This window comes from Phenylobacterium sp. RIFCSPHIGHO2_01_FULL_69_31 (assembly GCF_001824475.1).
Lineage (GTDB): Bacteria > Pseudomonadota > Alphaproteobacteria > Caulobacterales > Caulobacteraceae > Phenylobacterium.
On record NZ_MHXN01000011.1, the window covers coordinates 1 to 111234 of the forward strand.

The window sequence follows — 111234 nt, forward strand, 5'->3', positions numbered from 1 at the left end:
GCCTGGCGCGGCTACGCCAGGCGGGCGTCCCGGAAGACGTCGCCACTGTAGCAGCCAGCCAACAAACAAGGGGGCATGCCGGAAGCGCTGAGCTGCCGTGTTCCCCCTCCACCGCGTGCCGCGGTCCCCCTCCCCCTACGGGTGAGGAGAGGGCATATCTTGAACGACCGCTGACGCCTGGGAGACATCGAATGAACGGCTGGGACCTGCTCGTCGATCAGGGCGACCTGCGGAAGACGACGCTCGCGCCGTCCGACGTCGAGGTTCCGCTGGCCGAGGGCGAGGCGTTGCTGGAGGTCGAGAGCTTCGCGCTGACGGCCAACAACGTCACCTATGGCGCGGCGGGGGACCAACTCGGCTACTGGAAGTTCTTCCCGGCGCCGGAGGGGCTCGGGCGGATCCCGGTCTGGGGCTTTGCGCGAGTGGTGCGGTCGAACGCGGCCGATGCGCCGGTGGGGCTGCGCCTGTTCGGCTACTGGCCCATGTCGAGCCACACCGTGGCCCGGCTGCAGAAGCGGCCCGCGGGCTACGTCGAGGTCTCTGCGCACCGCGCGGAGTTGCCGCCCACCTACAACGCCTACCAGGTCGCCGAACCCGCGGCGGATGACGACTGGCGCTCGCTGCTGCGGCCGCTCCTCATGACCAGCTTCCTGCTGGACGACCAGCTTTCGGACCTGACCCTGAAGACGCTGGTCCTTTCCAGCGCGTCCAGCAAGACGGCCATGGGCCTGGCGTGGCTGGCGCGGCGGCGGGGCGTGAAGGTAATCGGCCTGACCTCGCCCGCGCACAGGGATCTGTTGAAGACGACCGGCCTCTACGACGAGGTGGTGACCTACGACGCCATTCGGGGGCTCAAGGTTGAAGGCCCGGCCGCCTATGTGGATTTCGCCGGCCGCAGCTCGGTCAGCAGGGACGTGCACGAGACGTTGGGCGCGGCGCTCCAGGCCAGCCTGATCGTCGGCGTCACCCACTGGGAAGCCCGGGGCGGGCCGCCGCAGACCGTAGGCCCGACGCCGGCGTTCTTCTTCGCCCCCGACCGCATCCGCCAGCGGATGAAGGACTGGGGCGGGGCGGAGCTGGACACCCGCTTCCAGGCGGCGCTCACCGCCTTCATCGCCGGCAATCCCTGGATGAAGCTCAAGCGGCACGCGGGGCCGCAGGCGCTGCAGGCGCTCTACGACCAGGTGGTTGCGGGCAAGGTCAGCCCGGACGAAGGACACATCGTCCGGCCGGCGACGGCCTAGCTCGAGAACTCCATCGTCTGCATCGAGGCGGGCGTCGTGGGCGCAAGCGTGATGCGCACCCGCAGCGTCCCGCGTTCGCAGGGCAGGGTGAGCATCGTCGACATGGCGTTGTCGGCGACGATCGGCTCGGGCGCGCGGCAGGCGCCGAGCTTGGCCTTCAGGGCGGCGATCTCGGCGTTGCGGCGGGGGGCGTCGCGGTCCAGCAGCACGTTCATGGCCAGGGCCTCCCGGGCGGCCAGCACGTCGCCGGCCGCATAGATCCGCTGAACCGCGGCGGCCATGGCCGTCAGGCCGGCGCTGGGCGGCTGTGTCCGCACCGGGAAGGCGCCGGAGGCCACCAGCTTGATCGCCGCTTCGCGGACCGTGACCGACACGGGCGCATAGGTGAGGTTGGCGAAGGCGAAGACGCCGACGCCCCGCTGCGGCAGCATCAGGACGTTGGAGCCGTAGCCCGGCAGGCCGCCGGAATGGGTGAAGTGAGGGCCGAGCTTGCAGTCCGAATAGACGATGGTGCCCATGCCGTAGGCCCGGGCGCGGTCGCAGTCGTCCGGGTCGTTCCGGTTTGCGCGGCCCGCCACGCCCAGGAAGTTCTGGCCCCGGACGATCTCGCGGATGCTGGACCGCTTGAGGATGCCGTCCTCGGCCCCGTCGCGGGGCGGCCAGGCGGCGAGTTCCCAGGCCATGTAGCGGGCGTAGTCGTTGGCGGTGGTCATCAGCCCGCCCATGGCCCCGAAGGCGCCGGGGCCCAGGGACGGCTCCTCCACCCAGGCCCCGTCCTGCCACCGGTAGCCGACCGCGCGCCGCGCGGCCGGCGCCTTGGCAACGTCATATCCCGTCGAGGCCATGCCCAGCGGCTTCAGGAATGCGGCCTCGACGTAGTCGGCGTAGTTCCGGCCCGCGGCGTTGGTCACCGCCCGCCCGGCGAGGGCGTAGCCGAAGTTCGAGTACTCGAAGGCCATGCCGGGCGGGCGCGAGAACGGGACGCCGGCGGCGACGAACCGCGAGAAGTCCGCCTCGGACATGTCGAGCTGGCGGTCGCCCCACGGGTCGTCGGTGACGAAGCCGGCGTTATGGGTGAACAGGTCGCGGACCGTGATCTTCGGGCTGTCGGTGGTGGGGTACTTCAGCGCCTTGAGCTGAGGGATCACCGTCTCGGCGGGGGCGTCGAGGCGGAGCTTGCCGTCGTCGCGCAGCTTCAGGGCGGCGAGCGCCGTGAAGTTCTTGGACATGGAGGCGATACGGAAGACGGTGTCGGCGGTGACCGGCGCCTTCGAGGCCGTGTCCTGCACGCCCAGCGTCCGGACGTAGACGAGCTTGCCGTCCGCCACGACGCCATAGACCAGGCCCGGGGCGTGGCGCTCCGTCATGAAGGCCTCGAACAGCGGGTCGATGCCGGCGAGCGCGGTCTTCTGGGCCTCGTTCTGTGCGGCCGCCGGCACGGTCAGCCCCAGGGCAAGCGCGAGCGCTGCCGCCAATACCTTGAACCCCGCCATCCGATCCTCCCCTGCCGCTGCGCGATGCGATGCGGCGGGGGGCGTTAAGTCAAGCCACGGGCGCAAAAGTTCATATAAATGTATTGCATAAATACTGGACTCCTGAGCCGCGTCACGGCACAGCTTGGCCCCCTCAGGGGGAATTCAGGAGCAGAGTATGCCTACCCTAGATCCCAATTCCGCGACCTCTAGCGGGGTGCTGCCGAACACCGGCGTCGTGCCGCTGCCGGCCGACGCCCTGCCAGCGCCGATGCCCGGCCAGATCGAACCTGTGCCTGGCGACAGCGGCCGCCTGCGCATCGCGGCCGGCACGGACGGCGACGATGTCCTCACGCTGGACGGCCAGTTCGCCTTCGGCGGCAAGGGCGCAGACACCTTCGTCCTCACCTCCGCCGGGGCCGACGCCGACGGGCCCGAGAACCTGGGGACCATCATGGACCTCACCGCCGAGGACAAGATCGACCTCAGCCAACTGGGCCCGAACGCCGCGATCCTGGGCCGCGAGGCCGACGACAAGGGCGGCGAGCGCATCTCCATCGACTTCGACGGCGACGGTGTCGAGGACGGCTTCGTCACCGCGTTCGAGAACGGCGTCCCGGCGCCGGACGATACGGGCGTCGTGGCCGGCGACGGCGGGGACTTCCACATCCTGCCGTTCCCCATGCCGGGCGACGGCGAGTTTCACATCCTGCCGTATCCGATGCCCGGCGACGGCGAGATCGGTGTCTACTCGGCGGTGGAGGTCAGCACCGACGCCTTCGTCGTCCTGAACAGCCTTACGCTGGACTGGATCGCCTAGAGCCTTCCCCCTTCAAATGCAATCATTTGAAGGGGACGAGAAGGCTCTATCCCTTTGATTTTGAGCGCAATCTCTTCGCCGAACCGGCTTCCACTTCGGCGGATTGCGCTCTAGCGGTTGGTTGCCAAGCTTCCCGCCCCCGGGCATGGCTCGGGGACGGGAGGCGTTTCCATGAAGACGAAACTGATCGCCGCGGCCGGCGCGCTGGCGCTGGCGTTTCCGGCGCAGGCCGCCGGGCCGGACTTCAACGATCGCCAGGACTTCGCCTTCGCCGACCGGGGCTTCGTGGCGACCCGCGCCGAGCCCACGATCAAGGCCGCCGACGGCCGCGTGGTGTGGGACCTTTCCGCCTACGAGTTCCTGAAGGCTCCGGCTCCGGCCAGCGTAAACCCCAGCCTCTGGCGGCAGTCGCAGCTGCTGGCCAAGCACGGCCTGTTCGAGGTGACCAAAGGGGTCTGGCAGGTCCGCGGCTTCGACCTCGCCAACGCCACCTTCGTCGCCGGCAAGACGGGCTGGATCGTCATCGACCCGCTGACCTCCGCCGAGACGGCAAAGGCGGCCCTGGACCTCGCCAACGAGAAGCTGGGCGCCCGGCCCGTGGTCGCGCTGATCTACACGCACAGCCACGTCGACCATTTCGGCGGCGCGCGCGGCATGGTCGCCCAGGCCGACGTGGACTCGGGCAAGGTGCAGGTGATCGCGCCGCAAGGATTCCTGGAGCACGCCGTCAGCGAGAACATCATCGCGGGCGCGGCCATGCAGCGGCGGGCGACGTTCCAGTTCGGATCGCTGTTGCCGAAGGGACCGGAGGGACTGGTCAACTCGGGGATCGGCATGGCCGTGGCCCCGGGCACGCAGACCCTGGTCCCGCCCAATGTGGACATCGCCCGCAGCGGCCAGGAGCTGACGGTCGACGGCGTGCGGATCCAGTTCCAGCTGACGCCCAACACCGAAGCCCCGGCGGAGATGAACCTCTACTTCCCGGACCTGAAGCTGCTGGACCTGGCGGAGAACGCCAACGCCACGATGCACAATGTGCTGACCCCACGCGGCGCCCTGGTGCGGGACGCCAGGGAATGGGCCGGCTACCTGACCGAATCGATCCGGCTGTACGGCGACAAGTCGGACGTGCTGATGACCAGCCACGGCTGGCCGCGGTTCGGGCGCGCCGAGATCGGCGACTACCTGGAGAAGCACCGCGACGCCTACAAGTACCTGCACGACCAGTCGGTGCGGTTGATGAACGACGGCTTGCTGCCGAACGAGATCGCCAACCGCATCCGGCTGCCCGAGGTGCTGGGCGCCGAGTGGTACAACCGCGGCTACTACGGGACGATGAGCTTCAACTCCCGGGCCGTCTATCAGCGCTACATGGGCTGGTACGACGCCAATCCGGTCCACCTGGCCCCGCTGGAGCCGGCCGACGAGGCGGCGCGCTACGTGGCCTTGATGGGCGGCGCGGCGGCCGTGCTGGCGGCGGCCCAGGGCGCTTACGACAAAGGCGATGACCGGTGGGCCGGCGAGCTGGCCAACCGCCTGGTGATGGCGGATGCGAAGAATACCACGGCGCGGGAGCTTCTGGCGAAGACCTACGAGCGGCAGGCGGTGGGCGCCGAGAGCGCGATCTGGCGCAACATGTACCTGACCGGCGCTCGCGAGCTGCGGGCCGGCGTCGTGGCCGGCCCGGGGCAGTCCGCGTCTCTCGACTTCATCCGCAATACGCCGACGCCCATGCTGCTGGACCTGCTGGCGGTGCGCCTCGATCCGGCGAAGTCCAAGGGCGGCGAGGTGGCAGTCGACCTCATCTTCCCCGACCGAAAGGAGCGGTTCCGGCTGCGCGTGAAGCACGATGTCCTGACCTATGAGGCGGATCCGAAGGCCGGCGGGGCGGACGGCGTCTTCGCCCTGCCGCGGGCGCAGTTCCTCGCCGGCGCGCTGGCGGGCGCGGACCTGTCGGGCCAGGCCACAGCGGGCGACAAGACCGCCCTGGCCAAGCTGCTGGGCATGCTCTCGGCGCCGCGGGCGGGATTTCCGATCGTCACGCGGTAGGCGCGGAGCGCGAGAGAGAAGCAAACCGCAGAAAACGCGGAAGGACGCAGAAGGGCCGAGCTCGACCGCGTTCTGCGTCCTTCTGCGTCCTTCTGCGTTTTCTGCGGTTCGAAGGTAGCGCCTGCGGCGCACGGGCCACTTCCGCGCGACTGGACCGTGACAGCGGCGCTTTCAGCGGTTATGGACGCTGCATCATGAGCCTGCGCCTCGCCCTCGCTTCGAAGGTAGCCGCCGCCCGCTTGGGGCGTCGCGAGGTCGTGCGCAGCTAGCTGCTCACCCCGTCCGATCCCCCGCAAACCCCGCGGATGGATCGGCAAGAGACCCCTCCATCCGCCCAGCCGATGGAGTACCCCATGACCGCTTGGACCGGCCGCTTCAGTGAACGGATGGCGCATGTCCGCGCCTCCGAGATCCGCGAGCTGCTGAAGCTGCTCGACCAGCCCGACATCCTCTCGTTCGCCGGCGGCATCCCCGATCCGGTGCTGTTCCCGACCGAGCGCATCGCCGCCCTCTATGCCGAGGTGCTGGCCGAGGCGGGGGCCCAGGCGCTGCAGTATTCGGTGAGCGAGGGCCTGCCGGAACTGCGCCGCTGGATCGCCGCGCGCATGACCGCGGACGGGACGCCCTGCGACGAGGGCAACATCGTTATAACCGCCGGCTCGCAGCAGGCGCTGGACCTGATCGGCAAGCTGTTTCTGAGCCGCGGCTCGACGGTGATGGTGGAGCGGCCCACCTACATGGGCGCGCTGGGGGCCTTCAACGCCTATGAGCCCGCCTATGCCGACCTGGCGGGCGAGATCCCGGCGGGCGCGCGGCTGGCCTATGTGGTGCCGGACTTCGCCAACCCGTCCGGCCGGACGATGCCGCGCCGGGAGCGGGAGCGGCTGCTGGAGCGCGCGGATGCCTACGACCTGGTGGTGATCGAGGACGGCGCCTATCGGGACCTGCGGTTCGCGGGGACCGCCGAGCCCTCGCTGATCGCGCTGGACGTCGCACGATCGGGCGGGATCGAGAATGCGCGCACGCTCTACTGCGGCACCTTCTCCAAGACCCTGTCGCCGGCGCTGCGCCTGGGGTGGGTCTGCGCGCCGCGGGCCGTGATCGACAAGCTGGTGCTGCTGAAGCAGGGCTGCGACCTGCACGTCTCGACGATCAACCAGATGGTGGCCGCCCGGGTGGTCGCCGAGGGCTACGAGGCGCACCTGGAACGCCTGCGCGACCACTACCGGGAACGGGCCTCGGCGATGCAGACGGCGCTGGCCCGGCACATGCCGATGGGCGTCACCTGGTCCAAGCCCCAGGGCGGGATGTTCGTCTGGCTGCAGCTTCCCGAGGGCCTGGACGGCGCCCAGCTGCTGGAGGCGGCGCTGGCCGAGGAGCGCGTGGCCTTTGTGCCGGGCGCGCCGTTCTTCGCCGTGGGCGCCGAGCCGAACACCCTGCGGCTCAGCTATTCCCTGCCGTCGCCGGCCGAGATCGATGAGGGGGTGCGGCGGCTGGGGCGGCTGATCGAAGGCCGGCTGGCCTACGCCGGCTCCAACGCGGCGCGGGCGGCGACAGGGAGGGCATAGCCGGCCGCCTTCGCCCGCTTGCCGCCCCGCTCGATCTCCTTGAGCAGGTCGTGGACGTAGAGGCCGAAGTCCACCTGGATCGTGTGCCGCGCGGCCTTGTAGTAGGGGCCCAGGTGCAGCGCCTCGTCGGCCTTGGTCACCTCCGCCATCTCGGCCGGCGGCGGCGGGCGGTAGCGGCCGGTGAGGTAGGCTCCGGCGAGCTTGGCCTGCTGCTCGGCGAAGTTGACGAGGGTCGGCAACGGTTGGGCCAGGCCCATGAAGAACAGGTTCGGCACGCCCGGCTGCATCATCCGCTTGAACAGCGGGAAGCGGTTCTCGGCGTCTGGCAGGAGGGCGGGGTCCTTGAAGAACGGGAAGCTGATCCTGTAGCCGGTGGCGTAGACGATGGCGTCCACCTCCTCGACGCTGCCGTCCTCGAACCGGACCTTCTTGCCCATCAGTTCGGCGATGTTCGGCTTGAACTTCACGTCGCCGCAGCCGGCGCGGGTCAGGAACTCGCCGGACACCGAGGGGTGGGCCTCCAGCGGCTCGTGGTCGGGCTTGGGCAGGCCGTAGTCTTCCATCCGGCCGATGGTCTTCTTGATCTTGGCGCGGGCCAGGCTGAGGCCCAGCTTGCGCGGCATCCAGTGCGGCATGGAGGCTTTGTCCGCCGGCCGGCCGTCCATGTACTTGGGCAACACCCAGACGCCCCGGCGGGCGGCGACCCACAGGGTCTTGGCGATCGGCCGCTGGGAGAGCTCGGAGGCGATGTCCATCGCCGAATTGCCCATGCCGACGACCACGATGTTCTTGCCGCGCATGTCCACGGGATCGAACGGGTCGCGGTAGTCGTGCGCGTGGAAGGCCGGGCCGTCGAAGGCGCCCGGATAGTCCGGGATGCGCGCGTCCCAGTGGTGGCCGTTGCAGACGAACAGGACGTCGCAGAGCCGCCGCTCGCCGGTCGAGAGGGTCACGGCCCAGAGGCCGTCGGCGGTGCGCTCGGCCAGCTCGACCCGGGTATTGAAGGTGATCTTCGGACGCAGGCCGAAGTGGTCCACGTAGTCGCGGAAATACTGCAGCAGCTGGGCGTGGTGGGGAAAGTCGGGCCAGTCGGCGGGGACCGGGTAGTCCTCAAAGGCGAGCCGCCACTTCGAGGTGTCGATGTGCAGGCTCTCGTAGCAGGCCGACAGCCCGTTGGGGTTCTTGAAGTACCAGTTGCCGCCGATGTCGTCCGACATCTCGAAGCAGTCGAAGGGCACGCCAAGATCCTGCAGCCGCTTGGCGGTGGTGAAGCCGGAGCAGCCGGCCCCGATGATGCAGGCCTTGGGCAGGGCGGTCATGGAACGCTCCGTCAAATCAACGAAGCGATCCTGGCTGGCCTTACCTCACGTCCGGCAACCGGCTGCGGTCAGACCAGCGCGCCGTGGCAGTGCTTGAACTTCTTGCCCGAGCCGCAGGGGCAGGGCGAGTTGCGGCCCGTCTGTTCCCAGCCGTCGGGCAGGGCGGTGACCGGTAGGGCCTGGCGCTGTTCGGCCGAGATCCCGTCGGGCACGAAGCCGCGCTCGGCCTCGTTCTCGCCCGTGAGCGGGTCGAGGTGGACCTCGAAGGTCTGCTGCGACGGGGGCGGCGGGGGCTCCTCGAACGTGAACTGCACGGTCATCAGCCAGCGGGTCACGTTCTGGCGAAGGTCCACCAGCAGCTTCTCGAACAGCGAGAAGGCCTCGGTCTTGAACTCGTTCAGCGGGTCGCGCTGGCCGTACCCGCGCAGGCCGATCACCGTGCGCAGGTGGTCGATGTGCATCAGGTGCTCGCGCCACTGCAGGTCGATAGTCTGGAGCAGGAAGCTCTTTTCGACGCTGCGCATGTGCTCGCCGACCATCTGGCTGCGCTCGGCGGCGTGGGCGTCGGCGGCGGCGCGGATGCGCTCCTCGATCTCCTCGTTGGCGATGCCGTCCTCTGCCGCCCACTCGGCGATCGGAAGCTGCAGGCCGAGGTAATGCTGGACCTGGGCGTCCAGGCCCTCGACGTCCCACTGCTCGGCATAGGCCTTGGGCGGCAGGTGACGGTTGACCAGGTCGGAGATCGTCTCGGCGCGGAACTCGGAGATGATCTCCTCGAGGTCCGTCGCTTCCATGAACTCCTGGCGCTGCTCGAACACGGCCTTGCGCTGGTCGTTGATGACGTCGTCGTACTTCAGGAGGTTCTTGCGGATTTCGTAGTTGCGCTGCTCGACGCGCTTCTGGGCGGTGGCGATGGCGCTGTTCAGCCACTTGTGGGTGATCGCCTCGCCTTCCTGGACGCCGAAGGTGCGCATGATCGTGTCCAGGCGCTCGCCGGCGAAGATGCGCAGCAGATCGTCTTCGCAGGACAGGAAGAACTTGGAGTGGCCCGGGTCGCCCTGGCGGCCCGTCCGGCCGCGGAGCTGGTTGTCGATCCGGCGGCTCTCGTGCCGCTCGGTGCCCAGGACGAAGAGCCCGCCGGCGGCCAGCGCCTGTTCCTTCAGATCCTTGATGTCGGCCTCGATCTCGGCCTTCTTGTCCAGCGCCTGCTGGGGCGTGACTTCGATGCCGGCGTCGCGCTGCTCTTCCCGCCACTTGGCCAGGCGCATGTCGACGTTGCCGCCCAGCTGGATGTCGGTGCCGCGGCCGGCCATATTGGTGGCGATCGTCACCGCGCCCGGCACCCCGGCGTCGGCCACGATGCTGGCCTCCTGCTCGTGGAAGCGGGCGTTCAGCACGTTGTGGGGGATGCCCCGGATCGTCTTGCCGTCCATCTCGAAGGTGTGGGCCTTCAGGAGTTCGGACAGCTGTTCCGAGCGCTCGATGGACACGGTGCCCACCAGGATCGGCTGCTTGCGGCGGTAGCAGTCCTCGATGAGGAGGGTCACGGCCTTGTTCTTCTCGGCGGCGGTCCGATAGACCTCGTCGTCGTCGTCGATGCGTTGGACCGGCCGGTTGGTCGGGATCTCGGCCACGTCCATCTTGTAGATGTCGGCGAACTCCTGGGCCTCGGTGGCGGCCGTGCCGGTCATGCCCGAGAGCTTGGAATAGAGGCGGAAGTAGTTCTGGATCGTCACCGAGGCCAGGGTCTGGTTCTCGGGTTGGACGACGGCGCCTTCCTTGGCCTCGATGGCCTGGTGCAGGCCTTCCGACAGGCGGCGGCCGTGCATCATGCGGCCGGTGAACTCGTCGATCAGGATCACCTCGCCGGCGCGGACGATGTAGTCCTTGTCGCGCACGTACATCACGTTGGCCCGCAGGGCCTGGTTGATGTGGTGCACCACCGAGATGTTCGCGGGATCGTAGAGGCCGGCCGAGTCCTCTGCCAGGTGTCCGGCGGCGGCGGCCATCTCCTCGACCTTCTCCGAGCCGTCCTCGGTCAGGATCACCTGCCGCTGCTTCTCGTCGTAGTCGTAGGTGGTCTTGTCCTTGATCAGCTCTTTGATCAGCAGATCGATGGTCCGGTAGAAGTCCGAGCGGTCCTCGGTCGGGCCCGAGATGATCAGCGGCGTGCGCGCCTCGTCGATCAGGATCGAGTCCACTTCGTCGACGATCGCGAAGTTGTGGCCGCGCTGGACCATCTCGCCGACGTCGTAGACGAGGTTGTCGCGCAGGTAGTCGAAGCCGAACTCGTTGTTGGTGCCGTAGGTGATGTCCGAGCGGTAGGCGTCCTGCCGCTGGCCCTGGCTGAGGCCGTGGACGATCACCCCGACCGAGAGGCCCAGGAAGCGATAGACCTGGCCCATCCACTCGCTGTCGCGCTGGGCGAGGTAGTCGTTGACGGTGATGACGTGGACGCCCTTGCCCGAGAGGGCGTTCAGATAGGTCGGCGCGGTTGCGACGAGGGTCTTGCCTTCACCGGTCCGCATCTCGGCGATGCCGCCGCGGTGCAGGATCATCCCGCCCACCAGCTGGACGTCGTAGTGACGCTGGCCCAGGACCCGCCGGGCCGCTTCGCGCACGACCGCGAAGGACTCTTCCAGCAGGTCGTCGAGGCTCGCGCCTTTCGCGATGCGCTCCTTGAACTCCGCCGTCTTGGCCCGCAGCTGCTCGTCGGAGAGCGCCTGCATGGCGGGCTCCAGCGCCGTGATCTTGGCGACGCGGGCGTTCATGCCCTTGACCTTGCGGTCGTTGGAAGAGCCGAAGAACCGTTGGAAGATGCTCAAAGGGAATGTCCGTGAGGCGGCGATAAGGCCCTTCGCCCGCCTGGAAGAAGCGCTCTTTTGGGGCGTGGGTGACTTAAGGACTGCCCCCGCTCAAGTCAACGCGGCGCCCCTGTCAGGGGAGGGTTCATTGCGGCGCGTGCCCTGGGTTTTGGCGGTTCGAGACGGGCTGACGGCGGTTGTAGGGGGCCGCAAGGCCCGGTCGATACGGACGGATCGACCGGGCCAGGCCAGGCGTCGGCGGCCTTAGCAGAAGGCGGGGGCGACCTGCTCAAGACGGGCGCGAGCGGCCGGGCTCACCTTGCCCATGGCGCCCAGGAAGCCCTCGTTGCGCAGCGCCGAGCCCAGGAAGGTCCAGCGCTGGGCCTGGTGCTGGACCTCGACGAAGCGCGCCCGCTCGCGCTCGGACAGCGTCCGGCTGATAGCCGCCTCCAGGGAGGCGAGATCGAGCTGGGTCTGCTGAGCGAGGCCGCCATCGAGGAAGGCGCCGATCTCCAGGAACTCCTCCACCGCTTGCTCGACCTGGTCGGGCCGGGCGCGGGCGGCGAGTTCGAAGAACACCAGGGCGTCCAGCTTGGCGTGCTGGGATTCCTCCATCCAGTGGTGCTTCAGCAGGCTCTTGAACTGCGGATCCAGGGTGTCGTCGTCGTGGACGCTGTCCAGATAGTGCCGCTGCGTCGCCCACTCGATGCCGAGCACGAAAATCGCCAGGCTGAGGGGGCTGTGCGCCCGCACGGCGGCGCCGATCTCGTCGGCCGGGCCGATGAAGCCGCACTCGCCCGCGAAGCCTTCGGTGAAGGCCTGGCGGAAGCGCACGAACAGCTCGATGTGCTTGGCCTCCTCGGCGGCGAACTGCAGCAGCGCCGGCGTGCGGTGCGTGTCCTGGCCGGGGGCCGAGGGCGCCAGGTCCTCGATCACCGGCAGGATGCAGCGCTCGACCAGCTCGAACATTCCGAGGTAGCCGAAGGCCCGGATGTGGTTGAGCTTGAGACGCTCGGCCGCGGTCAGGAAATCGAGCTCGCCGGTGCGGGCGAAGCTCTCCGGCAGGAACGGCTTGGAGAAGTCCATGCGCTTCTCGGGGCCGATGATGTCCTCGATGCGCCAGTTGACGCGCTTGGACATCTCCATGAGCCGTTCGTAGTTGGGTTCCATTTTCATTTGACGTTCTCCTCGCACGGCCCCGCGCCCCCCGGGCGCAGTCCGCGACGGGTGAAGCGTGCCGCCGCTCAGTTGTTGGCGGTGGTTGGATCGATGATTTGCGAGATCTCGGTGATGTTCGTGACCGGGAACCCGCTCAGTTCGGCGTGGGCGTAGATCGCGTCCTCGCCATCCGCGAGGTAGATGCAAAACGTCCGATCGCCGGCGACATAGCTGTGCTGCCACTGGACGCTTCGGCCGATCTTTTCGATCGCCTGGTTCGAAGCGCGAGCCGCCCCGCAAAGCTCGACGATGGACATACCGCCGACGCCGGGCATCTCTCGCTCGACCAGGTAACGTTTGAGTTGGCCCATGGCGCCGCCCCCACATCACCCTTGGAATGATTGAAGTGTCGCCCCGTCGGCCCGGGCGCACAATCTAAACAATCTGGCGCTGACTAAAGGTTTTGCTTAGGATAAGGGATGGTCGCCCCGACATACCTGCGCTCGCTCCAGGCCCTGGAGCTGGCGGTGCGCGAAGGCTCCTTCGCGGCGGCGGCGGCAGGGCTTGGCATCACGCCCGCCGCCGTCGGCCAGCGGGTGAAGGCGCTGGAGGACTATCTCGGCGTCGAGCTGCTCCTGCGCGGCCGGTCGGGGATCCAGCCCGCGCCGGGCCTGACCGCCGCCCTGCCGCACCTGAGCCTGGCCTTCGCGGAACTGGAGGCCGCCGCGCGGGAGCTCGAACTCCAACGCGGCCACGAACTCCACATCGCCGCGGCGTCGGACTTCGTCGAGCTATGGCTGGAGCCGCGGCTGGCGGCCTTCCGCGAGGCGCATCCGAACATCCGCTTTTGCATCAACGGCGAGGGCGACGCGCCGCTGCGCCTGGGTCGCGTCGACTGTGAGATCAGCTTCGGCCCCGCGCGCGCCGACGCGCCGACCGACCTGCTGTTCCGCGACTACGTCCTGCCGGTGGCGTCTCCCGAGAACACGCGGCGCACGGCGCAGCAGACGGCGCGGGCCCAGCTGGAGGGGTTCCCGCTCCTGCACCTGGACTTCTACAAGGACGATCCGGCGGGGCTGTCCTGGCCGGACTGGGTCGCGTCCAACGACGTGGACCGCAGCGCGCCCGAACGGGGCATGCGCTTCCGCCGCATCACCGCGGCCCTGGACGCCGTGGCGGCCAACGCGGGCGTCACCCTCTGCGGGCTGGCGCTGCTGGACGCTCATCTGGCGGCCGGCAGGATTGCGCTGCCCTATCCGCTGGCCATGGGCCGCTGGAGCGAGCACGGGTTCCGCGCCCGGTTCCGCGCCGACATGGAAGGCCGCCGCCACGTGCAGCGGTTCCGCGACTGGCTGCTGCAGGAGAGCCGCGCCACGGCCGCGTCGCTGCGCGGGACGGCGGGACGCGAGCCGCCGACGATCGCGGCGGAATGAAAAGGGCGGCCGCAAGCCCGTCGCTTGCAGCCGCCCTGTCCTGTCCAGAGGACGGGATCCCCGCTTCCGTCGGACGGGAGCGGGGCTACCCGACTAGAAGACTTCGAAGAGGCCGGCGCCGCCCATGCCGCCGCCGATGCACATGGAGACGACCACGTGCTTGGCGCCGCGGCGCTTGCCTTCCTGCAGGATGTGGCCCGCGAGGCGCGCGCCGGTCATGCCGAAGGGGTGGCCGATGGCGATCGAGCCGCCGTTGACGTTGTACTTCGCCGGGTCGATGCCAAGCTTGTCGCGGCTATAGAGGCACTGGCTGGCGAAGGCTTCATTCAGCTCCCACAGGTCGATGTCGTCGACCTTCAGGCCGTGGCGTTCCAGCAGACGCGGGATGGCGAACACCGGCCCGATGCCCATCTCGTCGGGCTCGCAGCCGGCCACGGCCCAGCCCTTGAACACGCCCAGGGGGTTGAGCCCGCGGCGCTCGGCTTCCTTGCCTTCCATCAGCACCACGGCGGCGGCGCCGTCCGAGAGCTGGGAGGCGTTGCCCGCGGTGATGAACTTGCCCTCGCCCATGACGGGCTGGAGCTTCTGCAGGCCTTCCAGCGTGGTGTCGGGGCGGTTGCACTCGTCGCGGTCGACCACGTAGTCGACGATGGACTCTTCCTTGGTCGCCTTGTCGACCGTCTTCATCTTGGTCTTCATCGGGACGATCTCGTCCGCGAACTTGTTCGCCTGCTGGGCGGCGGCCATGCGGCGCTGGCTCTCCAGCGAATACTCGTCCTGGTACTCGCGGCTGACGTTGTAGCGCTGGGCCACGATGTCGGCGGTGTCGATCATCGCCATGAAGATCGCCGGGTGCATCTTGGTCAGCTCGGGGTCGAAGTTGTTCGGGCCCGTGCCCATGTTCGGCATCGAGATCGACTCCACGCCGCCGGCCACGACCACCGGGGCGCCGTCGTTGCGGACGTGGTTCGCCGCCATGGCGATGGTCTGCAGGCCCGACGAGCAGAAGCGGTTCACGGTCACGCCCGAGGCGGTCACCGGCAGGCCGGCCAGCAGGCCCGCCTGGCGCGCGATGTTGCCGCCGCCGTGGGCGACGTTGCCCATGAACACGTCCTCGATGTCGCCGCCGTCCACGCCCGCCTTGGCCACCGCGTGCTTCACCGCGTGCGCGGCGATCGACACGGTGGGCGTCATGTTGAAACCGCCGCGGCCGGATTTGGCCAGGCCGGTGCGGGCATAGGAAACGACGACGGCTTCACGCATTTGGAATAGTCCTCCCAACGAAATGGATTTTTGAGCCCTCGGTCGGGGCCCGGAAAACTCGCCGGCACCTTTGCATCCCGGCGGGAAAATGGCCAGCCGGGCGAAGCGAATTCTGGTTCCGGTTTGCGGCGCCTGCGGCCGCGGGCTCGCGCCGGATGCGAAAGGGCTTCCCCTTTCCAGGGTCGCGCACTAGGGGGACGGGCGGTGTCCGCTGACGCCGCGTCTCCGCCCCCCGCAGGGATGACCCGATGGCCTCAGGTCCCTTCCGCATCGCGATGATTGCCGCCCTGGCGCTGGTCGCGGCCGCCTGCGACCGCGGCGGCGACAGCTCGAGCCCGCCGGAGCGCGGCGACAAGGCGGTGGCCCGGGTCGACGGCAAGACAGTGTGGGCCTCGGACGTGAAGCGCGAGGCGATCGCCCAGGGCCTGATCGGCGAGGGGGAGCCGCTGGACACCTCGTCGGACCTGTTCCGCCAGATGATGGACCAGGTGATCGACCAGAAGCTGCTGGCCGCGGAGGCCCAGCGGCGCAAGCTGGACAAGGACCCCCTGGCCCAGCGCCGGCTGACCGCGGCCCAGGATCGGGTGATGGGCGACATGCTGGTGGAGACGACGGTCGCCGACGCGGTGACCGAGGACAACATCCGCGGGCTCTACGAGGAACAGCAGAAGCTGGCGCGCCGCTCGGAAGAGATCCGCGCCCGCCAGATCGTGTTGGCCACCGCGGCCGAGGTGGACCAGGTGAAGAAGCTGCTGGCCGCCGGCGCCAACTTCGAGGCCCTGGCCATGGAGCGGTCCCGCGACGCCGCCACCCGCTTCAACGGCGGGGATCTCGGCTACTTCACCACCGACGTCATGCCGGAGGCCTATGAGGCGGCGCTGAAGGGCGCCAAGCCGGGCCAGCTTATCGGACCGGTGCCTACGCAGGGCGGGTTCGCGCTGGTGAAGGTCGAGGACGTGCGGCAGGAGCAGCCGATTCCGCTGGACGCCGCCCGCCCTCAGATCGTCCGTTTCCTGACCTACGACCGGATCCGCGACCTGCTGGAGAAGCTGCGGGCCAAGGCCAAGGTCGAGACCCTGATCAAACCCGAGGCCGGGGCGCCCAAGCCCGTTCCGCCGGCCGACGCCCCCAAGACCGTAGCGCCCCCGGCGCCGGTGACCTCGACCCAGAAGGGAGCTGCTCCATGAGCCGCAAGCCCAGCACGCCCGCGGCGAAGGCCGCCGCGCCCAAGCCCGCCGGCAAGGCGTCCAAGCCTGTCGAGGCCGTTGGCGAAGCGCTCGAACGCGCCCTCGATCCCCTGACCACGGCCCTCAAGCGCGCCGGGCTGAAGCGCGCCGACAAGGCGGCCCGCGCCTTCGACGACCGAACGGCGCAGCCTGCGCCGGCGGGCGCGGGCAAGGTGGACAAGTCGGCCATGCCGGTCTCGCCGCTGGCCGTGCCGTTTCCGCGGATGAAACCGATCCGGGGCCTCACCATGGCGACCGGCCGGGCCGGATTCTACAAGCACGACCGCGACGACCTTCTGGTCATGAGCTTCCCCGAGGGCGCGAGCTGCGCCGGCGTCTTCACACGCCACGGCGTGGGATCCGCGCCCGTCGACTGGTGCAAGCGCCACCTGGAGGCCACCAAGGGCGAGGGCGTGAAGGCGCTGGTGGTCAACGCGGGCTGCGCCAACTCCTTCACCGGTCGGCCGGGCGCCGATGCGGTCCGCCGGGTCGCCTCGGCGGTGGGCAAGCGCTTCGACTGCCGCCAACGGGACGTAATGGTCGCCTCCACCGGGGTGATCGGGGTGCTGCTGGACGACACCAAGATCGTGAACCGCCTGGCCGACGTGGAGCACAAGCTGAGCCCCGACGGCTGGGGCGGCGCGGCGCGGGCGATCATGACGACGGACACCTTCCCGAAAGGCGCCTACGCGGAAGCCGAGATCGATGGCGTGAAGGTGCGGATCGGCGGGATCTGCAAAGGCTCGGGCATGATCGCGCCGGACATGGCGACGATGCTGGCGTTCGTGGTGACGGATGCGGCCATCTCGCCGGGCGCGCTGCAGAACCTCTGCAACCTCTACACCCGCAACACCTTCAACGCCGTGACGGTGGACGGCGACCGGTCCACCAACGACACCCTCCTGCTGTTCGCCACGGGCCAGTCCGGGGCGCCGAAGATCAGCCGCGCGGGCGATCGGCGCCTGGCCGACTTCCGCGACAAGCTCGAGCAGGTGCTGATGAACCTTGCCCACCAGCTCGTCCGCGACGGGGAGGGGGCGACCAAGTTCATCAAGATCACCGTGACGGGCGCCGAGAGCGCCGCCTCGGCCCGCAAAATCGCGAAATCTGTGGCCGACAGCCCCCTGGTGAAGACCGCCTTCGCCGGCGAGGACGCCAACTGGGGCCGCATCGTCATGGCGGTGGGCAAGGCGGACGAGCCGGTCGACCGGGACTCCATGAGCGTGAAGTTCGGGCCGCACTGGGCGGCCCAGGACGGTCTCATCGCCGGCAGCTACGACGAGGCCAAGATGAGCGACTACATGAAGAAGCAAGAGCTGGAGGTCAGCGTCGATGTGGGCGTGGGCCGGGCCGCCGCCACCGTCTGGACCTGCGACCTCACCAAGCGGTACGTCGAGATCAACGGCGACTACCGCAGCTAGCGGCGCAGGCGACCCAGGAGCGCGCGCAACGGCGCCGTCGCGCGCCAGATCGTCGAGTTCTCGATGGCGTCGGCCCGGGCCAGGGCCGCGCGAGCCTGGGCGTGCAGGACCGCGGCGTCGCCGCCGGTCCCGGCGTCGTCGGGCGGGTCGAGGCGGGCCGCACTGGCCGTGAAGGCCTCGCGCCGCGCCGCTGGGGGCATCGCCTCCGGCAGCCGTCGCAGGGCCACCAGGAACTCGTCGGTCCCCTGCTCCAGGTGGGCCAGCTCGAAGGGCAGCAGGTCCAGGCGGCTGGCGAGGTCCAGGGCGTCCACGAGGCTGGCCGGCGTGAACACCCAGCAGTGGGCGTCCAGGTACTCGGCGTCGGTCCGACGGGCGAGGTCCAGCCCCTGCCGGGCGCGCTCCGTCAGGGCGGCCTCGTCCAGCGGCGGGGCCTTCAGGTCGCGGGTATCGTAGACGTGGTTGAACACCTGCCGCGCATCGGGCCGGCGCAGGCGGCGTAGATGGGCGTCGACGAACTCCCCGCCCGTGCTCACCGGCCGCCGGGCGTCGAAGGTGTAGCGCTTGTCCGGCACGAAGAAGACCGCCAGCCCGCCGTCGGCCAGGACGCTGGCGATCTCGCCCAGCCAGCCGAAGACGTCGGGGACGTGCTCGATCACGTGGCTGGCCAGGACGTAGTCGTAGGCCCGGGCGCCGCCGACACAGTCCAGCAGGCTCTGCTCGCCCCAGACGTGGTCGATCTCGGGGATGCGGGCCCGATCCACGTCGTGGCCGTCGTAGGCCGCCACCAGGCCTTCACGGCTTGCGCGGTCGACGTACTCCACCGGCCCCATCGCCCGGGTCACCATGGGCCGGTCGAGAGGGCCGATCTCCAGTCCCCGCTGGCGGGCCGGGTCGATCAGGGCGGCCAGGGCCTCAGCGCGGTCCATCGGCGACCTTCCAGGGCGGCGTGCGGTTCGGCGGCTCGCCCAGGCGGTAGTTGGTGTAGCGCCGGTCGAACACCGGGCCGTAGAACGGGTCGGCGTCCAGCACCGCGCCCCAGCGGTCGCGCATCACGCGCACCTCGCGCTGGAACCGCGCGGCCGCCGCGGGGGCGAGGTCGGAGCCACGGCTGGCGCTTTCATGGTGATAGAGCTCGGCGTGGGGCGTCCAGACGATGTCGTAGCCGGCCTCCCGCACCTTGAGGCACAGGTCCACGTCGTTGAACGCCACCGCCAGGTGCTCGGCGTCCATCCCCCCGACCTGGTCGTAGACCGCCTTGCGGATCGCCAGGCACGCCGCGGTCACCGCCGAGACGTTCCGCGCCAGCGCCAGGTGGCCCTGGTAGCCCGGATGGTTGGCGCCCGCGCCGGCGTAGAGGTGTCCCGCCACGCGCTCGGCCACGTCGCCCACGCCCAGGACGACGCCGGCGTGCTGCAGGGTGTCGTCGGGGTAGTAGAGCTTGGCGCCTACGGCCCCGACATTGGGCCGGACCGCCTGGGCGATCATCTCGTCCAGCCAGTCGGGCCGGATCATCGAGATGTCGTTGTTCAGGAGGACGAGCACCTGGCCGCGGGCCTGGCCGGCGGCGAGATTGTTCAAGGCCGCGAAGTTGAAGGGGCCGGGCGCGTCCAGGATGCGGACGCGGGGGTCGGCCTTCAGGAACTGGAACAGGGCGAGGGTGGCCGGCTCGACGCTGCCGTTGTCGACGATCAGCAGCTCGATGGGCCCGTAGGCGGTCTCCGCCAGCACGCCCTCGGCGCAGCGGGCCACCAGGTCGGCGCGGTCGCGGGTGGGCACGATGAGGCTGACCAGCGGCTTTGCCTCGGGGACGGCGCGGCGCACGCGCAGCCATCGGGCCGCGACGTCCATCTGTTCCACGGCGCCGCCTTGGGCGGTGCGTTCCAGATGTTCGCCCACGGCCCGCGCCGCGGCGGCGGCGCACTCGGCGGCCCGGGCGCGGGAGAACGAGCCCGGCCGGCTGTGCTGGCGCCAGTGATAGAGCACCCAGGGAATGTGGCGGATGCGAGCCGGCGTCGCCCGCTCGGCGGCTCTGAGCACCAGATCGTGGTCCTGTGCGCCGTCGAAGCCGCCGCGCAGGCCGCCGAGGGCGGTCAGCAGGCTGCGGCGGATGACGGTGAAGTGGTTGACCGCGTTCACGCCCAGCATCAGCTCGGCGTTCCAGTCGGTCTTGTGGTGCGGCTGGGAGCGGCGGCCCTTGTCGTCGACCTTGTCCTCGTCCGAGTAGAGGAGGTCGGCGTTGGGATGCCGCTCCAGTTCGGCGGCCACCTCGTAGAGCGCCCGCTCGGCCAGCAGGTCGTCGTGGTCCAGAAAGGCGACGAACGCGCCGGACGCCAGCTCCAGCGCCGAATTGGTGGCCGCGGCGATGCCGCCGTTCGCCTCGCGCCGGACGATGCGGATGCGGGGGTCCGTGGCGGCCAGTTCGGTGAGCGCCTTCCACGTGGCTTCGCCGGGCGAGCCGTCGTCGGCGATGCAGAGCTCCCAGTGCGGATAGAGCTGGGCGCGGACCGAGGAGACCGCCTCGTGCAGCAGGTAGGGATCGGATCGGTAGGCGGCCATGACCACCGAGATCGTCGGCCGGCGGCGGAAGCCCGCGATGTGATGGCGGATCGCGTCGCGGTCCTCATCGGACAGTGTGTCGTGCGCCAGGATCCAGGCCCGGTATTCCTTGTCGGTCTGGGCCTGGGGGCCGACCACGCCGCGCACGAAGCGCTCGCCCCACGGCGTCTTGATGATCTGCAGGGCCGCCTGATGCACCACCCAGTGCACGGGTGGAAAGCGCCGGACGACGCCGAGGGCGGCTGCGGTGGTGGCGCGAAGCGTCGGCGGCATGACCCGAAAAGGAAAGGGCGGGCGGATCAGTCCGCCCGCCCCGTTGTTAGTCGCGCCCTAGCGGTTCGACCAGACCCCGGTCGACCCTGACGAGCGGGCGCTGCCGCCGCTGGCGCCGCTGCGGCCACCGCCGCTGCGACCGCGACCCGCGCCGCGGCTGGGGCCCTTGAAGGCGGGCTTGTCGCCGGCCGGACGCGCGGGCGCGCCCTCGTGGCGGTGTCCGCCCTGGCCGCCGCCGCCGTGGTTGCGGTTGCGCTTGGCCTGGTGCTGGCCGCGGTGCGGCTGCGCCGAGCCGCGGGTGTCGGGACGCTCGGGCTTGCCGCCCACGTCGGGCATGGCCGCGGTGGCCGCGCCCAGGTGCTTGTCGTTGCGGCGATCGAACGAGGGGATCCGCTGGCGGGTCACCTTCTCGATGTCCTTCAGCAGGTTGCGCTCGTCGTCGGCGCAGAACGCCACGGCCGAACCATCCGCCCCGGCGCGGGCCGTACGGCCGATCCGGTGGACATAGGCTTCCGGCACGTTGGGCAGTTCGTACTGGACCACGTGGCTGACCGCGTCGATGTCGATGCCGCGGGCGGCGATGTCGGTGGCCACCAGGGCGCGGACCTCACCGGCCTTGAAGGCGGCCAGGGCGCGCTCGCGCTGGCCCTGGCTCTTGTCGCCATGGATCGAGACGGCTTCGACGCCGGCCTGCTCCAGGCCGCGGGCCACGCGGTCGGCGCCGCGCTTGGTGCGGGTGAAGACGATCACGCGCTTGAAGCCGCCGTCGTCGAACAGCTCGCTCAGCAGGGCGCGCTTGCGCGACTGCTCCACGAACAGGACGCGCTGGTTGATCCGCTCGACCGTGGTGGCCTGCGGGGTCACCGAGACCTTCAGCGGGTTGGGGTTCAGGATCTCGCCCGACAGCTTCTCGATCTCGGCGGGCATGGTGGCCGAGAAGAACAGGTTCTGGCGCGGCGCCTTGGGCAGGAACTTCACGATCTTCCGGATCGGAACGATGAAGCCCATGTCCAGCATCTGGTCGGCCTCGTCGAGCACCAGGATCTCGACGCCTTCCAGCGTGATCGACTTCTCGCCCAGGTGATCCAGCAGGCGGCCGGGGGTGGCCACCAGGATGTCGACGCCGGGCGCGAGGGCCCGCATCTGGCCGCCGTACTTCACGCCGCCGAACACCACGGCGACGGAAACGCCCATGTGCTTGCCGTACGACTTGAAGCTTTCGCCGATCTGGGTGGCGAGTTCGCGGGTAGGGGCGAGCACCAGCACCCGGGCGCTGCGGCGCGGGGCGGGCTTCTTGTTCTCGGCCAGGCGATGCAGGATCGGCAAGGCGAAGGCGGCGGTCTTGCCGGTGCCGGTCTGGGCGATGCCCAGCAGGTCGCGGCCGGTCATGACGCCGGGGATGGCCTGCGCCTGGATCGGCGTCGGCTGGGTGTAGCCCTCGTCGGCCAGCGCCTTGAGCAGCGGCTTGGCCAGGCCAAGGTCAGTGAATTGGGTCAAAAGATATTCTTTCGCGTATGCGCCGAACACGACCTTCGCGGGGCTTCCGCGGGTCGACTGGCGCCGGTCTTTGGAGAGACGCCCCGCGTGATGGGCGCATCGGGTGAGAAAGCCTCACGGCGCTCGACAGGCTGAGCCCCCAAGGAGGCCCCACGCGGCTGGAACGCAGATAGCGCTCCGAAGAACGCAGGGGGCACATCGGGCTTTGCGACGGTGAAGTCAACCCACGGGGGACGAATACCGCCAGGAGTTGCCTTTTGGCCGCAGGGCGTGGGAAGCCTTCGAACAGGCGAATCCAGTGGTCCGGCGGGGGATGGGATGCGGTTCCTGACGAGCATCGTCGCGGCGGCCTGGCTTCTGGCAGGCGGCGCGTTCGCGGCGCCGTCCGCGACCGATCTCGCCGCCATCGCCGCCGTCGAAAGCCGCATCGCGCCGATCGGCTCGACCGAGGGCAAGACCTTGGCCGCCCGGATGGCGGAGCTGAAGGTCCCCGGTGTCAGCGTCGCCTTCATCGAGGACGGCAAGGTGAAATGGACCCGGACCTACGGCGTGGCCGACGCCTCCGACGGCCGGCTTGTGAGGCCCGACACGCTGTTCCAGGCCGCCTCGATGAGCAAGGCGGTGGCCGCGGCGGGGGCGCTGCGCCTCGTGGAGCAGGGGCGGCTCGATCTCGACGGCGATGTGAATGCGCGGCTCAAGACCTGGCAGGTCCCCGCGAGCCCCCATACCGCCGCCGAGAAGGTGACGTTGCGCCGCCTTCTCAGTCACACCGCCGGGCTGACCGTCAGCGGCTTCCCGGGATATGCGGCCGGCAAGCCGATCCCCAGTGACGTGCAGATGCTGGACGGCAAGCCCCCGGCCAACACGCCGGCCGTTCGATCGTTCGAGCCGCCCGGGCAGGGCTATGCCTATTCCGGCGGCGGCTACACCGTGGCGCAACTGCTCATGACCGAGGCGGGTGGGCAGCCCTTCCCGAAGCTGCTGGATCGGCTGATCCTGCGGCCGGCCGGGATGCGCAGCTCCACCTTCGTTCAGCCGTTGCCGCAGGCCGTCGTCCAGAAGGCGGCCAGCGCGCACGATCCGAAGGGCGCGGTCATTCAGGGCGCGCGCCACACCTACCCGGAGTATGCGGCCGCCGGCCTCTGGACCACGCCATCCGACTATGGGCGCTTCCTGATCGCGCTGCAGAGAGCATATTCAGGCGAGCCGCGCGCGATCCTCGATCGGGCCTCGGCTCGGGCCATGCTGACGCCAGTCCTGAGCAGCTATGGCCTGGGCATGATCATCGAGCCGCGCGGCCAGCGCCTCGCCATCCAGCACAGCGGCGGGAATGAGGGCTTCCAGTGCCATTCGTTCGCGTTCCTGGACGGATCGCGGCAGGGAGTGGTGATCATGACCAACGGGAGCGGGGGCTGGCGGCTGGCCCGCGAAGTCCTTGCCGCCACGGGCAGCGCGTATGGCTGGCCCCCGGCGGAGAAGTCGCCCGAGGGTTCGAACCGTCGCGCGCCTCTCGTCGCGGCGACCGCGCCATGACGGAAAAGCGCATGGTCCTGGTCGCCGCGGCGGCCCTGGTGGACGTGGACGGACGGGTGCTCCTCTGCCAGCGGCCGGAGGGCAAGCAACTGGCCGGGCTCTGGGAATTTCCGGGCGGCAAGGTGGAGGCGGGCGAGACGCCCGAGGCCTGCCTGATCCGCGAGCTGGAGGAAGAGCTGGGCATCAGGGTCAGCCACGCCTGCCTGGCGCCCTTCGTGTTCGCGAGCCATGAATACGACAGCTTCCACTTGCTGATGCCGCTCTACCTGGTGCGCCGGTGGGAGGGGCAGGTGACCAATCGCGAGCACAAGGCGATGGCCTGGGTCCGGCCCATCGACATGGACAGCTATCCGATGCCCCCGGCGGACGGGCCGCTGGTGGCTTGGCTGCGGGACCTGATCTGATGCGCCAGGCGGCCCGGACGCTCACGCTCCAGACGCCGGGCCAGGGCCTGCACGAGATCACCCGCGAGGTCTGCGGCTGGGCGTACGGACAGGGGATGAGCACCGGCCTCCTCACCCTGTTCTGCCGCCACACTTCGGCATCCCTCGTCATACAGGAGAACGCCGGCCCCGACGTCCGCCGCGACCTGGAGGACTGGGTGGCCGCTGTGGCGCCCGAAAGCGCCGCCTATCGGCACCAGGACGAAGGCCCCGACGACATGCCGGCCCACCTGCGGGCGGCGCTGACGGGGGTGCAGCTGTCGATCCCCCTGTTCGACGGACGGCTGGTGCTGGGGACCTGGCAGGGGATTTATCTGTTCGAACATCGGCGCCGCCCGCACCGGCGCGAGGTGGCGCTGCACCTGCTGGGGGACTGACGATGCTGCGAACCCTGCTGGCGGCCGCCCTGCTGCTTGCGCCTCTACCCGCACAGGCGGCATGGAAGCGGATCGACTTGCCGAAGGATGTCACCCTGCGCGCCATCGCCACGGTCGGGGCCGGGATCGTGCAGGTCTCGGGGGCGAAGGGGACCTACGCGGTGTCGGAAGACGGCGGGCGGACCTGGCGCTTCGCAGCGCCGCCGGAGGGGGCGGAGCTGGATTTCCGCGGCCTGGCGGCGCTGGACGCCAAGACCACGGTGCTGATGAGCGCTGGGGAAGGGCCTAAGGGGCAGGCGAAGCTGTTCCGCACGGCCGACGGCGGACGCAGCTGGACGCAGGTGTTCGAGACCAGCTTGCCGAGCAGCTTCCTGGACACGGTCGCCTTCCGTAACGGCCGCGTGGGCTACGTGCTCGGGGATCCCATCGACGGACGCTGGTTCCTGTTGCGTACGCAGGACGGCGGCCGGACCTGGCGGCGGTTGCCGGGACCGCCGGTCCAACCGGGCGAGGCGGCCTTCGCGGCCAGCAATTCGGCGCTTTTCCTGGGCGAGCGATCGGACGTGTGGATCGTCTCGGGCGGCCTGAGCAAGGGACGCGTCCACCATTCGGCCGACGACGGCGGGACCTGGACCGTGGCCGAGACGCCGCTGGCCGGCAGCGGCAGCGCCGGCCTGTTCGGCGGCCTCAGCCTGGGCGGCGGCCGAGCGGTCGTGGTGGGGGGCGACTACAAGGACGAACTGGCGGACATGCCGTCCATTGCGCTCGGCGATGGCAGCGGCTGGAGGCTGGCGCCCCACGCTGGAACGCCGCGCCTGTTGGAAGGCGTCGGCCGGCTCGACGCCCGCACCCTGCTGGCGGTGGGACCCCGGGGCTCGTCGATCAGCGAGGACGACGGCCGAACCTGGCGACAGACGGACACCGAGGCCTTCCACGCCATCGCCTGCCGTGCCGGGACCTGCGTCGCCGCCGGCGGCAAGGGTCATGTAGGGATTTGGGTGGGGGAGTAACCGCTCCGCCCCCGTGAACGGGGGAGGAGCTCGGGAGGTTAGTCCAGGCTCGCCCGTCGCATGGTTTTGGCCGGCTTGGTGGCGTCGACGACGCATTGGCCGGGGTCGCGCATGGCGTGGACGCCCAGGCAGTAGATGTCCTCGTAATGGGTCCCGGCCGCGGCCAGGCACTGGTGGTAGTTGAGCTTGGCGGTGCGCAGGCACTGGCCGCTCTTGAACTCGCTGAGCAGGGGCCGGGCGGCGGCGTCCTGGCCCAGGACCGTGAGGGCGGCGAGGGCGACGCCGCGGGCGACGACGGGGCTCGGCCCGCCGCGACGGCCGCCTTCGGAGATCGCCGCAGTGAGGCGGGCGCGGTCGGCGGCCTCGGGCCTGTAGCCCGCGGCTTGCTTCACGGCGGCCAGGCGTTGCGGACCGTTGGTGAGCCGGGCGCGCGACCAGGCCTGGTGCTGGATGCTGTAGGACGTCTTCTTCACCCGGGCGCCGGCGTCGGCCAGGGCCTCGCCGCGCCGGGCCAGGGCCGCGTTGGCTCGCTGCGCCGCCGCCTGGCCGCCGGGCAGATCCAGGGCCGCGGCCGGATCGGTCGCCAGCCGGCGGGAGACGTCGCGGCCCTTCGCCCGCACGCCGGCCACGAACGCGGGTTCCTGCATGGCGGCGAGGGCGGCGTAGGCGATCATGCCGGCCTCCAGCTCCTTGGGCTCGTAGCCGGCGGCCGTGCGCAGGCGCTCGGCGATCTGGCCGGGACCGGAGAACGAGGCGTCGATGGCGGTGGCCTTGCGCGTGAAGGCCTCGAAGGCGCTGGCGCGGCTGGCCAAACCCCCGTCGATACCGATGTACGGCCCCTTCTTCGGCGGCGGCGCCTTGGAGGGCGCAGATCCGGTGGCGCAGCCCGCCAGGGCTACGGTGGCGGCAAGGGCCGCGAGCTTGAGCTTTTTCACGATCATCTTGGACCCCCGCAGGCAGGAGCCCCCCGGGCGTCAGTGTCCGCCCCGGATGGTTGACGGAATCTTACCCGGCGGGCGTGGCAGCCGGCGCCCAACCCGTCAGGGTCAGGATCTCGAACGTCGCCGGCACGCGGCCGTCCTCGCCGCCGAATCGTTCGGCGTAGATCTCGAAGGTCCGGTGGAGCAGGGCGCGGGTCAGGGGCTTGGGATGCCGGTCTGCCAGCACGCTCGTCTCGCCCATCTGGCGCAGGTCGGTGAGCAGCTTGAGCGGATGCTCGTAGCGCACCGTCACCGTGTCGACGTCGCTGACCGGCTGCACGAAGCCGGCCCGTTGCAGCAGGTTGGCCGCGTCCTGCGCATCGGCGAAGGGCGAGACACGGCTGCCGGCCCCGCCCAGGATCTCGCTCTCGGCCGCCACCAGCGACTGGCGCAGCTCGGTGAGCGTGGTCCCGCCCAGGAAGGCGCCGATGAAGAGGCCATCGGGCTTCAGCGCCCGGCGGATCTGGATCAGGGCTCCGACGACGTCGTTGGTCCAGTGCAGGCCCAGGGTGGAGACGATCAGGTCCAGGCTGCCATCGGCGAACGGCAGCCGCTCCTCGTCGGCGGCTAGGCGCAGGCCGTGGCGGCCAGTCAGCATCCGGTGCGAGAGGTCGGCCTCGATCAGGGTGTCGACCCGACCCGGAGCCTCCGCGGCCAGCGCCTCGGCGAAGGCCCCGCCCCGCGCGGAGAGGTCGACGGCCAAGCTGAAAGTGCGCAGGATGGGCCCCAGGCGCTCGGCCACGTCATAGGCAGCCCGGCGCTGCAGGAAGTCGGCGTTCGCAAAGCCGGGAGCCGCCCGGTCCAGGCGTTTGCGGTGCAGGACTCGGTCGAAGAGGCGCGGGGGGGCGGGCATTGAGCGCGGAAGATGGCGATTTCGCCGCCAGTTGGAAGCCTAGAGTTCGGGCGGCCTGGCGCGTGACCCTGGACATGCTGTTTCCGCCCCAGACCCTGGACGGCGGGCCGCGACCTCTGGCGGGCGGGTTCTCGGCCGACGCCTGGAGCCGGATCCGGTTCCTGGACGGGCCGGTCTGCGACGGCTGTGGGGCGCCGTTCGACTTCGATCCGGGGGCGCGATGCGCCGCGTGCCTCGCCAAGCCGCGGGCGTTCGACGCGGCGCGGGCGGCGTGCCTCTACGACGAGACGTCGCGAAACCCGATCCTGCAGCTCAAGCACGCCGACCGGCTGGACCTGGCGCCGCTGTTCGCCCGCTGGCTGTCGCGCACGGCGCGCGAGCTGATCGAGGAGGCGGACGCCATCGCGCCGGTGCCGCTGCACCCGCTGCGCCTGCTCCGCCGCCGCTACAACCAGGCCGCCGAGATCGCCCGGCCCCTGGCCGCCATGACGGGGACGCCCTACCTGCCGGACGCCCTGGTCCGCCGCCGCGCCACCGCCACCCAGGGCGGCAAGTCCGGTTCCGGCCGCAAGCGCAACGTCGCCGGCGCCTTCGAGGTCCCTGAAGCGCGGCGGACCCAGATCGAGGGCCTCCGGATCCTGCTGATCGATGACGTTCTGACCACCGGCGCCACTGCGGAGGGCTGCGCACGGGCGCTCAAGGCCGCCGGCGCCGCCCGCGTCGATTTGGCCGTGGTCGCCCGGGTTCAGGCTGCGGCAGGACTCACCATATGAAGCTGAACCGAGACGTGTTTCGTTAGAGCGCCATGAGCCAACCCGTCACCATCTACACCAAGCCGTTCTGCCCCTACTGCATCCGCGCCCTGTCGCTGCTGGAGCAGAAGGGCGTCCCGTTCACCGAGATCGAGGCCGCCTTCGATCCGGAGAAGCGCCAGGAGATGATCCAGCGCGCCGGCGGCCGGGCGACCTTCCCGCAGATCTTCGTCGGCGACCGCCACATCGGCGGCTGCGACGACATGATGGCGCTCGAACGCTCCGGCCAGCTCGACCCGCTGCTCCAGGCGGCCTAGCCGCGGTATAGGTCGGCGATGAAAGTCGGCCTGATCCAGACCCGCACGCCCGCCACCCACGCCGCAGCGCTGGCGCACGTCCTGCCGCTGGTCCGAGAGGCGGCGGCGGGCGGGGCGCGCCTGATCGTGACGCCCGAGGGCACGAACATCCTGCAGAAGGACCGTGAGGCCCTGCTGCCGCAGCTGACCGCGCTTGAGGACGATCCGGTGGTGCTGGGGCTGCGCGAGGCGGCCCGGGACCTCGGCGTCTGGATCGACGTGGGCTCAGCCCTGGTGAAGCGCGAGGACGGCAAGGCGGCCAACCGCCAGGTCCTGATCCGCCCCGACGGATCGATCGCGGCGACCTACGACAAGCTGCATATGTTCGACGTGGACCTGCCGACCGGCGAGACGGCGCGGGAGTCGGCGACCTATGAGCCCGGCGACCGGGCCGTGGTGGCGGAGGTGGACGGCGTGAAGCTGGGCCTGACCATCTGCTACGATCTGCGCTTCCCGGCCCTGCACCGCGCGCTCGCCCTGGCCGGCGCCACGGTCATCACCATCCCGGCCGCCTTCACCCGCCCCACCGGCGAGGCGCACTGGGAGGTCCTCATGCGCGCCCGGGCCATCGAGACGGGAAGCTATGTCCTGGCGCCGGCCCAGGGTGGTTTCCACGAGGACGGCCGCGGCACCTGGGGGCGATCGCTGGTCGTCGAGCCCTGGGGAAAAGTCGTTGCAAAACTTGACCATGACGAGCCCGGCGTGCTTCTGGCCGACCTCGATCCGGACGCGCCCGCCAAGGCGCGGGCGGCCATTCCCGTGCTGACCAACGCGCGGGCGTTCACAGGTCCCTAAGCGCCACGATGATCCGCTACGCCCTCACCTGCGACCATGACCACGAGTTCGAGGGCTGGTTCGGCTCGTCTACCGACTTCGACGACCAGCAGGGCCGTGGCCTTCTGGAATGCCCCCTGTGCGCCTCGAAGGCCGTGCGCAAGCAGATCATGGCGCCCGCCGTGGCCGGCACGAAGCGCACCATGCGCGAGGAACTGCCCGCCAAGGCCCAGGCGATGATGATGGAGGCCGCCGGCCGCATCCGCCGGCACGTGGAAGAGAACTTCGACGACGTGGGCGACGCCTTCGCCTCGGAAGCCAGGGCGATCCACGAGGGGCGGGCCGAGGATCGCGGCATCTACGGCCAGGCGACACCCAAAGAGGTCCGCGACCTGATGGAGGACGGCGTGCCCGTCGCGCCCCTGCCGCCCGAGCCGCTGAAGAAGTCCGAGGTCAACTAACGCGCGCTTGCGGCGCGCCCGGCCGCTTGGCAATCTCGGATTGCATCAGGTGGGGGCCTGTCCAGTGATCCGTTTTCCGCGTTTCGTTGTCGCGCTTGCGCTGGCGGCGACCTTTGCGTCCTGGACGGCGGCTGCAGCTCCGCTCTCCGCCTACGGCAAGCTGCCCACCATCGAGGCCGCGTCGGTCTCACCCAGCGGCCATGCGGTGGCCCTGGTCCTGACCGACGGCGAGGATCGGCTGATCGTGGTCCAGGACCTGGCCAGCAAACAGATGACGCTTCGCGCCGGCACCGGCCGGGCCAAGGTGCGCCACGTGCGGTGGGCGGGCGATGGCCACCTCCTGATCATCACCACCGTGACCGCCAATCCGATGGACGTCCGGACGACACAGCGCGAGTGGGCCATGGGTTTCAGCATGGACCTGAAGACCAAGAAGGTCCTGCCGCTGCTGCGCGACGCCGAATACGCGATGAACACGATCTACGGCCTGCCCGTCGTGCGGACCTACAACGGCGAGCCGACGGTCTTCGTCCAGGGCATCAAGTTCGTGAACAACGAGGGGCGCGTCTCGCTCTTCCGCATCGACCTGGATCGGGCCAGCAGCCGCATCGTCGAGGTGGGCGGTCCCGACACCCGGGACTGGGTGGTCGGCGTGGACGGCGAGCCGGTGGCGCAGGAACTCTACGACTTCAGGACGGGCCGGTGGGCGATCAAGCTGAGGGCCGGCAACGGCAGTTGGCGGGAGGCCCTCGGGGTGATGGCGCCGCTCGACCCACCCTCGATGATGGGCCTCGGGCCGGACGGCAAGTCCGTCCTGTACGAGACGATCGACGGCGAGAAACTGGTCTGGAAGGAAGCGCGTTTCGACGATGCGCCGGCAGCGGCGCCGGTGCCCGTCTCGGGCAGCCAGGGCGCGCTCTACGATCCGCAGGACGGCCGCCTTTCTGGCCACTATGCCCTGGTGGGCGAGCAGGGCCGCTATACGTTCCTGAACCCCCAGGACCAGCGGATCTGGAAGGCCGTCACGGCGGCGTTTCCGGGCGCGATCGTCTCGCTGCAGTCGTGGTCCGGCGACCGCAAGAAGATCGTCGTCCGCGTGGATTCGCCCGACGAGGGGCCGGCTTACGCCCTGGTGGACCTGAACACCCGCCAGGCGACGTGGCTGGGGCCCGAGTACATGGGCGTCAAGGCGGCGGATGTGGCGCGCCAGACGCCGATCCGGTTCAAGGCCCGCGACGGGCTGGAACTCACCGGCTATCTGACCGTGCCCAAGGGGCGCGAGGCGCAACGCCTGCCGCTGATCGTCTTCCCGCACGGCGGTCCGGCCTCCCGGGACACGCCCGGCTTCGACTGGTGGGCCCAGGGCATGGCTTCGCGCGGCTACGCCGTGCTGCAAGTGAACTTCCGAGGCTCCGAGGGCCTGGGCGACGCCCTGCTCGAAGCCGGCTATGGCCAGTGGGGTCGCAAGATGCAGACCGACCTTTCGGACGGCGTCCACTACCTCGCCGCCGAGGGGCGGATCGATCCGAAGCGCGTCTGCATCGTGGGCGCCAGCTACGGCGGCTATGCCGCCCTCGCCGGGGCGGCCCTGGACACCGGCGTCTACCGCTGCGCCGCCTCCTTCGGCGGCCTGTCGGACCTCGGACGGTTCGTATCCTGGTCGAGGGCGAAGCGCGGCCCGTCCGCCTTCCGCTACTGGACCCGCTTCATGGGGGCCGAGGAGGATCGCAAGGTCCTGGCCGAGATTTCGCCTGCAGCCCACGTCGACAAGGTGACGATCCCGGTCCTGCTCATCCACGGCAAGGACGACAGCGTGGTTCCGCTGGAGCAGAGCCAGATCATGGCCGACGCGCTCCGCGGGGCGGGCAAGCCCGTCGAGCTGGTCGTCCAGAAGGGCGAGGACCACTGGCTCTCCCGCGGCGAGACGCGCCTGCAGACCCTCGAGACCACCATGGCCTTCATCGAGAAGCACAACCCGCCGGATTAGCGCGCGCGCTTGCGGCGCGCCCGGCCGCTTGGCAATCTCGGATTGCATCGCGTGGGGCCTGTCGAAGTCATGAGTATCAAGCGTTTCGCCGTCGCCCTGGCGCTCGCGTGGGGGCTGGCGGGGGCCGTGCAGGCTGCGCCGCTGGAGGCCTATGGCCGGCTGCCGGCCATCGACGCGGCCACGCTGTCGCCGAGCGGCGGCCAACTGGCGGTGATCGTGACCGACGGCGAGCGGCGCTCCGTCGCGGTCCAGGACCTGGCGACGAAGGCGGCCAAGGCGAGGGTGGACTTCGGCGAAGTGCCTCTGGGCGGGGTCCGCTGGGTGGGGGAGCGGCACCTGCTGATCTACACCAGCGTCGAGTTCGACCCCGGCGACGTCACGGGTGGAACGCGAAGCTGGCTTCGGGCCCACCTTCTCGATGTGGAGTCCTCGAAGCTGACGCCGCTGATGTCCGATGCCGCGGTGGGCATGAACAACATCGTTTTCGCCCCCATGGTTCGCACAGTCGGCGGCCGGCCGGCTGTCTTTCTGCAGGCCATCGAGTTCGTGAACCGCCGTGGCTACGTGGGTCTATTCCAAGTCGATCTCGCGACGGGCCGGGCCCGGGTGATCGAGCCGGCCGACGAGGGGATCCGGCGCTGGCTCGTGGATGTCGACGGCCGTCCCATCGCCCACGAGCGTTACCTGCCCAAGTCGGAGCGGTCGGAGCTTAGGATCAAGGACGGCAAGGGCTGGCGGGTCGTTCATTCGGCGGAGGGTTTCGCCGCCCGCGCTCGGATCCTCGGACTGGGGCGCGACGGACGGTCGGTGATCTATGCGGTCGGCGATCCGGCGACCGGAACGACATGGAACGAGGCCCGCACGGACGGGGCCCCGCCGGCGCCCCCGGTAGCGGTTCCTGCGCACCAGGTCCCGCTGAGCGACCCCTACGAAGGGCGGCTGCTGGGGCATTGGCAGCTGGACGGCGACGTGGACCGGGTGACCTACCTCGACCCGGCCGACCAGAAGGTCATCGACACCGTCACCTCGTCCTTCCGGGCGCTCACGGTCGAGATGAAGTCGTGGTCGCAGGATCGGCGGAAGGTGGTGGCCTGGGTCGACCAGCCGGGTGAGAGCCCGGCTTTTGCGCTCCTGGACCTCAAGGAGGGCACGTCGGCCTGGATCGCCTCGACCTACCCCGGCCTCACGCCTGCGGACATCGGTCCCAAGAGCCGGGTGCGGTTCAAGGCGGCCGACGGTCTCGATCTCGTGGGCTACCTGACCCGGCCGCCCGGGACGTCCCAGGCCAAGGCCCTGCCGCTGGTGGTGCTTGCGCACGACGGGCCGGCGGACCGTGACACGGCGAACTTCGACTGGTGGTCGCAGGCGCTGGCGTCCCGCGGGTATGCGGTCCTGCAGGTCAACTATCGCGGCTCCTCTGGACTTGGCGGGGCGCTGCGAACGGCCGGCGACAGGGAATGGGGGCGGAAGATGCAGACCGACCTGTCCGACGGCGTAAAGTCGCTGGCCAACGGCGGTCTGGTCGATCCGAAGCGGGTATGCGTCGTCGGCAAGGGGTTCGGGGGCTACATGGCCTTGGCCGGGGCGACCATGGAGCCGGAGGTCTACCGCTGCGCGGTGTCGGTCGGCGGCATATCGGACCTGCGCAGGCAGGACTCCTACGCCAAGGCCGACAACGCCTCGGCCTGGCGGGGACTGGGCGAGGTGAAGGACGTCGAGGCCCTGGCGCGCTACTCGCCGATACAACACGCCGGCGACGCCCAGGCCGCGGTGCTGCTTATCCACCTGAAGGACGATGCGGCGGTTCCGGTCTCGCAGACCCGCGACATGGCGGCGGCGCTGCGCGCGGCCGGAAAGCCGGTGGAGGTCGTGGAACTGCCGGGGCAGGACCGCTGGATGGCGCGGGCGGATACGCGGCTCGGAATGCTGACCGCGACGGTGAACTTCCTGGAGAAACACAACCCGCCGAATTGATCCGGCTCAAGGTCTCTTGTGTGGCCTCAATGCCACACTACATCGGGGTGGCCGGCGACCGTGCTTCTGTGGAGGCGGCCGCCGCGTTCCGCCTACCGAGGGGACCCGAATGAACATCGACATCTATTCCGACCGCGCCAAGCAGGCGATTCAGTCGGCCCAGAGCCTCGCGCTCGCCCGCCGCCACCAGCAACTCGCGCCCGAGCACATCCTGAAGGTGCTGCTGGAAGAGCGCGACGGGCTGACGCGCGCGCTGATCCAGAGCGCGGGCGGCCGGCCCGACGAGGTCGACAAGGCGCTGGACGCCGCGTTCACCCGCATCCCCAAGGTCGAGGGCGGCTCGGGCCAGCTCTACATGAAGCCCGACACGGCCCGCGTGTTCGCCGAGGCCGAGCAGGGCGCCAAGGAGGCCGGTGACGCCTTCGTCACCACTGAGCGGCTGCTCATCGCCTTGGCGAAGGAAGGCGGCGATGCGGCCAGGCTGCTGAAGGACGCCGGCGTCACGGCCAAGGGCCTGGAGGACGCCGCCACGGCCGTCCGCAAGGGCCGCACGGCCGACAGCGCCTCGGCCGAGGAAGGCTATGACGCCCTGAAGCGCTATGCCCGCGACCTGACCCAGGCGGCCAAGGACGGCAAGCTGGACCCGGTAATTGGGCGCGATGAGGAGATCCGCCGCACGATCCAGGTGCTGAGCCGCCGCACCAAGAACAACCCGGTCCTGATCGGCGAGCCCGGGGTCGGCAAGACCGCCGTGGTCGAGGGCCTAGCCCAGCGCATCGTCAACGGCGACGTTCCCGAGGCCCTGAAGGAGCGCAAGCTGCTGTCGCTGGACATGGGCTCGCTCATCGCCGGCGCGAAATACCGCGGCGAGTTCGAGGAGCGGCTGAAGGCCGTGCTGAACGAGGTCACGGCGGCCGAGGGCTCGATCATCCTGTTCATCGACGAGATGCACACCCTGGTCGGGGCCGGGAAGTCGGAAGGGGCAATGGACGCCTCGAACCTCCTGAAGCCCGCCCTGGCGCGCGGCGAGCTGCACTGCGTGGGCGCCACCACGCTCGACGAGTACCGCAAGCACGTCGAGAAGGACGCCGCGCTCGCCCGCCGCTTCCAGCCGGTGATGGTGGACGAGCCGACGGTGGAGGACACCGTCTCGATCCTGCGCGGCCTGAAGGAAAAGTACGAGGTCCACCACGGGGTGCGGATCTCGGACAGCGCCATCGTGGCGGCGGCGACCCTGTCGAACCGCTACATCACCGACCGCTTCCTGCCGGACAAGGCCATCGACCTGGTCGACGAGGCGGCGAGCCGCGTGCGGATGGCGGTGGACTCCAAGCCCGAGGAGCTGGACGAGATCGACCGCCGCGTCGTGCAGCTGAAGATCGAGCGCGAGGCCCTGTCCAAGGAGACGGACGCCGCCTCCAAGGCCCGGCTGGAGAAGCTGGAAGAGGAGCTCGACGACCTGGAGGGCCAGTCCGCCGAGATGACCGCCCGCTGGCGGGCCGAGAAGGAAAAAGTCAGCTCGGCTGCGCAGTCACGGGAGGCCCTGGACCGCCTGAAGGCCGAGCTCTCCGCCGCCCAGCGCCGGGGCGACCTGCAGCGCGCGTCCGAGATCGCATACGGCGAGATCCCGCAACTGGAGAAGCGCCTGGCCGAGGCCGAGGCCGCCGAGGGCCAGGACGAGCAGCTGACGCCCGAGGTCGTGGACGCCGAGCAGATCGCCGCCGTGGTCAGCCGCTGGACCGGCGTGCCGGTGGAAAAGATGCTGGAGGGCGAGCGAGAGAAGCTGCTGCGTATGGAGGACAGCCTGCGCGGCCGCGTGGTCGGGCAGGAGGAGGCGCTGGTCGCCGTCTCCGACGCCGTGCGCCGCGCGCGGGCCGGGTTGCAGGATCCGAACCGGCCGATCGGCTCGTTCCTGTTCCTGGGCCCGACGGGTGTCGGCAAGACCGAGCTCACCAAGTCGCTGGCCGAGTTCATGTTCGCCGACGAGCACGCGATCACGCGCCTCGACATGAGCGAGTACATGGAGAAGCACTCGGTCAGCCGGATGATCGGGGCGCCTCCCGGCTACGTCGGCTACGACGAGGGCGGGGCGCTGACCGAGAGCGTGCGCCGGCGGCCGTACCAGGTGGTCCTGTTCGACGAGGTCGAGAAGGCGCACCCGGACGTGTTCAACGTGCTGCTGCAGGTGCTGGACGATGGTCGCCTGACCGACGGCCAGGGGCGGACGGTCGACTTCCGCAACACCCTGATCATCATGACCTCGAACCTCGGGTCCGAGCACTTGGCGGCCCTGGCCGACGGCGAGGACGTGGACAAGGCCCGGCCGATGGTCATGGACGTGGTCCGCCACCACTTCCGCCCGGAGTTCCTGAACCGGATCGACGAGATCATCCTGTTCAAGCGGCTGGGCCGCGCCGAGATGGACGGCATCGTCCGGATCCAGCTCCAGCGCGTCGAGAAGCTGCTGGCCGACCGGCGCATGGCGCTCTCGCTGGACGACGGCGCCCTGCATTGGCTGGGCGACCGCGGCTACGACCCCGTCTACGGGGCCCGGCCGCTGAAGCGGGTGATCCAGAAGGAGCTGATCGACCCGATCGCCCGCAAGCTGCTGCAGGGCGAACTGGAGGACGGCTCGGTCATCGACGTGCACGCGGGCGACGACGGCCTCGAGATCGGCCGCGTGAAGGTCCACTAAGGAGCGCGCTTCCCCTCCCGTTGCGGCGGGAGGGGAAGGCTCAGAGCGTCACGGGCGTCGTGCGGCCGCCACGGACCACGACCCGCTTCATCAGCGCGACGGTCTGGCCGGCCCCGCCGGCGGGCCGGGCCACGGTGATGGCGTACCAGGCGCCGTCCGGCAGGCCGCCGAAGGCGAACTGGTCGGCGTCGTCGCAGGTGGTCCGCTTCACGAAGGGGCCGGCGTCGCCCGCCGGCGCATTGGGCGTCCGGGCGCGAACCTCGTCGGCCGGCAAGGCGGCCCGTTCGGTGGAACCGTAGAGCGCCGCCATGCGGCGGGCGGACCAGCGGGTTTCCGGGGTGAGCACCACCGCCGCGCCGGCGCAGGTGTAGCGCGTCGGGCCCTGCCGATAGGCCACCCGGCCGGCGATGATGTTGCCGCCGGACCGTTGCGACCAGGCGAAATCCGCCGCCGAAAAGTTCGCGCTGCCGCTCATGGGCGGAGGCGGCGGTGGGCGCGAGACGGGGCCGCCGGGCGGCGGGGGACCCAGGCTGGGCGCGCAGGCGGAGGCGAGGAGGGCGGCGGAGACGGCGCCGAGGATCGGAAGGCGGGGGGCGAGCATGATGGTCATCTTATAGGCGAATGCGTCCAAAGCTTGCCATAGCGCGGTCATCGTCGCTGGCCTAAGCTTTGCCTCCCAACCCCAGAGCGGAGGCTTCGATGGCGCACAAGTTCGAGATCTACAAGGACAAGGCCGGCGAGTTCCGGGTCCGCTTCAAGTACAATTCCGAAGTGATTTTCTCGACCGAAGGCTACGCCTCGAAGTCCGGGGCCAAGGACGCCATCGAGAGCATCAAGAAGCACGTCGGCGCCGCCGAGGTCACCGAGGCGGAGTAACGCCGCCGCTCAGTCCTCCCCCCGCGGCTTGCCCCGCATCGCCTTTACGCTGGACCGCTTGGTCTTGCCCTCGAGCCGCCTGAGCTTCGAGGCGTAGGTCGGCTTGGTCTTCTTCCGCGGCGGGGGCGGGGGCTTGGCCGCCTCGCGAATCAGGTCGAGCAGGCGCTCGACCGCCGCTTGGCGGTTCATCTCCTGGCTCCGGTGTTCCTGGGCCACCAGCACCAGCACGCCGTCCATGGTCAGGCGGTTGCCGGAGAGCTTGTAGAGCCTGGCCCGAACCGGTTCCGGCAGCGAGGGTGAGCCGCGGACGTCGAACCGCAATTCGATGGCCGTCGAGACCTTGTTCACATGCTGCCCGCCGGGTCCGGAGGCGCGGACGGCGCGCACCTGCACCTCGTCGTCGTCCAGCCACAGGCTCTGGGTCACCTCGATCGGCATCAGCTTCGAATGCCACGCTTCGGCCTAGCCGACGAGAGTCCCGCCGTGCTAAAGCGCAGGCATGCGTTCGTTCCGCATCCAGCTCGTAAACCTTCTTCCGACCGCCTCCGGCGGGCCGGTGAGGGATGTCGTGCGCTAGGACCTGGAAGCGACCGCAGACCGCCACACCAGCCCCGCCGGGATCCGGACGGGGCTTTTTCTTGGCCTCGATCCGCCCGCCCAACCGGAGACGAGACCGATGGACCCACGCAGTTCCGATATAGTCGTCCGCGCGATGGAGCCGGCCGACATCCCCGCCGTGACCGAGGTGCTGGGCCAGCCGCGCGCGGTCTGGGGCACGCTCCAGCCGCCGTTCGTATCGGTAGACGCGCGGCAGAAGCGGCATGCGGAGACCGGTCCCGGCGATGCGGGGCTCGTGGCCGTGCTCGACGGCCGGGTCATCGGCTCGATCGGCCTGCACCGCGATCGCCCCCACAGGCGCAGCCATGTGGCCAGCCTGGGCATGGCCGTCCACGACGCCTACGCGGGCCGTGGCGCGGGTGCGGCGCTGCTCGCCGCCGTCATCGACCTGGCCGAGCGCTGGTGGAACATCAAGCGGCTGGAACTCAACGTCTACGCCGACAACACCCGCGCCATCGCCCTCTACGAGCGGTTCGGCTTCCAGCGCGAGGGCCTGCACCGCGCCTACGCCTGGCGCGACGGCGCCTATGTGGACTCGCTGAGCATGGCGAGGCTCGCCCTGTGACGGCCCGTCCCTTGACCTTCGCGCAAAAAAACGCTTCACACCCCCGGCTTTGCTGCGCCGCCGTTGCGCGCTCGCAGCAGGTTTCATTGTCTCAGGAGAACAATCATGCGCGTCTACTATGACCGCGACGCCGACATTTCCCGCATCCTGGACAAGAAGATCGCCATCGTAGGGTATGGCAGCCAGGGTCGCGCGCATGCGCTGAACCTCGTCGATTCCGGCGCGAAGAACGTGGCCGTGGCGCTGAAGGCCGGCTCGGCCACCGCCAAGAAGGTCGAGGCCGACGGCCTGAAGGTCATGACCGTGGCCGACGCCGCGGCCTGGGCCGACGTACTCATGGTGCTGGCGCCCGACGAGCTGCAGCGCGGCATCTACAACGCCGAGATCGCGCCCAACATCCGCGACGGCGCGGCGCTGCTGTTCGCCCACGGCCTGAACGTCCACTTCGGCCTGATCGAGCCCAAGTCCACCGTCGATGTGCTGATGGTGGCGCCCAAGGGCCCCGGCCACACCGTGCGCGGCGAGTACCAGAAGGGCGGCGGCGTGCCCTGCCTGATCGCGGTCCACCACGACGCCACCGGCGGCGCCATGGACTTGGGGTTGGCCTATGCGTCGGCTATCGGCGGGGGCCGCTCGGGCATCATCGAGACCAACTTCCGCGAGGAATGCGAGACCGATCTGTTCGGCGAGCAGGCCGTGCTCTGCGGCGGCCTGGTGGAGCTGATCCGCGCGGGCTTCGAGACCCTGGTCGAGGCGGGCTATGCGCCCGAGATGGCCTATTTCGAATGCCTGCACGAGGTGAAGCTGATCGTGGACCTGATCTACGAAGGCGGCATCGCCAACATGAATTACTCGATCTCCAATACGGCCGAGTACGGCGAGTACGTCACCGGCCCGCGCATCGTCACCGCCGAGACCAAGGCCGAGATGAAGCGGGTGCTCGAGGATATCCAGTCGGGCCGGTTCGTCCGCGACTTCATGCAGGAGAACGCCGTTGGCGCGCCGTCCTTTAAGGCGACCCGCCGCCGGGGCTCCGAGCACCAGATCGAGGAAGTGGGCCAGCGCCTGCGCGCCATGATGCCCTGGATCACCAAGAACAAGCTGGTCGACACCGCGCGGAACTGATCCGTCGCGAGCCCAATCGAACGACGGGAACGGCCCGGGAGCGATCCCGGGCCGTTTTTCGTTTCGGGACTGTCACGAGACCATGCGAAATGGCCCCGACACACCGGTGTCACCGACTCCACGCAACCTTGGGGCCGATCAACCGTTGCTGTCACGATCGGGGAGGCCGCCATGCACGTCGCACGCATCATGCTGAAGTTCCTGGGACTGGGCGTCCTGGTCACCCTCGACCTGCTGCGTCCCAGCCGCCCCGAGTACCGGCTGCCCGCGCGGTGGCTCGCGCGGTAGGCTCCGGGATCAGGCGCCGAATATCCATCCGTCGGTCAGGGCGCTTGCCTGCACGCCCACCAGGACCATCTGGCCGCCGCCGGTCATGCTGATCACCGTGTCTGCTCCGACCTGCGACACCGTGTACTGCGTGCCTGGATCGAGCTGGACCCGGTCCCCCTGGGCGAGGCTGAAATCCAGCACGCGGTCGACGCCCGCCTCGCCGAAGGTGTGGAAGCGGTCGGCCCCGGCGCCGCCCACGACGGTGTCGTCCCCCTTGTCGCCCGAGACATAGTCGCTGCCGGCGCCGCCGTTCAGGCTGTCGTTGTCCTGGCCCCCGCGGACGACGTCGTCCCCGTCGCCGCCCTCGCAGGTGTCGGCCCCGAGGTTGCCGTAGACGAGATTCTGGCCCGCGCCGCCCGCGAGGCTGTCGTTGTCGCGGCCGCCCACGACCCAGTCGTCGCCGCCCCCGCTGACGCAGGTGTCGTTCCCCATGTTGCCGTTGATGTCGTCGAACCCCCGGCCGCCGACGATCACGTCGTCGCCTTCGTCCCCCCGCAGGTAGTTCACGCCGCTTCCGCCGAAAATCACGTCGTTGCCGGCCGCGCCGTTGATCGTGTCGTTGTCGGCGTCACCCATCATCCCCTCGGCGACGGCGGTCCCCACCTGGTGGGAGCCGGGGTCCACCGCCACGTCCACCCGCAGTTGCTCCGCGCCGCTGAAGAGCCCGCGCCAGGTGAACATGTCGACGCGGCCATCGCCGTTCACGTCGGCCGGGGTGATCTGGTCGAAGGCATTGCCTGGCAACAGGTTGGGCAGCTGAACGAAGTTCCCCCGACTGTCGGCCAAGTAGAACGGGGTCGACGACCCGTTGGACAGGACGAGATCCGTATATCCATCGCCGTTGACGTCGGTGAGGTGCACCCGGCGGCTCCACGCGCCGCCCTGGATCGAGGCCGGCAGGCGGCTGGCGGTCTCGTCGGTGAACCCGCCGGCCCCGTCGTTGACCAGAAGCTGGATCTGGCGGGTCGGGTCGCCCGATCCGAACACCGAGTAGCTCAGCACCAGGTCGGGCCGTCCGTCGCCGTTCACGTCCAGCGCCTGGATGTCCACCGCGTCGGCGTTCGCCGCCCCGGCGGGCATGGCGCGGCCCGAGAGCGTGAAGACGCCCTGGCCGTTGTTCAGCAGCAACTGCGCGGGACTGTTGAGACTGGAGCCGAGGAACAGGTCCTTGTCGCCATCCCCATCCACGTCGAGGAACGCCTCGCTCCAGTGGTTGGGTCGGCCCCCGGCCGTGAGGACGCCCGGCAGGCCCGCGTCGCTGCGGGCGAAGCCGCCCGACCCGTTGTTGATGAGGAAGTACGGCGCGGTGACGGCCTGTCCGCCGCCGCCGTTGCCGACGTAGATGTCGAGGTCGCCGTCGCCGTCGATGTCGGCGGCCTCGGCCGAGTGGGTGTAGTCGGAAAGCTGGGGCAACTGCGCCGTCGCGTTGGCGAGCCCGGCGGCGCCCGATGAGAGGATCAGGCCGTTCTGAGCCCCTGGGAACGGGCTGGCGTCGTAGCCGTGGTCGGCCAGGAAGACATCCGCCCGGCCGTCGCGGTTGAAGTCGGCCACGATGGTCTCGCGGGCGTGGACGGTGGTCGGGGCGGCGGCGCCGAAGACCTGGGTGGTGGCCTCGCTGAAGCCGCCGGATCCGTCGCCGACGAATAGCCGGACCGGCGCCGCTCTCGTCTCCAGCGGGAACAGGAAATAGCTTAGGACGACGTCGAGTTTGCCGTCTGCGTTGTAGTCGCCGACCCCCACCTCATGGAGGTACGCCGTTTCGAAACCCGCCCGGAGCGGCGCGGTGAAGCTCTGCGACGTGAAATAGGCTGGCACGCGATCCCCCGGGACAAAACGAACTGTGCCCGGAGTCTGACGGCGTCCGGCGCACCCCACCTCCCCAATCTGGGGGAGGGAGGGCGCGACCGGCGGCAGGCTTAGCCGTCGTCCCCCCGCTTGGCCTTCATCCGAGCCCGGCCGGCCTTGTGGCGGCTGATCCAGAGCTTCTTGTTTTCCATGGCCGCGCGGGGGTCTTCCTTGCGGCGCTCGAAGGCCAGTTCCGCCTGCAGCTTCTCGAAGCTCTTCAGTCGCGCCGGGTCGAGGTCGCCCGCCTCGATGGCGGCGCGGACGGCGCACCCTGGCTCCGCGCCGTGGCCGCAGTCCCGGAACCGGCACTCCTCGGCCAGGGCCTCGATGTCGGCGAAGGTCTGGGCGACCCCCGCTTCCGCCTCCCACAGCCCCAGCTCCCGCATGCCCGGCGTATCGAGGATCAGCGCCCCCGACGTCAGCCGAACCAGTTCGCGGTGCGTGGTGGTGTGGCGGCCGCGCTCGTCGGCCTCACGGATCTCGCCCGTGTCCATCTTCTCCTCGCCGGCGAGGGCGTTGAGCAGGGTGGACTTGCCAGCCCCCGACGATCCCAGGAGCACGGCCGTCCGCCCCGGCCGCAGATGGGTTGCGAGGGCGTCCAAGCCCTCCCTCGTCTTCGACGAGATGGCCAGCACCGGCGCGCCGAACGCGATGGCCTCCACCTCCGCCACACGCGCGGCGACGTCGGGGGTCAGGTCGGCCTTGGTCAGGACGATCACCGGCTCGGCGCCGCTTTCGTAGGTGGTGGCCAGGTAGCGCTCCAGCCGCCGCAGGTTCAGGTCGGAGTTCAGGGACGCGACCAGCAGGGCGACGTCCACGTTGGTGGCCACGGCCTGTGCGCCGCCCCGGGGGCCCGACGCCTTGCGCACGAAGGCCGTGCGGCGCGGCAGGATGTGGTGGACCAGGGCGGTGGTCTCGCCCGGGCGAGCCTCCACGGCCACCCAGTCGCCGGCGGTGGGGCGGCCGTCCTCGGCGGTCGCCTTCATCAGGGCCCCGGAGGCGCGGGCGTCGATCTCGCCGCCGGGGGTGACGAGGCGATAACCGCCCCTCTGCTGGACGATGATGCGGCCCGGGATCAGGCCTTGGGTCGCGAAAGGTTGGAAGTCGGCCTGGAGCGCTTCGGTCCAGCCGTAGTCGGAGAGTGCTGTGGTCAGCAACGGAGGTGTCCTTGATGTCGAGAGCCAAACAGGCGTCGACCGCGGATCATCCCCGTCGGGGAAGGGTGGGCTGTCAGGCAGCCGCCAGCGGGACGACGCAGCGGAGGGCTGCGCGGGCAATGGGCGACATGTGATCCTCTCCTCTGCTGGTGGCCTCGCCGGATGCGCGGGACCTTGGCGGCGGCCTCGCGCCGCGTCAAGAAGAGCCGAGCACGAGGAGCATGCCCATGGCCGAGGTCGATGTCGTCAACAACACCGAAACCAGCCGCTTCGAGGTGAAGCTGGACGGTCACACGGCCTTTGCCGAGTATCGCCTGAAGCCGGGACAGATCGTCCTGCCGCACACGGTGGTGCCGCCGGAGTTCGAGGGAAAGGGCGTGGCCAGCGCCTTGGCGCGCGCGGCTTTCGGCTATGCGCGCGAAGCCGGCCTGAAGGTTGTCCCGACCTGTCCCTTCATGTCGGCCTGGGTGAAGAAGCACCCCGAGCAGCACGACATCGTCGATCCGAACTGCCGCGAGACGCTGGGGATCTGACGGCGCGTCGACGCCCGACGACCTGCGATGTCGACCTCGCTAGGTCGCGCGCGCCGCCTGCTTCCGGCGGAGGGCCGCGCCTGCCGCGCCGAAGCCCAGGATCATGAGGGCCCAGGTCTGGGGTTCCGGGACGACGCCGCTCAGCGTGAAGGCGCGGTTGTTGCTCCGCACGTAGGTGGAGTCGTTGGTGAGTAGGGTCTGGAAGGTTGAGCCGCCCGTCGAGCCGCTCCAGCCGAAGACCGGGTAGTAGTCGGACTGGTTCGAGAACGGAGAGAACCAGTAGGTCGTGCCTGCCGCGACGGCGAACTCCGTCGGCAGGACGGCCGAGAACTCCCAATAGTTGACCGTCGTGCCGGCCAATCCCCCGGTTCCCAGGAAAATCCGGCTGACGTCGGCGTCGGCGATGTTGGCCGTGTAGAGCTCCGCCCCCGGCGTGCCGGCGGCGTCGGCGAAGAATCCGAGGTCCCAGGACAGGGTGTCCAGGTCCTGCAGGTTGAGGCCCTCGGCGAAGGCGACGCCCCGCCAGGTGACGGTCGTCACCCGGGCGTCCACCCCGATGGTGAAATCATCCCAGGTCCTGAAGGCATAGTCGGGCGAGCCGCCGCTGGCCCAGCATCCGGCGGCGCAGGCCACGTCGGTCCCGGGGTTGCTGAACAGCAGGTCCGCGCGGGCCGGCGCAGCGGCCATCCCGGCCATGAGAAGAATCCCTGCGCAAACGGCGGCCTTCACCTGAGACATCGGCAATCCCTCCAACCCATCGCCTGCGCGACCAATGGTCAGCGAACAAGATCGACGAATGCTCCGTCAAGGGGTGGAGGTCTTAAGGTTGAATTCGCGGAGTGAGATGCAAGTTTCACGGGCGCCAGGGGAGTGCGGCCTCGCCCCGGAGGATGGCCTCGACCTCCGGTCGATGCTTGCCGCCGTTGCGGTCGTGGAGCACGAGCGGCGGCAGCAGTTGCAGCGGCGCCTTGCCGGTCTTTATCGCCCGCACCAGCACCCGCTTGGCCGGCTCGTCGGCGAAAGGGTGGATCGGCCGAATCTGGATCGAACCGGCCTTGGGAGCCAGCAGCGCCAGTATGTCGCCCAGACGGTCGGCGCGGTGAACGATCGTGATGGAGCCGCCCTCGCGCACGGCCTTGGACAGGAAGCCGATCCAGGCCTCCAGGCCATCGTCGGCCATCCACGCCCCACGCCGTTCGGGCGCCGGGCCGCGCAGGGCCCCGGGGTCGTCGAAGAACGGCGGATTAGCCATGGCCGCGTCGAAGGGCGGGAGCTCGAGCCCTGCAAAGCGCAGCGCAACATCGCCCTCGACGACCGTGACCCGCTCGCCCAGGCGGTTCAGCGCGATGTTCTCCCGCGCCAGGGCGGCGGCGCGCGGATCCCGCTCGACGCCGGTGAAGCTGGCGCCGGGCCGCCGGGTCGCGGCCGCCAGGAGAGCGCCCCCGGCGCCGCAGCCGGCCTCGATCACCCGTTGCCCGGGTCCTGCGTCGCAAGCGGCCGCCAACAGGGCCGCATCCAGTCCGGCGCGGTACCCGCGGGCGGGTTGCCGCAGGCGGATGCGCCCGTCCAGCAGCCCGTCTTCAGTGATTGCATCCATCGGGCCCGGCCTTGGTGTAGAAGGGACTGAACGTGTTCGGCTCTGGTCGCTTGACCGTGCCCTGTCGCGTCACCATTGTCCCGGCGAATGGCGACCGGTCGGGGGCCGGGCGCCTGTTGATATAGGAATAGTTCTCTCTTGGAAGCCGCCCAGGCTATCGCCGCTCCCCCCTCGCTGGACCTGCTGCTGAAGCTGGCCGGTCCGGACATGCGCGCGGTGGACGCCCTGATCCGCGAGCATATGGACAGCCCCGTGCCGGTGATCCCGGCCCTGGCCGACCACCTGATCGCCGGCTCCGCCAAGCGCCTTCGCCCCCTCCTGACCATCGCCGCCGCCCGCCTGTGCGGCGCGCGCGACGACGCCTGCTTGAAGCTGGCGGCCGCGGTGGAGTTCATCCACACCGCCACCCTCCTGCACGACGACGTGGTCGATTCCTCGCAATTGCGCCGGGGCCGCGTGGCGGCGCACCTGATCTGGGGCGCCCCGGCCAGCGTTCTGGTGGGCGACTTCCTGTTCGCCCGTGCGTTCGAGCTGATGGTCGGCGCGGGGTCGATGCCGGCGCTGGAGATCCTGGCTCGGGCCAGCCGCGTCATCTCCGAGGGCGAAGTGCTGCAACTCACCCGCAGCCACGACCTGGACCTCAGCCAGGACGTCTACATCGAGATCATCAAGGCCAAGACGGCCGAGCTGTTCGCCGCCGCGGCGGAGGCCGGCGCGGTTTCGGCCGGGGCGCCGGCCGATCGGTGCCGCGCCCTGCGCAAGTTCGGCCAGGACCTGGGCCTGGCCTTCCAGCTGATCGACGATGCGCTCGACTACTCGGGCGATGCCGAGACGCTGGGAAAGAACCCTGGCGACGACTTCCGAGAAGGCAAGGTCACCCTGCCGTTGCTGCTGGCCATGCAGCGGACGGCCGCCTCGGAGCGCGATTTCTGGATCCGGACCGTCGACCGGCGCGAGCAGGAGGACGGGGACCTGGACCACGCCCGCGAGCTCATGCGAGAGACCGGCGCGCTGGAGGAGACCCTGGCTCTGGCCGGCCGCTACGCCGAGACCGCCAAGGCCGCCATCGCCGACTATGGCTCCAATTCGTGGCGGCCGGCGCTGCAGGATCTGGCCGACTTCGCCGTGATGCGGCGGGCTTAACAAAGCTAAGCCTCAGGAACTCCAACGCATTTCGCGCGCTCCTCCGCGTCCGAGGGAGTATCCGCATGCTTGCTGCCGACCGTCTCGCCCGCGTGGGCGTTTTCTCACCCGAGTTTCCGGACGCCGAAGCGCTTCACCAGGGGCTGGCTCGGTGGAACCGGCGCCGGCTGGCCGTCCAGACGCCGGACGCCGACTGGTCCATGACCCTGAACAACGATGTCCGCATGATGCGGCTGGAAGGCGCGTTCATCGAAGCTTTCCGCGCCGAGATCGCCCCGCTCGTGGCGGCCGTCCCGAGCGATCCCGAGGGGTTCATCGCCTGGTTCGAGGACCTCAAGCAGTCTGGTCCCGGCCAATACGACCCCCTGTTCGCCTGGCTGGAGACCGAAGCCAGCCTGGAACAGATCAAATGGTTCCTGACCCAGGAAGCGGCCGGGGAGGCCGGCTTCGACGATCTGGTCGCCATGACCCAGGTGAAGCTGCCTGCCCGCCCTAAGCTGGAGCTGGCCCGCAATTATTGGGACGAGATGGGGCGCGGCAAGGAAGCGGGCATGCACGGCCCCATGCTGGACCGGACCGTCGAAGGCCTCGGTCTGACCCCCAGCATCGAGGGCACGCTCTGGCAGTCCCTGGCCCTGGCCAACACCATGACCGCCTTCGCCACCACCCGACGATATGTCTACCAGTCGATCGGAGCGCTTGGCGTGGTGGAGCTGACCGCGCCGACCCGCGTCGCTTGCGTGGACGAGGGCCTGAAGCGGCTGGGCGTGGCGCCCGAGCAGCGCAAGTACTTCGCCCTGCATGCCCAGCTCGACATCGAGCACTCCCGGGCCTGGAACGCGGAAGCCCTGATCCCGCTGGTTGAGGCCGCCCCCGACTGTGCGCGGCACCTGGCGGAGGGCGCCGTCATGCGCCTCATCTGCGGCGAGCAATGCTTCGAGGCCTACCGCGCCCACCTCTGGGCCCACGCCCACCCGGTGGTCTACGCGGCGGAGTAGATCAGCCCGGGCTGATCATCTTCTCCGGGCGGACCCACTCGTCGAACTCCTCGTTCGTCAGGTAGCCGCCGCCGACGGCCTCCTCGCGCAGGGTGGTGCCGTTCTTGTGGGCTGCCTTGGCGATCTTGGCGCAGTTGTCGTAGCCCAGCTTGCCGTTGAGGGCGGTGACGAGCATCAGCGACCGCTCGAGGTTCAGCTTGATGTTGTCCTCGCGGGCCTCTGTCCCCGCCACCATGTTGTCGGTGAACGAGACCGCGGCGTCGGACAGCAGCCGACAGGACTGCAGGAAGTTGTAGGCCATCACCGGGTTGAACACGTTCAGCTCGAAATGGCCCTGGCTGCCGGCGAAGGCCATCGCCGTCTGGTTGCCCATGATGTGGGCGCAGACCATGGTCAGGGCCTCGGCCTGGGTGGGGTTGACCTTCCCGGGCATGATGGACGACCCCGGCTCGTTCTCGGGCAGGGCCAGCTCGCCCAGGCCGGCGCGGGGGCCGGACCCCAGGAACCGCAGGTCGTTGGCGATCTTGAACAGGGCGCCGGCCGCGGCCGTGAGGGCGCCGTGGCTGAAGACCATGGCGTCGTGCGCGGCCAGGGCTTCGAACTTGTTCGGCGCGGTGATGAACGGCAGCTTCGTGATGCCGGCGATCTTCTCGGCCACCAGCTCGGCGAACCCGATGGGCGCGTTCAGGCCAGTGCCGACCGCCGTGCCGCCCTGGGCCAGTTCATAAAGGCCGTAGAGCGTCTGCTTGATCCGCTGCACCGACATCGAGACCTGGTGCGCGTAGCCGCCGAACTCCTGGCCGAGGGTCAGCGGCGTGGCGTCCTGGGTGTGGGTGCGGCCGATCTTGATGATGTGGTCGAACTGGACCGCCTTGGCCTTCAGCGCCGCGTGGAGGTGTTCCAGCGCCGGCATCACCGAACGGGCCACTTCCTCGGCGGACGCGATGTGCATGGCCGTCGGATAGGTGTCGTTCGACGACTGGCTCATGTTGACGTGGTCGTTGGGATGGACCGGCTTCTTCGAACCCATCACCCCGCCCATCATCTCGATGGCGCGGTTCGAGATCACCTCGTTGGCGTTCATGTTCGACTGGGTGCCGGACCCCGTCTGCCAGACCACCAGGGGGAAGTGGTCGTCCAGCTTGCCGTCGATCACCTCCTGGGCGGCGGCGACCACGTACTTGCCGATCTCCGGGTCCAATTTGCCCAGCTGCATGTTGGCCTCGGCCGCGGCGCGCTTCACCACGCCCAGGGCCCGGATCACCGGCTGCGGCTGCTTCTCCCAGCCGATCTTGAAGTTGCCGAGCGAGCGCTGGGTCTGGGCGCCCCAGTAACGGTCGGCGGCGACCTCGATCGGGCCGAAGGTGTCGGTCTCGGTGCGGGTCGCGCTCATCGGAAATCCCCAGTCTGTTGGCGGGTGACGGTTTACCGCCACGGCGCGAGACTGCAAGGCCGCCCGCCGCTATGAGGGCGGGATGACCGAGACCTGGACCCAGCACGGCAAGGTGCGCGCCCGCGAGGGCGACGGGGTGCTGGAAGTGAGCGTCGACGGTCTCACGACCCAGGCGAAGTACTACAAGCCGCTGATCTACGAGTTCTTCCGCAAGGCCTGGCGCGGCTCACGGCCGGCCTGGGGGGAATACGCGGTCGAGATCGCGATGGAGTATGTGGGCGAGCCGCCCTGGCTGGACCTCGACAACCTCGCCAAGGCGCTACTGGACGCCATCAAGGGCTACGCCTTCCACGACGACGCCCAGGTGGCGCGGCTGCTGGTCGAACGGAAGCCGGGCGAGCGCGAGCGGATCACGATCCTCGTGCGCAGGCTGTCCTGAAAGACCGAAAAGCCGGCCGCGCCAGGGAAGGCGCGGCCGGCTTTCGAGCCAGCCCTATGCAGGGTTGGTTAGCGGTACTGCTGCAGCCGCGTGGTGCGCAGGCCGGCCATGCCGTGACGTTCGATCGAGCGCTGCCAGGACAGAAACTCGTCGTTCGTCAGGGAGTAGCGCTCCAGAGCCTCCTCAAGGGTGATCAGCCCGCCGCGGACGGCGGCGACCACCTCGGCCTTGCGGCGGATGACCCACCGGCCCGTGTTCGGGGGCGGCAGGTCGTTCTTGGTCAGGGGCGCGCCCGTCGGCCCGATAACATAGGCCTCGCCACGGCTGTTCGTGCGCGTCTGTTGTTGTTGAAGCATGGGCTTTCTAGCGCCTCACCATCACTGTTCGACGGGAAGCATATCCAGCGGCCCCTAACAGCCGCTGAATCGCCTTAGTAAAGAAACACCTAACCATGGGCTCCCCCGTGTACCAATTTAATACAGTTGAGTTCAGGTAGAAGTTTCTCACTCGGTTAACGGTCAGTATTAGCGCTTGATGTTGATAAGTTCTTCAAGCATCTGGTCCGCCGTCGTGATGATCTTCGACGATGCGGAGTACGCTTTCTGGGTTTGGATCAGGCCGGTGAACTCTGCCGACAAGTCGACAGTCGACGCTTCCAGGCTCGACGGCGAGATCAGACCCGCACCGCCGACGCCCGCCTGCTTGATCACCATTTCCCCTGCGGCAGTGGTGGGCCGGTAGGCGTTGCCGCTCACCTGGGCCAGGCCGTCCGGGTTGGGGAAGGTGCCGATGCCGATCTTGGCGACCTTGCGCACCTGTTCGTTGTCATAGATCGCCGAGACGATCCCTTCCTCGTCCACCTCGATAGCCACCACGTTGCCGGCGCCGGCGCCGTCCTGGCTGATCGAGCCCACCGAGCTCGGTTCGTCGAACTGGGTCAGCTTGCCGAGGTTCAGGGCGATGTCCTGGGCCGGCAGGCCGAGGGCGGCGGCCCAACCGACGTTCAGGGAGAAGGCGTCGGGCGCGACGCCGCCCACCGTGTTGATCGAGCCGTCGGTGTTGAAGACGACGGGGATCGGGCTGGCGGGCGTGATCGGCCCGTCCGCCGCCGTCGGATAGATCGCGGCCGTCATTTCCCACTGGTTGACGGTGGCCGTCTCGACGAAGCTGAGGCGCAGCGTGTGGCGGCCGCCGGCGGCGTCGACGATGTTGACGTCGATCGGTTCGGGCGCCGTGGCGTTGTCCTTGTCGACGTTGGCGCTGATGGCGATGTTGGCGGTCGGCGAGACCGCGGCGCCCAGGTTCTTGACGTTGATCGAGTTCATGGCCGTCAGGTCGGACGGCGGCGTGACGAAGGAGCCGTCGGCCTGGATCGGCCAGCCTTGCAGGTAGAGGCCGGAATCGTTCTTCAGATAGCCGTCGGCGTCGACGCTGAACGACCCCTGCCGGGTGAAGGACCGGGCATCCGCGGCGGTCAGGCCGGCGCCCTTGTTCGTCACGACAAAGAAGCCGTCGCCGGAGATAGCGAGGTCGGTCGTCGAGCCGGAGGCCTGGATCAGGCCCTGGGTGCTCACGAACTGCCGGGTGATGCCCTGGACGCCGCCGGCGGAGTACTTGCCCTTCACCGCCTGGGCGGTGACGACGTTGGCGAAGTTCACCTGGTTGCGCTTGTAGGCGACGGTGTTGACGTTGGCGATGTTGTCCGAGATGGCGGCCAGGGCGGACGAGTTGGTGACCAACCCGGAAACGCCGGCGAGCAGGGCTGAATTGATGGACATGACTTAGTTCCGTTCTCCTGAAGCGGGGTCGCGTGCTGCGTGGGTTCGGCCGGTCAGGCCGCCGCTGGAGACGACGTTTTGTCGTCCGAGTTGTCGGTTGAACCGGTGTCCGTGGCCGCCGTGGCGGTCTCCTCGGGCTCTTCCGGCTGGCGGATGCTGACGAGCTGATCCCAGGGGATCTGCACGCCGTTGACGGTGATGAAGGTCAGGCCGTCCTGTTGTTCGACGCCGGTGACCAGGCCGTCGACGTAGACGTTCGAGGTCACGGTCGAGCCTTCGCTGTCCTTGGCGGTGACCCTCAGGGTGTAGGTCCCGTCCGCCAGTTCGCTGCCGCCCTGGCCCTTGCCATCCCAGGTCAGGGTGTGCTCGCCGGCCTTGTTGTCGGTCGGGGCGATGGAGCGGACGACGCGGCCCTTGGAGTCCAGGATGTCGAGCTGGACGGTCGAGGCGTCGCGGCCCAGGGAATAGGTCCACTCCGCCTGGCCGTCCTTCAGGGCGGCGGCGTCGGAGTCGGCGCGAACTTCCTTGCCGATCAGGCTGACCGCGGTCGCGACGCCGGTGCCGGTGTTCGAGACGAGCTTCTCCAGCAGATCGTTGGTGAGGAGCTGCTGCTCCACCCCGGTCATCTGCACCAGCTGCTGGGTGAACTGGGTGGAATCCATCGGCGACAGCGGATCCTGGTTCTGCAGCTGAGTGGTGAGCAGCGTCAGGAACGTGTCGAAGTTCTCGGCGAGGCGAGCGCGTCCGGTGGCGCTGGCTCCGCTCGCGGTTGTGACGGCGTCGACGGCCATGGCGTCAGATCCTGAGGTCGAGGCCGGAGTTCACACCCCGGCGCAGGCGCAGAGCGCCCTGGTTGGCGGCGTCGGCCGCATCGCCCGCGGTCTCGAGCGCTGCGCGGAAGGCCCGGCCCTGGAAGGCGCGGCCCGCATCGCCCTGATCCTGCCAGGCCTGGTTCTGCTGCTGCGGATGGCCGCGGTCGCCGGCCACGTCGAAGCTGATACCGCCGGAGAGGTCGAAGCCGGCTTGCTCCAGCACGCGCTGCAGCTCGGCGGCGCGCGCCTTCACGTCGGCCGCGGCCTGCGGGTTCTCGAAGGTCATGCCCGCGGTGATCCGGCCCTGGGCGCCGATCTCGATGCGCACGTCGACCTTGCCCAGGCCGTGCGGATCCAGCTCGACGTCGAAGCGGGTCGACTTGCCTTCCAGCTTCTTGACGATCTGGGCGGCGAGGTTGGCGACGGTCTCGGGCGATCCGCGGACCACCTGACCCGCCTGCGCGGATGCCGGGGTGGAGGCCGCGGCCGCGGCGCGGGTCTCGCCCTGGCCGGTCGCGTCGGGCGACTCCGCAGTGGTCTCGGCGTCCTGCGGCTTGGCCTCGGCGGCTTCGACGCTCGCCGCGGCGGCCTTGGCGGCCCCCTGGGCGGCCTTGGCGTGGACCGGTTTGTCGGCTGCTTCGGTGGGCTTCAGTTCGTCGGGCGTCTCGGCGGACGGGGCGTCGGCGCTCTTGACGCGCTCGGCCTTGGCGGGCCGCAGGGGCACCGCTGCGGCGGCGGCCGCTTCCGGCCGGGCAGACATGCTGGCGGCGGCGGCCGTGGCGGGCGTCTCGACGGTCTCGACCGCCTTCGTGTCGACGGCGGGCTCGCTCGGCGACGGGGCCGCCGCGGGCGATTCAGGCTGAACGCCGGGTGCGACCGCGGGGATCGGGCTGGCTGTAGGGGCCGGATTGGCCGGCGGTTGTGCGGCGTTGCGGGCCGCGGGTGCAACTTGCGGAGCCGGCTCGGGAAGGTCGCCGACCGGCGCTTCGCCTGCCATCGGCGTCTCGTCCCCCGTCTCGGCGGCGAGTTCGGCCTTCTCGACCAGTCCGGCCTTGGGGTTCGCCGCCAGGATCGCCGGCATGGCGGGGGCGCCTTTGGCCTTGTCGCGGCCCCAGGCCGGGGGCGCGGCGTCGACATCCTTGCCGGCAGCGCCCTTCGCCGTGGTCACCTGCGTCTGGACGGACGTAGTCTGGGCGGCGGCCAGGCTGGCGGCGAGCGCGGCGGCCGCATCGCCAGGAGCGGGTTGCCCTTCCGCCGCGACCGGGGCCGCGGCGTCGCCTTCGACCTGACCCTGCGCGTCGCCCTCGCCGTCGCCTTCGCCGGTCTGCGCCAGCAGGTCCGGGCTGACGGCCGCGCCCGTCAGGGTCGACGGCGCCTGCACATTGGGCTGGGCCGCCACCGCATTGGGATCGGTCGTGGGGAACAGGGCGCCCATCAGCGTTTCAAAGCCGGCGAGCGCGCCCCCGGCCGCCGGGTTCGCAGCGGCGCCGACGCCCGTCGGGGCGCCGGGAGTCATCGAGGCGATGTTGAGCGCGGACGCAGTCATGGTCGTTGGGCAGACTTTGGTGTGAGGAAGGCGCGTCCTGCGCCGGGCTCATTCGGCCTCCTCCTGAGCAACCCGCGGGCCAGTTTATCAACGCGCTGTTTTCATTGATAAAAGACCGGGAGTCCTGTCGGCGCGCCACCCCGCTGCGGATGAATTTGCCGGGCCGCGGCGGGCGCCGGGGGGCGTTCCCTGCCGCCTTACCAAAACCCTAACCGTCACCGTGCAGACTACCGGGCAGCTTCCGCTTCCGGACTGGCGCCGGACTTGCGCCATTGTTTTCGACCCCATCGGGCCCTCAGAGGGACCAATGTTGAAAATGTTGAAGAATTTCCGGCCTGACGCACGCGCGTTCACCAATGCCCCGGCAGAATCCGCCGGGTCGTGCGTCAGCCTTTGCCGGGCGGAGCCTTAACCGATGTCGCTAACGGCCACTCTTCTCACCGCATCGTCCGGCCTGAACGCCGCGCAGGCGTCCCTGCGCGCGATCTCGGACAATATCGCCAACGTCAACACCCCCGGCTACGTCCGCAAGGCGGTCAACCAGAGCTCTCTGGTCGTCGACGGCGCCGGCATGGGCGTGAAGATCGACGGCGTCCAGCGGATCACCGACCAGTACCTGCAGATGGCCTCGCTGACCGCGTCCTCGGACGCCTCACGCTGGTCGGCGGTCTCGCAGTACCTGGACAACGCCCAGAGCCTGTTCGGCGACCCCAGCAAGGACGGTTTCTTCTTCAACCGCCTCGACAAGATCTTCGCGTCCTTCGCCACGGCGGCCGACGATCCGTCCTCCACCCTGCTGCGCAGCCAGGCGCTGTCGAACGTCGAGGACTTCCTGACCGAAGCCGACCGGATCAACAGCCAGATCGTCGCCCTTGGCGATACGGTCGAGACCCAGATCACGGCCAACGTCGATCGCGTCAACAACCTGCTGAGCGAGATCAGCAAGCTCAACTCGGACATCACGCGCGCGACGCTGGTGGGCGCCGACGCCTCCGGGTCGGCCAACATCCAGAGCCAGATGCTCGATGAACTGGCCAGCCTGGTGAACGTGCGGATCTCGCCGCGCACGTCGGGCGGCGTTGACGTGCGCTCGGCCGAAGGCGTGCTGCTGGCCGGCGACGCGCCGGCGAAGCTCACCTTCAACGCGACGGACTCGACCCCCGGCTATATCTCCGCCCAGCTGCCGGGCAGCCCCTCGTCGACGCCCATCAACATCAGCAGCGGCGAGCTGAAGGGCCTGCTCGAGCTGCGCGATGTCGAGCTTCCCAAGATCTACGACCAGCTCGGCGAATTCGTCAGCAAGGCCGTGGACCAGCTCAACGCGGCCAACAACGACGCGGCCGCCTATCCCCCGCCCACCACCATGGCCGGCCGCGATACCGGCCTCGACCTGCCGACGGCGGTCACGGGCTTCAGCGGGACCTCGACGCTCGCGATCGTCAGCCCGACGGGCGTGCTCCAGCGCAAGATCGACATCGACTTCACCGCCGGGACCATGTCGGTGGACGGCGGACCCGCCGCCGCGTTCACGCCGGCCAACTTCCTGACGAACCTCAACACCGCCCTGGGCGCCACGGGCAGCGCCACCTTCACCAACGGAGCGCTGACGCTGAACGCCGCCGGCGGCAACGGCCTGGCCATCGACGAAGGCACCTCGCAGAAGACCGGCCGCGGCTTCTCGCACTTCTTCGGGCTGAACGACCTGGTCAAGGCGTCGGGCCAGACGAACTACGCCACGGGCCTGACGGCCGCGAGCCCGCACGGGTTTACGCCTGGCGACCAGATCAACCTGCAGCTCTCCTATACGGACGGGCGACCGATCTCGAGCGTCGCGGTCACCGTCCCGGCGGCCGCAAACATGAGCGACCTCCTGGCCTCGCTGAACAGCCCGGCGACGGGCGTGGGCCTCTACGGCTCGTTCGGTCTGGACGCGAACGGCGTCCTCAGCTTCACGTCGAGCGCGGCGCTGGACGCCAAGGTCTCGGTGATCACCGACAATACCCAACGCGGCGCGGGCGGCCCCTCGATCAGCCAGCTGTTCGGACTGGGCGTGCAGGAGCGCTCGACCCGCGCCGGCCGCTTCTCCGTGTCTTCGATCTTCAGTTCCGACCCCACCAAGATGGCGATGGGCAAGGTCGACACCAGCGTGGCCGTCGGCCAGGTGGCCGTGCGTCCGGGCGATGGGCAGGGGGCCCTCGACCTCTCCGCCGCCGGCGAACGGAGCACGCTGTTCCAGCCGGCCGGCTCGCTGGGCCAGGTCACCATGACCGTCTCGCGCTACGCCGCCGAGTTCGGCGGCGCCATCGGCCGCGGCGCCGCGGCCGCGGAAACCCGCAAGGCGAGCGCCGAAGCCGTCGCCGCCGAAGCCAACAACCGGCGCCAGTCGGTCGAGGGCGTGAACCTCGACGAGGAGCTGGTGAACCTCACCACCTATCAACAGGCGTTCAGCGCCTCCGCCCGAATGATCCAGGCCGCAGGCGATCTCTACGACGTCCTGCTGAACATGGTCTGAGGAGACTAAAGATGGTCACGCGCGTCACCACCCCCGGCAACTACTCGGCCGTCCTCGCAAACCTTCTGACCGCCCAGAAGAATCAGATGGAGGCCGGCGACAAGGTCGCGACCCAGAAGAACGGGCAGAACCTGAAGGACTACGCCAAGTCCTCGGAACTGCTGACCGCCATGCGTTCGGTGCAGACCCGGCTCAGCGTCTACGAGGATCAGAACAAGCTGCTGACCGACAAGCTGGACACCCAGAACACCGCGATCACCCGGGTGGCCGACGCCGCGCAGGCGGTCCGCCAGCTGTTCGCCGAAGCCCTGGCCTCGGGCCGCGCCGACACCCTGGTCGAGGACGTGCAGGGCCAGCTGCGCAATGCCGTGGAGGGGATGAACGCCCGCTATGGCGGCAAATATGTCTTCGCCGGCGGCCAGGTGGACACCCGCCCCGTGACGGCGACGTCCCTGGCCGACCTCACGGCCGGGCCGCCCATCGCCAGCTTCTTCCAGAACGACCAGTTCAAGGTCACCGCCAAGCTCGATGAGGCGACCACCGTCACCACCGGCCTGCTGGCCGGCGACATGGGGACCGACCTGCTGACGGCGTTCCAGACCTTCCAGGCCTTCAACGAAGGCGCCTCGGGGCCGTTCGGCGGCCAGCTCACCGCGGCGCAGCAGACGTTCCTGGAGAACCAGCTGTCGACCTGGGACGGCGTGCGCGCCGACGTGACCCAGATGGCGGCCTACAACGGGGTGAACCAGAAGCGCCTGGAGACCATCGCAGACGACCTCAAGACCCGGCAGAACTCGCTGGCCGGCATGCTGGGCGACATCACCGATGCCGACATGGCCGAGGCTGCGGCCCAGCTGCAGCAGGCCCAGCTTTCGGTGCAGTCGGCCGCCTACGTCTTCCAGTCGCTGCAGGAATCCTCGCTGATCAACCTGCTGCGGTAGCGCCTGGGGCCATCTGTCCCTCCCCAAAGCGGGGTCGGAGGACTACATAGGCCGCCATGAACGCCCCGGTCCTCGTCCCCGACCGCCTGAGCGACGGCCTGATCGAGGCCGCGCGGGAAGCCGTGCGTCTGCCGGCCGGGACCCGGATCGTGGCCGCCATGTCGGGCGGGGTGGACTCCACCGTCACCGCCGCCGTGCTCGCGCGGGCCGGCTACGACGTGGTGGGCGTGACGCTGCAGCTCTATGACCACGGCGCTGCGATCCAGAAGAAGGGCGCCTGCTGCGCGGGCCAGGATATTCACGACGCCCGGACGGCGGCGAACGCCATCGGCATTCCGCACTACGTCCTGGACTACGAGAGCCGCTTCAAGCAGCAGGTGATCGAGGATTTCGCCGACAGCTACCTGCGCGGCGAGACGCCGATCCCCTGCATCCGCTGCAATCAGACGGTGAAGTTCCGCGACCTGCTGGACGTGGCGCGCGACCTGGGCGCCGAGGCCATGGCTACCGGCCACTACGTGCGGCGCGAGGTCGGGCCGGCGGGGCCGGAGCTGCACCGGGCGGCGGACCCCGCGCGCGACCAGTCCTATTTCCTGTTCGCCACCACGGCCGAACAGCTCGCCTACCTGCGCTTCCCGCTGGGGGCGCTGCCGAAGCCGGCCGTGCGGGCGGCGGCGATGGAGCTGGGGCTGGCGGTGGCCGACAAACCGGACAGCCAAGACATCTGTTTCGTGCCGGAGGGCCGGTACACCACGGTCATCGACCGCCTGCGCCCGCACGGCGCCGAGCCGGGCGACATCGTGCACCAGGATGGCCGCGTGCTGGGCCGCCACGAAGGCGTGACCCGCTATACTATCGGCCAGCGGCGCGGGCTGAACGTGGCCGTGGGCGACCCGCTGTTCGTGGTGAAGATCGACGCCGACAAGCGGCAAGTGATCGTGGGGCCGCGCGAGGCGCTGCTGACCCACGCGCTCAGCCTGAAGGAAACGAACTGGATCGGCGATGGACCGTCGATCGAGGCGGCCTGCGACGCGGGGCGCCCCGTTCTGGCGCGCGCCCGCTCCACGCGCGAGCCGGCCGCCGGTCGGCTAGCCTGGGTGGACGGCCAGCCGGGGCTGGTCTTCGACGCGGCGGAAGAGGGCGTGGCGCCCGGCCAGGCCTGCGTGCTCTATGCGCCCGAGGCGCCGACCCGCGTGCTGGGCGGCGGCTTCATCCAGGGGACGGTCCGCGACGTCTGAGGTTGACGCTGCGTCCGCTGGTTTTCGACAACCGGTGAAATTATATCGACAGCCATGACCCAAACCTCCTCAGACCCCGTCGTCATCGCCGCCTACGCCCGCACGCCCATGGGCGGCTTTCAGGGCGTCCTTTCGGGCGTGAAGGCCACCGAGCTCGGGGCGACCGCCGTCAGGGCCGCCGTCGAGCGCTCGGGCGCCCCGGCCGAGGCCATCGAGCAGATCCTGATGGGCTGCGTCCTGCCCGCGGGCCTGGGCCAGGCTCCGGCGCGACAGGCCGCGCTCGGGGCCGGACTGCCGAAGTCGGTGCAGGCCACGACCGTCAACAAGATGTGCGGCTCGGGGATGCAGGCCGCGATCCTGGCGCACGACGCCCTGGCGGCCGGCTCGGTCGACGTGATCGTCGCAGGCGGCATGGAGAGCATGACCGGCGCCCCCTACCTGATGACCAAGCACCGCGGCGGCGCGCGGATCGGCCACGACACGATGTACGATCATATGTACCTGGACGGTCTGGAAGACGCCTACGAGCCGGGCCGCCTGATGGGCTCGTTCGCCGAAGAGACCGCCAAGACCTACCAGTTCACCCGTGAGGCGCAGGACGAATACGCCATCGCCAGCCTGACCAAGGCGCGCGCGGCCACGGAGAGCGGCGCCTTCGCCCGCGAGATCGTCCCGGTCACGGTCACCGACCGCAAGGGTTCCACCGTGGTGGACAAGGACGAGCAGCCGCTGAAAGCCGACCCTGCCAAGATCCCGACCCTCAAGCCCGCCTTTGCCAAGGACGGCACGATCACGGCGGCCAACGCTTCGTCGATCAGCGACGGCGCCGCGGCCCTGGTGATGACCCGCGAGAGCGTGGCCCGGAAGCTGGGCATGAAGATTGTAGCGAGGGTAGCCGGCCACGCGGCCCACGCCCACGAGCCGGGCCTGTTCACCACCGCGCCCGTGCCGGCGGTCCAGAAGGCGCTGAAGCGCGCCGGCTGGAGCCTGGACGATGTCGACCTGTTCGAGATCAACGAGGCTTTCGCCGTGGTCGCCATGATCGCCGAGCGGGACCTGGGCATCGACCGGGCCAAGCTCAACGTCAACGGCGGCGCCTGCGCCCTGGGCCACCCGATCGGCGCGAGCGGCGCCCGCATCCTGGCCACCCTGCTGTCGGCGCTGGAAGCCCGCGGCGGCAAGCGGGGCGTGGCCTCGCTCTGCATCGGGGGCGGCGAGGCCACGGCGATGGCGGTGGAACTGGCCTAGCCCCCTCTCGCTTCGCGAACTCCCCCCTTCAGGCGGAGGTCCCGGAGCGGGAGGGGGCTCAGCCTCGGCCTACAGGGTCTTGGCGATCGCCTCGCACTGCTCGGCGCAGATGCCCCAGCCTTCGTGGAAGCCCATCTGCTCGTGCTGGGCCTTCTTCTCAGGGGTGGGGTGCCCGCAGCGGGCAAGGTAGAGGGTCTTGCCGTCTGCCTGACGCTCGAAGGTGAGCACGCAGGTCATCATCCCGCCGTCGGCGGCCGGAACCCAGCCCTCGGTGAAGGCGTCGGTGAAGACGAGCTTCTCGTTCGGCACGACCTCCAGGAAGACCCCCTGGTTCTCGAACCGCTCGCCGTCCGGGCCGTACATGACGTTGTTGCTGGCGCCGCCCGGGCGCAGGTCCATCTTCGTCACCTCGGCCCGCCAGGGCTTGGGGCAGAACCATTCGGGGTAGCGTTCGGGCGTCGTCCACACCTTGTAGAGCTGCTCCGGCGTCGCATCCATGATGCGGGCCAGGACCAGCTCGTTGTCGTGGTTCGGGGCGATGTCGATCTTGGTAGCCATGTCCAGTCTCCTCTGTTGGCCCTAGGACGCGGCGCCCCACCCGGTCCCGACACGGCCGCGATCATTTTTTCGCGGCCATCGCCTCCATGTTGATCTTCATGCCGCCGGGCAGGGTCACGTCGCCGCCTTTCATGCCGGCGGGGCAGGCGCCTTCCCATTTGGCGGTCAGGGTCATGTCGCTGGTGGTGTTGGCCTGCGGCATGGAGGAGCCGGTGGTCGTGCTGGTGGTCTTCACGGTGTAGGCCGAGGCGAAGTCGCCGGTGACCGTGCCCTTGGACACCACACGGCCCATCTCGCCCATGTCGCATTCGCTCTCGAAGGCGTAGCCGCCCGGCGCTGCGGCGAAGCTGTTCTTGGCGCACATGTCCTTGCTCACCGCCTGACCCCAGACGCTCATCTTGGAGTCGGTGTCGGCGTCGATGCAGACCTGCATGGTCTGGTTCGCGCCCTCGGCGGCGATGGTGTGGCTCCAGAGGCCCGGCTTGCGCTTCGGCATGGCCACGGGGCCGGCCGTGGCGCTGGCGTTTCCGCCCGAGGCCGACGCGGACGCCGCCGCGTCCGGGGCGGCGGCCTTGTCCTCTTTCTTGGAGCAGGCCGCGAGGGCCAGGGCGCCCAGCGCCACAACCGCAAAGACACGCATCTTGATCTCTCCGAGCACGTTCCCCAGCTTCGAACCCTAACCGCCTGAGGAGCCCGATCAATGTCCGAACTGCGCGATACAGGCGAACGCTACGAGATGGACGAGGAGGGGCTGACCTCCTACGCCGACTACCGGAAGACGGGCGACCGGCTCTACATCGACTATGTCTTCAGCCCGGTTCCCCTGCGCGGCACGGGCGCCTCGGGCCGGCTCATGGCCGCCCTGGCCGCCGACGCCCGGGCCAAGGACCTGAAGATCACCCCCATCTGCGGCTATGCCGCCGCCTGGCTGCGGCGCAGCCACGAGTTCCGCGACCTCGTCTCGTAGGGTGAGCCTAGGGCGAGGCCCAGCGGCAACTCACGATCACTGCGGCGACAGGCGGCGGCCCCGCCAGGATCGTGGCCATAAGGGCGCTTGAAGAGCGGGTCGCCCTTCGCTGAACAGCGCGTCCCCGGCGCCGACGCCGGGGACGCGCCTCAGTGTCTAGAGGCTCTGGAGCACCAGGCGACGCCGGCGCATCATCGCGCCGGCTCCACCAAGGCCCATGATCATCATCGCCCATGTGGCCGGTTCCGGCACCGCGGCGCCGCCGATGGCCAGGTTGTCGATCTCGAAGGAGTTGCTCGACGAGGTCAGGGTGATGCTCTGGAACGTCTCGCCGGCGTCACCCCACACGGTGAAGAGACCATTGGTGCCCGGAGACACCTGGTTGCCGTTCGCCGCATTTATGAAGTTGCCCCCGGGGATGATGATCTTTTCCGGGCCGGTCGAGTCGATGGTCAGGGTATTGTAAGTGTCGATTGAGCCCCAATCGAACTGGAAACGGTTGACGGCCGCGCCGAAGTCAATGGTGGCGCTACCGCCTCCGAGAACGGACAGATAGGGCGTGCCGGCCGGAATGGAGTTGGCCGGGGGAGCCCCCTCGCTGTCGGCCGGTGGCGTCTTGATCAGAAAGCCCGAGCCGTCGATCCCCGCCGTGGTGTCGAAGGTGTTGATCACCGTGTAGCCGGTGCTAGGCGAGGCCATACCGGGCTGGAAGGACCATACCACGGCGGCGCTGGCTGGGAGGGCGGAGAGGAACAGAGGCGCCGCAATGGCGGCTCCGAGGAGGCGAAATCTCATGTGATTGGTGTCCAGCCCTCGCGCGTTCGAAATACTCGAAACGCCATATGCAGGCGGCGAATAAGGGCGCGGCGAAATCGAAGGTTCCAGGATCTGAAAATTAAACCCTCCGCGGCCATCCCTCAGTATTCGTTCATAATTCCCCTATTTGGGGGAACGCTAGTCTTCCGGTTGCAGGACCAGGAGCTGGGCGCGCGGCCAGCCGCTGTCGGCCTCTGTCCAGAGGCTCGGTCGCGAGTGAAGTACGAAGACAAGCGCGCTTCGGATGCGCACGCTTCGGCGTCGGCTCCGCAGTCTGTCGCCGGCGGCTCAGTGTCCCCATCTGGCGCCGTCCGCCACCAGCAGTCGCCGCAACTTCGCCGTAGGGCGGGCGTTCTAAAACCGTCAGCAGAGGGAGGTCTTCATGCAAATTCGCAACGCCGATGAATACGAGGCCGCGCTTGAGGACGCCGTGCAACGGATGGACGCCGGCTCGCGCGGCCAAGAGGCCGACCCCACACTTTTCGAACTGCTCGCAGCGATCGAAGCCTACCAGCCCACGTTCCAGGCGCCGCCGGACGTCGCGCCCGGGCTTTCCGGTCGGGCCGGGGACCTCGTTGCTCGGGCCCGCGATCTCAAACGGGTCTACGAGGAGCACACCGGCGCCTCGTGGAACAGCCTGCCCATAGATGGCCGCGGGATCGGGCCGACGACTGGCGTCTAGGCGTCCGTCGACCCTTCAGGTTGCCCGGGATCGCCCTTCGGCGGCAGGGGATCGTCGCCCGCCGATGGCCGGATCATGCACAACCTTGTAGCGGCCGCTCAGGTGCGGGCGGCGATGGCTTCCAGGGTCTGGACGCGGCTGTCCAGGTCCTCGACGAGTTGGCGGGCCACCTCGCGAATGCCGGGCGCGTAGGCGTCGCCGCCCTCTGCGATCTCGGCGGCGAGCTGCTCCAGCTCGACCATGGCGCGCGACAGCGACTTCACGTGATCCTTGGCCAGTTGCTTGGCTTCGGCCTGCAGCCGGCGCACGCGCTCGGAGACGGTTTCAGTCTTGGTGGGAACGATCTTCAGTTCGTTATCGGCGACAACGGAGAGAGACGGAGACATCTTCGTGTACCTCAATTGGATCCCCAAGGTCGTTACGGCCGCGGACCCGTTTCGGATCACGCTACAGCCGACCTTGCTGCTAGAACTTACGTCCCAAACACAGCAGAGGTTCCCTGTCTCCAGCATGAACGGCGCCAGTTAACTCTGCTGGGGAGAGACGTGGGGATTCGGCGCCACGGTGTTTAGTTAAGGCCGCGGCGCAAGAGTGCTTCCGGAGCGGAAGAAGTGGGCGGCGTCGGGCGCCTAGCCGCCCTCTGCCAGTTCAATCTTCGCGCCCGGGATCTCGATCAGCCGATAGCGCGCCCCGGCCTTGAGGGGGCCGAAGCGCAGCGCCTTGGCGCGGTCGCAGACCAGCAGCAACTCGCGGCGCGGGTCGAAGCCTTCGGACCAAGTCTTGCTGGGGCGGATCGCGAGCTTGGTGCGGGCGCGCCCGTCGACCAGCAGGGTGCAGTAGGCGACGCGCTCGGCCTGGGTGTTGGTGACGGAAACCAGGGGCAGCTCTTCGGCGGCCGCGGCGGGTGCGCTCACGCAGAGGGCGGCGATCACGCCTCGGACCATCGTGCGCATGCATTGCTCCTTTGCAGCGAGGCGCGGAGCGTCGCGAGGCAGGGCAACGGCTGTCAAGCTTACGGCCGACGGATTGCGACGAGCGGTCAGGCGCGGTTGCGCGTCGCTCACGCTACAGCCTGCTGTTGACCGAGGCACTCGGTCCTGGCTCATTCGAAGCCGTGCAGTGGGGGCGTAGGCGATGGTGGCGGTTGCGGCGGATGTCGAGGCGCGAGGGGCGGACCCCAGAGCGCGGATTGGGACGATAACGCAGCTGCGCGGTGCCGCGGCGCGCGCGCGCGCGGCGGGCTGGCGGGTGCTGGTTGTCTGGCTGGGCCTGGCGGCAGGCGGGCAGGTGGTACAGCACGGCTTCGCCCTCATGGGCGTGGATGCGGCAGCGGCGCAGGCCGCGCCGGGCTATCTGGCCTATGCACTGGCCGCCTCTGGGATTTCGGGCCTGGGCGCGGCCTGGGCGATGCGGGTGATGAGCGAGCCGGCTCGATGGCTGCGGTTCGACAGGCCGCTCTTGGAGGGCGCTTTGATTACGGCGGGCATGGTGCTTTGCCTGATGGCGCTAGGCCTGTTGAACGTCCTGGTGGCCCAATCGGTCACCGAGCCGGGCATGATGGTGGTCGCGGGATCGAGCGTCGTGCTGCTGGCTCTTGTGCTGATCTGGGTCGGCATGCGGTTGACCCTTTGGCCGATGGCGCGCGTGGCGGGTCGAAAGGATATCACGCCGGCGATGTCGTGGCGGCTGATGCGGCGAGCGACGCGAGGCATGCTCCTGGGTTATGCTGTGCTCCTGATCCCGTTGATTGTGCTGCTGGTTCCACTGATGGTGGAGGCGGCCGCGGCGGGCGCACCGCCGAGCAGTGGGTCGTTGCTGGCGTCTCAGGCCGCGAGCGGTCTCTTCACTGTGCTGGCCTATGGGTTGGTGGCAGCCGTGTACACGCTAAGGGTGGAGAACCCGGCGACGGTGGCGGACGTGTTCGACTGAAGGCGCGCTTCGCGCGGAACACGGACCAACGCGGATCATCAGAGGACGGGCTCTGCTGCCTTGCAGGTCCGTGATGGTCCGTGGCTCTTCCGCCGCTTTACATCTTAGAGCCGCCCTTTGCGGAAGCGTTCCGCCGCTTCCGCACGCGCCTCGGCCTTCACGCGTTTCACGGCGCCCTTGTCGGCCGTCTCGCCCTCCGGGGTCAGCATCTCGTTGGCGAATTCGAGGTCGAGCATCTTCAGGCGCTTGATCTCATCGCGCAGGCGGGCGGCGGTCTCGAATTCCAGGTTGGCGGCGGCCTCGCGCATGCGGGCTTCCAGGTCCTTGAGCGTGGTCTTGAAGTTGTCGCCCATGAAGGGCTTGCCATCCTCGGCCACGCCGACCGGCACGGTGACGCGGTCGCTCTCGTAGTGGCTGGCCAGGATGTCCTTGATCTGGCTCTTCACGCTCTCCGGCGTGATGCCGTGCTCGAGGTTATAGGCCTCCTGCTTCTCCCGGCGGCGCTTCGTCTCGGCCATGGCCCGTTCCATGGAGCCGGTGACGCTGTCGGCGTAGAGGATGACCCGGCCGTCCACGTTCCGGGCGGCCCGCCCGATGGTCTGGATCAGGGAGGTCTCCGAACGCAGGAAGCCCTCCTTGTCGGCGTCCAGGATGGCGACCAAGCCGCACTCGGGGATGTCCAGGCCCTCGCGCAGCAGGTTGATCCCCACCAGGATGTCGAAGGCGCCCAGGCGCAGGTCGCGGATGATCTCGATCCGCTCCAGGGTGTCGACGTCCGAGTGCATGTAGCGGACCCTCAGGCCCTGCTCGTGCATGTATTCGGTGAGGTCCTCGGCCATCTTCTTGGTGAGGACGGTCACGAGGGAGCGGTAGCCGCGGGCGGCGGTCTCCCGCACCTCGGCGATCACGTCGTCCACCTGGCTGAAGCCGTTCTTGGCGACGGGGCGCACCTCCACCGGCGGGTCGATAAGGCCGGTCGGGCGGATCACCTGCTCGGCGAAGACCCCGCCGGTGCGGTCCATCTCCCAGCCGCCGGGGGTGGCCGAGACGAATACGCTGTCCGGCCGCATGGCGTCCCACTCCTCGAACTTGAGCGGGCGGTTGTCGATGCAGGAGGGGAGGCGGAAGCCGTACTCCGCCAGGGTGAACTTGCGGCGGTAGTCGCCCCGGTACATGGCGCCGATCTGCGGCACCGTCTGGTGGCTCTCGTCCACGAACAGCAAGGCGTTGTCGGGAATGTACTCGAAGAAGGTCGGCGGCGGTTCGCCCGGCCGGCGGCCGGTGAGGTAGCGGCTGTAGTTCTCGATGCCGGCGCAGGAGCCGGTGGCCTCGATCATCTCGATGTCGAAGGTGGTGCGCTGTTCCAGCCGCTGCGCCTCCAGCAGCTTGCCGTTGGCCACCATCCAGTCGAGGCGTTCCTTCAGCTCGACCTTGATCTGGTTGATCGCCTGGCGGAGCGTCGGGCGGGGCGTCACATAGTGGCTGTTGGCGTAGATCTTCACGCCGGCCAGGTCGTTGGTCTTGCGCCCCGTGAGCGGGTCGAACTCGGTGATGGCCTCGATCTCGTCGCCGAAGAGGGAGATGCGCCAGGCGCGGTCCTCGTAGTGGGCGGGGAAGATCTCCAGGGTGTCGCCCCGGCGGCGGAACGTGCCGCGCTCGAACGCCTGGTCGTTACGCTTGTACTGTAGCGCCACCAGGTCGGCCATCAGCCGCTTCTCGTCGATCCGGTCGCCCGGAGTCAGAGAGAAGGTCATGGCCGAGTAGGTTTCGACCGAGCCGATGCCGTAGATGCAGGAGACCGAGGCCACGACGATGACGTCGTCACGCTCCAGGATCGCGCGGGTCGCCGAGTGGCGCATCCGGTCGATCTGCTCGTTAATCGAGGAGTCCTTCTCGATGTAGGTGTCGGTCCGAGGGACGTAGGCCTCCGGCTGGTAGTAGTCGTAGTAGCTGACGAAGAACTCCACCGCGTTGTCGGGGAAGAAGCTTTTGAACTCGCTGTAGAGCTGGGCGGCGAGGGTCTTGTTCGGCGCGAGGATCAGGGCGGGACGCTGGGTCTCCTCGATGATCTTGGCCATGGTGAAGGTCTTGCCCGACCCGGTGACGCCCAGCAGCACCTGGTCGCGCTCGCCGCCCTCGACGCCGGACACCAGCTCGCGGATCGCGGTCGGCTGGTCGCCGGCCGGCTGGTAAGCGCTGGCCAGCTTGAACTTGCGCCCGCCCTCGCTCTTGTCCGGCCGCACGGGGCGGTGCGGCTTCCAGAGCATGGGCATGGTGTTTTCGTCGTAGTCGAACGCGGCCGACATGTCGGCGACGCCGGTTGGCTCAGCGGGGCGAGGCATGGCGTCCAAGGTAGGCGCTCCGGGGCAGGTTCGCCACATCCTGCGCAGAGGGCTGCTGACAGCAGAGTGTCAGCAGCCGGGCGCGAGGCGCCGATCAGAGGGCGAAGGAGAAGCCGCCATTGACCGGATAGACTTGGCCGGTGATCCAGCTCGACGCGTCCGAGGCCAGGAACTGGACCATGTTGGCGATGTCGTCGGGACGGCCGGGCCGCCGGATGATGTATTTTTCCAGCGTGCGCTTGAGCCGCTCGGGATCGCCGTTGAGGGTGCGCTCCACGGCGGGTGTCGCGGTGAGGGCGATCGCCACCGAGTTGGCGGTGATGCCGTAGCGGCCGAGCGAACGGGCGACCGAGCGCATGAAGCCCGCCGCGCCCGCCTTGGCTCCGGCATAGATTTCCAGGCCTGCGTCGCCCCACCGGCTGGCGTCGGAAATGACGGTGATGATCCGTCCGGGCGCCTGGCGCTCCAGCATGCCGGGGATCACCGCGGCGGTGCAGTTCATCACGCCGTAGAGGTTGACGCCGATGAAGCTGTTCCAGACCTCCGGCCCCGTCTCCCAGAACGGCTTTCCGAGCTCGGCGGAGGGATTGGCGCCGGCGTTGCCGGCGTTGTTGACCAGGATGCCGACGGCGCCGAGGTCGGCCGCCGCCTTAGCCACCATCTCCTTCACCGCCGCGTGGTCGGAGACGTCGCATTGCAGCGCCAGGGCCTTGCCGCCGGCGGCGCGGATTTCCTCGGCCACGGCCTGCGCACGGTCCAGAACGTAGTCGTTGACGACCACGCCGCCGCTGCCCTTCGCGTCGGCCAGTTGGAGGGCCACCTGCCGCCCGACGCCCTGGCCGGCGCCGGTCACGAGGGCGACGCGTCCGCCCAGGTCGAGGATATCGCTCATTCGCTTCACTCCCGGTGTGTAGTCCTTGCCGGGAAGGCTATCCGGGCTGACGTGGCGGACGGCGAGGGCGTTTCGAGGCTGACCCGGCGGCGGCTTGCGGGCGCGGCGCGGGCAGTCCAGTACAGTGTAAACGTCGAAGCCCAAGGAGGACGCCCGTGAAGACCCGCATCACCGAACTGTTCGGCATCGAACACCCCATCCTCCAGGGCGGGATGCACATGGTGGGCTATGCCGAGATGGCGGCGGCGGTGTCGAACGCCGGGGGCCTGGGCATCATCACCGGCCTGACCCAGGGCACGCCGGAGAACCTGGCCAAGGAGATCGCCCGCTGCCGGGAGATGACCGACAAGCCGTTCGGCGTGAACCTGACCTTCCTGCCGGCGGTGACCCCGCCCGATTATCCGGGCTTCGTCGAGGCGATCATCAAGAGTGGAGTGAAGGTCGTCGAGACGGCCGGCAACAATCCGCAGAAGTGGATGCCCAGCCTGAAGGAGGCGGGGATCAAGGTGATCCACAAGTGCACCTCCGTCCGCCACTCGCTGAAGGCCGAGGCGATCGGCTGCGACGCGGTCAGCGTCGACGGCTTCGAATGCGGCGGGCACCCCGGCGAGGACGACGTCGGCAACTGGGTGCTGCTGCCCCGGGCGGCCGAGGAGCTGAAGATCCCGTTCGTCGCCTCGGGCGGCTGCGCCACGGGCAGCCAGCTCGTCGCGGCCCTGGCCCTGGGCGCCGACGGGGTGAACATGGGCACCCGCTTCATCGCCACGACGGACGCCCCGGTGCACCAGAACGTCAAGGACGCCCTGGTCAAGGCCACCGAACTCGACACGCGCCTGATCATGCGCCCGCTGCGCAACACCGAGCGGGTGCTGACCAACGCCGGCGTCGAGCGCCTGCTCGAGAAGGAGCGGACCCTCGGCGACAAGATCACCTTCGCCGACATCGCGCCGGAAGTGGCGGGCGTCTATCCGGCCATCTTCAAGGAAGGGAAGATGGACGCCGGCGGCTGGAGCTGCGGCATGGTCGCGGGCCTGATCCACGACATCCCGACGGTGCAGGCGCTGATCGACCGGATCATGACCGAGGCCGAACAGATCATCGCGCGGCGGCTCGCCGGCCTGGTGGGGAAGACGGCGGTCCCGGCCTGACGGCGCCACAGGGGACGCCGTCCTGCTGACAGCGTCCCCTCGGCGTGGAACAAGTGCCGCGATGAACACGCCCGTGCAGAGCCTTCCCGCCTGGATGTACACCGACCAGGCCTTCTTCGAGCGGGAACGGGAGACCATCTTCCGCACCGCCTGGCAGGTCGTGTGCCACCTGAACGACATCCCCGAGGCGGGCGACTACCAGGCGTTCGACTTCCTGGGCGAGAAGGTGCTGACCGTTCGCGGCGACGACGGGCAGGTGCGCAGCTTCCACAACGCCTGCCGCCACCGGGCGTCGCGGCTGGCGGACGGGAACCAGGGCAACTGCGGCCACCGGATCGTCTGCCCGTATCACGCCTGGAGCTACGGCCTGGACGGGCGGCTGGCGCACGTGCCGCGCTGGCAGGGGTTCGACGGGCTGGATCCCGTCGAGTACGGCCTTAAGCCCATCGAACAAGAGATATTCCTCGGCTTCATCTTCGTGCGCTTCCAGAGCGGCCTGCCCAGCGTGGCCGAGATGATGGCGCCCTATGCCGACGAGCTGGCGCCGCACTGCCCGCCCGACCTCCAGCCCCAGGGCCGAGTGACGCTGCGTCCGCGGTCGGTGAACTGGAAGAACATCTCGGACAACTATTCCGACAGCCTGCACATCCCGGTCGCGCATCCGGGCCTGACCCGCCTGTTCGGCGCCAGCTACGGCATCGAGGCCGCGCCCTGGGTCGACAAGATGTGGGGCGACATCACCGAGACGCCGTCGCCCAACTGGGTGGAGCGCAACTACCAGGCCCTGCTGCCGAAGTTCGACCATCTGCAGGGGCGCGATCAGCGGCGGTGGAACTATTACAAGCTGTGGCCGAATGTGGCGTTCGACGTCTATCCCGACCAGATCGACTTCATGCAGTTCATCCCGATCTCGCCGACGGAGACCCTGATCCGCGAGATCGCCTATGTCCGCCCCGACGCCCGGCGGGAGGTGAAGGCCGCCCGCTACCTCAACTGGCGCATCAACCGGCAGGTCAACGCCGAGGACACGGTGCTGATCCAGCGGGTGCAGGATGGCATGGAGAGTTCGGGCTACGTTTCAGGGCCCTTGGGGCCGTCGGAGGTTTGTCTGAAGAGCTTCGCGGAGAAGCTCACCGCGATGATTCCCGAGGCCGCGGAGTAGGCGCCGCGGCCGCCCTGCAGCGGGTGCGGCACCCTTCAATACTGTTTGGCACATAGTATGCGATAGACACTGTGTACCGCACAGTGTATGACGCACAGCGCGATGCCGAACGACGCCGACATCTTCGAGACGCTGCGGCTGGAACTTCGGCGCGGGTCGCTGATCCTGGCCGTACTGGGACAGCTCCGCGGCGAGCACTACGGCTACACCCTGCGCAAGGCCCTGGCCGACGCAGGTGTGGAGATCGACGAAGGGGCGCTCTACCCGATGCTCCGCCGGCTGGAGGACCAGGGCCTCCTGACCAGCGAATGGCGCGTGGAGGAGCGGCGGAACAAGCGCTTCTACCGGCTCTCGGAGGAGGGCCGGGTCGTGCTCGGGCGGCTGGTGGAGGAGTGGACCAGGCTGAACGCCTCGGTCGACGCGATCCTGAGGGGAGCGCCGAAATGACCCATGACCTGATCGACCGCTACCTCGCGGCCATCGCCCGGGACCTGCCGGAACGCGAACGCACCGACATCGTGGCGGAACTGCGCGACGAGTTGATGTCGGGCGTCGAGGCGCGCGAGGAGGGCCTGGGGCGGCCGATGACGGAGGCCGAAACCGGGGCCATGCTTGTGGAGTTCGGCAACCCGCTCGTGGTCGCAGGCCGCTATCGCAAGACCCAGCACCTGATCGGGCCGCAGGTCTTTCCGTTCTGGTGGGCGGCGATGAAGGCGACCCTGGTGGTGATCGCCGCGGTGTACGTGATCCTGATCGTCGTGAAGCTCATCGGCGGCGGCGCCCTCAGCGCCAACGGGCTGGGCTCGCCCATCTCGACGATGGTGTTCGCGTTCGGGGTCGTGACCCTGGTGTTCGCGTTGATCGAGCGGTTCGGAGATCCGCAGAAGATGGCCCGGTGGCGGCCCGAGCGCCTGCCGCCCGCGGAGGGGAAGCGCGCCTCGCGGTTCGAGCTCCTCACCGAACTCGGAATGGGGATCGTCTTCCTGCTCTGGTGGACGGGCGCGATCCACTTCCGGGACGTCTTCGGCGATATCGGCCTGCAGGTCGAAATGGCGCCGGTCTGGCAGCGGTTCTTCTGGTGGATCGTGGCCTATCTAGTGGTGGAGCTCGCCTCCAACGTCGTGGCCTTGCTGCGGCCGGACCGCGTCCAGCTCGTCCGGTGGATGGTGATCTGGCGCAGCATGATGGGTGCGGCGATCCTGCTGGGTGTGATCCAGGCCGAGCGGTTCCTGATCGTGAGCGGTCCGGCCGGCAAGGCGCAGGCGATCTTCGAGCTGTGGATGCGGGTCGGTCTTGGCATCGCCATCGCTGTGTTCGTGGCGCGGGCCGCGATCGAGGCATGGCGCCTGCGCCAGGACGGCCTGACCAGCCGCGCGTCAGCGTAAGGCGCTAGAAGCCCCTCACGGCGTTCGCGGCCATCATCAGGACGCCCACCAGGGCGGCCACTGCAAGTAGAAGATTGCGCATTCGCGCCCTCCCATCGTCCTCGAGATGGGTACGAGCCGGAAGCTGCGCCAGATGCGTCAGGGCGCCGCGGATAAGTCTACTTGTCGACGCCCTTGCTGACGGCGGCGCCGATCGCGCCGCCAGCGGCCGCGCCGACCGGGCCGCCCACCACCGCGCCTGCGATCGCCCCCGTCGAGGCGCGCTGTTCGACGTTGTGGCCGCAGGCGGAGAGCGCCAGCGCTGCGGTGGCCGAAAGCAGGATGAGCGGGACGCGCATGGGAACCCTCCGTGTGTGCGCCTACAGAACAGCTGGGGTGCGCTACGGTTCCGCTTAAGGTTCGTGTGCGAAGCAATAAGGTAAACGAGGATCCTTGCAGAAGAATTCGCGGTTAGGTGAAGACTAGATCGCCTGGAACCGGAACCGTCGTGAATTGCCGTGTGTTGTCAGCGTTCTGCCCGCGCAGATCACGTTATCCCAGCCTCGGCGAAGCTGCGACCGTTAATGCTGCGACGCAAAAAAGTGTTGCCAGCAGCGCTTCCAGCATTCATACACCCTTCACCATTTGCCGTCGCCTCGCCCAACACGGATCTCGGGCCAGGCCTGCCGGCGGACGCTACCAGCACGAGCAGGGGCGACCGCGGCGTCAATGAGTTGGGGGGCGCATCTGCCCTCGCCGCTGAGGACCGTTCCCGTTTTGAAGTTCAGCACCAAGGTGCGCGCCGCATGGCGTGCGCCGATTAGCGCCGCTTTGGCGGGCGCAGGCGTCGGCCTGGGCCTGGGCGCCGTCTTTCTCGCCGCCGGCATGTCCGGCGAAGCTGTCGAACATACGCACGAGTTGCGTATGGCCGAGGCCGCGGCCAGCGGCTATGCCGGTTCGCGCCCCGAGGCTGGCGCGCCCGGACTGCGGTTTGGCTTGGAACGTTACGCGTTCAAGGCCGGCGCGGATGCGCAGACCGTGTCGGATCGCTTCGACAGCGACCGCGGGGCCGCGAAGGCGCGCCGTCGCGCAGACCTCGATTGCCTGACCGAGGCCGTCTATTACGAGGCCCGCGGCGAAAGCGCCCGCGGCCAGGCCGCCGTCGCCCAGGTGGTGATGAACCGGGTGAAGCATCCGGCCTATCCGAAGAGCGTCTGCGCCGTGGTGTTCCAGGGCGCCGGCCGCTCTGGCTGCCAGTTCAGCTTTGCCTGCGACGGATCGATGCGGAAGCGCCGGGAGAACCTGGCGTGGAACCGGGCCCGCGACATCGCCACCCGCGCCCTTTCCGGCGCGCTCCGGGCCGAGATCGGCTCGGCAACCCACTTCCATACGACGGCCGTCTCGCCGGCCTGGGCGCCTCAGATGCTGCGGGTCGCCAATGTCGGAACGCACGTCTTCTACCGCTTCTCGCCCCGTCGCCTCCGCGCGGCGCCGGCGGAGACGCCCATGGTGCAGCAGGCGGTGCTGACGTCGGAGGAGGGGGCCCACGTCCCCGAACTGCGGCTGATGCCGGCTCTGATGGAGAAGGCCGTGGCCGACTCGCTGGAGCCCGTGGCGACCTCGACCCCCGCCGCAACGACGCAGGGGAAGCCGGCGGCCGCGCAGGCGGCCCAGCCGGCGGCGGCCTCGGCCAAGCCCGCCGAAGCCGCCCTGCTCACATCGCCTCAACCTGCTGTCGCAGGCGCTTCCTGACGAGATCGGGTACGAGGCGGCTCAGCCATCCCACATGCCGCGCCTGCCCGCCCACGAGGTGATGTAGGCGCGGCTTGCGGGTCACGGCCGACCAGATGGCTTCGGAGACGTCCTCCACGGGGTAGACCGCCATCTTCTGCTCGCGCAGGGAGACCCGCAGGTCCTCGTTGCCGTAGAAGCGCGCCTTGTCGAGGAGGGGCGTGTCGATGAACCAGGGCATGACGCAGCGGACGCCTACGCCTACCCGCGCGAACTCGGCGTCTAGCGCTTCCGACAAGCCCCGCACGGCGAACTTGGTGGCGGTGTAGACGCTGGCCCGCGGCACGGCGACGACGCCGGCCACGGAGGCCACATTGACCACCTGGGCCCCCGGCGTGGCGGCCAGGAGGTCGAACGCGGCGCGGCAGCCGTTCAGGACGCCCTTGAGGTTCACGTCCACCTGCAGGTCGACCTCGTCCGGGGTCTGGGCCTCGAGATAGCCGCCTTTGGCGACGCCGGCGTTGTTCACCAGCACGTCCAGCCGGCCGCCGGTCGCCTTGGCGAAGGCGGCCAGCTCCCGCTTCCAGGCGCCGCGGTCGCGAACGTCCAGCCGGCTGGCGACGCCGTTGTCCGGACCGATGGCGGCCAGCGCGGTCGCAAGGCCCTTCGTGTCGATGTCCGCCAGGCCCACGAACCACCCGCCGTGGGCGAAACGCTTGGCCGTCGCCAGTCCGATGCCGCTGGCCGCCCCGGTGATGAAGATCGTTCGCCGACCGCTGGCCTGCGCCTTGCCGCTTGCCGCCATGCCTGAGTCCCCCTGAAGCTCCGCCGAATACACCGCGGCCGATGCGGAGAGGGAAGACCGATGGCTATCGACGCGCGAGAACAGCTCGCGAAGGACTTGCTGGGTTGCGCCTACGATGCGCTGAGCCCGGTGCAGCGCAGCGTGATCGATCTCATATCGACCGAGGCGCCGACGGACCTCCACGCCAGCCTGAAGCACGACGATCGCCGTCCGAGCGAGCGGCTGGCCGACAATGTGGCGGCGGTCGGCGGCTCGTGGGCCTTCATCATCGGCTTCGGCGTGGTGCTGTTCGGCTGGATGGCCTGGAACGTGGTGACACGGGGCTTCGGCCTGGCGTTCGATCCTTATCCGTTCATCTTCCTCAACCTGATGCTCTCGACCCTGGCGGCGATCCAGGCGCCGATCATCATGATGAGCCAGAACCGCGCCGCGCAGCGCGACCGCAAGGCTGCGGAGCACGACTACATCGTCAACCTGCGGGCCGAACTCGAGATCATGCACCTGCACGACAAGGTCGACGCCATGCGGCATCGCGAAATGCTCGGCATCATCAAGCGGCAGAACGAAAGCCTTCGGATCCTGCGCGGCCAGGGGACAGGCGGGGGCAAGTAGCCCGAGGGGCGGCCGCCGGTAACGGTTTCTTTCAGGCGCCCGTAGTCTTCTGCTCAATCGCCCGAGTTGTGAGTGAGCGGCATGCGTCCTGGACCTCTGCGGAAACGAGCCGGCTGGATCGCCGCGCTCGCCCTGGCGGCGCTGACGCCCGCGCAGGCCGCGGGCGCCGATCGCTGGCACGACCTCGCCACCCGCGTGATCGCCCCCATCGCGCAGGACGACCAGCTTCCCAACTCGGCGATCCCCATGGCGCTGGCGACGGACGGCCGCGGCTTCCTGTGGCTCGGCACCCAGAACGGCCTGGCGCGCTGGGACGGGGCGCAGTTCCGGGTGTTCACCGCCGAGCAGAGAGGCGCAGGGCACCTGCCCGACAGCCAGGTGCAGGTCCTGCACACCGACGCCGCGGGCCGGCTCTGGGTCGGGACCACCTCGGCAGGCCTGGCCCTCTACGATCCCCGGACCGACGGCTTCATCACCTATGCGGCGGGGCCGAAGGGGCTGGGGCACGTCAGCGTGGCGGCGTTGGCCGATGCAGGCGGCCGCAAGCTCTGGGTCGGCACCGAGGCCGGCCTCGACCTCCTGGACCCGGCGACGGGCGCGGTCACCCGAGTGGACGGCCGGAAGGGGGCAGTGGACATGCTGTCGGCGGGCGTCGCCGCCCTGGCCCAGGACCGTGCGGGCCGCCTGTGGATCGGGACGCCTAGCGGCCTGCTGCGGCGCACGCCGGACGGCGCCCTGACCGCTGTCAGGCTGCCGTCCCGCGGCGAGGCGCCCTCGGTGGTGGCCCTCACCATGGGCTCGGACGGACGGCTCTGGATCGGCACGGACGGTCACGGCGCCTTCGTGCTGGATCCCGCCACGGGCCGGGTGACCCCGATCGGAGCGGTAGGCCACGCGACCGCGGCTCAACGGGGCCCGCGCGTCCGTGCCATCGTCGAGGTCTCGCCGCAGGAGATGTGGCTGGGCGCCTATGACGAGGGCATGTTCACCGTGGATCCGGCGACCCTCGAGGGCCGGAAGCTGCGGCTGGGCAACGGAAGCCTGCTGTACGCGGACGAGAACATTCGCGCCGTGCATCGCGATGCGAACGGCCTGGTGTTCATCGCCACCAACAGCTCGTTGACACGCCACGATCCGCGGCGGCCGGCGTTCGCCACCCTCTTCGGCGGGCGGGCGTCCGGGGCAGCCCTGTCCCAGAAGAACCCGGTGGCGCTCTACTCCGCCCCGGATGGTCGCGTGTGGGCCGGGTATATCAGCGACGGCGTCGATCTGATCGACCCCCGGCGCGGCAGCCTCGTCCATGTGGCGCCGCAGCCCGGCGTGGCGGGGGCGTTGCCGAGGACGTCGATGCGTGGGTTCGCGGCGGCCCCAGGCGGCGATGTCTTCATCGGCACCGATGAGGGCCTGTACCGCGCGGACGCCAATGCCCGGCGCGCGCGACGGATCGAGATGCCCGGACGCAAGCCGAACGCGCGGGTCCAAGCCCTGACGCGAGCGGGTGACAGGCTGTGGATCGGCGGGCCGGACGGCGCCTGGGCCTATCGGGTGGGACCGGGGGACAAACTCGCGGCGCGCTTCACCGTGCCCGTGCAGCGCCTGAGCGACCGGCGGGTCAGCGCGATCGCCGAGGACCGGGACGGCAAGGCCTGGATCGGCACGTTCAACGGTCTCAACCGCTACGACCCGGCGACGGGTGCGGTCGAGCGCTTCGACGCGCCGGACGGCTATATCGCCAGCCTTCTGGTCGACCGCGCCGGCCGACTCTGGGTGTCGACGTTCGGGCATGGGGTGGCCGTCAGCCTGCCGGCCGAGCCCGGCCGCCCGCGGCAGTTCCGGCAGATCAGCCTCGACGAGGGCCTGCCCAACAGCAACGCCAACCGTGCGGTGGAAGACTACGCCGGCCGCATCTGGATCAGCACCGACAGCGGCCTGGCGATGATCGACCCGAAGACCCTGAAGGTGCAGGCCTTCCGCGTCGCAGAAGGCGTGGCGATCTCGACGTTCTGGACCGACTCCGGGACGATCACGCAGGACGGGCACATCCTGTTCGGCGGCCGCGGGGGCCTGGCCCTCGTGCATCCGGACCTTGTGCGGCCGGTCGCTTCACGACCGTCGCTCGCGATCACGGACGTGCGGATCGGCGGCGAGCGGGTCGGCGGCAATCCGTTCCTGGCGCTCGGCCCCAACGAAGCCCTGCGCATCCCGGCGGGCGCCCAGAGCTTCGAAGTGGGCTTTGCAGCGCTTGACTACACCGCGCCCGAGCGGATCCGGTACGCCTACCGGATGCACGGCGAGGCCAACTGGACCGAGACGGGCGCGGGCCGCCGCGTCGCGGCTTTCACCAACCTGTCCCCCGGCCGCTATCTCCTGGAAGTGCGCGCGTCCGACCTGTCGGGCCGGTGGACGCCAGAGGTGCTGCGATTGCCCATCAAGGTGCTGCCGACGTGGCACCAGACGGTGTGGGCCAAGCTGGCGGTCGCCCTGGCGCTCGCGGGCCTGGTGGCGCTGATCGTCTGGCGCCGGACCGGATACCTCCAGCGGCGCCGCGCCGAGCTGGAACGGCAGGTCGACGAGCGGACTCAGGCGCTCCAGGAACAGACCCGGGTGCTGGAGGCCCAGGCGGTGGAATTGTCCGGGGCCCGGGCCCGCGCCGAGGCGCTCGCGCTGGCCAAGTCCGAGTTCCTGGCGAACATGAGCTACGAGATCCGCACACCGATGAATGGCGTCATCGGCATGAACGCGCTGCTGCTGCGGACCAACCTGTCGCCCGAACAGCAGACCTTCGCGCGGTCGGTGAAACTATCCGCCGAAAACCTGCTCGTGATCATCAACGACATCCTGGACGTCTCGAAGCTGGACGCCGGGAAGATCGACCTGGAAGCGGTCGACGTGGACCTCGAGACCCTGGTCGAGGATGCGGTCGAACTGCTGGCGCCGCGGGCGCTGGAGCGAGGCCTGGAATTGGTGTGCCGGGTGGAGCCGGAGGCCCAGGCGCTCGTGCGGGGCGACTCGGTGCGCCTGCGGCAGGTGGTGCTGAACCTGCTGTCGAACGCGCTGAAGTTCACCGAGCAGGGCCATGTCCTGGTTTCGGTGTCCGCCCACGCCGGCGAGAGCGACGGCCGCCGCTTCCGGTTCGAGGTGGCCGACACGGGGACAGGCGTGCCGGACGAGGCGAAGACGCGGCTGTTCCAGAAGTTCCAGCAGGCGGACAACTCGATCACCCGGCGCTTCGGCGGGACGGGCCTGGGGCTGTCGATCTGCCGGCAGCTGGTGGAACTGATGGGCGGCCAGATCGGCGTTGCCGACCGGCCGGGCGGTGGCAGCATCTTCTGGTTCGAGGTCCCGCTGGAGGACGCCGCCGACCAGCCGCCGGCCCCGGCGCGCCGGCTGGCGGGGCGGCGCGTGCTGGTGGCCCGGACCCTGGCGGAGGCCCGGCGCGCCACCCGCGACGCCCTGGAGCGGGAAGGCGCCGAGATCGTGGACGCTCCGGGGCTGGACGCCACCCTGGCAACGCTGGCGGATCCGGCGGCCGGCTTCGACGTGGTGGTGGCCGACGCCAACCTCGCGGGCGAGGACAAGGCCGGCCTCGTGGAGGTGCTGCGCGCCCGGTCGGCCCGGCGGGACGTTCGCGTCGTGCTGATCATCGGCCTGGACGACGCCTCGGAAAGCCACCTCGAGACCCTGGACGCCGACGCGGCGCTCGCGCGGCCGGTGCGGCGGCGGGTGCTGGTGGAGGCGCTGGAGAGCCTGCTCGGCGGCGGGGCAGCGGAGTCCGCGGCACGTCCCGCGGCGGTGGAGGAGGCCGAAGCGGTGGCCTGCTCCGGCCGGGTTCTGCTGGCCGAGGACAATCCGGTGAACACCATGGTCGCGGTCACGGTGCTGCAGGCCATGGGCTGCGATGTGGACACCGTCACCAACGGGGCCGACGCGGTGGAGGCGGTGACCAACGGCGCCTACGACGTGGTGCTGATGGACGTGCACATGCCGCAGATGGACGGCCTGGAGGCCACGCGGCGCATCCGGGCCTCGAACGGTCCGGGGGCCCGGACCCCCATCCTGGCCATGACCGCCGACGCCACGGCCGAGGACCAGGACACCTGCCTGGCCGCCGGGATGGACGACTTCATCTCAAAGCCCATCAACATCGACCATTTCGCAGGCGTCGTGGCCGGCTGGATCGGGCGGCGCAGTGCAGACGAGGCGGAGCTGCCGGTCGCTGAGGTCGGCTAGGCCCGCGCGGCCCGGCGCAGGGCCTGGGGCGGCTGGCCGAAGGCGCGGAGGAAGGCGCGGCGCATCCGTTCGGGGTCGCCGAAGCCGGCCGCTTCTGCCACGCGGTCGATGGGCGCGTGTCCGGTCTCGACGGCCGTGCGCGCCGCCTCCAGGCGCAGTCGCTCGACCGCCTTGGCCGGCGTCGTCCCCGTCTCGGCGGTGAAGGCGCGGGCGAAGTTCCGCGGGCTCATCGCCGCTTCCGCGGCGAGCCGCTCGACGGTCAAGGCCTCGCCCAGGTGGGCGCGCATCCAGTCCATCAACTCGGCAAAGCGGCCTGAGCGGCCGCCCAGTTCGACCAGGGCCGAGAACTGGCTCTGCCCGCCCGGACGCCGCTGATGGACCACCAGCTGCTGCGCCACGCGACGGGCGACGTCGGCGCCCAGGTCATCTTCCACCAGGGCCAGGGCGAGGTCGATCCCGGCGGTGATGCCGGCCGAGGTCCAGACGTCGCCGTCGCGGATGAAGATGCGGTCGGCGTCCAGCTTCACCCGCGGGTAGCGGCGGGCGAAGTCGTCGGTCCGGCTCCAGTGGGTCGTGGCGCGGCGACCATCCAGCAGCCCCGCCTCCGCCAGGACATAGGCGCCGGAGCAGACGCTCGTCCGCCGGCGCGCGGTGACGTGCTTCAGCCAGCGGATGATCTCACCCAGCTCCTTCAGCGACCGCGTGCCGTCGCCGCCGGAGATCACGATCGTATCGAACGGCCCCTCGGCCAGCGGCTGGGCAGCGAACGCCACGCCCGCGGAGGATGTCACCTGGCCCCCGCCCGGCGCGAGGACGGCCAAGTCATAACTGCCGGGCCGGTAGCGCTCGGCGATCTCGAAGGCGGCGATCGGTCCGGCGGCATCCAGCAGTTGGAAGCCCGGGAAGATCACGAGGGCGATACGGCGGGCCATGGCGGTGTTCCGTTGGCAGGAAGCGCGGGAACTATGGCATTTCGGCCAGACCGCGCCAAGCCTAGGGTCCAGGCCTCAACTTGCAGGAGGCGCCGATGGCCAATCTGAAGATCGTGTTCGTGCTCTACCCGGGCGTCACGCACCTGGATTTCACCGGACCGCACCAGGTGCTGGTCCGCACGCCAGGCGCGGAGGTGATCGTCGCCTCGCTCGGCGGCCAGGATATCGAGGCGGAGGGCCTGGTTTTCACCAGGCTGGCCGACTTGGCGCAGATCGAGCGTTGCGATGTCCTATGCATCCCGGGCGGCTTCGGCACGACCGAGGCCATGCAGGACGAGGCGTTCATGGCGCAGGTCCGCCGGCTGGGCGCGGGCGCGACGTATCTCACCTCGGTGTGCACCGGCTCCTTGATCCTGGGGGCGGCCGGCTTCCTGCAGGGGCGCGAAGCGGCCACCCACTGGGCCTGGCGCGAGCTGCTGCCGGGCTTCGGCGCCCGGGTGTCGGAGGCGCGCGTGGCGCGGGACGGCAACGTGATCACCGGCGGCGGCGTGACCGCGGGTATCGACTTCGCCCTGGTTCTTCTGGAAGAGCTCGCCGGGCGGGACTACGCCGAAGCGATCCAGCTCGGCCTCGAATATGCGCCGGCCCCGCCCTTCAACGCCGGGCGTCCGGAACTGGCGCGGCCGGAGGTTCTGGCGGCGGTGAAGGCCCGGATGGCCGCCGCCATCGACGGCCGCGCGGAGGCGGCGGCCGAGGCGGCAGGCCGGTTGCAGCCCGCCTAGAAAGCGAACTGACTGCGCAGGGAGACGATGTCGACGTCCTGGCCGACCTCGACGCCGGTGGCGTTGAGGCGGTCGACGTCGACGCGCTGGTACTGGGCCTGGAAGCGGTAGACGGCGTTCGGGTACCAGTTGAGGCTGACCGTCGCGACGGTCTGCTCGCCGCCGCGCACGCCGCCGGCCGGGGCCGCCGCGCCGGCCGAGCCGGCGCGGTCGTTGAGGTCGAGGACGCTGTAGCGCGCCGCGATCTCCCACGCGCCCCAGGTCCCGTCGGCCGGGTTGAAGTTCTTGGCCGGCTTGACGCCCCTGAAGCCGCCCGACGCGCTGTTCCAGCCGTGGCTCTCGCCCGTGATCGTCCAGGCGCCCTGGACGTACCAGCCGTCGAAGCTGGGGTTGAAAGCGGCGATCCGGTCCAGGTCGACCCGGAAGGCTTCCGCCGAAATCTGCAGGTTCCGGTACTGGGCGCCCAGTTCGAGGCCGTAGGCCGTAAGCCCCGAGGCGGCGAGGGCGCCGGTGTCGACCAGGCGCGTGCCGTCCACGCGCAGTTCCGGCCGTTCCCGCAGGCGCAGCTGGGTGACCTTGGCTGCGCCGGCGCCGGTGTCGGCGACCTCGAACACGCCCTGGACGTTGGCGCCCACGTGGATCGCGTAGTCCTTGCCGGCGATGGGGTTGAGGGCGATGCGGCCGAGGTAGCCGGCCTGCTCGTCGAACTCGCCCGAGCCGCCGACGAGGCCGCCCGTCAGCACGGCCGAGGCGTACCAGCGCTCACCGTTGAACAGGGCGCCGACGCTCGACCGGGCGTCGCCGCCGGCCAGGTTGCGCACCATCTCGGCAACCGCGGCGCGCTCGAGGAACAGGCCCTCAGTATTGCTCGTGGCGTCTTCCAGGCCGGTGGGCGTCGCCCAGGCGCCGATGCGCAGACGGGCATTCACCCCGTCGGCCGGCTTCCAGCCCGTGTACTCAATATAGCCGGCGTTGAGCTGGGCGCCCTCCGTGCCGCTGCCGCCGAAATCGGCGGTCAGGACGTAGTTCCAGTGCTTGGCCACCGTGCCTTCGACGCCCAGCCGGGCGCGGCGGAAGTTCGTGCCGGAGTTCAGGTCCGTTGCGCCGGGCGGGGTGTTCCGGCTGTCGTAGGCCGCCGCGTCGAACTGGACGATGCCGCGGAGGGCGAACTTCTGGCTGCCGTCGGCGCTGGTGATGGTCGGCCGGCCGTTGGAGAGCGTGGCGGTGGCGCCGAGCTTCTTGTTCACCTCCTGATTGGCCTTCTGGGTCTCGGCCTTCAGTTCCGACAGCTCTCCCGTCAAGGCCGCGATCTTGGCTTCGAGGGCTGCGATCCGCTCGTCGCTCGTCTGCGCCAGGGCCGGCGCCGAGGCGCTCGAGATCAGGACGGCGAGCGCCGACGTTCGCAGTAGCTTGCTCATTGGAGGAGGACCCTTTGTCCGCGACAATTTCGTGACGTCCTTAAGATCGCAGAGGTGAACTGCTGGTCAACATCGTCACAACCAGAACGTGAATATCCGAATTCCCGAGGGAAAACTGAGGTCTGCGACATACTGTCCCAGCCTTTCAGGCGGGTCCTTAATCGGGAGGTAGTAAACGCCGAGCAGTGTTGGGTTGAACTGCTCCACCTCTCGACCGACAGGACTCAAGGTGAAATTCAGCAACGTTTCGATCTCCGCGAAGCTCATCCTGGTCTTCTCCGGAATGCTGGCCACGATCGCTGCCGGCGGTCTCGGGCTCTACCTGACGAATGCGGAACTGGCTGCGTCGGCCGCCCGCACCGAACGCGCGCGGCAGGTGCTGTCGGCGACCCAGGACGCCACTTTCCGGCTGGCGCGGCAGGAGAACTCGCTGCGCGGCTTCCTGCTGTCGGGCGACACCTACTACGTCAAGCGCATCAACGAGGCCCACAAGGTCAAGTTCTTCGAAGCGATGAAGGCGCTGCGCACGCTGACGGCCGGAAACGCGGAAGAGACGGCGATCGTCAAGAAGGCGGACGCGGCGTTCGCAAACTACGAGAAGGTGGCCCTCAACATCGGCATTGCGCTGGGATCGGACCCGATGACGCGCGAGCAAGGCGTCGCGCTGGTGAGCAACGACGGCGTCGCGGACAAGGCCATCTCGCCGGTTGAAGACGCGTTGGGCGCCCTGGAGGAGGCGGCGACCAAAACCCAGGAGCGGGAGGCGGCTGCGCAGGCCGGCGCCATGCAGCGCGTGACGTTCGGCCTGATCGGCGGGGTCATCCTGCTGGGCGTGCTGGCGGCGGTCTGCGGCGTGATCCTGTCCCGCTCGATCGCCACGCCCGTGCGGGCCATGACCCAGATCATGCGCAAGCTCGCTGCCGGCGACAACGACGTCGTGGTGCCGGCCGCCGACCGCAAGGACGAGGTGGGCGACATGGCCAAGGCCGTGCTCAGCTTCAAGGAAGGCGCCCTGGCGCGCCTGCGGCTGGAAAGCGAGGCCGAGGTCTCCCGGGAGGAATCGACCCGCCAACGCGCCGCCACCGAGGCCGAACGCGCCCGGACCCAGGCGGAGCAGACGGCGGTCGTGCAGGCCCTGGCCCAGGGCCTGTCGCGCCTGTCGGCCGGCGACCTCACCTATCGCATCGATACGGCCTTCAACGGCTCGTACGAGCAGCTGCGCAACGACTTCAACAGCGCGGTCTCCAACCTGGAACGCACGATGGGCAAGATCCAGGAGAACTCGAACGCCATGTCGGCAGGGTCGGGCGAGATCAGCCAGGCGGCCGACAACCTGGCCCGCCGCACCGAGGCCCAGGCCGCCAGCCTGGAACAGACGGCCGCGGCGCTGGACGAAATCACCGCCACCGTTCGCAAGACCTCGGAAGGCGCCCAGCAGGCGGACAAAGTCGTCACCGAGGCCCGCGCCAGCGCGGACGCCAGCAGCGACGTGGTCGGACGCGCCGTCTCGGCCATGGACGAGATCTCCTCGTCGTCGAACCAGATCGGCCAGATCATCGGGGTGATCGACGAGATCGCCTTCCAGACCAACCTGCTGGCGCTGAACGCCGGGGTCGAGGCGGCGCGCGCCGGTGACGCCGGCAAGGGCTTCGCGGTCGTCGCCTCGGAAGTGCGGCAGCTGGCCCAGCGCTCGGCGGAGGCGGCCAAGGAGATCAAGACGCTGATCGGCGTTTCCACCCGTCACGTGGGCGCCGGCGTGGAGCTGGTCGGCCAGACGGGCGAGGCGCTGCAGCAGATCTTCGACCAGTTCAACCAGATCGCCCAGCTGGTCACCCAGATCGCAGCCTCGGCGCGCGAGCAGTCGTCGGCCCTGGGTCAGGTGAACACGGCCATCAACCAGATGGACCACACCACCCAGCAGAACGCGGCCATGGTCGAACAGAGCACCGCGGCGAGCCACACGCTCCTGCGCCAGGCTCGCGACCTCAGCCAGCTGATCAGCGCCTTCAAGGTGCACCCCGGCGCCGGCAGCCGCCCCGTGGAAGCCGAGGCGGTGCAGTTCAAGAAGGCGAGCTGACGGTCACCGATTGCGGGGTGCGTAGGCGATCATCTGGATCTCCACCACCCCGTCGTCCGCCAGGAGGCCCGTCGTGCCGACCGCCGTCCAGGCGGGGTGCGGCGCAGCCATGAACTCGTCCTTGGCCTTGGCGAAGGCGGCGAACTGCTCGTCGCGCGTGCCCTTGAAGCCGGGACCGTCCCAGACGTGAAAGGTGTTGATCATCGCCACATCGGCGAAGGTCAGCCCCTCGGCTTTCAGCATCGCCTCGATCGCCCGGAAGGCGCGGCGGGTCTGTTCGGTAAAGGCCGGTCCGTCGCGCTCCGCCGCGCCGCGGGGCCCGGCGATCACACCTGAGATGTAGAGGAAATCCCCGGCGCGCCGCGCGGGGGCGTATTTCAACCCGTCATAGGCCTGCTGCGCGCCGGCGCTTGGGATCACGACTTCTCCGCCGGGGGCGGGGATCAGCTTCGGGTAGCCCGCGGCAGGGTCTTGCGCGTGGGCGGCGGAGGCGACCGCTACGAAAGCGGCGAGAAGGGCTGGCTTGAGCATGGGCCCAGGCTACGCCGTCGCCGCGCGCCTGGGCCAATGACACCTCGTTAATGCGACGAAGGCCGCAGGTGGCCCGACGAACGACGCCGGGGCCGGTCCAGCCAGGGGCCCAGGTGGAAGGCGGCCATGAGCAGGTACATGGCCGTCATGCCGCCCAGGGGAGATCCCGGCAGGGCAGAGCAGATTGGATCCGCCGGCCCCCCGGCCCCCAGCCCATTGAGCAGCGCCATGGCCGCGAAGGTCGGGGCGGCTGCGAGACCGAGGCCGCGGGACACTCTCACGCCTTGGCGCTCTCTTTGCGGAAGGCGGCCTCTCCGGCGTCGGACACCGCCACCCACGCCGGATCGGGCGCGGCCTGGGGTTCGTAGGCGTCGTGCCAATTCCACCACTTGTAGGTCGGCGTCTGGGGATAGCCCCCGGGCGAGTCTTCCCAGAGCTCCTGGCGGCCGAGGGGGGTGATGTCGAGGTAGTTCCAGGTGTTGCCCATCTGCTCGTCGCCACGGTTGTTGACGAAGTAGGTGCGGAACACCCGCTCGCCGTCGCGGTAGAAGACGTTGGTGCCGTGCCACTCGGCCACGCCGACGTCGGCGTCGAAGCTGTCGGTGATCGTGAACCAGGGCATCGTCCAGCCCATCCGGGCCTTGAGGGCGGCGATGTCCGCCTGGGGCGCGCGGGAGACGAAGACGAGGGTGGTGTCGCGGGCGTTCAGGTGCGCGACGTGGGCGACCTGATCGGCCACAAGTGAGCAGCCGCGGCAGGCGCGTTCGGGCCAGCCGAGCACGCCCGGCTCGAAGAAGGCGCGGTAGACGATCAGCTGCCGGCGGCCGTCGAACAGGTCGACCAGCCTTGCCGGGCCGTTCGGGCCTTCGAAGACATAGTCCTTTTCGACGGCGAGCCAGGGCATCCGCCGGCGCTCGGCGGCCAGCGCGTCACGGGCGCGGGTCATCGCCTTCTCTTTCACGAGTAGCTGCGCACGCGCGGCTTCCCACGCCTCGGGCGAGACGATCGGAGGGGTATTCATGAGTGAACTCTTGCGCTTGGAAGGTTTCGAGGAACGGGCAGGGGTTACGGAAGGCGCTTGTCGTACTCGGCCCGGAGGCCGGTCCAAGCCTTCCAGAATGAGGGCGGCGCCACCTCGCGCATCCGGGCCTGCAGCACGTCGAGATGCGCGTGCCAGCCGGCGGACACGCCCAGCAGGCTGGCGCGGTCGGGCAGGCGGCGGTGGGTGAGGGTAAGCATCACCTCCGACCCTTGCGGCTCCAGCTCGAAGGTTACCTCGCTGCCGCGCTCGCCCCAGCTGATCGCCAGGAGGTGGGGCGGGTCGAGGCGGGTGACCGCGCACTGCATGCGCTGCTCCTCGGCGACACCCTCGGGGCGATCCTCGTGCCGGCCGCTCAGCTCGTCGTTACGCCAGACCAGTTCGACCTTGCCGCCGACCTGCATAGGCATATCGCCGCGCGCCAGCCATTGGGCGCGGAGGTCGCTGTCGGTGAGGTAGGACCAGACCCGCTCGATCGGGCCGGGGAGCAGGCGCTGGATCCGCACGGTGGCGGGCTCGATCAGCTCGCCGTAGGCGCTCACGGTCGTGGCGTCGGTCATTGCTCGTCTCCTTGGGGATCGGGGGTGTCGGCGCGCCGCAGCAGATCCTCGAGGACATCGAAGCGGCTGTTCCAGAAGCGCTCGTAGAAGCTGATCCACTGGTGGGCGTCGGCGAGCGCGCGGGGCTCGAGGCGGCAGACGTGGGTGCGGCCGCGGATCGTCCGACGGACGAGGCCCGCCTTTTCCAGCGACCGGATGTGTTTGGAGGCCGCGGCCAGCGACATGTCGAACGGCGCGGCGAGTTCGCCCACGGTGCGCTGCCCGGAGGCCAGATCGCGGAGCATGTTGCGCCGCGTGGGGTCGCCGAGGGCGTGGAAGACGGCGTCCAGTCGAGCCGAGTCCGGGGTGAAATGTAATTCAACCATGAGGTTGAATGTGTTGGGGGCCGCGCGGATTGTCAACCGATCGGTTGAGGATTTTGTCGCGGACCGTCGGCCGCGGACCTGGGGGTGGTCCGCGGCCGGGGTGGCCTAGTGCTTCGCGCGCTGGCGGCTGTTCTGTTCGGTGTCGCGCTTGCCCTTGGCGTCGTGGGCATGGTGGCGATCGCGCTCGCCGCCACCGCCGGACACGCCGCTGAACTGGGTGTTCGTCGGCTCCTCGGGACCACGGCCGCCGAAGGGCGGGTCCTTGGGTTGAGGTTCTGAGCGGTCCTCGTGGCTGGCGCCCGGGCCGCCCCATCGGTCGGTGTTGGGATGTTTGTCCGGCATGTCAGCGGTCCTGGACGTTGCCCTGATGGGTAGTGTTCTGGGCGATGTTGCCGTGACGGCCCTGGGACTTCAGGTTGACGTCATCGTCGCCCGGCTGCTCGGACTGGGCGCCGGTCACCCGGTCGCGACGTCCGATGTCGGCGCCTTCGATGTGGGGCTTCTCCCCCGGCGAGGCGCGCTGTTCCGGGGGAATGGGGGGCGCTTTGGAAGCCATGGGCTCCTCCTCTTCTTGGGAGAGGTGAACCCGCGGGCCGAGGGTTGGTTTCGTCAGGCGTCGACGGCGTCGAGGCCGATGTCCAGGACCTTGGCCGAATGGGTGAGGGCCCCGACGCTGATCACGTCGACGCCGGTCTCGGCGAAGGCGCGGACGGTGTCGAGGGTGATCCCGCCCGACGCTTCCAGCTTGATGCGCCCATCCACCAGCTTCACCGCGTCGCGCATGTCGTCGACGGTGAAGTTGTCGAGCATGATGACGTCGGGGTCGTGGGCCAGCGCCTCACGCAGCTGCAGCAGGCTGTCGACCTCGACCTCCACCTTGACCAGGTGGCCGGCGAAAGCCTTGGCCCGGCGGACGGCCTCGCCGACGGACCCGCAGGCGGCCACGTGGTTGTCCTTGATCAGGATGGCGTCATCCAGGCCGAAGCGGTGGTTCGTACCGCCGCCGCAGCGGACGGCGTACTTCTCCAGGGCGCGCAGCCCGGGCGTGGTCTTGCGCGTGTCGGTGATCTTCGCGCTCGTGCCCGCGACGGCTTCCACGAAGTCCTGGGTGAGGGTGGCGATGCCGCAGAGGCGGCCCAGCAGGTTCAGCGCCGTGCGCTCGGCGGTGAGGATCGCCCGGGCCGAGCCGCTGACGCGGACCAGGGTCGTGCCGGCGGGCACGGCCTGGCCGTCGGCGCTGAGCGGGTCGATGCGGACGCTGGGGTCCAGCTCGGCCATGGCAAGGCGGACGCACGCGAGGCCCGCCACCACGCCGCCGCGGCGGGCGACGAAGTCGGCGGTGAGGCGGACGTCGGCCGGCACGCAGGCCTGGGCCGTGATGTCGCCGGCGCGCCCCAGGTCTTCGGCCAGGGCGGCGCGCACGATCGGCGCGACCAGCAGGTCGGGCAAGGGTTCGATGGTCATTCCGCTGCGTACCTGAGGCCGGCCGGGTCGATCCGGTCGAGGGTGACGAAGGTGCGGTCCGGCGCCGCCGCTTCGGGAAAGTCTGCGCGGAAGTGGCCGCCGCGGCTCTCGCGCCGGTTCAGGGCGCAGGCGGCCACCAGGCGGGCGGCGGCCAGCGAGGCGGCGCGGCCATGCCGCGCTTCCAGGTCGCCGATCAGCAACATCAGGCGGCCGAGGCCCTCGGCGTCGCGGACCACGCCGGCCTCGCGGCTCATGGCCTGGCGCAGGGTCTGCAGCGCCTCGTCCGGCAGCTCGGGCGCCGTCACGACGGCGTAGGGTCCGCTCGCCGGGCGCTCGTCGCGGGCGGCGCGGCCCGCACGCTCGCCGAAGACGGCGGCTTCCAGCAGCGAGTTCGAGGCCAGGCGGTTGGCGCCGTGGACGCCCGTCGAGGCGCATTCGCCTGCGGCGTAGAGACCGGGCAAAGACGTGCGGCCGTCCATGTCGGTGGCGATCCCGCCCATGTGGTAGTGGCAGGCCGGCGCGACGGGGATCGGCTGGACGCGCGGGTCGATGCCGCCGCCCATGCAGGCGGCGAAGACCGCGGGGAACTCCTCGGGGAAGTGCGCCCCCACCGCCTCGCGGGCGTCGAGGAAGGCGCCGCCGCGCACCGCGCGCTCGGCATGGATGGCGCGCGCCACCACGTCGCGCGGGGCGAGTTCGGCCGCAGGGTGGTAGTTGGCCATGAAGGGCCGACCCGCGCCGTCCAGCAGCTTGGCGCCCTCGCCGCGCAGGGCCTCGGTGGCGAGCGGGGCGGGGTCGCGGCCGATGTCGATGGCCGTGGGGTGGAACTGCACGAACTCGGGATCGGCGATCACCGCGCCGGCCATCGCCGCCAGGCCCAGGCCTTCTCCCTTCAGTTCGGCGGGCGTCGTGGTGACGGCGTAGAGGCCGCCGATGCCGCCGGCGGCGAGAATGACGGCTTTGGCCGCGATCTCGACCGGCTGGCCGTCGATGCGCGCCAGCACGCCGCGGATGCGGCCCGTGGCGTCCTGCAGCAGGCCGACGAGCTTCGCGCCGGTCTTCACCTGGATGTGGGGTGCGGCCAGGGCCGCGACCGTGACCGCCTCCATGATGGCGCGGCCGGCCTGGTCGCCCTTGACGCGGGCGACGCGCGCCTTCGAGTGGGCCGCCTCGAGGCTCTGCGCGAACCCGCCGTCGGCGCGCTGGTCGAAGGGCGCGCCCAGGGCCGCCAGCCGTCGCACAGCCGCCGGACCTTCGGCGGCCAGAAGGCGGGCGGCCTCGGGATCGACGAGACCCGCGCCGGCGGCGACGGTGTCCTCCGCGTGCAACTCGGGCGCGTCGTCGGCCGACAGCGCCGCGGCCACGCCGCCCTGCGCCCAGGCTGAGGAGCAGCCGTGGTTCAGGGGCGCCTCCGTGAGGAGCAGCACCTTGGCCGGCGCAGCCGCCAGGGCCGCGCTGAGGCCCGCCAGGCCCGCGCCGACCACAAGCACTCCGTCGTGACGGAGGCGCTCGGCCATCAGATCAGCTCCACGTCGACGTGATGACGCGCCTTGACGAGGTCGTAGCGCGCCGGGCGCGCCGGCGGCGGCAGGTCGATCATCCGCTGGACGGCTAGGCGCGCACGCTCGGCGATCGCCGGATCGACGGTCACCTCGTGGCGGTCGTGCAGCAGGGCCTCGTAGATGTTCTCGAGGCTGATCATCTTCATGTGCGGGCACAGGTTGCAGGGCCGCACGAATTCGGTGAACGGCGCGTCGGCGGCGACGTTGTCGGCCATCGAGCACTCGGTGATCAGCACCACGCGCTTGGGCCGGCGCTGGATCACGTAGTCGTTCATGGCCGCCGTCGAGCCGGCGAAGTCCGAGACCTCCAGCACCTCGGCCGGGCACTCGGGGTGGGCCAGGACTTCGGCGTCGGGGTAGGCGGCCTTGATCTCCAGGATGTCGTCGGCCGTGAAGCGCTCGTGCACCTCGCAGCGGCCCTTCCAGGCGATGATGCCGATGTCGGTCTGGCGGGCCACGTTGCGGGCCAGGAACTCGTCGGGGATCAGGATCACCCGGTCGACGCCCCACAGCTTCGCGGCTTCCTCCACCACCTGCACGGCGTTGGCGCTGGTGCAGCAGATGTCGGTCTCGGCCTTCACGTCGGCCGTGGTGTTCACATAGGTGACCACCGGCAGGCCGGGGTAGCGCTGCTTGATCAGGCGCACGTCGGCGCCGGTGATCGAGCTGGCGAGCGAGCAGCCGGCGCGCAGGTCCGGGATCAGGACGCGCTTCTCCGGCGACAGGATCTTGGAGGTCTCGGCCATGAAGTGGACGCCCGCCTGGACGATCACCTTCGCGTCCGAGCGCGCGGCTTCCTTGGCCAGGCCCAGGCTGTCGCCGACATAGTCGCCAACACCGTGGAAGATCTCGGGCGTCATGTAGTTGTGGGCGAGGATCACGGCGTCCTTCTCGCGCTTCAGCCGGTTGATCTCGGCGATCAGCGGAGCCTGGAGGCGCCATTCCATGGGCGTGACGTGACGCTTCACCTTTTCCCACGCCGGCGCGGTGGCGGCTTCGACAGCGGGGGTGAACGCGAACTGGAACCCGTCGGCGGCCATGGATCCCTCCTTATGCTCACTTTGAGCATTTCTTAGGCCTATAAAATGCGCCGGGCGTCGAGGCTCGGCGCTACTCCCTTTTGCTCACTTGGAGCATAAGCGAGCATATAGGGGTGACCCGAGGACGTGCAAGGGCCTTTGCGGCCGAGGCGATCACTTTCTGGCGGCGGAACCCAGCAGGTCGGCGATGGCCTGGGAGAGCTGTTGGGGCCCGTACGGCTTGCGCAGCAGGGGCCAGGGGGTGTCCTCGGCGGCCGAAAGGACCTCGCCGGTATAGCCCGAGGACAGCATCACAGGCAGGTCCGGACGCAGGGCCACAGCCTCGCGGGCGAGGTCCACGCCCGACTTGTCGCCGGGCATGATGAGGTCGGTGAGCATCAGGTCGAAGGGCTCGGATGCGTGCAGCAGGGCCAGGGCCGCGTCGGCATGTTCGGCGCGGCGGACGTCGTGACCAAGGTCGCGCAGCATCGCCTCGACCAGTTCGGCGACCTGGGCGTCGTCCTCCACCAGCAGCACACGCAGGCGGGGGCCCGGCTCCGGAGACGCCTGGCCGGCGTCGGGCGTCGCGGCCGACGAGTCCCCGTCGATGCGCGGCAGGTAGAGGCAGACGCTGGCCCCCTTGCCCGGCTTGCTGTCGACGGTGGCGGTCCCGCCGCTCTGCCGGGCGAAGCCGTAGACCTGGCTCAGGCCCAGGCCGGTGCCTCGGCCCTGCGCCTTGGTGGTGAAGAAGGGCTCGAAGGCGCGCGCGATCGTGGCCTCGTCCATCCCCGCGCCGGTGTCGTGAACGGCCACGCAGAGGTAGTCGCCCGCCTCCAGCGCCTCCACCTGGCGGTCGCCGAGCCGGACGGGGAGGGTCTCGACCCGGATCATCCCGCCGGCGGGCGTCGCGTCGCGCGCGTTGACCACCAGGTTCATGACGGCCGCCTCGAACTGGCTGGAATCGACGTTGACGACCGCCCCGGGCGCGGAGGGGGCGACCACCAGGGCGACGGCCTCGCCGACGGCGCGCCGAAGCAGCGGCTCGCTCTCCTTGAGCATGACATCGACCTGGACGGGCTCGGGTTTCAGCGCCTGGCGGCGCGAGAAGGCCAGGAGTTGCTGGGTCAGGCGCTCGCCGCGCCGGGCCGCCCCCAGGGCCGCGTCGATCATCCGCTCGCGGCGGGCCTCGTCGCCCGGGTGGCGCTGCATCAGGTCGAGGGCGCCGATGACCACGGTGAGCAGGTTGTTGAAGTCGTGCGCCACGCCGCCGGTGAGCTGGCCCACCGCCTCCAGCTTCTGCGCCCGCTGAAGGGCGGCTTCGGCCTCGTCGCGCTCGGCCAGCGCCTCCTGCACCCGCTCGGCCAGCAAGTCGTTGATCCGCTTCAGGTCTTCCTCGGCGCGCTTGGCGTCGGTGATGTCGAACCCAACGCCGATGAATCCGGCGAAGGCGCCGTCGGGGTCCCAACGGGGCTGGGAGACCGAGCGCACCCAGCGGTACTCGCCGTCGTGGCGCAGGAACCGGGCCTCCAGGGTGAACAGCTTGCGCGAGGCCTCGCCGGCCACCTGTTCCTGCAGGATGCGGGCGAGATCGTCGGGGTGCAGGACCTTGCGCCAGTCGAAGTCCAGCGCCGTCTCGAACCCGGCGCCCAGGAAATCGACGTAAGTCTTGTTGGCGAACTCGCGGCGGCCATCCGTCCGGGTGACCCACATCAGGATCGGCGCGCTGTCGGCCAGGGTCCGGAAGCGGCTTTCGGTGACCTCCAGGTTCTTCTGGGCGGCGGCGTGGGCGGCGTTGGCCTCGTCCAGGCGCACCAGGGCCTCGCGGAAGCTGGAGGACACCAGGATGGTCAGGGCCGCCGAGATCGTGAACATCGCCACGACGGCGGCGTTGGAGACGCCCACGGCGGTGATCAGCGGCGCCCAGTTGCCCAGGACCAGCGAGGCGCCCAGCGTCGCCCAGCCCCAGCGCGGGCCCGCATAGAGCGTCGCCAGCATGAGGGCGGGGAAGGTCGTGGCCGACAGGGCGGTGGCGTTCTCGAAACCGAGCAGGGCGCCCCGCAGCAGGACGGCGCCTGCGAGGGCGGCGACACTGATGCCCAGCGCCATCAGGAATGGCGGCGAGCGTCGCGGAACGAGCTGGAGCGGGGACAGCGCCCGGATCATGAACGTGGCATCAAACCCCCGAGCCCGCATGGGCCCCCCGCCAGCATGGGATGGGCCCCCCGCCAGCATGGGATGCGTCTCGGAGCCATGCAACAGGCCAGGCCGCGGCTCGCGGCCACAGCCCGCTTCTCCAGAGGTTGCACGAATTTTGCCGGCCATGGGTCCAAATATCGCCGGTTTGCACCTATATGCGACGGCTCGAACTCTAGAGGGGGGATGACCCTGAAGACGTTGCGCTGGGATCGGCTTCGCCCGTCGTGGGCGAAGATCGGGGCCGCTGTGGTCCTGACGGCCGCCGTGGCCGGACCCGCCTGCGCGCCGTCGCCGGGGGCGCAGAACGCGGCGCGCTTCGCCTCGTACGACCTCTCGAACGAGGGCCTCTTCAAGCTGGCGTCGGGCATGGATCCGGCGATGCGGGCGCTGGCCGTGCGGCACGATCCCGCCTCTCGCGCGCCGGACCTGTGGGCGCGGCCCCAGGGCTGGGGCAGCCTCGATATCGAAGACGTTCCCGATCTGGGACTAGCCACCGAGACCGACAGCGCCACGGCCGAGGAGGTGAACGCGCTTCGCCCGTTCTCGCGCCTGCCGATCCGGCCGATGAAGCCGTTCGTGCTGAAGGCCACGGGCCCCGACCGCGCGCGGGCCGTCCAGTGCCTGGCCGAGGCGGTGTACTACGAGGCCGCCCGGGAGCCGGACGTCGGCCAGGAAGCCGTGGCCCAGGTGGTGCTGAACCGGATGCGCCACCCGGCCTATCCGAAGTCGGTCTGCGGCGTGGTCTACCAGGGCTCGGCCCGGGCGACCGGCTGCCAGTTCACGTTCACCTGCGACGGCTCGCTCCGCTACGCGCCGGAGCCTGGGCTGTGGAAGCGCGCCCGCGCCGTCGCCGAGCGGGCCCTGAACGGCTACGTGGACAAGACCGTGGGCTCGGCGACCCACTATCACGCGCAGTACGTGTCGCCGTACTGGGCGCCGACGCTGGTGAAGATGACCCGGGTGGGACAGCACATCTTCTACCGCTGGACCGGACCGTGGGGCGAGCCGCCGGCCTTCACCGGCCGCTATGCCGGAGGCGAGGCCTACCTGTCGCCGGCGGTGCTGGGCGGGCTGGATTCGCGGACGCAAGGCGGCCTGCTGTCGCCAGAGACACAGGGCATCGCCTCCGAGCGCAAGATCACCCTGGCCGTGGCCGGCGAGGTGCGCACCTACAGCGTCGTCGACCCCACCCTGCCGGGCGGCGAGCGGACGCGGGTGATGGGCGTCCTGATGTCCACGCGCCGCCAGCCGACCGCTGAGGAGGTCAAGCGCATCAACCAGAGCCTGGAGGCGATGGAGCGGGCGATGGACCAGAAGCCTGCGGCTGCGAGCCCTTCGCCCGCGCCGGTGACCGCCGCGCCCGCGGCTACCTGAACGCCACGCGCAGCTTGGCGCCCACGAACCGGCCGGTGGGGTCGTAGCCCCGCGTGGCGGCCGCGCCGGCCTTGCGCTCGGCGCCCGGCTCCAGGCCGCAGAGGAAGCCCAGCGAGCCCACCACCCCCTCGTCGCTCAGCCGGCGGTCCAGCGATGTCTTGGCGACGCCCGCGATCCGCGGCTCCGGCGCATGGGCGTAGCGCGGCGTGAAGGCGGGCTTGGCCTCGGCGAGGTCCATGGCGAGGCTCTGCGGCGGCGCGCGCAGCGGCGCGGACAGCAGAGCTTCGGCGGCGGTCTGGGCCTGGGCGGCTCCGGCGGTGAGCGAAAGGGCCAGGACGAAGGCAGCGGACTTCATGAGACCATCCTAGCCGGATCAGGCGGAAAAGGCGTCGGGATAGGTGACGCTCAGCGGATCGTCGAAGGCGCCCGGTTCGATGGCCAGGGCCATGAACGCTGGACCGCCCGCGTAGACGGAGCGGACCTGGGCGGCGGCCTCCGCAGAAAAGCCGAACCGGGGGTAGTAGGTGGGATGGCCCAGCACGATCACCCCGTGCGCGCCGAACTCGCGGGCCTGCTCCAGGCTGGCGCGGACCAGGGCCGAGCCGAGGCCCGCCCGCTGGACGCTCGGCCGGACGGCCACGGGCGCGAGGGCGGCGTAGAGGTGAGGGCTCTGCGCCCACAGGCGGCTGAACAGGATGTGGCCGTCGATGCGCCCGTCCTCAATGGCCACGAGTTCGAACAGGACGTCGCCGTCGGCGCGGAGGCGCTCGACCAGGCGCGCCTCGTCGGGCTGGCCGAAGGCGGCCTCGACGATCTCGGCGATGGCGGCATGGTCGACGGTGCGGGCGTGCCGGATCATCGGGCGAGGTTAGCCCGCCGCGCGGCCGGCGTCAGGCTAGATCACGGATCGTGGCGGAAGCTGCGGGTCTCCCGCGCCGCCTGCGGCATGTCCTGGCGCTCGTTGCGCAGGGCTTCCAGGGCCAGCTTGCGCCAGCCCTCGGCGATGGAGAGGTAGACGTCCTTCTCGGCCGGGCTCCCGGCCTTGGCGGCCAGGCGCATCACCACCTCGGCCTGCATCCTGTACCGATCACTCGCACTCTGGTTTTGCGGTTCCACGTGGGCATAACCGCCGAACCGCGGGTCGGGTTTCCGACTCAAGCGGAGCCGTTGCGATTAATTCTCACCAAACGCCGATCTTCTGCGCCTCCTGGTGGCTGATCGGGTGGTGAGCGGCCTTGTGGTCCTCCTCGGCCAGGAACCGCACGGCTTCCAGCGCAGCCATGCAGCCCATGCCGGCGGCGGTCACGGCCTGGCGGTAGACGTCGTCGGTGACGTCGCCGGCGGCGTAGACGCCCTCGATGGCGGTCGAGGCCGTGCCCGGCTTCACCTTCAGATAGCCCGAGGCGTCCATCTCGAGTTGGCCCTTGAAGAGCTGCGAGGCCGGGGCGTGGCCGATCGCGATGAAGACGCCGTCGGCGGGCACGGTCTGGACGGCGCCGGTGTTCACGTTCTTCAGCCGCGCGCCGGTGACGCCCATGGGGTCGGTCTCGCCGACCACCTCGTCCAGGACATGCTCCCAGATCACCTCGATCTTGGGATGCTTGAACAGGCGCTCCTGCAGGATCCGCTCGGCGCGGAACTCGTCCTTGCGGTGCACGACGGTGACCTTGGCGGCGAAGTTGGTGAGGAACAGGGCCTCCTCCACCGCGGTGTTGCCGCCGCCCACCACGATCACGTTCTTGCCGCGGTAGAAGAAGCCGTCGCAGGTGGCGCAGGCCGAGACGCCGAACCCCTGGAACTTCTGTTCGGTCTCGATCCCCAGCCACTTGGCCTGGGCGCCGGTGGCGATGATCAGGGTCTCGGCCAGCCACACCTGGCCGCTGTCGGTCTCCAGCCGGAACGGCCGCTTCGACAGGTCGGCCTTGGTGACGATGTCGCTGACGATCTCGGTCCCGACGTGCTCCGCCTGGGCCTGCATCTGCTCCATCAGCCAGGGCCCCTGGATGACGTCGGCGAAGCCGGGATAGTTCTCCACGTCGGTGGTGATGGTGAGCTGGCCGCCGGGCTGGATGCCCTGGATCAGCACGGGGTTCAGCAGGGCGCGCGCAGCATAGACGGCGGCGGTGTAGCCGGCGGGGCCGGAGCCCACGATCAGGCAGCGGACGGAACGAGGTTCGGACATGGCGCCAATGTAGTGTCGATTCCGGGCGGGTGCGACGGCAGATGCCGGGTTGGTTAACACCGCTTTCAGCGAGACGGCGTTAGATTTCCTGGATGGGTACGTCGCCTGAGATCGAGATCGCCGGCCGGAAGATCGGCGCGGACCATCCGCCGTTCGTGATCTGCGAGCTGTCGGGCAACCACAACGGCAGCCTGGACCGGGCCCTGGCCATGGTGGACGCGGCCGCCGACACGGGCTGCGACGCGATCAAGATCCAGACCTATACCGCCGACACCATCACCATGGACGTGGACCGGCCGGAGTTCCGGATCACCGGCGGCCTGTGGGACGGCCGCAGCCTCTACGAGCTCTACCAGGAGGCCTACACCCCCTACGAATGGCACGCGGCGATCTTCGAGCGGGCGCGGGCGCGAGGCGTGATCATCTTCTCCAGCCCCTTCGACGAGACGGCGGTGGACCTGCTGGCCGGCCTGGACGCGCCCGCCTACAAGATCGCCTCGTTCGAGGCCGTCGACCTGCCGCTGATCCGTTACGCGGCGGGCAAGGGGCGGCCCCTGATCATCTCCACCGGCATGGCCAACCTGGCCGAGATCGAGGCGGCGCGGGACGCGGCGCTGGCGGGCGGCGCGCCGGGCGTGGTGCTGCTGCACTGCGTCTCGAGCTATCCGGCCACCTTCGCCGACGCCAATGTCCGCACCGTCGCCGACATGGCCCAGCGGTTCGGCTGCCCGGTCGGGCTGTCGGACCACACGCCCGGCACGGCGGCCTCGGTGGCGGCCGTGGCCATGGGCGCCAGCGTGATCGAAAAGCACTTCACCCTGGCGCGCGCCGACGGCGGGCCGGACGCGGCGTTCAGCCTGGAGCCGGCGGAGTTCAAGGCGCTGGTGGACGACACCAGGGCGGCCTGGTCCGCGCTGGGCCGGGCGCACTACGACCTCCTGGGCTCCGAACGCGGCAACGTGCAGTTCCGCCGCTCGCTCTACGTGGCCGCCGACGTGAAGGCGGGCGAGCCCCTGACGCGGGCCAACGTGCGCTCGATCCGGCCGGGCAACGGCCTGGCCCCCGCGCACCTCGACGCGGTGCTGGGGCGGAAGGCCGTCCGTGACCTGACGCGGGGCGAGCCGCTGGCCTGGGACATGCTCGCCTAGCTTCCCGCTAGATTAGTTATCAACGATCACTTAGATTGATCTGCATCAAGGGCCGGGCCCTGGCAGGCGCACATGGTCGGCCCCAACAAAACATTGGGAGGCTTGAGCCATGAATGCTGTCACCGCGACCGCCACGGACGCCGGCCACTTCGACGTCCTGATCGTGGGGGCAGGGATCTCGGGGGTCGGCGCCGCCTACCACCTGCGCCAGCAGTCGCCCGATCGGTCGTTCGTGGTGCTCGAGACCCTCGAAAGCTTCGGCGGCACCTGGCTGACCCACAAGTATCCGGGCATCCGGTCGGACAGCGACCTCTACACCTTCGGCTATCGGTTCAAGCCCTGGGTGGGCCCGCCCATCGCCACCGCGGAAGAGATCCTCTCGTACATGGGCGAGGTGATCGAAGAGAACGACCTGGCGCCCCATATCCGCTATCGCCACCGCATCGAGCGGGCGACCTGGTCCAGCGAGCGGAACCTCTGGACGATCGAGGCCGTCCGCCTGGACACCGGCGAGCCGCTGCGCTTCACGGCCAACTTCCTGTGGATGTGCCAGGGCTACTACCGCCAGTCCGAGGGCTACACGCCCGAATGGGCCGGCATGGACAGCTTCAAGGGCCGCATCGTCCACCCGCAGACCTGGCCCGACGACCTGGAGCTGAAGGGCAAGAAGGTCGTGATCATCGGCTCGGGCGCCACGGCGGCGACCCTCCTGCCCAACATCGCCGACGATTGTGGGCACGTGACCCTGCTGCAGCGCTCGCCGACCTATTTCATCCCGGGCCGCAACGCGATCGACATCGCCGACCAGCTGCGGCTGCTGGAGGTCGACGAGGCCTGGATCCACGAGATCGTCCGCCGCCAGCAGCTCTACAACCAGGACCTCTTCACTCGCCGTTCCATCGACGAGCCGGAGGTCGTGAAGGCCGAACTGCTGGCCGGGGTCTCGGCCTTCGTGGGCCCGGAGATTACGGCGAAGCACTTCACGCCGACCTACCGTCCCTGGCGGCAGCGGATCGCCTTTGTGCCGGACGGCGACATCTTCCAGGCGGTGAAGCAGGGCAAGGCCTCGGTGGTCACCGACGAGATCGACCGCTTCACCGAGACGGGCATCCTGCTGAAGTCGGGCGAGACGCTGGAGGCCGACGTGATCATCACGGCCACCGGCTTCAACCTGAACGTCCTGGGCGATATCGACTTCGTGGTCGACGGCAAGCCGCTGGATTTCGCGAACACCGTCACCTACCGCGGCATGATGTTCACCGGCGTGCCCAACATGGTGTGGGTGTTCGGCTACTTCCGGGCCAGCTGGACCCTGCGGGCCGACCTGATCGCCGACTTCGTCTGCCGCCTGCTGAACCACATGCGCGACAAGGGCGTGTCCAAGGTGGAGGTCGCCCTGCGGCCCGAGGACAAGGACATGGCCCTGAAGCCGTGGATCGACCCGGAGAACTTCAACCCGGGCTACCTGATGCGCGGCATGCACCTCCTGCCCAAGGCCGGCGACAAGCCCGAGTGGCGGCACAGCCAGGACTACTGGCGCGAGAAGGACGAGCTGCCGCTGATCGACCTGGACGACCCGGCGTTTGTCTATGGGGGCAAGGCGGAGGCGGAGACCAAGGCCGCCTGACGGCCGATCGGCGCCATCGTAAGCGGGAGTTAACGCGAAGGGGGTCTTCTCCGTCCTTAACCATGAGGCTGCGGAGACTCCCGTGAACATGATGGCGAAGCCGATGGCCGGCCCGGGGCCGGCCGCCGACGCGATCTCGGACTTCATCGAGACCGGCGCGCACCTGTTCCAGGCGCCCGTGGACGCCGCGGCGGCCACCGGCCTTCTGGCCGACATCCGCGCCACGCGGGCGTTCGACGAGACGCTGTTCCTGAGCGAGGCCGAGTTCGACGCCGACCCGCAATACACCGGCGTGAACCCCCGGCCCGGCCGCAACCTCCTGGAGCGGTTCGAGGACCGGCTGGGCTTCGTCGAGCAGGCGCCGCAGATCGTCGAGGCGGTCACCGCCCTCCTGGGCCACGACTATGAGATCCTGAACAAGAAGGTCGTCTGCGGTGTGCCCGCCCGGTCGATCCCCGACTGGCTGAAGGCGCGCATCCACGGCAACCCGGTGAACAACCTGGGCGCCTACATGAAGCCCCAGAACCGGGACATCACCTACTTCTACGGCATCGACTTCCACCAGGACCTGATCGACTACAAGGAACGGGAAGCCGATTTCCTCACCCTCTACGTCTATCTGCACCCGGTGACGCGGGCGGACGCGCCGCTGTACCTGCTGGAGGGCAGCCACAAGCTGGGCGGCTCGGTGTTCCCGCACGACCTGACCCGCGCCACGCCCGACACCTGGCTCTACCGCAACGGCGAGCATGGCGAGGTCGAGACCCGGCAGCGGATCCTGACCGGCGGCGCCGGCTTTGCGGCCATGTGGCACGCCTGCACGCTGCACGGCACCCAGCCGGACGCCGCCGACCACGAGCGGATCTCGCTGCGCTACCTCATCGCCCGCGGCAAAGGCCGCGCGCCGGGCATGGAAGCGGTGAACGCCACCCTCCAGGGCCCCCTCAGCCTCACCGACACCCGCAAGGATCTCGGCGCCGACGGCGCGGCGGTGATCCGGGCGAACACGGTGCTGAAGGCGTAGGAGCTCCATGGCCGGGCTTGTCCCGGCCATGATGGCGTCGAGCGCTAGGCGGTCTTGTCGATCCAGCGCTGGAACATGCGCCGGTAGTCGGCCTCGAGCCGGCGGGTGAAACCCACTTCGTCGCGATAGGCCGAGTTGTCGAAGCCCGGGCGGACGCGTGCGCGCAGCGCATCGAGCGCCTGGACGTCGGCCGTCAGCTCCAAGGCCCTGGCGACATAGGCGTCCCAGTCCTCAACCACCAGCTCCTCCAGGCCGCAGGGCAGAAGCAGGGGCAGGGGCGTCCGCGAATAGAAGTCCTGACCTTTCAGGACCAGGACCGGCACGCCGTTCGCGATCGCGTCCACCGTCGTGGTGCCGCCTGGCACGGGAGATGGGTCCAACGCCAGGTCGATGTCGTGGAACTCCCGCGTGTAGTCGGGACCGGTGGTGTGGCCGCGAAACTCGATCTGTTCGGGCCGAACGCCGAAGGCGGCGAAACGAGCCTGGGTCACCCGCTGAAGCACCGGGTCGGTGAAGAGGCCGTACTTCAGGATCAGGCGGTCGGCGGGGCGGGCCTTCAGAATGGTCGCCCAGCCGGCGACCGTGGCGTCGTTCAGTTTCGCCGGATTGTTGAACGAGCCGAACGTCACATAGCCATTCTTCAGCGCGGGCGTGGGCGTGGGCGGATGGCGTTCGGCGCTCGGGCGGTACGGCGCCATGATCTCGCCCGTCCGCCAGATCTCCTCGGTGAAGTAGGCTTCGTTGCCTGGGACTTCCATGGAGTCGGCGTGCATGACGTAGTCCATGCAGGTGAGGCCGGTGGTCTGCATGAAGTTGATCCAGCCGATCTGGACAGGGGCCGGCCGAAGGGTGAAGACCCTCAAGCGGCTGCCGGCCGTGTGGCCCCAGACGTCCACCAGGATGTCGATGCGGTCGCCACGGATGAGTTCGGCCGCGTCCTCGTCCGACAGATGCCCGATCTTGCGCATCGTGCAGTGGTCGGGCAGCGGCGCTTCGGCGGCCGGATCCGGCGTGTAGAGGAAGACCTCGACCGCCTGCGGATCGTGCGCCTCGAACACGGGGACCGTGGAAGGCGCCACCTGGTTTCTGGTGAAGCTGGGGCCGACGTAGCCGATGCGCAGCTTCCGTTCGGCGGTGCGGGGATTGGCGAAGGCGGGCGGTGGCCCGGGCGGTGCGGCCGCGTAGAGTTCGCCCCAGCGCCGGCTCTCCGCGGAGACCCGCGCCAGACGATCGTCCACATAGAACAGCGGATAGAGCAGGAACTGGTGCACGCCGGGGATCGAGAACACCTCGGAGGCCGCCGTGAAGACATCCACCGCCTCCTGGATGCGTCCCTGATGCTGAAGGGACAGTCCGTAGGTGACCATGGTGTTGGGATCGAGGTTGTCGAAATCCAGCGCCCGCCCGAGGCAGTAGCTGGCGGAGGCCATCAGCTTGCGCGCGTAGAGCTGAGTGCCGACCTGGGCCGCGTAGGGCCGATCGGCGCCGAGCCGCCGGACGTCGACATCGAGGGCCTGTAGCACCGCAAGCGCGTGCAGCGTGCGGGCCTCGTCGAGGATGCCTGCCGCCTGTTCGCCCGCGCCGGCCGCAGCGGCGGCGCTGGCGAGCCAGTAGCGGGTTTCGTAGTCGGAAGAATCCTGCAGGCAACGGGCCTGGAAGTGGCTGATGGCGGCTGCCAGGTCACCCTCGTGGAAGGCGGCGACGCCCAGCGCGCGCTGATCGCGCGTCTCAAGGCCGTCCAGGGCTGCAAGCGCGCTCATCCGTCTCTCCACGTCTTCGGCGGCGACTATCTGCTGCGCCGATTGAGGAGGCGTTAACCATGTCGGATCTGCTCGCCGAGGACGGCGAGCTCGTCGTCGGCCAGGCGCTGGAGGATCGAACCGCCCGCGCCGCCCCAAGGTCCGAGGAACTCCAGCTCGATGCCGGCGGCGCCGAAGGCCTCGGCGTCGTAGAGGTCGCGGCCGCCGGGCGCGTTGAGATAACGCGTTGCGCCGAGCCGGCGGGCGATTTCGAGGATGCGATCCTGGGCGCGGTAGCTCTGCGGCACGTCCAGGGACGACGAACGCACCACGTTCCACCGGAGGCCGAGCAGCCGGCAGGCCTCTTCCAGCAGGCCGGCGATGTAGTCGCCGGGCGATCCTTCGGCCTGGCGCACCCGGTGCAGCAGCGGCTCATGGGCCCCGCCGCGCGCCGCAACGGGGAAGGGCCGCAAGCGGTCGCCGATGGCTGCGCGCGCGTCGTCCGCAAACTGAAGATCGCGGATCAGCACGTCCTGCGGCGCGGGCTTCAGCGGCAGGGTCAGCCACTGTTCCTCGCCGCGCGCGTCCAGCAGCTTGTTTCGATGCAGCCAGCCCCGACGCGGGAACTGGACACAGTCGTAGATGACGAACAGGTCGGTCTGGGCGATCAGGCGGAAGTATCCTGCGTAGGGCAGGAAGTAGGGCTGCATGATCGCGATGGCCGCCATGGCGTCAGTCGACGGCGTCCGGGAAGATTGTCCGCAGGTCGGCCGGCTTCGGGAAGTCCGGGACGATCAGGTCGGTCTGGTAGGAATACTTGTACGGCGTGGGATAGCCATGCTCGACGTAGGTCGGCTCGGCGGCGTTGTTGAAGCGGGTGCTGAAGGCGATCCGGACGTTGCCATCGCCGGTCTCACCGGTGCGGTGGACGAGGAACGAGGAGAAGATCACCCCATCGCCAGGCTCCATCGGCAGCGGGCGGTACTGATCCTCGGTGATGCGTGGGTCGCTGACCGTGGGCGTCATAATGTGCTCGACAGTGTCCAGGAGGCCGTAGAGGTGCGAGCCCGGGATCACCTCCAGCGGGTGGGACGTGGCGGTCACCGGCGTGGTGGGCGCCCAAAGGACGACGGAATCCAGGCTGCCCTGCATGCTGCGCCAATCCTGGTGCGGCGGCGACTTGTGGTAGCCGCCCGGGATCCGCAGGGTCTCGGACATGATGTGGTTGGAAAGCCGCGTCGAGAGCACCGGCACGGCGACCCCGGCCGCGCGCACCAGCTCCACGATCGCATCCGACGCCATGATCCGGTGGGCCGACGGGACCATCTGGGTCATCCGGGCGGTGGCGATGTAGGTCGGCACGTCCACGGCCAGGAGGCGAGCGGCATTGGCGTGAAACGCCTCCCGGGAGGTTCCGGCATCGACGGGCAAGCCCAGCCGGCGCAGCTGCTGAGCGAAGAGCTCCCCCATCTCGGCATTGAGCTGCTGGAGGTCGCGCGGGTCGAGAAGCCCGCGGGCGACGAAGAAGCCCTCGCGGAGGAACGCCTCACGATCGATGACGGGCGAGGCGGGCCGGGCGAGGCGGGCGGGCTTGTTCATGCGGTCTCTCCGGCGCCCGGCGGGGCGCAGATGGCGTAGATGCTGGCGCAGAGGTCCGGGTAGAGCGCGCCCAGCTTGAAGCAGCCTTCCAGGTAGTCCTCGCCGATCAGGCCACTGGCGATCAGCTTGTCGAACTGGAAGTTGGCGAACGGCTTGAAGAACACGCCGCCGGTCTCGACGGCGACCAGGCCAGCTTCCGCAACGTGCGCCTTCAGGGCCGGCAGGTCATAGGTGCGGCGATGCCCGTGCTCGAACTCGCCAGGCGTCACGGCTGTAGGATGCGAGATCAGGCCCATGGCCACGGCGATCTGGCGCGAGGCGGCGTTGGCGTTCGGCACCACCAGGAAGAGACGGCCGCTCGGCGTGAGCCAGGTCCCGATCCGGCGGAGCAGTTCGACCGGCTCGTCCAGATGTTCCAGCGTATGGGTCAGGAACACGGCGTCGAACTTGGCGGCGGGCTCGAAGTCCTCGAAGCGGCTGAGGACGAAGGTGACGCCCGGCGGGGCCTTGGCGCGGGCGATGTCGATCAGGTCGCTCGAGCCTTCGACCGTCGTCAGGTCCGGGAAGATGGCCGCGAGGCGCCGAGTGAACTCGCCCTCGAAGCAGCCCATTTCCAGGGCGCGGCCGCCGCGGGGCAGCTTCGCCTCGAACGTCCGCAGCATGTAGGCGTGCATGCGGTAGTCGAAGTCGTAGGCGTACTTGCGGTCTTCGGTGTCGGCGAATTCCCGGTTGAGGTCGCGCTGGGCGGTCATCCCTGGTCGCCCCGGTACATGCGACGCTCGGGCGGCTGGTACCACTCGTCGAGGCTGGCCGGGACGCGGGCGTTGTAGCCGATCACCTGGCGGGTGTGCGCGGTGAGCGAGGCGCCGGCGTCGTAGCCCAGGACCCGGGGGTAGTCGAACTGCTGCTTGATGAAGGGGCGGCAGTACATGGGTGTGACGGAGCGGCGGGCGCGGTCGGTCGTGTTGTTTCCGCCCGCATGCCAGACGTTGGAGTTGAACACGAGGACGCTGCCCGCCGGGCCGGTTGCGCGCTCGGCGTGGGCGTAGAAGTCCTCGTCCGACGGCTTCTCCGCCGCCTTGTGGGAGCCGGAGAGCATGTAGGTGGCGCCGTTGTCGGCGGTGAAGTCGTCCAGCATCACCAGGGTGTTCAGCAGTAGCGGCATGTCGCCCGAGTAGCTGCGAATGTCGCGGTGAATGCGCTGGGCGTAGGAGGTTCGACCCTGCGTGTTGATGGCGCCGCCGAAGGAATTGAGGATGTAGCGGCCGCCGAAGTAGGCCTCGTAATACGGGTTCAGGGCTTCGCTGGCGTCGATGTACTCCAGGAAGCTGGGCTTGAGACCGATCAGGTGATGGACCGTATGGTCGGCGTCCGAGGCGACGCCGTTCTTCTCCTGCATCGCCCGGCATATGTCCCAGGCAGCTTCGAGATCCTCGGCCATGCGGGCGACGAGGGCCGGGTCGACGGCTCGCGGGAACACCACCCAGCCACGCTCGGCCATGATCGCGTTGAACTCATCGAGGCTGAGGTCGAGCTTCATAGCAAGGTGACCAGGGTCTTGGAGGGATAGAGGGTCACCTTCTCGATCGTGTAGCGGGCGTCGCGGAAGACTTCCTTGAAGGCGATGGCCTCGCCGGGCGCACCGGTCCAGGTGAGCTCGTCGAAGAGCAGCACGCTTCCGGGCATAAGGTGCGGCCGGATCGCCTTCAGCGCCGCGACCGTGGGCTCGTAGGGGCCCATGTCGAAGAAGGCGAAGGCCACCAGGGTCTCCGGATGGTCGGCAAAGTACTTCGGCGCAGTTTGCGCCACATCGCCGGCGATCAGCTGGTGCCCGCCCGGGATGTGACCGAAGGCGTTCATGGCCTCGTGCACGCGAAGCAGTTCGGCCAGGTAGTCCGGATAGGCGCTGCCGGTGTTGTAGCCGCCGTGGGTCTCGGTGGACTTCGCGGCCATGCCGGCGTCCTCCGGGTAGCCGGAGAAGGTGTCGAAGCCGATGATCGTGCGCTGCTTGTTGAACGGCTCGTAGATCGCTCGGAGGTTCTCCATGAGCACCAGGTTCTGGCCGCGCCACGTGCCGAACTCGATCAGGGCGCCCGGCAGGGACTGGATGCGCTTGTAGACCTCGCTAAGGACCAGGAACTTCACCAGTAGAGAACTGCGCGTGTAGAGCCCGAGGTTGAACATCAGCTCGCCCGGATCGAGCGGGCTGGCGTTCATCATCTCGCGGAGCCGTTCGCGCGCGGCAAGGCCGGCGTCCTGGGCGGTGGTGGCTTCGACGGGGGTGTCGCCGGTCATCGATCCTCCTCCAGGACGGCGTAGCCGAAGCCGGTGCGCCCGAAGCCATTGCCGTTGAAGAACATGACGATGCGGTCGTCGATCCGGGCCACGAACGGGTAGCAGGTCATGGTCGAAGCCCAGGGGGCGACGCCCACGTCCAGGCCGCACGCCTGGTCCATCCGGGTCCAGTCCAGGCCATCCGGGCTTTCGGCATAGCCGATGCGATAGGCGCCGGCGCCGTCGCGGTAGTCGACGCTGTCGCGGTAGCAGTACCACATGCGGTAGCGGTCGCCGTCGCGGATCACCGTCGGATGGGAGAAGGCCTCGCGGTCGTGGGTCGGACGGATGCAGAGATGGTTCGGCCGCTCCCAGGTCACGCCGTCGCGGGAGTGGCAGTACTTGATCACGTAGACGGGCTCGTACTTGCCCTCGACGTCGGTCCAGCGGACACCTGAGATGTACCACATGCGCCAGAGGTCGCCCTCGCGCAGGATGCTCGGCGTCACGGCGATGTAGGGTTCGGCCGGGCAGCGCTCCAGCACGGGGCCCTCGTAGAGACGGCGGAAGGTGTCCCCGTCATCGTCGCTGACCGCGATGCCGACCGAGTTGCGGTAGGGCACCGTCACGCCACGGTTCCAGCCGGAATAGTACAGCCAGACCTGGCCGTTATGGCGGACGGGAAAGCTGGGCATGGCCCCGTCGTCGTCGAAGGTCCCCGGCGCGCCGAATCCCAGGATCGGCTGTTTGTGGGCGTAGATCACCCGGCCGAGGTCGCCTCGGTCGAGGTCGACGTAGGTGGTGTAGCTGCGACCGTCGGCGTAGCGGTCGGCGTAGAACACGCGCACCTTGTCATCGTAGACGAGGGCCGTCGGCACCTGGGCATGCGTGCCCGCCCAGTCATGCTCGGAAGGGTCGAAGATCCGACCCATGACCCGCCAGCCCATGGTCGCCTCAGATCCCCCGGAGCCGGTCGCTGGTGACCTTGCTGGGCTCGGTGGCTGCGCCGATGAAGACGGCGTTGTCGTCCGAGGACTTCAAGACGAGGGCTCCGGCGCCGATCACGTTGCGCATCCCAATGGTGATGTTGTCGCGCAGCGTTGCGTTGACGCCGATGAAGGTCCCGGCGCCGATCTCGCAGTTGCCGGAGATGACGGCGTGGGAGGCGATGAAGCAGTTGTCGCCGATGCGGGTGTGGTGCCCCACGTGGTTGCCCGACCACATGATCACGTTCCGGCCCACGGTGACGTAGGGCTGGATAACGTTCTGCTCCATGATGATCGTGTTGGGGTTCGCCACGAACTTCGGCCAGACCGCGGCGCGCGGGCTGACGTGGCTGGTCAGGGTGTAGCCCTTGGCCTCGGCGGCCGCGACTTTGGCTTCGCGGAGCTTGTTCACGCCCTTGAAGCTGACCGCGACGAACATCTCGTGGGTTTCGGGCGGATAGCGGGCCTCGACCTCCTCGAAGGCCACGACCGGAAGGCCCAGATGCTCGGCGGCCGTGAGATACTCGGCGTCCACCGTCCAGGCGACGACGTTCCGGCCGCCCTCTTCGGCGAGGTAATAGTGGATGACCTCCGCCACCTGACCCATTCCGAAGATCACGACATCGCGCATGGCGCCTACCTCAAGCCCCTGCCGAGTCTCGGCGAGCGCGGCTACGGAATGGTTAATGGCGCGCCTCGCGGCGGCGGCGCTAAACCCCCGACAGCGCGTGCCGGAGGGCGGCGGCGATGCGGCCGATCTCGGCGCTGGTGAGATCGATGGAGAAGGGCAGGCCGATCACGCGGCGGCCGAGGCGATCGGTGGCGTCGAGGGGCTCGCGCGGCAGGTCGGCGAAGGCGGGGCTCGCGTGGCAGCCCAGGCCCCACCAGCGGCGGGTGTCGACCCCCTGGGCGGCGAGGCTGGCCTCGACGGCGTCCGCCGCGTCCTGCGGCAACGTCACGCAGCAGACGCTGGTGATCCAGTCCGCGCCCCAGCCGGGCTGAAACTCGACCTGCGGCAGGCCGGTGAGGCCGATCCGCAGCATCTGGGCGGCGCGCAGGAAGCGCAGGCGGTCCGCCGGCCAGCCGTCGAGCGAGGCGAGGCCGACCGCCGCGGTGTACTCGGAGAGCTTGGCGTTGGTGGCGGGCAGAAGAGAGTCGCGGCTGCCGCGGAAGCCGAAAGTGGACAGCGCGCGGACCTTGGCCGCCAGATCGGCATCGTCGGTGGCGAGGAAGCCGCCTTCGCCCGCGCCGGCCACCTTGGTGGCGTGCAGGCTCACGACCAGGGGCAGGCGCGCGTCGTCGGCGGTGTCGAAACCGGCGGCGGCGTCCACGAGCACGGGGACGCCGGTCGTCTCACGGAAGGCGCGCCATGCGGCCAGGTCCAGCGGACGGCCGAACGGCGAGACTGGGATGGCGCCCACCACGGGACCGGGCGCCTGGGAAAGCCGCGCCGCCAGCGCGGCCGGATCCAGGCTCCAGGTCTGTTCGTCCACGTCCACGAACCACGGCACGAGACCGGCCTGGAGGACGGCGTGCGCGGTCGCCACGAAGGTCCAGGCGGGCATGGCGACGAGGCCGCCCGCCGGCAGCTCCATGGCCATGAGCGTCAAGGCCAGGGCCTGGGTGCCGTTCGCCACCGTGATGACGCGCGTGCCCTCCGGAAAACGCTGGGACAGACGGTCTTCAAGCTCGGTCAGCAGGGGGCCGAAGTTGGAATACCAGCGGGCCTCGTCGATGCGCTGCAGATAGGGGAGGATGGTTTCGGCCAGAGGCAGGCGGGGACGCGCCACCACCAGCCGCGCATCGGCCTCAGCATGCGTCCTGCGCAACGGCGCCTGGTTTACGGCCAAACCGGTCCCCTCCGGAAATACCGGCTCATGGGGCCACAGCACGGTTAACACGCTGTTAGAGGCCCTGCGGTCAGGCGTCGCGGGCGCCGATCAGGTTGAGGAAGGCTTCGGCGACGCGGCCGGCGCCCAGGCCGTCGCAGACGCCGGCGCTGTTGGCGGCCAGCTGGCGGCGCAGGTTCGCGTCGCGCAGGAGCCGCATCAGGTGGCGGTCGATTACCTGGTCGAAGTCGGCTTCGCCGGCGTCGGCCACGAGGGCGGCCTCCCGCTCGGCCATGGCGCGGGCGGCGCCCCGCTGGTTGTCGGCCAGCACCACCATCAGCGACGGCAGTCCAACCACGCAGCGCTCCCAGGTGGCCGATCCGGCCGCGCCGACGCCCAGGTCGGCCTCGGCGGTCAGGCGCGCCATGTGCGGGGTGTCGACATGCAGCATCAGGCGCGGGTCGCGGCGGGCGATCTTGGTCAGCGCGGGGAGGCTGGGCGCCGCGCCGCCCAGAACCACGTCCAGGCCGATGTCGTGGATGCGAGGCCGCAGCAGGTCGACGACGCGGCCCGTGATCCCGCCGACATCGGTCAGGCCCATGGAGACGAGGATCCGCAGCACGGGCTCGCCTCTCCACGCGAGGGCCGGCTCGCGCACGGCGGCGAACTCGGGGCGGACCGGGGCGTAGACGGGGCCAAGGAGCAGGCGCGTGGCCTCGTCGGTCAGCCCCAGATAGTCGGCGGCTTTCCGCTCTGGGCCGGAGTCGAGAACGATGTCGGCGCCCAGCGGCCGGTCGGCCAGATCGTCGATCACCAGCACCGGGCGGCCGCGCGCCATGGCGCGGTGGTCCGGTTCGGCCAGGCCGTAGTGGTCGAAGACGATGGCGTCGAAGGCCTCCCGGGCCGCCGCGGCAGCCAGGTCGTCGCCCGCGATCCGCGGGACTTCGGGGGCGAAGGCTTCCAAGAGTTCGCCGGCCATCGGCGGCCCGAGGAAGACGCAGGCCGCGCCCTGGGCGGTGAGCGCCCGGGCCAGGGTCAGGGAGCGCATGACGTGTCCGCCGCCCACAGCTGGGCCGGCGTCGACGACGAAGAGAATGCGCGGTCCGGTCATGGCCTTGCCTCGCCCGGCAATGGGGCGACGTCGGGGCGGGGGAGCGCGGCGCCGATCATGGCCCCCGTGATGAGCCGATGCGGCCCAAAAGCAAAGGGCCGCCCCGAAGGGCGGCCCAGGAACCCCGATGAGGGTTCGGTTAGATGAAGTTGGTTTCGGAGATGTCGGTCAGCGCCTTGCCGGTCAGCAGGATCGCATCGTCGGCCGTCCCGTCGGCGTTGCCATCGACGAAGACGACCACATCCGAGCCGACCAGGATGGAGACGTAGATGACCGTGTTGTCCATCGCCGTGTTGGCCAGGGCCAGCGCGGCGGCGAAGTCGGTCGCCGAGGTGATCTCGAGGTAGTTTGCCCCGGTGCCCGCGTCGTCGATGTCGATGAAGTCGGCCGCGGCCCAATCGGTGATGGTGTCGATCGAGCCCGAGCTCGCCACGCCGCTGTCGCTGGCGGCGAACACGAAGGTGTCCGCACCCGTGCCGCCGGTCATCACGTCGCGGAGCGCGCCACCCGTGATGGTGTCCGTGCCCGACCCGGCGGTGATGGTGTCGGTGCCCGCGCCGCCGCTGACGACGTTGGCGCCTTCGCCCGCACCGATGCTGTCATTGCCGGCCGCAGCGGTGATGGTGTCGTTGCCGCTGGTCGCCGTGATGCTGTCGGAGCCGCCGCCGGTCGTGATGCTGTTCGCACCCGCGCCGCCGTCGACGATGTTGTCGTCGGAGCCGCCCCCGGTGATGGTGTCCGCGCCTTCGCCACCCTGGATGGCCGCGCGGCCGCCGAAGGTGATGATGTCGTCGCCGGTCCCGCCGTTGACCAGATCGACGCCGCCCGCGCTGGTGGTCGAGACGGAGATCGTGTCGTTGCCGGCGCCGCCGTTGACGGAGTCGTTTCCGGTCCCGGTCGAGACGCTGTCCGCGCCGCCGCCGGTGGTGACGGTGTTGTTGCCGTCCCCTGCGTCGACCGTGTTGGCGCCTTCGCCGGCGCTCACGTTGTCGTTGCCGTCGCCGGTGGAGAGGCTGTCGGCGCCGGAGCCGGACGTCACGGAGTCGTTGCCCGTACCCGAGGCGAGGCTGTTGACGCCCTCGCCCAGCGCAATGGTCGCGTGCCCGCTGGTCGTCGAGACGGTGTCGTCGCCGGCGCCGGTGCTGATCGAGATCGCGGCCGTGGAGCCGGTGACGGTGTCGTTGCCTTCGCCGCCGACGACCGTGCCGCCGCCGCCGGTGACGGAGATCACATTGGCGCCCGCGCCGGCGTCTATGGAGTTGACGCCCGCGCCGCCGGCGATGGTGTCGTTGCCCGTACCGGTACTGATCGTGTCGTCGCCCGTGCCCGTGGTGACGCTGTCGGTCCCGGCGTCGGTGGTGACCCGGTTGGCGCCATCGCCGGCCGCCACGGTGTCGTTGCCGTCCCCGGTCGTGATCAGGTCTGCGTCGGTCCCGCTGACGATGCTGTCGTTGCCAGCGCCGGTGGTGATCGTGTTGTCGCCGTCGCCTGCGTTGATCGAGTTCGCACCCGCGCCGCCGTCGATCACGTCCGCGCCGCCGGTGCTCGCGAGGGTGTCGTCACCCGCGCCGAGCGAGATGTTGTTGGCGCCCGCGCCGCCGTCGACGGAGTCGTTTCCGTCACCCGCGTTGATGGTGTCGGCGCCGCCGCCGGCCGTGATCGTGTCGGCGCCGATACCGCCATCGAGCGAGTCAGCGCCGCCGTTGCCCGTGACGACGTCGTCGCCATCCTGACCGCCGAGCGTATCGGCGGCGGTGGAGCCGGCGATCGTGTCGTTGCCCAGGTTGCCGAGGACGTAGTCGCCGCCGCCCTGGTTGGCGTTGATGTTGTCGTTGCCTTGGCCGCCCAGCAGCAGGTCGAGGCCCGCGCCGCCGGTGATGGTGTCGTCGCCGAGATTGCCCTGGGCGAACTGCAGGACCGACGCGGTGGCGAAGCCGCCGACGTCGATGGTGTCGTTGTCGCGGCCGCCGTAGATGACGTCGTCGCCGCCTTCGCCCGACAGCGTGTCCTCACCCTGGTTGCCCTGGAGCACGTCGTTGCCGTCGCCGCCGCGGAGCGAATCGTCGCCGGTGCCGCCGTAGAGGCCGTCGGCGGCGGACCCGCCCTGCACCGTATCGTCGCCGGTCGTGCCCGCGTAGAGCAGCGAGCTGTCGGCGAAGATGGCGG

General features: G+C 69.6%; 104 protein-coding genes (1 of these 104 only partly in view). 45 read left to right on the plus strand and 59 right to left on the minus strand.

Going from position 1 to position 111234, the window contains the following annotated elements; all coding sequences use genetic code 11:
- Positions 1-191 precede the first annotated feature (191 nt).
- The gene (locus A2790_RS07510) at positions 192-1244 is read left to right on the plus strand and encodes a DUF2855 family protein (RefSeq protein ID WP_293389409.1); all 1053 of its coding nucleotides are present in this window, start codon (positions 192-194) and stop codon (positions 1242-1244) included.
- Here A2790_RS07510 and A2790_RS07515 read toward each other — a convergent pair.
- Positions 1241-2737, minus strand: coding sequence for a serine hydrolase domain-containing protein (locus A2790_RS07515; RefSeq protein ID WP_293389412.1), 1497 nt, complete (start codon positions 2735-2737; stop codon positions 1241-1243). The genes A2790_RS07510 and A2790_RS07515 overlap by 4 nt on opposite strands.
- 157 nt (positions 2738-2894) lie before the next feature.
- On the opposite strand from A2790_RS07515, the gene A2790_RS07520 reads away from it, so the two are divergent.
- The 3 genes from A2790_RS07520 to A2790_RS07530 all read left to right on the plus strand — a co-directional run bounded on the left by A2790_RS07520 (position 2895) and on the right by A2790_RS07530 (position 7153).
- Positions 2895-3536, plus strand: coding sequence for a hypothetical protein (locus A2790_RS07520; RefSeq protein ID WP_293389415.1), 642 nt, complete (start codon positions 2895-2897; stop codon positions 3534-3536).
- 171 nt (positions 3537-3707) lie between these two features.
- Positions 3708-5585, plus strand: a complete 1878-nt coding sequence (locus A2790_RS07525) for an alkyl sulfatase dimerization domain-containing protein (protein ID WP_293389417.1) — start codon at positions 3708-3710, stop codon at positions 5583-5585.
- 353 nt (positions 5586-5938) lie between these two features.
- Positions 5939-7153, plus strand: a complete 1215-nt coding sequence (locus A2790_RS07530) for a PLP-dependent aminotransferase family protein (protein WP_293389420.1) — start codon at positions 5939-5941, stop codon at positions 7151-7153.
- On the opposite strand, the gene A2790_RS07535 is transcribed toward A2790_RS07530, so the two are convergent.
- The 4 genes from A2790_RS07535 to A2790_RS07550 all read right to left on the minus strand — a co-directional run bounded on the left by A2790_RS07535 (position 7108) and on the right by A2790_RS07550 (position 12805).
- On the minus strand, positions 7108-8472 hold the full coding sequence (locus A2790_RS07535; protein WP_293389423.1) for an NAD(P)-binding domain-containing protein: 1365 nt from the start codon (positions 8470-8472) through the stop codon (positions 7108-7110). The two genes, A2790_RS07530 and A2790_RS07535, sit on opposite strands and share 46 nt — an antisense overlap.
- A 68-nt stretch (positions 8473-8540) precedes the next feature.
- Positions 8541-11297, minus strand: coding sequence for a preprotein translocase subunit SecA (gene secA / locus A2790_RS07540; protein ID WP_293389426.1), 2757 nt, complete (start codon positions 11295-11297; stop codon positions 8541-8543).
- 243 nt (positions 11298-11540) lie between these two features.
- Positions 11541-12452, minus strand: a complete 912-nt coding sequence (locus tag A2790_RS07545; RefSeq protein WP_293389429.1) for a hypothetical protein — start codon at positions 12450-12452, stop codon at positions 11541-11543.
- A 68-nt stretch (positions 12453-12520) separates the two neighbouring features.
- Positions 12521-12805, minus strand: coding sequence for a DUF4242 domain-containing protein (locus A2790_RS07550; protein ID WP_068877433.1), 285 nt, complete (start codon positions 12803-12805; stop codon positions 12521-12523).
- A gap of 108 nt (positions 12806-12913) precedes the next feature.
- On the opposite strand from A2790_RS07550, the gene A2790_RS07555 reads away from it, so the two are divergent.
- Positions 12914-13867: a LysR substrate-binding domain-containing protein gene (locus tag A2790_RS07555; protein WP_293389433.1), complete on the plus strand. Its 954-nt coding sequence runs from the start codon at positions 12914-12916 to the stop codon at positions 13865-13867.
- A gap of 93 nt (positions 13868-13960) precedes the next feature.
- On the opposite strand, the gene A2790_RS07560 is transcribed toward A2790_RS07555, so the two are convergent.
- A complete protein-coding gene (locus A2790_RS07560) occupies positions 13961-15130 on the minus strand; it encodes an acetyl-CoA C-acyltransferase (RefSeq protein ID WP_293389436.1) in 1170 nt (389 codons plus the stop codon).
- A gap of 248 nt (positions 15131-15378) precedes the next feature.
- On the opposite strand from A2790_RS07560, the gene A2790_RS07565 reads away from it, so the two are divergent.
- Positions 15379-16317, plus strand: coding sequence for a peptidyl-prolyl cis-trans isomerase (locus A2790_RS07565; protein ID WP_293389438.1), 939 nt, complete (start codon positions 15379-15381; stop codon positions 16315-16317).
- Positions 16314-17777: a bifunctional glutamate N-acetyltransferase/amino-acid acetyltransferase ArgJ gene (gene argJ, locus A2790_RS07570; protein WP_293389441.1), complete on the plus strand. Its 1464-nt coding sequence runs from the start codon at positions 16314-16316 to the stop codon at positions 17775-17777. The genes A2790_RS07565 and argJ overlap by 4 nt, the downstream gene beginning before the upstream one ends.
- Here the strand turns inward: argJ and A2790_RS07575 are convergent.
- Genes A2790_RS07575 through A2790_RS07585 form a run of 3 tightly spaced genes read right to left on the minus strand, consistent with a single transcriptional unit; the run spans position 17774 to position 22103 of the window.
- Positions 17774-18703, minus strand: a complete 930-nt coding sequence (locus A2790_RS07575; RefSeq protein WP_293389444.1) for a methyltransferase domain-containing protein — start codon at positions 18701-18703, stop codon at positions 17774-17776. The genes argJ and A2790_RS07575 overlap by 4 nt on opposite strands.
- Positions 18690-20606 carry a glycosyltransferase family 2 protein gene (locus A2790_RS07580; RefSeq protein ID WP_293389447.1) on the minus strand — a complete coding sequence of 639 codons (1917 nt, stop codon included), beginning with the start codon at positions 20604-20606 and terminating at the stop codon, positions 18690-18692. The genes A2790_RS07575 and A2790_RS07580 overlap by 14 nt, the downstream gene beginning before the upstream one ends.
- Before the next feature lie 57 nt (positions 20607-20663).
- Positions 20664-22103, minus strand: a complete 1440-nt coding sequence (locus A2790_RS07585; RefSeq protein ID WP_293389450.1) for a DEAD/DEAH box helicase — start codon at positions 22101-22103, stop codon at positions 20664-20666.
- Between the two features lie 318 nt (positions 22104-22421).
- Between A2790_RS07585 and A2790_RS07590 the strand changes: the two genes are divergently transcribed.
- Genes A2790_RS07590 through A2790_RS07605 form a run of 4 tightly spaced genes read left to right on the plus strand, consistent with a single transcriptional unit; the run spans position 22422 to position 25466 of the window.
- The gene (locus A2790_RS07590) at positions 22422-23636 is read left to right on the plus strand and encodes a serine hydrolase domain-containing protein (protein WP_293389453.1); all 1215 of its coding nucleotides are present in this window, start codon (positions 22422-22424) and stop codon (positions 23634-23636) included.
- Entirely contained in the window at positions 23633-24040 is a 408-nt protein-coding gene (gene mutT / locus A2790_RS07595; RefSeq protein WP_293389456.1) for an 8-oxo-dGTP diphosphatase MutT, read from the plus strand. The genes A2790_RS07590 and mutT overlap by 4 nt, the downstream gene beginning before the upstream one ends.
- Positions 24040-24456: a secondary thiamine-phosphate synthase enzyme YjbQ gene (locus tag A2790_RS07600; RefSeq protein WP_293389458.1), complete on the plus strand. Its 417-nt coding sequence runs from the start codon at positions 24040-24042 to the stop codon at positions 24454-24456. The genes mutT and A2790_RS07600 overlap by 1 nt, the downstream gene beginning before the upstream one ends.
- Positions 24457-24458: 2 nt before the next feature.
- Positions 24459-25466: a hypothetical protein gene (locus A2790_RS07605; RefSeq protein ID WP_293389461.1), complete on the plus strand. Its 1008-nt coding sequence runs from the start codon at positions 24459-24461 to the stop codon at positions 25464-25466.
- A 38-nt stretch (positions 25467-25504) separates the two neighbouring features.
- Here the strand turns inward: A2790_RS07605 and A2790_RS07610 are convergent, their stop codons facing one another.
- Both A2790_RS07610 and A2790_RS07615 read right to left on the minus strand, forming a co-directional pair.
- Entirely contained in the window at positions 25505-26407 is a 903-nt protein-coding gene (locus A2790_RS07610) for a hypothetical protein (RefSeq protein WP_293389463.1), read from the minus strand.
- Positions 26408-26471: 64 nt separating this feature from the next.
- On the minus strand, positions 26472-27299 hold the full coding sequence (locus A2790_RS07615; protein WP_293389465.1) for a methyltransferase domain-containing protein: 828 nt from the start codon (positions 27297-27299) through the stop codon (positions 26472-26474).
- A gap of 74 nt (positions 27300-27373) precedes the next feature.
- Here A2790_RS07615 and A2790_RS07620 point away from each other — a divergent pair, with 74 nt between their 5' ends.
- The 7 genes from A2790_RS07620 (at position 27374) to clpB (ending at position 36298) form a co-directional block, all read left to right on the plus strand.
- Positions 27374-28072, plus strand: a complete 699-nt coding sequence (locus A2790_RS07620) for a ComF family protein (RefSeq protein ID WP_293389804.1) — start codon at positions 27374-27376, stop codon at positions 28070-28072.
- Positions 28073-28104: 32 nt separating this feature from the next.
- Entirely contained in the window at positions 28105-28368 is a 264-nt protein-coding gene (gene grxC / locus A2790_RS07625; RefSeq protein ID WP_293389468.1) for a glutaredoxin 3, read from the plus strand.
- Positions 28369-28386: 18 nt separating this feature from the next.
- A complete protein-coding gene (locus A2790_RS07630; RefSeq protein WP_293389471.1) occupies positions 28387-29202 on the plus strand; it encodes a carbon-nitrogen hydrolase family protein in 816 nt (271 codons plus the stop codon).
- Positions 29203-29210: 8 nt separating this feature from the next.
- Positions 29211-29642 (plus strand): DUF1178 family protein, encoded by a 432-nt coding sequence (locus tag A2790_RS07635; RefSeq protein WP_293389472.1) that lies wholly within the window; start codon positions 29211-29213, stop codon positions 29640-29642.
- 64 nt (positions 29643-29706) lie between these two features.
- On the plus strand, positions 29707-31629 hold the full coding sequence (locus A2790_RS07640; RefSeq protein ID WP_293389474.1) for a S9 family peptidase: 1923 nt from the start codon (positions 29707-29709) through the stop codon (positions 31627-31629).
- A 69-nt stretch (positions 31630-31698) separates the two neighbouring features.
- A complete protein-coding gene (locus A2790_RS07645) occupies positions 31699-33603 on the plus strand; it encodes a S9 family peptidase (protein WP_293389477.1) in 1905 nt (634 codons plus the stop codon).
- Positions 33604-33712: 109 nt separating this feature from the next.
- Positions 33713-36298: an ATP-dependent chaperone ClpB gene (gene clpB, locus A2790_RS07650; protein WP_293389480.1), complete on the plus strand. Its 2586-nt coding sequence runs from the start codon at positions 33713-33715 to the stop codon at positions 36296-36298.
- 40 nt (positions 36299-36338) lie between these two features.
- Here clpB and A2790_RS07655 read toward each other — a convergent pair whose 3' ends face one another.
- The gene (locus tag A2790_RS07655) at positions 36339-36899 is read right to left on the minus strand and encodes a hypothetical protein (protein ID WP_293389483.1); all 561 of its coding nucleotides are present in this window, start codon (positions 36897-36899) and stop codon (positions 36339-36341) included.
- 98 nt (positions 36900-36997) lie between these two features.
- On the opposite strand from A2790_RS07655, the gene A2790_RS07660 reads away from it, so the two are divergent.
- Positions 36998-37174, plus strand: coding sequence for a DUF1508 domain-containing protein (locus A2790_RS07660; protein ID WP_082765272.1), 177 nt, complete (start codon positions 36998-37000; stop codon positions 37172-37174).
- A 9-nt stretch (positions 37175-37183) separates the two neighbouring features.
- Here the strand turns inward: A2790_RS07660 and arfB are convergent, their stop codons facing one another.
- Positions 37184-37612: an alternative ribosome rescue aminoacyl-tRNA hydrolase ArfB gene (gene arfB, locus A2790_RS07665; protein WP_293389489.1), complete on the minus strand. Its 429-nt coding sequence runs from the start codon at positions 37610-37612 to the stop codon at positions 37184-37186.
- Between the two features lie 238 nt (positions 37613-37850).
- On the opposite strand from arfB, the gene A2790_RS07670 reads away from it, so the two are divergent.
- Positions 37851-38357: a GNAT family N-acetyltransferase gene (locus A2790_RS07670; protein WP_293389492.1), complete on the plus strand. Its 507-nt coding sequence runs from the start codon at positions 37851-37853 to the stop codon at positions 38355-38357.
- 105 nt (positions 38358-38462) lie between these two features.
- Positions 38463-39482, plus strand: a complete 1020-nt coding sequence (ilvC, locus tag A2790_RS07675) for a ketol-acid reductoisomerase (RefSeq protein WP_293389495.1) — start codon at positions 38463-38465, stop codon at positions 39480-39482.
- Positions 39483-39779: 297 nt separating this feature from the next.
- On the opposite strand, the gene A2790_RS07680 is transcribed toward ilvC, so the two are convergent.
- Together A2790_RS07680 and rsgA are read right to left on the minus strand one after the other, a co-directional pair.
- The gene (locus tag A2790_RS07680) at positions 39780-41627 is read right to left on the minus strand and encodes an FG-GAP-like repeat-containing protein (protein WP_293389498.1); all 1848 of its coding nucleotides are present in this window, start codon (positions 41625-41627) and stop codon (positions 39780-39782) included.
- Positions 41628-41728: 101 nt separating this feature from the next.
- The gene (gene rsgA / locus A2790_RS07685; protein ID WP_293389500.1) at positions 41729-42814 is read right to left on the minus strand and encodes a ribosome small subunit-dependent GTPase A; all 1086 of its coding nucleotides are present in this window, start codon (positions 42812-42814) and stop codon (positions 41729-41731) included.
- 227 nt (positions 42815-43041) lie between these two features.
- Between rsgA and A2790_RS07690 the strand changes: the two genes are divergently transcribed.
- Positions 43042-43347 (plus strand): GNAT family N-acetyltransferase, encoded by a 306-nt coding sequence (locus A2790_RS07690; protein WP_293389503.1) that lies wholly within the window; start codon positions 43042-43044, stop codon positions 43345-43347.
- 39 nt (positions 43348-43386) lie between these two features.
- Here A2790_RS07690 and A2790_RS07695 read toward each other — a convergent pair whose 3' ends face one another.
- Both A2790_RS07695 and A2790_RS07700 read right to left on the minus strand, forming a co-directional pair.
- Complete coding sequence (locus A2790_RS07695; protein ID WP_293389506.1) at positions 43387-44043, minus strand: PEPxxWA-CTERM sorting domain-containing protein; 657 nt, start codon at positions 44041-44043, stop codon at positions 43387-43389.
- Positions 44044-44200: 157 nt separating this feature from the next.
- The gene (locus A2790_RS07700; protein WP_293389509.1) at positions 44201-44944 is read right to left on the minus strand and encodes a methyltransferase; all 744 of its coding nucleotides are present in this window, start codon (positions 44942-44944) and stop codon (positions 44201-44203) included.
- Positions 44945-45118: 174 nt separating this feature from the next.
- On the opposite strand from A2790_RS07700, the gene A2790_RS07705 reads away from it, so the two are divergent.
- Together A2790_RS07705 and A2790_RS07710 are read left to right on the plus strand one after the other, a co-directional pair.
- On the plus strand, positions 45119-46087 hold the full coding sequence (locus tag A2790_RS07705; RefSeq protein WP_293389807.1) for a polyprenyl synthetase family protein: 969 nt from the start codon (positions 45119-45121) through the stop codon (positions 46085-46087).
- 65 nt (positions 46088-46152) lie between these two features.
- Entirely contained in the window at positions 46153-47085 is a 933-nt protein-coding gene (locus A2790_RS07710; RefSeq protein WP_293389512.1) for an iron-containing redox enzyme family protein, read from the plus strand.
- Position 47086: 1 nt separating this feature from the next.
- Here A2790_RS07710 and fumC read toward each other — a convergent pair whose 3' ends face one another.
- The gene (gene fumC / locus A2790_RS07715; RefSeq protein ID WP_293389515.1) at positions 47087-48478 is read right to left on the minus strand and encodes a class II fumarate hydratase; all 1392 of its coding nucleotides are present in this window, start codon (positions 48476-48478) and stop codon (positions 47087-47089) included.
- 82 nt (positions 48479-48560) lie between these two features.
- Between fumC and A2790_RS07720 the strand changes: the two genes are divergently transcribed.
- On the plus strand, positions 48561-48917 hold the full coding sequence (locus A2790_RS07720; RefSeq protein ID WP_293389517.1) for a RusA family crossover junction endodeoxyribonuclease: 357 nt from the start codon (positions 48561-48563) through the stop codon (positions 48915-48917).
- A 68-nt stretch (positions 48918-48985) separates the two neighbouring features.
- Here A2790_RS07720 and A2790_RS07725 read toward each other — a convergent pair whose 3' ends face one another.
- From A2790_RS07725 to A2790_RS07740, 4 genes are all read right to left on the minus strand, one after another.
- The gene (locus A2790_RS07725; protein ID WP_068877195.1) at positions 48986-49273 is read right to left on the minus strand and encodes a DUF1153 domain-containing protein; all 288 of its coding nucleotides are present in this window, start codon (positions 49271-49273) and stop codon (positions 48986-48988) included.
- Between the two features lie 168 nt (positions 49274-49441).
- Positions 49442-50695 (minus strand): flagellar hook protein FlgE, encoded by a 1254-nt coding sequence (locus tag A2790_RS07730; RefSeq protein WP_293389520.1) that lies wholly within the window; start codon positions 50693-50695, stop codon positions 49442-49444.
- A 53-nt stretch (positions 50696-50748) separates the two neighbouring features.
- The gene (locus A2790_RS07735; protein WP_293389524.1) at positions 50749-51486 is read right to left on the minus strand and encodes a flagellar hook assembly protein FlgD; all 738 of its coding nucleotides are present in this window, start codon (positions 51484-51486) and stop codon (positions 50749-50751) included.
- Positions 51487-51490: 4 nt separating this feature from the next.
- A complete protein-coding gene (locus A2790_RS07740) occupies positions 51491-53053 on the minus strand; it encodes a flagellar hook-length control protein FliK (protein ID WP_293389527.1) in 1563 nt (520 codons plus the stop codon).
- A 415-nt stretch (positions 53054-53468) separates the two neighbouring features.
- Here A2790_RS07740 and flgK point away from each other — a divergent pair, with 415 nt between their 5' ends.
- The 4 genes from flgK to A2790_RS07760 are packed head-to-tail and all read left to right on the plus strand — an operon-like array spanning position 53469 to position 58992.
- Positions 53469-55565 carry a flagellar hook-associated protein FlgK gene (flgK, locus tag A2790_RS07745; protein WP_293389530.1) on the plus strand — a complete coding sequence of 699 codons (2097 nt, stop codon included), beginning with the start codon at positions 53469-53471 and terminating at the stop codon, positions 55563-55565.
- A gap of 11 nt (positions 55566-55576) precedes the next feature.
- A complete protein-coding gene (locus tag A2790_RS07750) occupies positions 55577-56506 on the plus strand; it encodes a flagellin (RefSeq protein WP_293389533.1) in 930 nt (309 codons plus the stop codon).
- 56 nt (positions 56507-56562) lie between these two features.
- On the plus strand, positions 56563-57744 hold the full coding sequence (gene mnmA / locus A2790_RS07755) for a tRNA 2-thiouridine(34) synthase MnmA (protein WP_293389536.1): 1182 nt from the start codon (positions 56563-56565) through the stop codon (positions 57742-57744).
- Between the two features lie 54 nt (positions 57745-57798).
- Positions 57799-58992 (plus strand): acetyl-CoA C-acyltransferase, encoded by a 1194-nt coding sequence (locus tag A2790_RS07760; RefSeq protein WP_293389538.1) that lies wholly within the window; start codon positions 57799-57801, stop codon positions 58990-58992.
- A 69-nt stretch (positions 58993-59061) separates the two neighbouring features.
- Here A2790_RS07760 and A2790_RS07765 read toward each other — a convergent pair whose 3' ends face one another.
- A complete protein-coding gene (locus tag A2790_RS07765; protein WP_293389540.1) occupies positions 59062-59550 on the minus strand; it encodes an SRPBCC family protein in 489 nt (162 codons plus the stop codon).
- A 61-nt stretch (positions 59551-59611) separates the two neighbouring features.
- Positions 59612-60190, minus strand: coding sequence for a DUF3617 family protein (locus A2790_RS07770; protein ID WP_293389542.1), 579 nt, complete (start codon positions 60188-60190; stop codon positions 59612-59614).
- 60 nt (positions 60191-60250) lie between these two features.
- Between A2790_RS07770 and A2790_RS07775 the strand changes: the two genes are divergently transcribed.
- A complete protein-coding gene (locus tag A2790_RS07775; RefSeq protein ID WP_293389544.1) occupies positions 60251-60517 on the plus strand; it encodes an N-acetyltransferase in 267 nt (88 codons plus the stop codon).
- Between the two features lie 156 nt (positions 60518-60673).
- Here the strand turns inward: A2790_RS07775 and A2790_RS07780 are convergent, their stop codons facing one another.
- Positions 60674-61189: a PEPxxWA-CTERM sorting domain-containing protein gene (locus A2790_RS07780; protein WP_293389547.1), complete on the minus strand. Its 516-nt coding sequence runs from the start codon at positions 61187-61189 to the stop codon at positions 60674-60676.
- 526 nt (positions 61190-61715) lie between these two features.
- On the opposite strand from A2790_RS07780, the gene A2790_RS07785 reads away from it, so the two are divergent.
- Positions 61716-62015, plus strand: a complete 300-nt coding sequence (locus A2790_RS07785; RefSeq protein ID WP_293389549.1) for a hypothetical protein — start codon at positions 61716-61718, stop codon at positions 62013-62015.
- 98 nt (positions 62016-62113) lie between these two features.
- Here the strand turns inward: A2790_RS07785 and A2790_RS07790 are convergent, their stop codons facing one another.
- Together A2790_RS07790 and A2790_RS07795 are read right to left on the minus strand one after the other, a co-directional pair.
- Complete coding sequence (locus A2790_RS07790) at positions 62114-62401, minus strand: hypothetical protein (RefSeq protein ID WP_068879242.1); 288 nt, start codon at positions 62399-62401, stop codon at positions 62114-62116.
- A gap of 243 nt (positions 62402-62644) precedes the next feature.
- Positions 62645-62968 carry a hypothetical protein gene (locus tag A2790_RS07795; RefSeq protein WP_293389552.1) on the minus strand — a complete coding sequence of 108 codons (324 nt, stop codon included), beginning with the start codon at positions 62966-62968 and terminating at the stop codon, positions 62645-62647.
- Positions 62969-63149: 181 nt separating this feature from the next.
- Here A2790_RS07795 and A2790_RS07800 point away from each other — a divergent pair, with 181 nt between their 5' ends.
- Positions 63150-63944 (plus strand): hypothetical protein, encoded by a 795-nt coding sequence (locus A2790_RS07800; protein ID WP_293389554.1) that lies wholly within the window; start codon positions 63150-63152, stop codon positions 63942-63944.
- A gap of 104 nt (positions 63945-64048) precedes the next feature.
- Here A2790_RS07800 and uvrB read toward each other — a convergent pair whose 3' ends face one another.
- Positions 64049-66286, minus strand: a complete 2238-nt coding sequence (gene uvrB / locus A2790_RS07805; protein WP_293389556.1) for an excinuclease ABC subunit UvrB — start codon at positions 66284-66286, stop codon at positions 64049-64051.
- A 94-nt stretch (positions 66287-66380) separates the two neighbouring features.
- Complete coding sequence (locus A2790_RS07810; RefSeq protein ID WP_293389558.1) at positions 66381-67178, minus strand: SDR family oxidoreductase; 798 nt, start codon at positions 67176-67178, stop codon at positions 66381-66383.
- Positions 67179-67333: 155 nt separating this feature from the next.
- Between A2790_RS07810 and A2790_RS07815 the strand changes: the two genes are divergently transcribed.
- From A2790_RS07815 to A2790_RS07830, 4 genes are all read left to right on the plus strand, one after another.
- Positions 67334-68326, plus strand: a complete 993-nt coding sequence (locus A2790_RS07815) for a nitronate monooxygenase family protein (protein ID WP_293389560.1) — start codon at positions 67334-67336, stop codon at positions 68324-68326.
- A gap of 61 nt (positions 68327-68387) precedes the next feature.
- Complete coding sequence (locus A2790_RS07820; RefSeq protein WP_293389563.1) at positions 68388-69488, plus strand: aromatic ring-hydroxylating dioxygenase subunit alpha; 1101 nt, start codon at positions 68388-68390, stop codon at positions 69486-69488.
- Between the two features lie 102 nt (positions 69489-69590).
- Positions 69591-69935 carry a PadR family transcriptional regulator gene (locus tag A2790_RS07825; protein WP_293389566.1) on the plus strand — a complete coding sequence of 115 codons (345 nt, stop codon included), beginning with the start codon at positions 69591-69593 and terminating at the stop codon, positions 69933-69935.
- Positions 69932-70873, plus strand: coding sequence for a hypothetical protein (locus tag A2790_RS07830; protein WP_293389569.1), 942 nt, complete (start codon positions 69932-69934; stop codon positions 70871-70873). Before A2790_RS07825 ends, A2790_RS07830 begins: the two co-directional genes overlap by 4 nt.
- Before the next feature lie 158 nt (positions 70874-71031).
- Here A2790_RS07830 and A2790_RS07835 read toward each other — a convergent pair whose 3' ends face one another.
- Complete coding sequence (locus tag A2790_RS07835; RefSeq protein WP_293389572.1) at positions 71032-71211, minus strand: hypothetical protein; 180 nt, start codon at positions 71209-71211, stop codon at positions 71032-71034.
- Positions 71212-71629: 418 nt separating this feature from the next.
- Between A2790_RS07835 and A2790_RS07840 the strand changes: the two genes are divergently transcribed.
- The gene (locus A2790_RS07840) at positions 71630-72604 is read left to right on the plus strand and encodes a cell wall hydrolase (RefSeq protein ID WP_293389575.1); all 975 of its coding nucleotides are present in this window, start codon (positions 71630-71632) and stop codon (positions 72602-72604) included.
- Here the strand turns inward: A2790_RS07840 and A2790_RS07845 are convergent.
- On the minus strand, positions 72567-73388 hold the full coding sequence (locus tag A2790_RS07845; RefSeq protein ID WP_293389578.1) for an SDR family oxidoreductase: 822 nt from the start codon (positions 73386-73388) through the stop codon (positions 72567-72569). The genes A2790_RS07840 and A2790_RS07845 overlap by 38 nt on opposite strands.
- 60 nt (positions 73389-73448) lie before the next feature.
- Here A2790_RS07845 and A2790_RS07850 point away from each other — a divergent pair, with 60 nt between their 5' ends.
- Positions 73449-74000, plus strand: a complete 552-nt coding sequence (locus A2790_RS07850) for a DUF1003 domain-containing protein (RefSeq protein ID WP_293389581.1) — start codon at positions 73449-73451, stop codon at positions 73998-74000.
- 81 nt (positions 74001-74081) lie between these two features.
- Positions 74082-78230, plus strand: a complete 4149-nt coding sequence (locus A2790_RS07855) for a hybrid sensor histidine kinase/response regulator (RefSeq protein ID WP_293389584.1) — start codon at positions 74082-74084, stop codon at positions 78228-78230.
- On the opposite strand, the gene A2790_RS07860 is transcribed toward A2790_RS07855, so the two are convergent.
- On the minus strand, positions 78227-79162 hold the full coding sequence (locus A2790_RS07860) for a GlxA family transcriptional regulator (protein WP_293389586.1): 936 nt from the start codon (positions 79160-79162) through the stop codon (positions 78227-78229). The two genes, A2790_RS07855 and A2790_RS07860, sit on opposite strands and share 4 nt — an antisense overlap.
- 95 nt (positions 79163-79257) lie before the next feature.
- On the opposite strand from A2790_RS07860, the gene A2790_RS07865 reads away from it, so the two are divergent.
- Positions 79258-79944: a DJ-1/PfpI family protein gene (locus tag A2790_RS07865; protein WP_293389589.1), complete on the plus strand. Its 687-nt coding sequence runs from the start codon at positions 79258-79260 to the stop codon at positions 79942-79944.
- Here the strand turns inward: A2790_RS07865 and A2790_RS07870 are convergent.
- Complete coding sequence (locus A2790_RS07870) at positions 79941-81362, minus strand: porin (RefSeq protein WP_293389592.1); 1422 nt, start codon at positions 81360-81362, stop codon at positions 79941-79943. The genes A2790_RS07865 and A2790_RS07870 overlap by 4 nt on opposite strands.
- A 229-nt stretch (positions 81363-81591) precedes the next feature.
- On the opposite strand from A2790_RS07870, the gene A2790_RS07875 reads away from it, so the two are divergent.
- A complete protein-coding gene (locus A2790_RS07875; RefSeq protein ID WP_293389595.1) occupies positions 81592-83439 on the plus strand; it encodes a methyl-accepting chemotaxis protein in 1848 nt (615 codons plus the stop codon).
- A 3-nt stretch (positions 83440-83442) separates the two neighbouring features.
- On the opposite strand, the gene A2790_RS07880 is transcribed toward A2790_RS07875, so the two are convergent.
- The 11 genes from A2790_RS07880 to A2790_RS07930 all read right to left on the minus strand — a co-directional run bounded on the left by A2790_RS07880 (position 83443) and on the right by A2790_RS07930 (position 92142).
- Positions 83443-83970 carry a Rid family hydrolase gene (locus A2790_RS07880; RefSeq protein ID WP_293389598.1) on the minus strand — a complete coding sequence of 176 codons (528 nt, stop codon included), beginning with the start codon at positions 83968-83970 and terminating at the stop codon, positions 83443-83445.
- A 47-nt stretch (positions 83971-84017) separates the two neighbouring features.
- On the minus strand, positions 84018-84245 hold the full coding sequence (locus A2790_RS07885; RefSeq protein ID WP_293389601.1) for a hypothetical protein: 228 nt from the start codon (positions 84243-84245) through the stop codon (positions 84018-84020).
- A gap of 2 nt (positions 84246-84247) precedes the next feature.
- A complete protein-coding gene (locus tag A2790_RS07890) occupies positions 84248-84991 on the minus strand; it encodes a DUF899 domain-containing protein (RefSeq protein WP_293389603.1) in 744 nt (247 codons plus the stop codon).
- Positions 84992-85035: 44 nt separating this feature from the next.
- Positions 85036-85569: an SRPBCC family protein gene (locus A2790_RS07895; RefSeq protein WP_293389606.1), complete on the minus strand. Its 534-nt coding sequence runs from the start codon at positions 85567-85569 to the stop codon at positions 85036-85038.
- Complete coding sequence (locus A2790_RS07900) at positions 85566-85934, minus strand: metalloregulator ArsR/SmtB family transcription factor (RefSeq protein ID WP_293389609.1); 369 nt, start codon at positions 85932-85934, stop codon at positions 85566-85568. Before A2790_RS07900 ends, A2790_RS07895 begins: the two co-directional genes overlap by 4 nt.
- A gap of 105 nt (positions 85935-86039) precedes the next feature.
- Positions 86040-86276, minus strand: coding sequence for a hypothetical protein (locus tag A2790_RS07905; protein ID WP_293389612.1), 237 nt, complete (start codon positions 86274-86276; stop codon positions 86040-86042).
- Between the two features lies 1 nt (position 86277).
- The gene (locus A2790_RS07910) at positions 86278-86490 is read right to left on the minus strand and encodes a hypothetical protein (RefSeq protein WP_293389615.1); all 213 of its coding nucleotides are present in this window, start codon (positions 86488-86490) and stop codon (positions 86278-86280) included.
- Positions 86491-86543: 53 nt separating this feature from the next.
- Positions 86544-87398: a carboxylating nicotinate-nucleotide diphosphorylase gene (gene nadC, locus A2790_RS07915; protein WP_293389618.1), complete on the minus strand. Its 855-nt coding sequence runs from the start codon at positions 87396-87398 to the stop codon at positions 86544-86546.
- Entirely contained in the window at positions 87395-88918 is a 1524-nt protein-coding gene (locus tag A2790_RS07920) for an L-aspartate oxidase (RefSeq protein ID WP_293389810.1), read from the minus strand. Before A2790_RS07920 ends, nadC begins: the two co-directional genes overlap by 4 nt.
- Complete coding sequence (nadA, locus tag A2790_RS07925; protein WP_293389621.1) at positions 88915-90000, minus strand: quinolinate synthase NadA; 1086 nt, start codon at positions 89998-90000, stop codon at positions 88915-88917. The genes A2790_RS07920 and nadA overlap by 4 nt, the downstream gene beginning before the upstream one ends.
- A gap of 153 nt (positions 90001-90153) precedes the next feature.
- A complete protein-coding gene (locus tag A2790_RS07930; RefSeq protein WP_293389624.1) occupies positions 90154-92142 on the minus strand; it encodes an ATP-binding protein in 1989 nt (662 codons plus the stop codon).
- A gap of 216 nt (positions 92143-92358) precedes the next feature.
- Here A2790_RS07930 and A2790_RS07935 point away from each other — a divergent pair, with 216 nt between their 5' ends.
- Positions 92359-93549 carry a cell wall hydrolase gene (locus A2790_RS07935; RefSeq protein ID WP_293389626.1) on the plus strand — a complete coding sequence of 397 codons (1191 nt, stop codon included), beginning with the start codon at positions 92359-92361 and terminating at the stop codon, positions 93547-93549.
- Here A2790_RS07935 and A2790_RS07940 read toward each other — a convergent pair.
- From A2790_RS07940 to trxB, 4 genes are all read right to left on the minus strand, one after another.
- Positions 93542-93904, minus strand: a complete 363-nt coding sequence (locus A2790_RS07940) for a hypothetical protein (RefSeq protein ID WP_293389629.1) — start codon at positions 93902-93904, stop codon at positions 93542-93544. The two genes, A2790_RS07935 and A2790_RS07940, sit on opposite strands and share 8 nt — an antisense overlap.
- An 18-nt stretch (positions 93905-93922) precedes the next feature.
- Positions 93923-94408, minus strand: coding sequence for an N-acetyltransferase (locus A2790_RS07945; RefSeq protein WP_293389632.1), 486 nt, complete (start codon positions 94406-94408; stop codon positions 93923-93925).
- 41 nt (positions 94409-94449) lie between these two features.
- Positions 94450-94626 (minus strand): hypothetical protein, encoded by a 177-nt coding sequence (locus A2790_RS07950; protein WP_293389635.1) that lies wholly within the window; start codon positions 94624-94626, stop codon positions 94450-94452.
- 103 nt (positions 94627-94729) lie between these two features.
- Positions 94730-95731: a thioredoxin-disulfide reductase gene (gene trxB, locus A2790_RS07955; RefSeq protein ID WP_293389638.1), complete on the minus strand. Its 1002-nt coding sequence runs from the start codon at positions 95729-95731 to the stop codon at positions 94730-94732.
- A gap of 92 nt (positions 95732-95823) precedes the next feature.
- Here trxB and pseI point away from each other — a divergent pair, with 92 nt between their 5' ends.
- The 3 genes from pseI to A2790_RS07970 all read left to right on the plus strand — a co-directional run bounded on the left by pseI (position 95824) and on the right by A2790_RS07970 (position 99530).
- Positions 95824-96879 carry a pseudaminic acid synthase gene (gene pseI, locus A2790_RS07960; RefSeq protein WP_293389641.1) on the plus strand — a complete coding sequence of 352 codons (1056 nt, stop codon included), beginning with the start codon at positions 95824-95826 and terminating at the stop codon, positions 96877-96879.
- Positions 96880-96988: 109 nt separating this feature from the next.
- Positions 96989-98506, plus strand: coding sequence for an NAD(P)/FAD-dependent oxidoreductase (locus A2790_RS07965; protein ID WP_293389644.1), 1518 nt, complete (start codon positions 96989-96991; stop codon positions 98504-98506).
- Positions 98507-98594: 88 nt separating this feature from the next.
- On the plus strand, positions 98595-99530 hold the full coding sequence (locus A2790_RS07970) for a hypothetical protein (RefSeq protein WP_293389813.1): 936 nt from the start codon (positions 98595-98597) through the stop codon (positions 99528-99530).
- A gap of 44 nt (positions 99531-99574) precedes the next feature.
- On the opposite strand, the gene A2790_RS07975 is transcribed toward A2790_RS07970, so the two are convergent.
- The 11 genes from A2790_RS07975 to A2790_RS08025 all read right to left on the minus strand — a co-directional run.
- Entirely contained in the window at positions 99575-101290 is a 1716-nt protein-coding gene (locus A2790_RS07975; protein ID WP_293389647.1) for a hypothetical protein, read from the minus strand.
- A gap of 53 nt (positions 101291-101343) precedes the next feature.
- Positions 101344-101997, minus strand: a complete 654-nt coding sequence (locus A2790_RS07980) for a WbqC family protein (protein ID WP_293389650.1) — start codon at positions 101995-101997, stop codon at positions 101344-101346.
- A gap of 4 nt (positions 101998-102001) precedes the next feature.
- A complete protein-coding gene (locus A2790_RS07985) occupies positions 102002-102868 on the minus strand; it encodes a phytanoyl-CoA dioxygenase family protein (RefSeq protein ID WP_293389653.1) in 867 nt (288 codons plus the stop codon).
- Positions 102865-103620 carry a class I SAM-dependent methyltransferase gene (locus A2790_RS07990; RefSeq protein WP_293389655.1) on the minus strand — a complete coding sequence of 252 codons (756 nt, stop codon included), beginning with the start codon at positions 103618-103620 and terminating at the stop codon, positions 102865-102867. Before A2790_RS07990 ends, A2790_RS07985 begins: the two co-directional genes overlap by 4 nt.
- On the minus strand, positions 103617-104408 hold the full coding sequence (locus A2790_RS07995) for a phytanoyl-CoA dioxygenase family protein (protein WP_293389658.1): 792 nt from the start codon (positions 104406-104408) through the stop codon (positions 103617-103619). The genes A2790_RS07990 and A2790_RS07995 overlap by 4 nt, the downstream gene beginning before the upstream one ends.
- A complete protein-coding gene (locus A2790_RS08000) occupies positions 104405-105163 on the minus strand; it encodes a TylF/MycF/NovP-related O-methyltransferase (RefSeq protein WP_293389661.1) in 759 nt (252 codons plus the stop codon). Before A2790_RS08000 ends, A2790_RS07995 begins: the two co-directional genes overlap by 4 nt.
- The gene (locus tag A2790_RS08005; RefSeq protein WP_293389664.1) at positions 105160-106089 is read right to left on the minus strand and encodes a hypothetical protein; all 930 of its coding nucleotides are present in this window, start codon (positions 106087-106089) and stop codon (positions 105160-105162) included. The genes A2790_RS08000 and A2790_RS08005 overlap by 4 nt, the downstream gene beginning before the upstream one ends.
- Before the next feature lie 7 nt (positions 106090-106096).
- Positions 106097-106759, minus strand: a complete 663-nt coding sequence (locus tag A2790_RS08010; RefSeq protein ID WP_293389667.1) for an acetyltransferase — start codon at positions 106757-106759, stop codon at positions 106097-106099.
- A 79-nt stretch (positions 106760-106838) separates the two neighbouring features.
- Positions 106839-107957, minus strand: coding sequence for an aminotransferase class I/II-fold pyridoxal phosphate-dependent enzyme (locus A2790_RS08015; RefSeq protein WP_293389670.1), 1119 nt, complete (start codon positions 107955-107957; stop codon positions 106839-106841).
- 91 nt (positions 107958-108048) lie between these two features.
- On the minus strand, positions 108049-109068 hold the full coding sequence (gene pseG, locus A2790_RS08020; RefSeq protein WP_293389673.1) for a UDP-2,4-diacetamido-2,4,6-trideoxy-beta-L-altropyranose hydrolase: 1020 nt from the start codon (positions 109066-109068) through the stop codon (positions 108049-108051).
- 139 nt (positions 109069-109207) lie between these two features.
- Positions 109208-111234: the 3' portion of a calcium-binding protein gene (locus A2790_RS08025; protein WP_293389677.1), read on the minus strand. Its footprint extends 208 nt past the window's final position; the window shows 2027 of its 2235 coding nt (coding positions 209-2235); its start codon lies off the right edge, out of view — the gene reads right to left on this strand; the stop codon is at positions 109208-109210.

Bases quoted from the DNA above. Each gene is read 5' to 3' on its own strand.
- A2790_RS07510 (WP_293389409.1), top strand. From the start codon at position 192: ATGAACGGCTGGGACCTGCTCGTCGATCAGGGCGACCTGCGGAAGACG.
- A2790_RS07515 (WP_293389412.1), bottom strand. From the start codon at position 2,737: ATGGCGGGGTTCAAGGTATTGGCGGCAGCGCTCGCGCTTGCCCTGGGG.
- A2790_RS07520 (WP_293389415.1), top strand. From the start codon at position 2,895: ATGCCTACCCTAGATCCCAATTCCGCGACCTCTAGCGGGGTGCTGCCG.
- A2790_RS07525 (WP_293389417.1), top strand. From the start codon at position 3,708: ATGAAGACGAAACTGATCGCCGCGGCCGGCGCGCTGGCGCTGGCGTTT.
- A2790_RS07530 (WP_293389420.1), top strand. From the start codon at position 5,939: ATGACCGCTTGGACCGGCCGCTTCAGTGAACGGATGGCGCATGTCCGC.
- A2790_RS07535 (WP_293389423.1), bottom strand. From the start codon at position 8,472: ATGACCGCCCTGCCCAAGGCCTGCATCATCGGGGCCGGCTGCTCCGGC.
- A2790_RS07545 (WP_293389429.1), bottom strand. From the start codon at position 12,452: ATGAAAATGGAACCCAACTACGAACGGCTCATGGAGATGTCCAAGCGC.
- A2790_RS07550 (WP_068877433.1), bottom strand. From the start codon at position 12,805: ATGGGCCAACTCAAACGTTACCTGGTCGAGCGAGAGATGCCCGGCGTC.
- A2790_RS07555 (WP_293389433.1), top strand. From the start codon at position 12,914: ATGGTCGCCCCGACATACCTGCGCTCGCTCCAGGCCCTGGAGCTGGCG.
- A2790_RS07560 (WP_293389436.1), bottom strand. From the start codon at position 15,130: ATGCGTGAAGCCGTCGTCGTTTCCTATGCCCGCACCGGCCTGGCCAAA.
- A2790_RS07565 (WP_293389438.1), top strand. From the start codon at position 15,379: ATGGCCTCAGGTCCCTTCCGCATCGCGATGATTGCCGCCCTGGCGCTG.
- argJ (WP_293389441.1), top strand. From the start codon at position 16,314: ATGAGCCGCAAGCCCAGCACGCCCGCGGCGAAGGCCGCCGCGCCCAAG.
- A2790_RS07575 (WP_293389444.1), bottom strand. From the start codon at position 18,703: ATGGACCGCGCTGAGGCCCTGGCCGCCCTGATCGACCCGGCCCGCCAG.
- A2790_RS07580 (WP_293389447.1), bottom strand. From the start codon at position 20,606: ATGCCGCCGACGCTTCGCGCCACCACCGCAGCCGCCCTCGGCGTCGTC.
- A2790_RS07590 (WP_293389453.1), top strand. From the start codon at position 22,422: ATGCGGTTCCTGACGAGCATCGTCGCGGCGGCCTGGCTTCTGGCAGGC.
- mutT (WP_293389456.1), top strand. From the start codon at position 23,633: ATGACGGAAAAGCGCATGGTCCTGGTCGCCGCGGCGGCCCTGGTGGAC.
- A2790_RS07600 (WP_293389458.1), top strand. From the start codon at position 24,040: ATGCGCCAGGCGGCCCGGACGCTCACGCTCCAGACGCCGGGCCAGGGC.
- A2790_RS07605 (WP_293389461.1), top strand. From the start codon at position 24,459: ATGCTGCGAACCCTGCTGGCGGCCGCCCTGCTGCTTGCGCCTCTACCC.
- A2790_RS07610 (WP_293389463.1), bottom strand. From the start codon at position 26,407: ATGATCGTGAAAAAGCTCAAGCTCGCGGCCCTTGCCGCCACCGTAGCC.
- A2790_RS07615 (WP_293389465.1), bottom strand. From the start codon at position 27,299: ATGCCCGCCCCCCCGCGCCTCTTCGACCGAGTCCTGCACCGCAAACGC.
- A2790_RS07620 (WP_293389804.1), top strand. From the start codon at position 27,374: ATGCTGTTTCCGCCCCAGACCCTGGACGGCGGGCCGCGACCTCTGGCG.
- grxC (WP_293389468.1), top strand. From the start codon at position 28,105: ATGAGCCAACCCGTCACCATCTACACCAAGCCGTTCTGCCCCTACTGC.
- A2790_RS07630 (WP_293389471.1), top strand. From the start codon at position 28,387: ATGAAAGTCGGCCTGATCCAGACCCGCACGCCCGCCACCCACGCCGCA.
- A2790_RS07635 (WP_293389472.1), top strand. From the start codon at position 29,211: ATGATCCGCTACGCCCTCACCTGCGACCATGACCACGAGTTCGAGGGC.
- A2790_RS07645 (WP_293389477.1), top strand. From the start codon at position 31,699: ATGAGTATCAAGCGTTTCGCCGTCGCCCTGGCGCTCGCGTGGGGGCTG.
- clpB (WP_293389480.1), top strand. From the start codon at position 33,713: ATGAACATCGACATCTATTCCGACCGCGCCAAGCAGGCGATTCAGTCG.
- A2790_RS07655 (WP_293389483.1), bottom strand. From the start codon at position 36,899: ATGCTCGCCCCCCGCCTTCCGATCCTCGGCGCCGTCTCCGCCGCCCTC.
- A2790_RS07660 (WP_082765272.1), top strand. From the start codon at position 36,998: ATGGCGCACAAGTTCGAGATCTACAAGGACAAGGCCGGCGAGTTCCGG.
- arfB (WP_293389489.1), bottom strand. From the start codon at position 37,612: ATGCCGATCGAGGTGACCCAGAGCCTGTGGCTGGACGACGACGAGGTG.
- A2790_RS07670 (WP_293389492.1), top strand. From the start codon at position 37,851: ATGGACCCACGCAGTTCCGATATAGTCGTCCGCGCGATGGAGCCGGCC.
- ilvC (WP_293389495.1), top strand. From the start codon at position 38,463: ATGCGCGTCTACTATGACCGCGACGCCGACATTTCCCGCATCCTGGAC.
- A2790_RS07690 (WP_293389503.1), top strand. From the start codon at position 43,042: ATGGCCGAGGTCGATGTCGTCAACAACACCGAAACCAGCCGCTTCGAG.
- A2790_RS07695 (WP_293389506.1), bottom strand. From the start codon at position 44,043: ATGGCCGGGATGGCCGCTGCGCCGGCCCGCGCGGACCTGCTGTTCAGC.
- A2790_RS07700 (WP_293389509.1), bottom strand. From the start codon at position 44,944: ATGGATGCAATCACTGAAGACGGGCTGCTGGACGGGCGCATCCGCCTG.
- A2790_RS07710 (WP_293389512.1), top strand. From the start codon at position 46,153: ATGCTTGCTGCCGACCGTCTCGCCCGCGTGGGCGTTTTCTCACCCGAG.
- fumC (WP_293389515.1), bottom strand. From the start codon at position 48,478: ATGAGCGCGACCCGCACCGAGACCGACACCTTCGGCCCGATCGAGGTC.
- A2790_RS07720 (WP_293389517.1), top strand. From the start codon at position 48,561: ATGACCGAGACCTGGACCCAGCACGGCAAGGTGCGCGCCCGCGAGGGC.
- A2790_RS07725 (WP_068877195.1), bottom strand. From the start codon at position 49,273: ATGCTTCAACAACAACAGACGCGCACGAACAGCCGTGGCGAGGCCTAT.
- A2790_RS07730 (WP_293389520.1), bottom strand. From the start codon at position 50,695: ATGTCCATCAATTCAGCCCTGCTCGCCGGCGTTTCCGGGTTGGTCACC.
- A2790_RS07735 (WP_293389524.1), bottom strand. From the start codon at position 51,486: ATGGCCGTCGACGCCGTCACAACCGCGAGCGGAGCCAGCGCCACCGGA.
- A2790_RS07740 (WP_293389527.1), bottom strand. From the start codon at position 53,053: ATGACTGCGTCCGCGCTCAACATCGCCTCGATGACTCCCGGCGCCCCG.
- flgK (WP_293389530.1), top strand. From the start codon at position 53,469: ATGTCGCTAACGGCCACTCTTCTCACCGCATCGTCCGGCCTGAACGCC.
- A2790_RS07750 (WP_293389533.1), top strand. From the start codon at position 55,577: ATGGTCACGCGCGTCACCACCCCCGGCAACTACTCGGCCGTCCTCGCA.
- mnmA (WP_293389536.1), top strand. From the start codon at position 56,563: ATGAACGCCCCGGTCCTCGTCCCCGACCGCCTGAGCGACGGCCTGATC.
- A2790_RS07760 (WP_293389538.1), top strand. From the start codon at position 57,799: ATGACCCAAACCTCCTCAGACCCCGTCGTCATCGCCGCCTACGCCCGC.
- A2790_RS07765 (WP_293389540.1), bottom strand. From the start codon at position 59,550: ATGGCTACCAAGATCGACATCGCCCCGAACCACGACAACGAGCTGGTC.
- A2790_RS07770 (WP_293389542.1), bottom strand. From the start codon at position 60,190: ATGCGTGTCTTTGCGGTTGTGGCGCTGGGCGCCCTGGCCCTCGCGGCC.
- A2790_RS07775 (WP_293389544.1), top strand. From the start codon at position 60,251: ATGTCCGAACTGCGCGATACAGGCGAACGCTACGAGATGGACGAGGAG.
- A2790_RS07785 (WP_293389549.1), top strand. From the start codon at position 61,716: ATGCAAATTCGCAACGCCGATGAATACGAGGCCGCGCTTGAGGACGCC.
- A2790_RS07790 (WP_068879242.1), bottom strand. From the start codon at position 62,401: ATGTCTCCGTCTCTCTCCGTTGTCGCCGATAACGAACTGAAGATCGTT.
- A2790_RS07795 (WP_293389552.1), bottom strand. From the start codon at position 62,968: ATGCGCACGATGGTCCGAGGCGTGATCGCCGCCCTCTGCGTGAGCGCA.
- A2790_RS07800 (WP_293389554.1), top strand. From the start codon at position 63,150: ATGGTGGCGGTTGCGGCGGATGTCGAGGCGCGAGGGGCGGACCCCAGA.
- uvrB (WP_293389556.1), bottom strand. From the start codon at position 66,286: ATGCCTCGCCCCGCTGAGCCAACCGGCGTCGCCGACATGTCGGCCGCG.
- A2790_RS07810 (WP_293389558.1), bottom strand. From the start codon at position 67,178: ATGAGCGATATCCTCGACCTGGGCGGACGCGTCGCCCTCGTGACCGGC.
- A2790_RS07820 (WP_293389563.1), top strand. From the start codon at position 68,388: ATGAACACGCCCGTGCAGAGCCTTCCCGCCTGGATGTACACCGACCAG.
- A2790_RS07825 (WP_293389566.1), top strand. From the start codon at position 69,591: ATGCCGAACGACGCCGACATCTTCGAGACGCTGCGGCTGGAACTTCGG.
- A2790_RS07830 (WP_293389569.1), top strand. From the start codon at position 69,932: ATGACCCATGACCTGATCGACCGCTACCTCGCGGCCATCGCCCGGGAC.
- A2790_RS07835 (WP_293389572.1), bottom strand. From the start codon at position 71,211: ATGCGCGTCCCGCTCATCCTGCTTTCGGCCACCGCAGCGCTGGCGCTC.
- A2790_RS07845 (WP_293389578.1), bottom strand. From the start codon at position 73,388: ATGGCGGCAAGCGGCAAGGCGCAGGCCAGCGGTCGGCGAACGATCTTC.
- A2790_RS07850 (WP_293389581.1), top strand. From the start codon at position 73,449: ATGGCTATCGACGCGCGAGAACAGCTCGCGAAGGACTTGCTGGGTTGC.
- A2790_RS07855 (WP_293389584.1), top strand. From the start codon at position 74,082: ATGCGTCCTGGACCTCTGCGGAAACGAGCCGGCTGGATCGCCGCGCTC.
- A2790_RS07860 (WP_293389586.1), bottom strand. From the start codon at position 79,162: ATGGCCCGCCGTATCGCCCTCGTGATCTTCCCGGGCTTCCAACTGCTG.
- A2790_RS07865 (WP_293389589.1), top strand. From the start codon at position 79,258: ATGGCCAATCTGAAGATCGTGTTCGTGCTCTACCCGGGCGTCACGCAC.
- A2790_RS07870 (WP_293389592.1), bottom strand. From the start codon at position 81,362: ATGAGCAAGCTACTGCGAACGTCGGCGCTCGCCGTCCTGATCTCGAGC.
- A2790_RS07880 (WP_293389598.1), bottom strand. From the start codon at position 83,970: ATGCTCAAGCCAGCCCTTCTCGCCGCTTTCGTAGCGGTCGCCTCCGCC.
- A2790_RS07890 (WP_293389603.1), bottom strand. From the start codon at position 84,991: ATGAATACCCCTCCGATCGTCTCGCCCGAGGCGTGGGAAGCCGCGCGT.
- A2790_RS07895 (WP_293389606.1), bottom strand. From the start codon at position 85,569: ATGACCGACGCCACGACCGTGAGCGCCTACGGCGAGCTGATCGAGCCC.
- A2790_RS07900 (WP_293389609.1), bottom strand. From the start codon at position 85,934: ATGGTTGAATTACATTTCACCCCGGACTCGGCTCGACTGGACGCCGTC.
- A2790_RS07905 (WP_293389612.1), bottom strand. From the start codon at position 86,276: ATGCCGGACAAACATCCCAACACCGACCGATGGGGCGGCCCGGGCGCC.
- A2790_RS07910 (WP_293389615.1), bottom strand. From the start codon at position 86,490: ATGGCTTCCAAAGCGCCCCCCATTCCCCCGGAACAGCGCGCCTCGCCG.
- nadC (WP_293389618.1), bottom strand. From the start codon at position 87,398: ATGACCATCGAACCCTTGCCCGACCTGCTGGTCGCGCCGATCGTGCGC.
- nadA (WP_293389621.1), bottom strand. From the start codon at position 90,000: ATGGCCGCCGACGGGTTCCAGTTCGCGTTCACCCCCGCTGTCGAAGCC.
- A2790_RS07930 (WP_293389624.1), bottom strand. From the start codon at position 92,142: ATGATCCGGGCGCTGTCCCCGCTCCAGCTCGTTCCGCGACGCTCGCCG.
- A2790_RS07935 (WP_293389626.1), top strand. From the start codon at position 92,359: ATGACCCTGAAGACGTTGCGCTGGGATCGGCTTCGCCCGTCGTGGGCG.
- A2790_RS07940 (WP_293389629.1), bottom strand. From the start codon at position 93,904: ATGAAGTCCGCTGCCTTCGTCCTGGCCCTTTCGCTCACCGCCGGAGCC.
- A2790_RS07945 (WP_293389632.1), bottom strand. From the start codon at position 94,408: ATGATCCGGCACGCCCGCACCGTCGACCATGCCGCCATCGCCGAGATC.
- A2790_RS07950 (WP_293389635.1), bottom strand. From the start codon at position 94,626: ATGCAGGCCGAGGTGGTGATGCGCCTGGCCGCCAAGGCCGGGAGCCCG.
- trxB (WP_293389638.1), bottom strand. From the start codon at position 95,731: ATGTCCGAACCTCGTTCCGTCCGCTGCCTGATCGTGGGCTCCGGCCCC.
- pseI (WP_293389641.1), top strand. From the start codon at position 95,824: ATGGGTACGTCGCCTGAGATCGAGATCGCCGGCCGGAAGATCGGCGCG.
- A2790_RS07965 (WP_293389644.1), top strand. From the start codon at position 96,989: ATGAATGCTGTCACCGCGACCGCCACGGACGCCGGCCACTTCGACGTC.
- A2790_RS07970 (WP_293389813.1), top strand. From the start codon at position 98,595: ATGATGGCGAAGCCGATGGCCGGCCCGGGGCCGGCCGCCGACGCGATC.
- A2790_RS07975 (WP_293389647.1), bottom strand. From the start codon at position 101,290: ATGAGCGCGCTTGCAGCCCTGGACGGCCTTGAGACGCGCGATCAGCGC.
- A2790_RS07980 (WP_293389650.1), bottom strand. From the start codon at position 101,997: ATGGCGGCCATCGCGATCATGCAGCCCTACTTCCTGCCCTACGCAGGA.
- A2790_RS07985 (WP_293389653.1), bottom strand. From the start codon at position 102,868: ATGAACAAGCCCGCCCGCCTCGCCCGGCCCGCCTCGCCCGTCATCGAT.
- A2790_RS07990 (WP_293389655.1), bottom strand. From the start codon at position 103,620: ATGACCGCCCAGCGCGACCTCAACCGGGAATTCGCCGACACCGAAGAC.
- A2790_RS07995 (WP_293389658.1), bottom strand. From the start codon at position 104,408: ATGAAGCTCGACCTCAGCCTCGATGAGTTCAACGCGATCATGGCCGAG.
- A2790_RS08000 (WP_293389661.1), bottom strand. From the start codon at position 105,163: ATGACCGGCGACACCCCCGTCGAAGCCACCACCGCCCAGGACGCCGGC.
- A2790_RS08005 (WP_293389664.1), bottom strand. From the start codon at position 106,089: ATGGGCTGGCGGGTCATGGGTCGGATCTTCGACCCTTCCGAGCATGAC.
- A2790_RS08010 (WP_293389667.1), bottom strand. From the start codon at position 106,759: ATGCGCGATGTCGTGATCTTCGGAATGGGTCAGGTGGCGGAGGTCATC.
- pseG (WP_293389673.1), bottom strand. From the start codon at position 109,068: ATGACCGGACCGCGCATTCTCTTCGTCGTCGACGCCGGCCCAGCTGTG.